Annotated in this window: 75 protein-coding genes, 2 tRNA genes, 1 pseudogene and 1 CRISPR repeat array; of the genes and pseudogenes, 48 read left to right on the forward strand and 30 right to left on the reverse strand. The window is 57.6% G+C overall.

Annotated elements, in window-relative coordinates:
* The 3 genes and pseudogenes from Q0I19_RS07335 to Q0I19_RS07345 all read left to right on the forward strand — a co-directional run.
* Positions 1–672: pseudogene (locus tag Q0I19_RS07335) on the forward strand (hypothetical protein); the annotation flags it as partial.
* Between the two features lie 267 nt (positions 673–939).
* Positions 940–2,115, forward strand: coding sequence for a site-specific integrase (locus Q0I19_RS07340; RefSeq protein WP_294760246.1), 1,176 nt, complete (start codon positions 940–942; stop codon positions 2,113–2,115).
* Positions 2,112–2,384, forward strand: coding sequence for a hypothetical protein (locus tag Q0I19_RS07345; protein WP_294760245.1), 273 nt, complete (start codon positions 2,112–2,114; stop codon positions 2,382–2,384). Before Q0I19_RS07340 ends, Q0I19_RS07345 begins: the two co-directional genes overlap by 4 nt.
* 62 nt (positions 2,385–2,446) lie before the next feature.
* Here the strand turns inward: Q0I19_RS07345 and Q0I19_RS07350 are convergent.
* Positions 2,447–2,523: transfer RNA gene (locus Q0I19_RS07350), tRNA-Arg, on the reverse strand.
* A 288-nt stretch (positions 2,524–2,811) separates the two neighbouring features.
* The gene (locus tag Q0I19_RS07355) at positions 2,812–2,973 is read right to left on the reverse strand and encodes a FeoB-associated Cys-rich membrane protein (RefSeq protein WP_294760243.1); all 162 of its coding nucleotides are present in this window, start codon (positions 2,971–2,973) and stop codon (positions 2,812–2,814) included.
* A 109-nt stretch (positions 2,974–3,082) separates the two neighbouring features.
* Between Q0I19_RS07355 and Q0I19_RS07360 the strand changes: the two genes are divergently transcribed.
* The gene (locus Q0I19_RS07360; RefSeq protein WP_294760242.1) at positions 3,083–3,241 is read left to right on the forward strand and encodes a DUF1540 domain-containing protein; all 159 of its coding nucleotides are present in this window, start codon (positions 3,083–3,085) and stop codon (positions 3,239–3,241) included.
* A 105-nt stretch (positions 3,242–3,346) separates the two neighbouring features.
* Here the strand turns inward: Q0I19_RS07360 and Q0I19_RS07365 are convergent, their stop codons facing one another.
* Positions 3,347–5,305: a bifunctional UDP-sugar hydrolase/5'-nucleotidase gene (locus tag Q0I19_RS07365; protein WP_294760241.1), complete on the reverse strand. Its 1,959-nt coding sequence runs from the start codon at positions 5,303–5,305 to the stop codon at positions 3,347–3,349.
* A 254-nt stretch (positions 5,306–5,559) separates the two neighbouring features.
* On the opposite strand from Q0I19_RS07365, the gene cas3 reads away from it, so the two are divergent.
* The 7 genes from cas3 to cas2 all read left to right on the forward strand — a co-directional run bounded on the left by cas3 (position 5,560) and on the right by cas2 (position 13,660).
* Positions 5,560–7,827: a CRISPR-associated helicase Cas3' gene (gene cas3 / locus Q0I19_RS07370; protein ID WP_294760239.1), complete on the forward strand. Its 2,268-nt coding sequence runs from the start codon at positions 5,560–5,562 to the stop codon at positions 7,825–7,827.
* Between the two features lie 304 nt (positions 7,828–8,131).
* Positions 8,132–8,800: a type I-C CRISPR-associated protein Cas5c gene (gene cas5c, locus Q0I19_RS07375; protein ID WP_294760238.1), complete on the forward strand. Its 669-nt coding sequence runs from the start codon at positions 8,132–8,134 to the stop codon at positions 8,798–8,800.
* Positions 8,794–10,677 carry a type I-C CRISPR-associated protein Cas8c/Csd1 gene (locus Q0I19_RS07380; RefSeq protein ID WP_294760236.1) on the forward strand — a complete coding sequence of 628 codons (1,884 nt, stop codon included), beginning with the start codon at positions 8,794–8,796 and terminating at the stop codon, positions 10,675–10,677. The genes cas5c and Q0I19_RS07380 overlap by 7 nt, the downstream gene beginning before the upstream one ends.
* 1 nt (position 10,678) lies before the next feature.
* Positions 10,679–11,671: a type I-C CRISPR-associated protein Cas7/Csd2 gene (gene cas7c / locus Q0I19_RS07385; protein WP_294760235.1), complete on the forward strand. Its 993-nt coding sequence runs from the start codon at positions 10,679–10,681 to the stop codon at positions 11,669–11,671.
* The gene (cas4, locus tag Q0I19_RS07390; protein WP_294760234.1) at positions 11,664–12,338 is read left to right on the forward strand and encodes a CRISPR-associated protein Cas4; all 675 of its coding nucleotides are present in this window, start codon (positions 11,664–11,666) and stop codon (positions 12,336–12,338) included. The genes cas7c and cas4 overlap by 8 nt, the downstream gene beginning before the upstream one ends.
* Positions 12,335–13,363, forward strand: coding sequence for a type I-C CRISPR-associated endonuclease Cas1c (gene cas1c / locus Q0I19_RS07395; RefSeq protein WP_294760232.1), 1,029 nt, complete (start codon positions 12,335–12,337; stop codon positions 13,361–13,363). The genes cas4 and cas1c overlap by 4 nt, the downstream gene beginning before the upstream one ends.
* A gap of 6 nt (positions 13,364–13,369) precedes the next feature.
* Positions 13,370–13,660: a CRISPR-associated endonuclease Cas2 gene (gene cas2, locus Q0I19_RS07400; RefSeq protein ID WP_294760231.1), complete on the forward strand. Its 291-nt coding sequence runs from the start codon at positions 13,370–13,372 to the stop codon at positions 13,658–13,660.
* A gap of 445 nt (positions 13,661–14,105) precedes the next feature.
* Positions 14,106–18,770: a CRISPR direct-repeat array (repeat unit 32 nt; unit sequence GTCGCCCCTCACGCAGGGGCGTGAATTGAAAT).
* A gap of 175 nt (positions 18,771–18,945) precedes the next feature.
* On the opposite strand, the gene Q0I19_RS07405 is transcribed toward cas2, so the two are convergent.
* A tRNA-Val gene (locus tag Q0I19_RS07405) sits at positions 18,946–19,022 on the reverse strand.
* Between the two features lie 67 nt (positions 19,023–19,089).
* Positions 19,090–20,241, reverse strand: a complete 1,152-nt coding sequence (locus Q0I19_RS07410; RefSeq protein WP_294760230.1) for an FprA family A-type flavoprotein — start codon at positions 20,239–20,241, stop codon at positions 19,090–19,092.
* 1,154 nt (positions 20,242–21,395) lie between these two features.
* Here Q0I19_RS07410 and Q0I19_RS07415 point away from each other — a divergent pair.
* The 7 genes from Q0I19_RS07415 to Q0I19_RS07445 all read left to right on the forward strand — a co-directional run bounded on the left by Q0I19_RS07415 (position 21,396) and on the right by Q0I19_RS07445 (position 28,822).
* Positions 21,396–22,148, forward strand: coding sequence for an AzlC family ABC transporter permease (locus Q0I19_RS07415; RefSeq protein WP_294760229.1), 753 nt, complete (start codon positions 21,396–21,398; stop codon positions 22,146–22,148).
* Positions 22,141–22,440, forward strand: a complete 300-nt coding sequence (locus tag Q0I19_RS07420) for an AzlD domain-containing protein (RefSeq protein WP_294760227.1) — start codon at positions 22,141–22,143, stop codon at positions 22,438–22,440. Before Q0I19_RS07415 ends, Q0I19_RS07420 begins: the two co-directional genes overlap by 8 nt.
* 492 nt (positions 22,441–22,932) lie before the next feature.
* A complete protein-coding gene (locus Q0I19_RS07425; protein WP_294760226.1) occupies positions 22,933–24,399 on the forward strand; it encodes an aminotransferase class V-fold PLP-dependent enzyme in 1,467 nt (488 codons plus the stop codon).
* A gap of 13 nt (positions 24,400–24,412) precedes the next feature.
* Positions 24,413–25,270: a polyamine aminopropyltransferase gene (speE, locus tag Q0I19_RS07430; RefSeq protein WP_294760224.1), complete on the forward strand. Its 858-nt coding sequence runs from the start codon at positions 24,413–24,415 to the stop codon at positions 25,268–25,270.
* Position 25,271: 1 nt separating this feature from the next.
* On the forward strand, positions 25,272–26,126 hold the full coding sequence (gene speB / locus Q0I19_RS07435; protein ID WP_294760222.1) for an agmatinase: 855 nt from the start codon (positions 25,272–25,274) through the stop codon (positions 26,124–26,126).
* A 228-nt stretch (positions 26,127–26,354) separates the two neighbouring features.
* Complete coding sequence (locus tag Q0I19_RS07440) at positions 26,355–27,614, forward strand: saccharopine dehydrogenase family protein (protein WP_294760220.1); 1,260 nt, start codon at positions 26,355–26,357, stop codon at positions 27,612–27,614.
* Positions 27,614–28,822, forward strand: coding sequence for a carboxynorspermidine decarboxylase (locus Q0I19_RS07445; protein ID WP_294760218.1), 1,209 nt, complete (start codon positions 27,614–27,616; stop codon positions 28,820–28,822). Before Q0I19_RS07440 ends, Q0I19_RS07445 begins: the two co-directional genes overlap by 1 nt.
* Before the next feature lie 114 nt (positions 28,823–28,936).
* Here the strand turns inward: Q0I19_RS07445 and Q0I19_RS07450 are convergent, their stop codons facing one another.
* Positions 28,937–29,608, reverse strand: a complete 672-nt coding sequence (locus Q0I19_RS07450; protein WP_294760217.1) for a TrkA family potassium uptake protein — start codon at positions 29,606–29,608, stop codon at positions 28,937–28,939.
* 16 nt (positions 29,609–29,624) lie between these two features.
* The gene (locus Q0I19_RS07455; protein ID WP_294760215.1) at positions 29,625–30,932 is read right to left on the reverse strand and encodes a potassium transporter TrkG; all 1,308 of its coding nucleotides are present in this window, start codon (positions 30,930–30,932) and stop codon (positions 29,625–29,627) included.
* A gap of 679 nt (positions 30,933–31,611) precedes the next feature.
* Between Q0I19_RS07455 and thrS the strand changes: the two genes are divergently transcribed.
* The 4 genes from thrS (at position 31,612) to Q0I19_RS07475 (ending at position 40,407) form a co-directional block, all read left to right on the forward strand.
* Entirely contained in the window at positions 31,612–33,396 is a 1,785-nt protein-coding gene (gene thrS / locus Q0I19_RS07460; protein ID WP_294760213.1) for a threonine--tRNA ligase, read from the forward strand.
* Between the two features lie 561 nt (positions 33,397–33,957).
* Complete coding sequence (locus Q0I19_RS07465; protein ID WP_294760212.1) at positions 33,958–36,378, forward strand: diguanylate cyclase; 2,421 nt, start codon at positions 33,958–33,960, stop codon at positions 36,376–36,378.
* A gap of 625 nt (positions 36,379–37,003) precedes the next feature.
* A complete protein-coding gene (locus Q0I19_RS07470) occupies positions 37,004–37,348 on the forward strand; it encodes an Hpt domain-containing protein (RefSeq protein WP_294760210.1) in 345 nt (114 codons plus the stop codon).
* 236 nt (positions 37,349–37,584) lie between these two features.
* A complete protein-coding gene (locus Q0I19_RS07475; protein ID WP_294760209.1) occupies positions 37,585–40,407 on the forward strand; it encodes a transporter substrate-binding domain-containing protein in 2,823 nt (940 codons plus the stop codon).
* A 252-nt stretch (positions 40,408–40,659) separates the two neighbouring features.
* Here Q0I19_RS07475 and Q0I19_RS07480 read toward each other — a convergent pair whose 3' ends face one another.
* A complete protein-coding gene (locus Q0I19_RS07480; protein ID WP_294760208.1) occupies positions 40,660–41,091 on the reverse strand; it encodes an RrF2 family transcriptional regulator in 432 nt (143 codons plus the stop codon).
* A gap of 246 nt (positions 41,092–41,337) precedes the next feature.
* Here Q0I19_RS07480 and cysK point away from each other — a divergent pair, with 246 nt between their 5' ends.
* The 6 genes from cysK (at position 41,338) to argS (ending at position 48,040) form a co-directional block, all read left to right on the forward strand.
* Positions 41,338–42,270, forward strand: a complete 933-nt coding sequence (gene cysK / locus Q0I19_RS07485; RefSeq protein ID WP_294760207.1) for a cysteine synthase A — start codon at positions 41,338–41,340, stop codon at positions 42,268–42,270.
* Between the two features lie 84 nt (positions 42,271–42,354).
* Positions 42,355–43,434, forward strand: coding sequence for a tRNA 2-thiouridine(34) synthase MnmA (mnmA, locus tag Q0I19_RS07490; RefSeq protein ID WP_294760205.1), 1,080 nt, complete (start codon positions 42,355–42,357; stop codon positions 43,432–43,434).
* A gap of 388 nt (positions 43,435–43,822) precedes the next feature.
* On the forward strand, positions 43,823–44,938 hold the full coding sequence (locus Q0I19_RS07495) for a D-alanine--D-alanine ligase family protein (protein WP_294760204.1): 1,116 nt from the start codon (positions 43,823–43,825) through the stop codon (positions 44,936–44,938).
* The gene (gene murI, locus Q0I19_RS07500; protein ID WP_294760202.1) at positions 44,938–45,762 is read left to right on the forward strand and encodes a glutamate racemase; all 825 of its coding nucleotides are present in this window, start codon (positions 44,938–44,940) and stop codon (positions 45,760–45,762) included. Before Q0I19_RS07495 ends, murI begins: the two co-directional genes overlap by 1 nt.
* Before the next feature lie 15 nt (positions 45,763–45,777).
* Positions 45,778–46,221: a DUF1934 domain-containing protein gene (locus tag Q0I19_RS07505; protein ID WP_294760200.1), complete on the forward strand. Its 444-nt coding sequence runs from the start codon at positions 45,778–45,780 to the stop codon at positions 46,219–46,221.
* 61 nt (positions 46,222–46,282) lie between these two features.
* On the forward strand, positions 46,283–48,040 hold the full coding sequence (argS, locus tag Q0I19_RS07510; RefSeq protein ID WP_294760199.1) for an arginine--tRNA ligase: 1,758 nt from the start codon (positions 46,283–46,285) through the stop codon (positions 48,038–48,040).
* Positions 48,041–49,352: 1,312 nt separating this feature from the next.
* Here argS and buk read toward each other — a convergent pair.
* The 8 genes from buk to Q0I19_RS07550 all read right to left on the reverse strand — a co-directional run bounded on the left by buk (position 49,353) and on the right by Q0I19_RS07550 (position 58,043).
* Positions 49,353–50,420: a butyrate kinase gene (buk, locus tag Q0I19_RS07515; RefSeq protein ID WP_294760198.1), complete on the reverse strand. Its 1,068-nt coding sequence runs from the start codon at positions 50,418–50,420 to the stop codon at positions 49,353–49,355.
* Between the two features lie 30 nt (positions 50,421–50,450).
* Positions 50,451–51,359: a phosphate butyryltransferase gene (gene ptb / locus Q0I19_RS07520; RefSeq protein ID WP_294760196.1), complete on the reverse strand. Its 909-nt coding sequence runs from the start codon at positions 51,357–51,359 to the stop codon at positions 50,451–50,453.
* Positions 51,360–51,730: 371 nt separating this feature from the next.
* A complete protein-coding gene (locus tag Q0I19_RS07525) occupies positions 51,731–52,513 on the reverse strand; it encodes a hypothetical protein (RefSeq protein ID WP_294760194.1) in 783 nt (260 codons plus the stop codon).
* 740 nt (positions 52,514–53,253) lie between these two features.
* The gene (locus Q0I19_RS07530) at positions 53,254–54,291 is read right to left on the reverse strand and encodes an IS30 family transposase (RefSeq protein ID WP_294760192.1); all 1,038 of its coding nucleotides are present in this window, start codon (positions 54,289–54,291) and stop codon (positions 53,254–53,256) included.
* A gap of 385 nt (positions 54,292–54,676) precedes the next feature.
* Complete coding sequence (locus Q0I19_RS07535) at positions 54,677–55,594, reverse strand: hypothetical protein (protein WP_294760190.1); 918 nt, start codon at positions 55,592–55,594, stop codon at positions 54,677–54,679.
* 184 nt (positions 55,595–55,778) lie between these two features.
* Positions 55,779–56,192, reverse strand: a complete 414-nt coding sequence (locus tag Q0I19_RS07540) for a hypothetical protein (protein ID WP_294760188.1) — start codon at positions 56,190–56,192, stop codon at positions 55,779–55,781.
* Between the two features lie 160 nt (positions 56,193–56,352).
* The gene (locus tag Q0I19_RS07545; protein ID WP_294760187.1) at positions 56,353–56,703 is read right to left on the reverse strand and encodes a hypothetical protein; all 351 of its coding nucleotides are present in this window, start codon (positions 56,701–56,703) and stop codon (positions 56,353–56,355) included.
* Positions 56,703–58,043 carry a hypothetical protein gene (locus Q0I19_RS07550; protein WP_294760185.1) on the reverse strand — a complete coding sequence of 447 codons (1,341 nt, stop codon included), beginning with the start codon at positions 58,041–58,043 and terminating at the stop codon, positions 56,703–56,705. Before Q0I19_RS07550 ends, Q0I19_RS07545 begins: the two co-directional genes overlap by 1 nt.
* A 62-nt stretch (positions 58,044–58,105) precedes the next feature.
* On the opposite strand from Q0I19_RS07550, the gene Q0I19_RS07555 reads away from it, so the two are divergent.
* Positions 58,106–58,390 carry a hypothetical protein gene (locus Q0I19_RS07555; RefSeq protein WP_294760184.1) on the forward strand — a complete coding sequence of 95 codons (285 nt, stop codon included), beginning with the start codon at positions 58,106–58,108 and terminating at the stop codon, positions 58,388–58,390.
* A gap of 269 nt (positions 58,391–58,659) precedes the next feature.
* Here the strand turns inward: Q0I19_RS07555 and Q0I19_RS07560 are convergent, their stop codons facing one another.
* From Q0I19_RS07560 to Q0I19_RS07570, 3 genes are all read right to left on the reverse strand, one after another.
* Positions 58,660–58,869 (reverse strand): hypothetical protein, encoded by a 210-nt coding sequence (locus tag Q0I19_RS07560; protein ID WP_294760183.1) that lies wholly within the window; start codon positions 58,867–58,869, stop codon positions 58,660–58,662.
* A gap of 52 nt (positions 58,870–58,921) precedes the next feature.
* The gene (locus Q0I19_RS07565; protein WP_294760182.1) at positions 58,922–59,638 is read right to left on the reverse strand and encodes a Rep family protein; all 717 of its coding nucleotides are present in this window, start codon (positions 59,636–59,638) and stop codon (positions 58,922–58,924) included.
* Positions 59,639–59,896: 258 nt separating this feature from the next.
* Positions 59,897–60,184, reverse strand: coding sequence for a hypothetical protein (locus tag Q0I19_RS07570; RefSeq protein WP_294760181.1), 288 nt, complete (start codon positions 60,182–60,184; stop codon positions 59,897–59,899).
* Between the two features lie 151 nt (positions 60,185–60,335).
* On the opposite strand from Q0I19_RS07570, the gene Q0I19_RS07575 reads away from it, so the two are divergent.
* The 8 genes from Q0I19_RS07575 (at position 60,336) to Q0I19_RS07610 (ending at position 68,595) form a co-directional block, all read left to right on the forward strand.
* Positions 60,336–61,106, forward strand: coding sequence for an amino acid racemase (locus Q0I19_RS07575; RefSeq protein ID WP_294760179.1), 771 nt, complete (start codon positions 60,336–60,338; stop codon positions 61,104–61,106).
* 55 nt (positions 61,107–61,161) lie between these two features.
* Positions 61,162–63,174, forward strand: a complete 2,013-nt coding sequence (gene metG, locus Q0I19_RS07580) for a methionine--tRNA ligase (RefSeq protein ID WP_294760176.1) — start codon at positions 61,162–61,164, stop codon at positions 63,172–63,174.
* Between the two features lie 26 nt (positions 63,175–63,200).
* A complete protein-coding gene (locus Q0I19_RS07585) occupies positions 63,201–64,139 on the forward strand; it encodes a DMT family transporter (protein ID WP_366012604.1) in 939 nt (312 codons plus the stop codon).
* Positions 64,136–64,927 carry a TatD family hydrolase gene (locus Q0I19_RS07590; protein ID WP_294760175.1) on the forward strand — a complete coding sequence of 264 codons (792 nt, stop codon included), beginning with the start codon at positions 64,136–64,138 and terminating at the stop codon, positions 64,925–64,927. Before Q0I19_RS07585 ends, Q0I19_RS07590 begins: the two co-directional genes overlap by 4 nt.
* Before the next feature lie 43 nt (positions 64,928–64,970).
* Positions 64,971–65,204, forward strand: coding sequence for a methylenetetrahydrofolate dehydrogenase (locus Q0I19_RS07595; RefSeq protein ID WP_294760173.1), 234 nt, complete (start codon positions 64,971–64,973; stop codon positions 65,202–65,204).
* A gap of 51 nt (positions 65,205–65,255) precedes the next feature.
* Positions 65,256–65,729, forward strand: a complete 474-nt coding sequence (locus Q0I19_RS07600; RefSeq protein ID WP_294760171.1) for a GNAT family N-acetyltransferase — start codon at positions 65,256–65,258, stop codon at positions 65,727–65,729.
* A 312-nt stretch (positions 65,730–66,041) separates the two neighbouring features.
* Complete coding sequence (locus Q0I19_RS07605) at positions 66,042–67,409, forward strand: sodium-dependent transporter (RefSeq protein WP_294760169.1); 1,368 nt, start codon at positions 66,042–66,044, stop codon at positions 67,407–67,409.
* A gap of 10 nt (positions 67,410–67,419) precedes the next feature.
* On the forward strand, positions 67,420–68,595 hold the full coding sequence (locus tag Q0I19_RS07610; protein ID WP_294760166.1) for an NAD(P)H-hydrate epimerase: 1,176 nt from the start codon (positions 67,420–67,422) through the stop codon (positions 68,593–68,595).
* A gap of 247 nt (positions 68,596–68,842) precedes the next feature.
* Here the strand turns inward: Q0I19_RS07610 and Q0I19_RS07615 are convergent, their stop codons facing one another.
* From Q0I19_RS07615 to rimP, 11 genes are all read right to left on the reverse strand, one after another.
* Positions 68,843–71,002: a polyribonucleotide nucleotidyltransferase gene (locus Q0I19_RS07615; protein ID WP_294760164.1), complete on the reverse strand. Its 2,160-nt coding sequence runs from the start codon at positions 71,000–71,002 to the stop codon at positions 68,843–68,845.
* A 183-nt stretch (positions 71,003–71,185) separates the two neighbouring features.
* Positions 71,186–71,458 carry a 30S ribosomal protein S15 gene (rpsO, locus tag Q0I19_RS07620; RefSeq protein WP_294760162.1) on the reverse strand — a complete coding sequence of 91 codons (273 nt, stop codon included), beginning with the start codon at positions 71,456–71,458 and terminating at the stop codon, positions 71,186–71,188.
* A 157-nt stretch (positions 71,459–71,615) separates the two neighbouring features.
* Positions 71,616–72,539 (reverse strand): bifunctional riboflavin kinase/FMN adenylyltransferase, encoded by a 924-nt coding sequence (locus tag Q0I19_RS07625; protein ID WP_294760161.1) that lies wholly within the window; start codon positions 72,537–72,539, stop codon positions 71,616–71,618.
* Between the two features lies 1 nt (position 72,540).
* Positions 72,541–73,434, reverse strand: coding sequence for a tRNA pseudouridine(55) synthase TruB (truB, locus tag Q0I19_RS07630; protein WP_294760159.1), 894 nt, complete (start codon positions 73,432–73,434; stop codon positions 72,541–72,543).
* A gap of 35 nt (positions 73,435–73,469) precedes the next feature.
* Positions 73,470–74,441, reverse strand: coding sequence for a DHH family phosphoesterase (locus Q0I19_RS07635; RefSeq protein WP_294760157.1), 972 nt, complete (start codon positions 74,439–74,441; stop codon positions 73,470–73,472).
* A 32-nt stretch (positions 74,442–74,473) separates the two neighbouring features.
* The gene (gene rbfA, locus Q0I19_RS07640; protein WP_294760155.1) at positions 74,474–74,845 is read right to left on the reverse strand and encodes a 30S ribosome-binding factor RbfA; all 372 of its coding nucleotides are present in this window, start codon (positions 74,843–74,845) and stop codon (positions 74,474–74,476) included.
* Between the two features lie 74 nt (positions 74,846–74,919).
* Entirely contained in the window at positions 74,920–77,418 is a 2,499-nt protein-coding gene (gene infB / locus Q0I19_RS07645; RefSeq protein WP_294760154.1) for a translation initiation factor IF-2, read from the reverse strand.
* Between the two features lie 22 nt (positions 77,419–77,440).
* Positions 77,441–77,746, reverse strand: a complete 306-nt coding sequence (locus Q0I19_RS07650) for a 50S ribosomal protein L7ae (RefSeq protein WP_294760153.1) — start codon at positions 77,744–77,746, stop codon at positions 77,441–77,443.
* A complete protein-coding gene (locus Q0I19_RS07655) occupies positions 77,736–78,047 on the reverse strand; it encodes a YlxR family protein (RefSeq protein ID WP_294760151.1) in 312 nt (103 codons plus the stop codon). The genes Q0I19_RS07650 and Q0I19_RS07655 overlap by 11 nt, the downstream gene beginning before the upstream one ends.
* Before the next feature lie 161 nt (positions 78,048–78,208).
* Positions 78,209–79,279 carry a transcription termination factor NusA gene (nusA, locus tag Q0I19_RS07660; protein ID WP_294760149.1) on the reverse strand — a complete coding sequence of 357 codons (1,071 nt, stop codon included), beginning with the start codon at positions 79,277–79,279 and terminating at the stop codon, positions 78,209–78,211.
* Between the two features lie 34 nt (positions 79,280–79,313).
* Positions 79,314–79,805, reverse strand: coding sequence for a ribosome maturation factor RimP (gene rimP / locus Q0I19_RS07665; protein WP_294760147.1), 492 nt, complete (start codon positions 79,803–79,805; stop codon positions 79,314–79,316).
* Positions 79,806–80,299: 494 nt separating this feature from the next.
* Between rimP and coaD the strand changes: the two genes are divergently transcribed.
* The 11 genes from coaD to Q0I19_RS07720 form a co-directional block, all read left to right on the forward strand.
* On the forward strand, positions 80,300–80,788 hold the full coding sequence (gene coaD, locus Q0I19_RS07670; RefSeq protein WP_294760146.1) for a pantetheine-phosphate adenylyltransferase: 489 nt from the start codon (positions 80,300–80,302) through the stop codon (positions 80,786–80,788).
* A gap of 87 nt (positions 80,789–80,875) precedes the next feature.
* A complete protein-coding gene (locus tag Q0I19_RS07675) occupies positions 80,876–82,090 on the forward strand; it encodes an acetyl-CoA C-acetyltransferase (protein ID WP_294760144.1) in 1,215 nt (404 codons plus the stop codon).
* 206 nt (positions 82,091–82,296) lie between these two features.
* On the forward strand, positions 82,297–83,082 hold the full coding sequence (locus tag Q0I19_RS07680) for an enoyl-CoA hydratase-related protein (protein ID WP_294760141.1): 786 nt from the start codon (positions 82,297–82,299) through the stop codon (positions 83,080–83,082).
* 81 nt (positions 83,083–83,163) lie between these two features.
* Positions 83,164–84,036 (forward strand): 3-hydroxyacyl-CoA dehydrogenase NAD-binding domain-containing protein, encoded by an 873-nt coding sequence (locus tag Q0I19_RS07685; protein ID WP_294760140.1) that lies wholly within the window; start codon positions 83,164–83,166, stop codon positions 84,034–84,036.
* 77 nt (positions 84,037–84,113) lie between these two features.
* Positions 84,114–85,283: an acyl-CoA dehydrogenase family protein gene (locus Q0I19_RS07690; RefSeq protein ID WP_294760138.1), complete on the forward strand. Its 1,170-nt coding sequence runs from the start codon at positions 84,114–84,116 to the stop codon at positions 85,281–85,283.
* 14 nt (positions 85,284–85,297) lie between these two features.
* On the forward strand, positions 85,298–86,083 hold the full coding sequence (gene acrB / locus Q0I19_RS07695) for an acryloyl-CoA reductase electron transfer subunit gamma (RefSeq protein ID WP_296023525.1): 786 nt from the start codon (positions 85,298–85,300) through the stop codon (positions 86,081–86,083).
* A gap of 17 nt (positions 86,084–86,100) precedes the next feature.
* The gene (gene acrA / locus Q0I19_RS07700) at positions 86,101–87,201 is read left to right on the forward strand and encodes an acryloyl-CoA reductase electron transfer subunit beta (RefSeq protein ID WP_294761775.1); all 1,101 of its coding nucleotides are present in this window, start codon (positions 86,101–86,103) and stop codon (positions 87,199–87,201) included.
* Positions 87,202–87,648: 447 nt separating this feature from the next.
* On the forward strand, positions 87,649–88,080 hold the full coding sequence (gene rplM / locus Q0I19_RS07705) for a 50S ribosomal protein L13 (protein ID WP_294761773.1): 432 nt from the start codon (positions 87,649–87,651) through the stop codon (positions 88,078–88,080).
* Positions 88,081–88,097: 17 nt separating this feature from the next.
* The gene (gene rpsI / locus Q0I19_RS07710; protein WP_294761771.1) at positions 88,098–88,496 is read left to right on the forward strand and encodes a 30S ribosomal protein S9; all 399 of its coding nucleotides are present in this window, start codon (positions 88,098–88,100) and stop codon (positions 88,494–88,496) included.
* Between the two features lie 464 nt (positions 88,497–88,960).
* The gene (locus Q0I19_RS07715) at positions 88,961–89,782 is read left to right on the forward strand and encodes a ParA family protein (RefSeq protein ID WP_014078512.1); all 822 of its coding nucleotides are present in this window, start codon (positions 88,961–88,963) and stop codon (positions 89,780–89,782) included.
* The coding region (locus Q0I19_RS07720; RefSeq protein WP_296023528.1) for a ParB/RepB/Spo0J family partition protein at positions 89,739–90,430 on the forward strand (692 nt) is incomplete at its 3' end. The genes Q0I19_RS07715 and Q0I19_RS07720, both read left to right, overlap by 44 nt.

The raw sequence follows: 90,430 nt of genomic DNA on the forward strand, positions 1-90,430 counted from the left end.
TTGCTGATCCACCATCTGCGCAAACAAGCCGCAGACGATCCGTTCCAGCAGATTGCAGGCTCCAACGGTCTGATGGGTGCGTCCGATACCAGCTGGGTCATGCAGCGCAAACGCATGAGTCAGACCGCCAGCATTTTGGTGACCGGGCGCGACATGAACAACAAAACACTGCGTCTGCACGAAGAAAATTGCGTTTGGATTCTGGACGAGGAAGAAAGCACCGAACAAATTGTCGCCAAGGCTGTGCCGAGGTACCTTTGGAAAGTGGCTGACTACATCGATAGCGTAGGAACATGGCAAGGCACGGCTACCGAATTGCTTTCTGCAGCCGATATCGAGGGCGTTTTGCCCCATCAGCTGACTCGGAAAATCGTGGAACACTTCGATACGGTGTTCACGCCAAGAGGTATCCACTATGAAACCCACCGCACCTCGCAGGCACGGCAGATGAAGTTCTCCCATGACGGAAATGACGCAGATGACGCTAATGACGCTGAAATTGATATAACCCAGCTTTTCAAATGGGATATCTCACAAACAGCGTCATCAGCGTCATTAGCGTCACAAAGGTCGCGTAAGGAGAGCAAGCATGGGCGAAGTGTTGCCACAGGGCAACCCGCCGAAAAGCCTACGGGGACAGCCCCGAACCCCTGTGAGGCTGCTGGCGCATGAGAAAGCGAACTGTCGGAATCAACATCCGGGTGACCGTCACCGAGAAGAAAAAGGTGACGATGTTGGCTCGGAAGTACGGGTTAAAATGCTTGAAAAGCAGGTAAAAGCGATAGCGGCACTGTCAGCGATGACGGTGCCGTTTTTGTCAGTAATAGGTGAATTTTTAGCATAAAGATTGTTGGGTGTGGTGATAGCTTTCTGTCGCAGTTGTCGGTATGCTTTGTAGTGCCGGAGGTCAATAAAACATACAAAGGAGCGTTGAAAACAATGGCGTCTATCAGAAAGCGCGGCAGTAATAGCTATTTGATCGTGGTATCCCGTGGGTATGACTACGAAGGCAATAGACTGAAATCTGTACAGAAAACAGTCAAGCCACCCAAGGAGTACACACCCAAACAAGCCGAGAAGTGGGTAAAGGAGCAGGCAATCCTATTTGAACGCGAGGTTCAGCACACCCCAGAGCCTATTAATCGAAGCATTACGCTGGCAAAGTACATCGAGCATTGGGCGGCTGATGTTGGACCGAAGAAGCTGGCGGACTCTACATATCAACGAGATTTGCAGGATATCCGCAGAATCCTGCCTGCACTTGGCAACTACAAACTGATGGATTTGCGCAAGGAAGTCATCCGAGATTTTTACGAAGAAATGCGGCACAGCCCGCGTTTGGACGGCAGAGGAAATCTATCCGAGAAGTCGGTCGAGGGCCTGCACAACACGCTATGCGGCATCCTGTCGGCGGCTGTGGACGAGGGTTATTTGACCCACAATCCCGCATGGCGGTGTTACAAGCCGAAAGGGCAGAAGAAAGAGCGCCCGGTAGCTGACGAGGAAACCGTCAAAAAGCTGATTACAGCGTTTGAAGGACAGAGCATGAAATACGAAACCTATTTCAAGCTGGTGCTGGCAACCGGGCTACGTAGGGGAGAAGCCTGTGGACTGAAATGGAGTGACATTAACTGGCGTAAACGGACGATTCATGTACAGCGGGGTGTGGTCAAACTTAGTCACCAAGAATCAATCACTAAGGACCCTAAGACCAGCAGCGGTGATCGTATGGTCTACTTGAGCAAAGAAATGTGCCAGCTACTCAAGGCGTGGCGGAAAGAATGCGAGTGGGATAGGCAGCAAACCGCGAACGAAACCATATCTGAAGACGACTACCTGTTCCGTCAGCCTAATGGAAAGCCGATGAATCCCTGCACATTTACCTATCGCTTTAAGCTGATATTGAAAGCAAACAACTTGCCACTGAATTTGAATGTGCATAGCTTGCGGCACACAAACGCCAGCCTGCTGATTGCACAGGGGGTGGACGTGCGCACGGTGGCTAGTCTATTGGGTCACGCGCAGGCAAGCACAACGCTGGATATTTACGCCCATGCATTTGACAAGAACAAGCGAAAGGCACAAGAGAAACTCGGAAAGGCGATTGGATTATGAGAAAAATCAAATTGACCCGTGCGTACAAAAGTATCCTGTTGAAAGCACTTGCACCTTATTACTGCCGAGAAAAAGCGCTTGGGCATAGCACAGAAAAACCGGGGCGACTGATACTAAAAATCAATTCTGTCCCAGCCGATAAAAGAGCAAGTTTCTCTGTAGAAGAAATTCACCTTATGCGAATCACTATAAACAGGCTAAGGAACGAGCGTCTAGCAAAAGGTCAATACACCGATGCCGCAGATGATATGCTGCTAAAATTATTCTGAAAATCAAACACTAACAAAAACAAAAAACCTCATTGCAAAAAACACATTGCAATGAGGTTTTCTGGTGCGACCGGGAGGATTCGAACCTCTGGCCTTCCGGGTCGGAGCCGAACGCTCTATCCAGCTGAGCTACGATCGCTTATGTATGAAAAACGCCGTTACAGCGTATTTCAATCTTGTAAAGTAGTCAATTTCCAATAGTGGTCAATTCGTGGTCTGACTACCGTTGACCACCGCGTTTTTGCAATTGCAAACCACGCTGTATCGAACAAAAATGAGCCCAAAACCTGCCATGTCGCAGTTGTCGGAGCCGAACGCTCTATCCAGCTGAGCTACGATCGCATACGGTTTGCTGGCGATACCATTACAGTATAGCAAACTTGAACAGAAAATGCAAATGTTTTCTGTCAGAAAGCCGAAACAGCCGTTACTTTTTTTTCTGCTTGTCGGCGGGGGACTCGCTGCAATGCTGATGGCAGGATGCACAGTTGCCGCCGCAGCCGCCCTGCCAGCCGCCGTTTTGGCAGATGAACCCAATCGCCAGCGCCAGCAGCACAAAAATCACGATCACCACAATTACACTTGCCATTTTCAAATCGCCTCCATCCATTACTATACCACGAAAATCTGTGGCGGGCAAGTGTATATTTTGTGTGTGGCGGCGCATACTACCCGTAGCCGAAAGGAGGCGACAGTATATGGAAAATATCGGTGTTACCTGCGATGTGTGCAGCTGTGCACATCATGAGGGCGGCAGCAAGTGCAGCCTGGAGCAGATCCACGTTACCGAGCACTGCGAGCATTGCAGCCAGACCCAGCCCAACCCGCATTTCTGCAACAGCTACGAGGAAAAATAACCCCGCGTAGCGGCAATAGGGCAGGGCAGACCTGCACAGAAAAAGACCGGACAGGACCCCAAAAAGGGGGCCTGCCCGGCCTTTTTTGCCGTTGAGCAGGGGACATTATCTCTGCCGATTCTTTTTGCCCTTGGCCCAAATGACCTTGACGAGCCTGCGGATCAGAAGCACGAGCAGCACGACAAGCACAAGCGCCGCCAGAAGCACACCGACAAATATGACCGTGAAGCGGCTGGGGCTTTTCAACAGAGCCACGATGTTTTTGCTGTCGTCAACTTCCTTGCGGCCGTGGGTGGTGCTGTAATAAGCCGGCACGTTGGGGATGCCGTTGCCGTCGGTGTCCTCAAACGAGGCCATATACCGCGCGATGGCGTCCCAGGCTTTCAGCTCTTTGCCGTTTTCGGTGAGGATGACATCCTCAAAATCCGTAATGGGCGTACCGTCGGCATATTTTGGCACGATAGACAAGATGCCGTAGGACATCTCGGTCACGGCGCTGAGCATCTGCCCGCTGTACAAATCGGCCACAACGCGGTACAGTTGGTCGTCCTGCAGCTCGACGCGCCCCGATGCATCCTCCAGATAGACGTCGGTGACCTTGTTCAGCAGCATACGATGGGGGTTGTAGGTGAAGTTCAGCCCGCTGCAGTACAGCCGCGCGGTGGTCATGAAATCCGACACGGAGGCGTCGATTTCTGCCGCTGTCTTGATTTCCCTGCCCGTCAGGTAGACGCTGATCAGCGGGTAGCCGGGCACGCCGTCCGCGCCGATACCCAGCGAGAAAGAGTTGAACACCTGCTCGACCGTGATATCGCCGCGCGCGTAGGTGTCGCGCACGGTGCCGCTGGGCACAACGGCCAAATTGACCGATGTGCCGTCAAAATCGTCGGCGTTTTCGACGGCGTATACATAGGCGTCCGCGATGATGTCACCGAGGTTGTGCTCGGTGTGAAGATTTTCCAAATCCTTTTGGGTCGAAAATACAATGTCGTTTTCCGCCAAAACCTGATCTTTGGTATAGCCGAATCGGGCCAGATAGTCGGTGTCCACGGTGTCCATAAAACCGTCGATGACACGCTGTGTTTCGGCGTCGGCCTCCACATCGGAGGTCAGGGGCAGCAGGCGGTAATCGGTCATCTGCCAGCGTCCGTCAGCCTTTTGCGTCAGCGAAAGTTGTCCCAGGTTTTTGCCGTACTCGCCGCAGGATACCACATAGGTGTTGCCGTGCAAGATCGGCTCCTCGATTTCGGTGTGGGTGTGGCCGCTTAAAATCAGGTCCAGGTCGGGCACGGCCTTGGCAAGGATCTCGTCCTCGGATCGGCTTTCGTCGTCCCAGGTGCCGCTGTGGGATACGCAGACGATCATGTCTACGTCCTCGTTGGCCTTGATGTCGGCTACCGTCGCCCTGACTGCCTCGACGGGGTCGGTAAATTTCAGTTCGCAGGTCGGCGCACAGGCCAGGGCGTCCTTGCCGAAAACGCCCACCACGGCAATGTCCGTGCCGCCTTTTTCAATGACTGTGTAGTCTCGGACATCGTACAGCGCAAAGGCATCCCGAATCAGCTGCTGGCCGTCGGTCAGCCCGTCGGCTTCCATCGTCTCCCAGTCCACGTTGCAGATGACCATGGCGGGGACATCGTCGCCGGATTCCTTGGCACTGGTCAGCATGTTGGCCAGCCCCTTGGAACGGTAGTCAAACTCGTGGTTGCCGAAGGTCGTTGCGTCGCAGCCGATCAAACCCAGCAGCCGCAGCTCGGCGGCCTGTGTCTCAAAGACAGTCTGGATCAGTGTGCCCATCGAGAAATCGCCGCCGTCGAGGATCAGTGTGTCGGGATTTTGCGCCTTTTGGGCTTCAATCAGCGTGTTCATGCGGGCAAAGCCGCCGACATCGACCTCCCAATCGTCAATGATCGTGGTAAACGAGTTGACGTGCGAGTGTGTGTCGTGGGTAAAAAGTATGTCCACCGTCTTGTCGGTTTCGGGTGCTGCGCATACAGTCAGCGGGCAGAGAGCGGCTGACAGCAGCAGGGCGGCCGCCAACGTGAGGGCCGAGAGGTTTTTCATGGCGCGTTCTCCTTGTTGCGAAATGATTTTGCACTTTATTCATGATATTTTAGCACAAATGTACAAAATAAACAAGAGGTTTTGCACAGGTGTTCAAAAATGTTTGCGACAGGAAAACACGCTTTTGCTGTATTCCACAAAAAAAGCATAAAGTGTTTGTGCAGTGCAACAAAGCTGCATACAGTCGAATGAAAGTCCGCTTTATTACCCCGCAGGCAGTGCTATAATGGAAACAGCAAGAAAGGGGGCTGCCTATGCAAACGTTTTACGCAAAGTCCGAGAGCCTGCACGGCAGGGTGACCAACAAGGAGCATCTGGAACAGGTGGCTGCGCTGGCCGAGCGATTCGGGCAGGAGATCGGCTGCCCGCAGCAGGCACGGCTGGCGGGGCAGTGGCACGATTTCGGCAAGTACAGCGCGCGGTTTCAGCAGGTGCTGGCGGGCACGATGCAGCACATAGACCACGCGATGCCCGGCGCGGTGATGCTGTACATAGCGCGCCACCTGCCCAACAAGCCGAATAAGCTGCCCGATTACGCTCCTGTTCTGGAGGCGATACAGGGGCATCACGACGGCCTGGTGGGGCTGGACGCACAGGTGGGTCAGGGCGGGAAGGAGGACATGCTGCTTGCCCTGTATCGGGACGAAAAAGCAAATTGCTGCCCCGACGGCAAGACGCCCGCCTTGCGGGGTGAGGCCGAATATGTCGGCGCATGGCAGGCGTTTAAGGCGGATTTCCCGAATCTGCGCATCCCCGCCCTGCCCGTGCGGCGCTGCCAGAACCGTGTGGAGGATATGCTGGACACGCGGATGCTGTTTTCCTGCCTGGTGGATGCCGATTACAGCACCTCTGCCGCCGATAATGACCCGCTGTACCTGCAAAAGGCAAGCGGTGCACCGCTGAACGCCGACGCCGCGCTGCAAAAGCTGTATGACCACTGCGCATCGCTGCGGGCCGGTTCCACTGCCGACCCGGCGCTGAACGCCATCCGCGACCGCGTGTTTGCGCAGTGCGGTGATGCGGGGCAAGCCCCCTGCGGGCTGTTTACGCTGACAGCCCCCACCGGCGTGGGCAAAACGCTGGCGATGCTGCACTTTGCGCTGCGCCACTGCGGGGCCAACGGGCTGCGGCGCATCATCGTTGTGCTGCCGTTTTTGACGCTTGCCGAGCAGAGCGAACGGGAATATAAGCAGATTTTGCCCGACCTGCTGGTCGACCACAGCCAGAAAAACCTGCCTGACGAGGCGCGGGAGCTGGCCGCCCGCTGGGACGCGCCGCTGGTGCTGACGACCTCGGTGAAATTTTTCGAGAGCCTGTTTGCCGACAAGCCCACCGACTGCCGCAAGCTGCACAGCATTGCCGACAGTGTGGTACTGTTTGATGAGGCGCAAAGCCTGCCCGCCGACCTTGCCCCCGCCACGGTGCAGGCGGTCAATGCGCTGTGCCGCAAATATCGTTGCAGCATGGTATTTTCCACCGCCACCCAGCCGGACTTCCGTGCACTGCCGGGCGCGGACTGGACCCCGACCGAAATTTTGCCGAACGGTGCGGCACTGTACGACCAAATGCGCCGTGTGCGGGTGGAGTGGCGGCTGTTCGTCAACAAAGAACGCAGCCAAAACCCGACGTGGGAGCAGCTTGCCGCAGAAATTGCCGTGCAGGACCGCGTCTGCGTGCTGGTCAACCTGCGCCGCCATGCGCGGGAACTTTTCCACTGTCTGGAGGAACTTTGTGGAAAAGACGACCTGTTTTTGCTGACCACCGACCTTTGCCCCGCCCATCGGCTGCAGGTGGTGGAGGAAATCAAGGCACGGCTCAAGGATGGGCGCAGCTGCCGCGTGGTGGCGACCCAGTGCATTGAGGCGGGCGTCGATTTGGATTTTGACGCGATGTACCGCGCACTGGCACCGTTGGAAAGTATCATTCAGGCGGCGGGGCGCTGCAACCGCAACGGGCGTCTGCCCGACGGCGGGCGGGTCGTGGTGTTTGAACCCGCCGATGCGCGCTACCCCGGCGGCAGCTATGAAAAAGCCGCCAATATCGTAAAGGGGCTGTGGGCCGATGACCCTGCTTTGGACATCAACGACCCCGCGCTGATACAGGAATACTACCGCCGATTTTTCGGCGATGTTCGGGGAAAGGCCGCCCTGGACAAGGCGCTGCGGACAAAGGATTACCCCGCAGTGGCCAAAGAGTATGCGCTGATTACCCAAAGCGGTGCAAAGCTGATCGTGCCGTGGCAGGGGGAAATCGAGCTGTACCGAGCTGTGCAGGCGCAGGCGCGCAGCGGCCTGACCGCCGCCCTGCTGCGGCAGGCGGCGCCCCTCACGGTCAACTGCTTTGAACGGGACTGGGTCGAGCAGCACGCCGAGCGCCTGTACTACCCGCCCCGCCGCGGCCGCCCCGCCATGCCGAGCGATACCTATATATTGAACGAACCGCAGCAGGGGCAAACAAGTTTTTATAACGATGTTACGGGACTTACGCTTGACAGCACATTGCCCGAAGATTTTATGGTTTGATTGTATAGATTGCCGAATATGTCGAAAATGGATTGACATTACGAAAAAACGGAATTACTATATATATGACACATGAATTATCATGTGTACGGCTTGCAAGACAGCCGCCTCCTCCATAGCAGTTTGCAGGGGACTGCGGAATCCCCGACAGGGTGTTCCGCGAGTCCCCTGCAAACAGGGCGAGGAGACGAATGCCTTGCGCGCTGTTTCGCCTGGCTTCAGGCGTTTGAATTGAAAAATATAGACAGTAATTTAGGGCAAAAGCCCCCGCAGGGGGCTTGCGACAAAAAATGGAGGTGAAATTTTGAACAAGGAAATCGTTTTGGAGGTATGGGGGGACTTCGCGTCCTTCGTGCCGCCCTACGCCAAGGTGGAAAGGCTGACTTATGCCGTGCCGACCCCCTCGGCGGCGCGGGGCATCCTGTCGGCCATCTATTCCAAACCCGTGGAGTTTTACTGGCAGGTCACCCGCATCGAGGTGCTGAACCCCATCCGTTACATCTCGTTCAAGTGCAACGAGGTAAAATCCACCGTCAGCGTAAAGGGCAGCGTGGAAAGCTCTATTCTTTACGCGGACGAGGACCGCACCCAGCGGCAGACCCAGGCGCTTAAAGATGTGCGCTACCGCATTGCGGCCACCATCTGCCCCCGCCCGGACTACAAGGGTACGGTCGAGCAGCTGTACAGCCAGGCGCTGCGGCGCATCCGCGCGGGCAAGGCCTTTTACCAACCGTGTCTGGGGCTGCGCCAGTTTGTCTGCTATTTTGAGGAAAGCGACGGCACCCGCCCGCCCATTGCGGACAGCATGGATTTGGGTCTTATGGTGTATGACGTGTTTGATCTGCACGACAGCACCGTGCGCAAAAAGGCACAGCCGCAGCTTTCGCTGTACCATGCCGTTATGGAAAACGGCGTGATCACGGTGCCGCCTTATGACAGCCCCGAAGTGCTGAAGGGAGGCTCGGTATGCTGAAGGCTCTCTATGACTACGGCGTGCGCAACGGCTTGGCTCTGCCGCCGGGCTTTGTCAAAAAACAGATACGCGCCTACATTTCGCTGACCGCAAGCGGCGACTTCCTCGGCATAGAGCAATGCACGGACGAGCTTTTGCCCTGCCCGGATATCGGCAGCTTGGCCAACAGCCCCGACAAATGCAACCTTCTGGCAGAAAAATGCGGCATCATCTTGTTTGTGCCGCAGCAGGAGGGCGAGTCCAACGCCAAGCAGGCGTTCTTCTGCCGGACTTTGTGCAGCGGTGCCGACGCCGTGCCCGAAATGGGCGTCTGCCTTACGTTTTTTCAGGACGCCGCCAAGGTGAAAGCCGCCGCCGACGAGGCTGCAAGGCTGAAAGTCAAACCCGGCGACAGAATTTCCTTTAAGGTCAGCGGCACACCCGTCGTCCGCGCCGAGGGGCTTATCCCCTGGTGGTGCGAGTACCGCAAGCAGTTCGCCAAGGATTCCGGCCAGACCCGCTGCCTGATCACCGGTGAGATCACCGCCCCGCCCGCCACCGTGCCGCCTGTCAGCGGCTTGCAGGTCGTGGGCGGCCATGCCCGCGGGGATACCCTGATCTGCTTTGATAAAAGCGCCTTTTGCTCCTACGGCTTAAAGCAGGTCGCCAACGCCCCCGTGTCCGAGGAAGCCTTTGCCGCCGTAAAGGCTGCCATGGATGACCTGCTGGCAGGTTCGCCTGCCATGTACAGGCGCGACAAAAACAGTGCTTTCACCCCCACGGCACCCATCTTTGCGGGGATGCGCTTTGTGCACTGGTACGACCAACCGCTGACCCCGCGGGAGGATATCCTGCTGCCGGATTTCTGCGGCTATGACTCCGATGACGACGAGGAAACGGGGGAGAACGCCCCCGCCCCGCTTGCCGAGCAGCAGACCGCCGTTGCCGATGCCGCCGCAGACAGTCTGATACAGGCGGTGCAAACAGGAAATCAGCCCAAACCCCTGTCGGGTCGTTATCACATCATGCTGGTGTCGGGTGCAAACGGCCGCGTCATGATGCGCCGCTATGAGCAGGGCAATTACGCCGACCTGCAGGAGCATCTGAATCAATGGAACGACGATTTGGCGCTGTGCGATAACCTGGGCACGGGGAAACTGACGCCCCGCAAGCTGACCGTGCGTCTGATCGCCCTGCTGACCCGCCACAAAAACGACAGCAAGGTGCTGGAACGGTTAAAGAAGGAACTTGCCGGCCTGACACCCGCCGTTGTTATGGCCATCATCAACGATACGCCCCTGCCGGACGCTGTGGCGGGACGTGCTTTGGCCAATATCCGTTCCCAGATGCTGGACCCCGACGAGAACGATAAGTTTGGCTTTATGCCCGACGGAACCTGCTGCCAGTGGCTCAAGGTCTGGCTGCTGCGCAAGGCCCGCGCACGAAACGAGGAGGTATCCCTTATGCCGTATTATGACCCGAATTTCCCCAATGCCGCCTACCACTGCGGCGCCTTGATGGCTGTGTATGCCGACCTGCAGCGCGCTGCCATGCCCGACGTAAACGCCGGCATCGTGCAGCGGTATTATGCCTCGGCCAGCCGCACCCCCAAGCTGGTGCTGGGGCAGCTGGAACGCCTGGCCAAATACCATCTTGCCAAGCTGGACAAGCGCTATCTGGCACAGCTGTATGAGGACCGCCTCAACGAGCCGTATTGTTTCTTTGCCGCCGAGGGTCTTAACAGCCTGCCCACTACCCTGACTTTGGAGGAACAATCCTATTTTGCCATCGGCTACCGCCAGATGAGTGCCCGCCTTGTGGCAGACCGCAAAAAGGCCGCCGCCGATAAGAATTCTGCCGCCGAAAACCCCGAAACCACCGAACAGGAGGAAAAGTAATATGGCTATCCGCAATCGTTATGAGTTTGTGTACTATCTCGCCTGCACCAACGCCAACCCCAACGGTGACCCCGACATGGGCAACACCCCCCGCATGGACCCCGAAACCATGAAGGGCTACATCACCGACGTGGCCACCAAGCGCCGCATCCGCAACTATGTGCAGCTGGCCCACGGCGAGGAGCCGGGCATGAACCTGATCATCCAGCAGTCCACCAACATCAACCGCCATATTGCCGAGGCCCGCGCCGCCGCCGGGGTCGAGGGCGCCAAGGACAAAAACGCCGTGTACGCCGGGCGCAAAAAAGCCTGCGAGCTGTTCTACGATGTGCGCGCCTTCGGTGCGGTCATGTCCACCGGCCCCAATGCGGGTCAGGTGCGCGGCCCCGTGCAGATCACCTTCGGCACCAGTCTGGACCCGATTCTGCCGGTCGATGTGTCCATCACCCGTATGGCTGTGGCGGACGGCCCCAAGGACGGCACGGTCGAGGATTACCTGAAATGGGAACAGGAAACCCCTGAGGATAAGCTGCGCACCATGGGCCGCAAGCAGATCATTCCCTTTGGCCTGTACGAGATCCGCGGCTTTATCAGCGCCAATCTCGCCGCCGAAACCGGGTTTGATGACACAGACCTGGACATTCTGTTTGAGGCGATCCTCAATATGTACGAGCATGACCGCAGCGCCAGCAAGGGCGAGATGGAGGTCGTCTCCCCGCTGATCCTTTTTAAGCACGTCGGCACCGACACCGACGCCGCCCAGCGCGCGCGTCAGGCCAAACTGGGCTGTGCCCCCGCGCACAAGCTGTTTGATCTGGTGCAGGTCGCCCGCAAGCCGGAAGTCCGCTACCCCCGCAGCTACCGCGATTACACCGCCACCGTCGCACTGGACAAGGTCCCCGCCGGCGTCGAAATGGGCTTTAAGGCCGATGCGTTCAGCCCCGTCGTCTGGAACGAGCTGCCCGCCGACGAAGGCTGGTTTACCCGTGGATGACGCCGAGTATCTGCCGCTGTCCTACCTTTCGCAGCTCTGCTACTGCCCACGGCGAGCCGCGCTGCTTTTGAACGAGCGCCTTTGGGCCGAAAGCCGCGACACCGCCAAGGGCCGTGCCGAGCATGAGCGCGTACACACCAAGCGGGTAGAAAAACGCGGCGATACGATAAAATTGTACGAGTACACGGTGTTTTCCGACACGCTGCGGCTAGGCGGCAAATGCGACTGCATCGAGGCTGTGCGCGACGCATCGGGCTGCTGCATCCCGGCGGCGGATTTCCCTGTACAGCTTTACCCCATTGAATACAAGCACGGCACCCTGCGCGACGAGGAGGAATATAAAATTCAGCTTTGCGCGCAGGCGCTGTGCCTGGAGGAAATGTTCGGCGCAAAAATTCCGGAGGGGGCGCTGTATTTTATCTCGTCCCACCGCCGTTTGCCGATCACGCTGGACGACGCCCTGCGCAGCCGCACACGCCTGCTGGCCGGGCAGCTGCATACCCTGCGGCAAACGCTGTCCACCCCACCTGCCGAATACAGCGCCAAATGCCGCCGCTGCTCGCTGCTGGAACTGTGTGCCCCCAAGGTGAAAGCCTCGGCGGCTGCTTATTGTACACGACTTCGGCGGGAGGCCGTCGGTGAGATAGAAGGGGAGCCTGCGCCATGAAAAAGCTGCTGAACACCCTGTACGTTCTGACCCCCGAAAGCTATTTGTTCTGCCGCAACGAGAACATCTGTGTGCAGGTCGGCGGCGCGGAAAAGCTGTCCGTGCCCGCCCTGACCATCGACGCCATTGTCTGCTTCGGCAAGATGACGGTGTCCACACCTCTGCTGGAATTTTGCGGCACACACGGCATAAGTGTCACTTTTTTGACGCAGAGCGGTCATTTTATGGGGCGCTTTTACGGCCCTGTCAGCGGCAATGTGCTGCTGCGCAAGCGCCAGTATGAGTCGCTCTCCGACCCCGCTTTTTGCCGTGGCCTTGTGCAAAGCATCCTGTTTGCCAAGCTGCGCAACAGCAAGCTGGTTCTGCTGCGCGCCGCGCGTTCCGCCAAAACCGAGCCGATGCGCGGGGAGCTGCAAGCCGGTGCGGCGCTGCTTTCACAGGCCGCCGAGCGCTTGTCCCTGTGCGAAAATACCGATGCCATGCGCGGGGTCGAGGGGGCTGCCGCTACCGCCTATTTTGCGCGGTTTGACCTGATGATGCAGCAGAATCCCGCAGGGTTCCGCTTTACCACCCGCAGCCGCCGCCCGCCGCGGGACGAGGTGAACGCGCTGCTGTCGTTTACCTACATGCTGCTCACGCGCGAGATGCAGTCCGCCATGGAAACCGTAGGGCTGGACCCTGCCGCCGGGTATCTGCACACGCTGCGTCCGGGCCGTGCGTCCTTTGCGCTGGACCTGATGGAGGAGCTGCGCGCCCCGCTGTGTGACCGCTTTGTGCTGGCGCTGCTGAACCGAGGCCAGCTTTCCGCCCGCGATTTTGACCGCGAGGAGGAAGCGGTGCTGCTCAACGAGCGCGGCCGAAAAACCGTGCTGACAGCATGGCAAAAACGAAAGTTTGAGGAGGTCACCCATCCGTTTTTGAACGAAAAGCTGCCCATCGGGATGATCCCTTATGTGCAGGCCATGCTGTTTGCCCGTGTGCTGCGCGGCGATTTGGACGAATATCCGCCCTTTGTCTGGAGGTGACACGCCATGCTGCTTGTGGTGACCTACGATGTGGATACCACCGAACCTGCCGGCGCCAAGCGCCTGCGCAAGGTGGCCAAGCTGTGCGAGCGCAACGGTATGCGTGTGCAAAACTCGGTGTTTGAGGTGCTGCTGGACGCTGCCCAGCTTGCCGCGCTGAAGTGCGAGCTGGAAAAAGTCATTCAGCCCGAAACGGATTCCATACGCATTTACCGCCTGGGAAATTCTTACCGGAATAAAATTGAGGTTATGGGCAAGGCCGCCCCCATACAGGCGGGTGAGCCGCTGCTGCTGTAAGCGCAGACCTCTGCCGTGCAGATTTTTGCCGCAGGTGCGCGCAGAAAACGCCGAAAAAACTGCACAAATCGGTGTGGCGATTTATGGTGATTTTTACAGGGCATTTTGAAGAATTGCGGACGGTGCCTTTTGGGGGAAATATGGCGGAACGGTGATACAGCTGTAAAACATGGTTTGGAAAGATTTGCGTCGGTGCGTTGTGTTTTTTGCAAGTTCGACTTGTGGAAATAGCCTGTTGCCGGAAGGTTTGTAGGGATGGGTCTTGACCCATCCTTGCAAACGGGCACGGGCAACCATTTCCTACAAACCAGCTGATAGGCCGCAAATTTTGCATAAACCCAAAGAAGTTTTTTCAACAGTCTGAATAGGTTTCTGTAAGGAAAAATAACGTTACTTTTTCGGCAGACAGCATAAATTGTAAGGTGCAATTTTGTGCTGTTTTGCTGTCGCCCCTCACGCAGGGGCGTGAATTGAAATCCGTTTGTTTGCCTCCAACGCCGCAACAGGCAGCATGTCGCCCCTCACGCAGGGGCGTGAATTGAAATTATCTTCAGCAGCGCATAGAAAAGAAGTTCTATCGTCGCCCCTCACGCAGGGGCGTGAATTGAAATAAACAGCCATGCGTCCAAGTAGCCGCCTATAATGTCGCCCCTCACGCAGGGGCGTGAATTGAAATATAGTTGATATCAGCGTGCATACCGACCAACTGAGTCGCCCCTCACGCAGGGGCGTGAATTGAAATATAGATACGCAGCCGGAAGTCGGATTTACTGCTGTCGCCCCTCACGCAGGGGCGTGAATTGAAATACCAGCTGGGAAAATATTCTTGCAGCTTCCCGGGTCGCCCCTCACGCAGGGGCGTGAATTGAAATGTACCCGGGCTCAAAAGTCGATAAGCACGTCTTGTCGCCCCTCACGCAGGGGCGTGAATTGAAATACCTATATCGGGCGCCTCGTCGGCAGCGAAAAACCGGTCGCCCCTCACGCAGGGGCGTGAATTGAAATCAAGTGGCAACGCCACGATCAGAGACGGAACAAGTCGCCCCTCACGCAGGGGCGTGAATTGAAATTGTTCCAGGGCTTCGGCAGCCTCGCCCGTCGCGCGTCGCCCCTCACGCAGGGGCGTGAATTGAAATAATTTTCATTATCTGATCCTTTCCGCCTCGTCGGCGTCGCCCCTCACGCAGGGGCGTGAATTGAAATAAGTGATCCCGAAAGGCAGCCAGGCAGAGGAACGTCGCCCCTCACGCAGGGGCGTGAATTGAAATATTTCGATAAATTAAGCATTGCCGGCGGTGCCGCACGTCGCCCCTCACGCAGGGGCGTGAATTGAAATAAGCCCTGTTTTTTTACAGCGGCCTGCATTTTCCTGTCGCCCCTCACGCAGGGGCGTGAATTGAAATTTCTATCAGCGCCGCAATGCGCTGCCCGGTTTCTGTCGCCCCTCACGCAGGGGCGTGAATTGAAATAGTGCTTGTTTAGTTTTTAGCGGGCCAGTTGATCAGGTCGCCCCTCACGCAGGGGCGTGAATTGAAATGGTGCTGAATCCCGCCGAAGCGAAGGCTTTTGACGTCGCCCCTCACGCAGGGGCGTGAATTGAAATCCGCTGGACTGTTCGCAAGAGTGGCAGGAAACACCGGTCGCCCCTCACGCAGGGGCGTGAATTGAAATAGGAATTGGCCGTCCATGTACAAGCCGCCTTTGCCGTCGCCCCTCACGCAGGGGCGTGAATTGAAATCGCCAAAGCTGCGCAATACCTTATCGGCTACAACGTCGCCCCTCACGCAGGGGCGTGAATTGAAATTTTTTAATATCCTGCACGGCTCACGCGCATCATTGGTCGCCCCTCACGCAGGGGCGTGAATTGAAATTGCTCCCGCGCATCACCGACGGTGACCTTGCAGTCGCCCCTCACGCAGGGGCGTGAATTGAAATCAATTACAGCCGGTACGGCTACACGCGCGGCAACGGTCGCCCCTCACGCAGGGGCGTGAATTGAAATTGGACAGAGCGCGGCTTTACGTCCGGCAGCATACGTCGCCCCTCACGCAGGGGCGTGAATTGAAATACACAGCAGCATATTCTTCAGGATGCTCGTTGCCTGTCGCCCCTCACGCAGGGGCGTGAATTGAAATATAATCGGCAGCAAATTTCCGATGCGCTTTGGCATGTCGCCCCTCACGCAGGGGCGTGAATTGAAATGAAATACAGGTTGATCTGTTGGCCCTGGGTGAGCGGTCGCCCCTCACGCAGGGGCGTGAATTGAAATCAGCGCGGCAAAGCCGTTGGCAACGGCAACCTGCGTCGCCCCTCACGCAGGGGCGTGAATTGAAATATGGCCCAAAAAGGCGGCACGGGCAAAACCACCAGTCGCCCCTCACGCAGGGGCGTGAATTGAAATAGGCTATGCTCCAAAACACTCAGGTTGCGCACCGCGTCGCCCCTCACGCAGGGGCGTGAATTGAAATGAAATATATGACGAAAAGCGACGATGTATTAGAGTCGCCCCTCACGCAGGGGCGTGAATTGAAATACATTGGCGGTGCATTTTACGCGCCACTGCACGCCGTCGCCCCTCACGCAGGGGCGTGAATTGAAATTTGTATTCGTCGATGCTTTCAACCTGGTTTTCCGGGTCGCCCCTCACGCAGGGGCGTGAATTGAAATAAAAAAAAGACAATCGACAAATAAAGAGCAAATTTGTCGCCCCTCACGCAGGGGCGTGAATTGAAATAAATTTCCATGTGGAAACAGCGCGGCGCACAGTGTCGCCCCTCACGCAGGGGCGTGAATTGAAATAGCACAGCTTGTAAAATAAATAAAGCCCCCTTTCGTCGCCCCTCACGCAGGGGCGTGAATTGAAATAGCGCGGGGTAATGCGCCCGCAGAGCAGCAACAACGTCGCCCCTCACGCAGGGGCGTGAATTGAAATAATTTGGCCCTGCAAGTCCTGCACGGTCTTTTCGTCGCCCCTCACGCAGGGGCGTGAATTGAAATAGATCGCGTCCGTAAAAGTCCACCCCGGCGGCCCGTCGCCCCTCACGCAGGGGCGTGAATTGAAATATCCAGGCCGAAGCGTTGGCCGCAGCGGCTTCCGTCGCCCCTCACGCAGGGGCGTGAATTGAAATTACCATGCCGTCATAGTTATCCGGCATAAGGTAGGTCGCCCCTCACGCAGGGGCGTGAATTGAAATATCTAACAATCTGCGCACCCTCAAGCGGTCTACTGTCGCCCCTCACGCAGGGGCGTGAATTGAAATATAATTGATGTCGGCGTGCATACCGACCAACTGGTCGCCCCTCACGCAGGGGCGTGAATTGAAATCAGTCGGTGCGGTGCTCCCAAATGTACAGCTTGGTCGCCCCTCACGCAGGGGCGTGAATTGAAATATGTAAAGGATTTTGCTATATGTATAGTAACACGTCGCCCCTCACGCAGGGGCGTGAATTGAAATCGCTGAATTTGAGCCGGACACCCTGCGCCTGCTGGGGTCGCCCCTCACGCAGGGGCGTGAATTGAAATGAAATATATGACGAAAAGCGACGATGTATTAGAGTCGCCCCTCACGCAGGGGCGTGAATTGAAATTGGCTGCTCAGCGTCAGCAGGTCGTCGGCGGTCGTCGCCCCTCACGCAGGGGCGTGAATTGAAATACATTGGCGGTGCATTTTACGCGCCACTGCACGCCGTCGCCCCTCACGCAGGGGCGTGAATTGAAATTGCCTGCCATACGATCACCCCGCCGTCGCTTGCGTCGCCCCTCACGCAGGGGCGTGAATTGAAATTGCCCTTAGACGTTTGCGCAAAATCTGCTTTTTGTCGCCCCTCACGCAGGGGCGTGAATTGAAATGCCCATATGAATTCTTTGAAGTCCATGCCCATCCGGTCGCCCCTCACACAGGGGCGTGAATTGAAATTTACTGGTGGCCCATCCGTGGTAAGCTGATAGCGGTCGCCCCTCACACAGGGGCGTGAATTGAAATTGGTACTTTTCGCACTTGCTGTGGCAGTGCAGGGGTCGCCCCTCACGCAGGGGCGTGAATTGAAATCAGCGTACCGCTGGTGGTGATAAAGGCGATGATGCGTCGCCCCTCACGCAGGGGCGTGAATTGAAATTGCTTACTCTACCACCGAGGACGATGAGCACGAAGTCGCCCCTCACGCAGGGGCGTGAATTGAAATTTCTTCGCCGTTCGCATCGTCAAGCGCCTTTCCGTCGCCCCTCATGCAGGGGCGTGAATTGAAATTTGCCGGCACCGACAACGTGCGCCAGCAGCGTGTGTCGCCCCCCACGCAGGGGCGTGAATTGAAATATCCTTACGTCCGTTTATTACTTTGAGCAGCAGGTCGCCCCTCACGCAGGGGCGTGAATTGAAATTCGGCGGGCGGAGTTTCCGGCAGCTCCTCAGCCCGGTCGCCCCTCACGCAGGGGCGTGAATTGAAATGCAAAAGCGCCGTGCCCCGCCGGGTCTTCCTTGTATGTCGCCCCTCACGCAGGGGCGTGAATTGAAATCGAGTTGCAGTAGCCGCTTATTTTGGCATCGCGCGTCGCCCCTCACGCAGGGGCGTGAATTGAAATAAAGCTGCGCATCAGCCCGAACATAAACTTAAATAGTCGCCCCTCACGCAGGGGCGTGAATTGAAATATTGCGGTGACTTTTCGCCGGGCGCAGTTCCGGCGTCGCCCCTCACGCAGGGGCGTGAATTGAAATACGTTCTCAAGTTCCCAAGCGTCATACCAATAGGTCGCCCCTCACGCAGGGGCGTGAATTGAAATTAATCTATACAATAGAAACTACTAAAGCCGCTAAGTCGCCCCTCACGCAGGGGCGTGAATTGAAATCTGGCGGAAGTGCTGGCCGAGGTCGGTGGCCTTCCGTCGCCCCTCACGCAGGGGCGTGAATTGAAATTGCCTTGACCCGAATCATCCTGACGGCGGCATGCTGTCGCCCCTCACGCAGGGGCGTGAATTGAAATTCTTTTAATAAAATCACCGCGAAACTCGGCAGTGGTCGCCCCTCACACAGGGGCGTGAATTGAAATTTCCAAGGATTCAGCCGCAAGTTCAACCTTGCTTGGTCGCCCCTCACGCAGGGGTGTGAATTGAAATTCTATCGTACATTACCGATTCTACTCCGTTCGCAAGGAACCTCTTTTGTGCCCACAGAAGGAAGCCGCAGGGGCTCTCCCGCGCCCCGCTGCGGCGGGGACGGGCTGTTCGAGCCCTCTCATCCTTCGCCGCCAAAACAAAAAAGCCCCGCCGATATACGGCGGGACTTTTGTTTTGGTGGAGGATGAGGGACTCGAACCCACGACCTCTGCGATGTGAACGCAGCGCTCTAACCAGCTGAGCTAATCATCCATAACGGGTCAACAACAGTTATTATAAAGGTTTTTCCGGCTTTTGTCAACCCGTTTTCTTAAAAATTTCAGCAGAGTGCGTCCGCGAGGGCGGCGATCTGGGCTTCGCTGTCAGAATTCAACGCACCTTTGACGGTTACGGTGGGGGCGGCGACCGTCAGGTTCTTGGCGCCTTCCAGCATTTTGGCCATCACGCGGGCGGCGGTGGGCGCCCAGGAGCCGTTCTCGACAAAGGCGACCGTGCGGTTCTGGTAGTTGCGCTCGGTCAGATGCTCGATAAAGCTCTTGGTAAAGGGGAACACATCGCCGTTGTAGGTGGGGCTTGCCAGCACCAGCTTGCTGTAACGGAACGCCTGTGCCACGGCCTCGGCCATATCGCAGCGGGCAAGATCCATCACGCAGACCTCCTTGCCCTTTTCCTGCAGGGCGGCTGCCAGCTTTTCGGCGGCGGCTGCCGTGTGACCGTAAATGGAGGTGTAGGCGACCAGTACGCCCTCGGCTTCGGGGCGGTAGGCGCTCCATGCGTCGTAGGCGGCCAAGACTTCCGGCAGCTCGGCGGCGGTCAGCACGGGGCCGTGCAGCGAGCAGACCTTTTCGATCTCCAGCGCGGCGGCCTTTTTCAGCACGGCCTGCACCTGCACGCCGTATTTGCCCACAATGCCGATGTAATAGCGGCGGGCTTCGGGCAGCCAAGGCTCCTCGACGTCCAGCGCGCCGAACTTGCCGAACGCGTCGGCGCTGAACAGGACTTTGTCCGCATCGTCATAGCTCATGATGACCTCGGGCCAATGTACCATGGGGGCGGTGACAAAGTGCAGGGTGTGGCGGCCCAGGGGCAGGGTGTCGCCCTCCTTGACAATAACGCGGCGGTCGGCATACTCGCTGCCGAAGAACTGCTGCATCATCTGGAACGCCTTGGCGGAGGCCACAATCTGCGTGGCGGGGTATGCCTGCGCAAACGCCGCCAAAGAGCCGGAGTGGTCAGGCTCCATGTGCTGCACAACGAGATAATCCGGCGATGCTTCGCCCAGAATTTCGGCAATGTGGGTCAGCCATGCGTCGGTGAAGTGGGCGTCCACCGTGTCCATAACGGCGGTTTTTTCGTCTTGGATCAGGTACGAGTTGTAGGCCATACCGTTGCGCACGCGGTACTGCCCCTCAAACAGATCGACCTTGTGGTCGTTGACGCCAATATATACAATGTCCTTTGTGATTTCCATGTCGGCATACCTCCTATGTTATGTTGATTTCAGTATAGCATGTTTTTAGGAATTTGTCTCGCTCTTTTCAAAATTTTTTCGGAATTCACAAATTGTTCAAAGGAAATTTTTGGTTCGTTCAAAACCCCGCCAAATTTTGCACATAATTGGCGCGTATACTATGTCTTGCAAGCAGGGAAGTAAGCGGGACGCTTACATAAGGAACCCGCGAAAATAACTACTGTGCTTTGGGCTATGCCAGGGCGAACGCCCAGCCCAAGGCCAGACAACCAACAAGACCGAAAGGTCATTTCATATATACGTTTTCCTTCTTTTCTTCATTCTCTCTTACAAAGAAGCACGAGCCGCACGGTTCGTGCTTTTTTGTTGTTTGGGGGTACGATGTATCGGGGAAGTGCGACGAAGGGCGGCGGCAGTTGTAGGGACGGGGCAAGCCCCGCCCGCGGTTTTACGGCTGCAACGGGCGGCATATATGCCGCCCGTTGCAGCCGTCCCGGCAAATCGACCTAACGGGTAAACTGCGCGGGACGCATATATGCGTCCCCTACAAACCAAGGGAACAAGGGCAATAAAAAAACATTGCGCGGTAGGGGCGGGGTATGCCCCGCCCGCGACCAAATGACAGCGTGAACATTACGGGTACTCCGTAGGGGCGGCATATATGCCGCCCGCAGCTTGTAGAAAAAGTCCGTTTCCGGGAAATTTGTAGGGATGGGTCTTGACCCATCCGCACATCTGGCCGCGCGCAGCGCATAAAATCGCGCCGAATGGCGCGCGGTTTTCTCGTTACGTCGTGCCTTTGGCAAAGCGGCACGGAACGGTCAAGACCGTTCCCTACAAACCATTCGATAGGTCGCAAATGATGCATAAAGTCAAAGAAGGTTTTTCGACAGTCTGGGGGCGGCATATATGCCGCCCGTTGCAGCCATCCCGGTAAATCGACCAAACGGGTAAACCCCGCGGGCGAGCAATGCTCGCCCCTACAAGAGCCTGTCGACAGTCTGCTGCCGATGAAAAAAATCGGCAAAGTTGTCAAATCTTTCTTTCCTTTCTTGTGCAGATGTACTATAATAGCACCACGGAAAGTATTTTTGTGGGTTTATAATAGGAATAGGAAAAGGAAAAGGAAAAGGAAAAGGAAAAGGAAGTCAACCATGAAAGAAACGCAAACCAAGCCGTGGTCGTACAGCCGCAAGCTGCTCTGCCAGGGTGTGCGGGACGGTGTACCCATTGCGCTGGGGTATTTTGCCGTGTCCTTCTCGCTGGGCATCGCGGCGCGTCATGCCGGGTTCACCCCGATGCAGGGCTTTTTGGCAAGCCTGCTGAACAATGCCTCGGCGGGGGAGTACGCCGCCTTTACTCTGATTGCCGCCAAGGCTGCCTACTGGGAGGTCGCGCTCATCACGCTGATCGCCAACGCCCGCTATCTGCTGATGAGCTGTGCGCTGGCGCAGCGGTTTGCCCCCAGCACGCCGTTCTGGCATCGGCTGGTCATCGGGTACGATGTGACCGATGAGCTGTTCGGCATCACCATCGCCCGCCCCGGTCTGCTGAACCCCTACTACACCTACGGCGCCATTTTGCTGGCTGCGCCCGCGTGGGCAGGGGGAACGGCACTGGGCATTCTGGCGGGCAACGCGCTGCCGCTGCGCATCGTCAGTGCGCTGAGTGTGGCGTTGTACGGTATGTTTTTGGCCATCATCATGCCCCCCGCAAGGCAAAACCGCGTGGTAGCGGCGTTTGTGGGCATCAGCTTTGCGGCGAGCTTTCTGTGCAGCGTGCTGCCCGGCATCAGCGCCATGAGCGACGGCACCCGCACCATTGTGCTGACGGTGGTCATTTCGGCGGCAGCGGCGGCACTGTTCCCAATCAAGGAGCAAAACGGGGAGGACGAAGCCGATGAATAATTACCTGTATATAGCCGTGATGGCGGCGGTTTCCTACGCCATCCGTGTGCTGCCGCTGACGCTCATCCGCAAGCCCATCCGCAACCGCTTTTTGCAGTCGTTTTTGTATTATGTACCCTATGTCACGCTGGCGGTCATGACCTTTCCCGCCATTATCCACGCCACCCAGACACCGATTTCCGGCGCTGTGGCGTTGGTTGTCGGCGCGGCGGCGGCATGGCTGGGGGCGGGGCTGTTCCCCGTGTCGGTGCTGTGCTGCGTGCTGGTGTTTGTCATTGAGCTGTTTGTATAGCACAAAAACAACCGATGGGCAAAACCCGCAAAAAAATGATTGACAACTCCCGAATCCTGTGCTATACTCCACTTGATTTTGAAAGACGAATCGTATCTTCGTAAGAGTTTTTCAAAGCAATTTACCTACGGACCGCCCGACAGGGGCTAAGGCCATACGGACAGCCGGGTCCACTGCCGACCGGCAGCTTTGCTGCCATATTGATTGAGTTAAAAGCTCAAATTTTATAAGTTGGTTCCTTTACAACCATGAAATTGCGCAGAACGGCTGCGCAGACTTGTGAAACGGTCAATACGAGTAGTAAAAGTGTAATTGCTATATAGACTCTGACACGATCAGCCTTTTTGAATCATGCGGATAGTTTCTTCCGGCCAAAACCGGGGGTGCCGTGTCCTGCCGCAAAAAATAGGCTTAACAACGCAAGTCTGCACAATTTGTGCAAGGCTTGCGTTTTTTGTTTGTGTAAAGGCACCGGCAGGGAGGTCAAAAACTATGAACGCAAAATCCGGCCATGGCCGTCTGGATCAGCGCCGCGCCCCCATACATGAGGCGCTGGAAACGTTCCGCAGTATGCGCGTGGTGCCCTTTGATGTGCCCGGGCACAAGCGCGGGCGGGGCAACCCCGAACTGACGGCTTTTTTGGGGCAGCAGTGCGTGGGCGTGGACGTCAACAGCATGAAACCGCTGGATAACCTCTGCCACCCTGTGTCGGTCATCCGCGAGGCGGAGGAGCTGGCAGCCGATGCCTTTGGCGCGGCGCACGCCTTTTTGATGGTCGGCGGCACGACCAGCTCGGTGCAGAGCATGGTGCTGACCGCCTGCAAGCGCGGGGACGAGATCATTCTGCCGCGCAACGTCCACCGCAGCGTGCTGAACGCCCTGGTGCTGTGCGGCGCCGTGCCGGTGTACGTCAACCCCGAAGTGGACACGCGGCTGGGCATCAGCTTAGGCATGAAGCGCGAGCAGGTCGCCAAGGCGATTGCCGAGCACCCCAACGCCGTGGCGGTGCTGGTCAACAACCCCACCTACTACGGCATCTGCAGCGACCTGCGCGCCATTGTGCGTATGGCGCACGATGCGGGTATGCTCTGCCTTGCCGACGAAGCCCACGGCACCCACTTTTATTTCGGCGGCGGGCTGCCGGTGTCCGCCATGGCGGCGGGCGCGGATATGGCGTCGGTGTCCATGCACAAAAGCGGCGGCAGCCTGACGCAGTCCAGTCTGCTGCTCATCGGACCCAACGTCCATCCCGGCTATGTGCGGCAGATCATCAACCTGACGCAGACGACCTCCGGCAGCTATCTGCTGATGTCCAGTTTGGATATCTCCCGCCGCAACTTAGCGCTGCGCGGGCGGCAGGTGTTCCACCAGGTGGCCGACATGGCCGAGTACGCGCGCGAGGAGATCAACGCCGTGGGCGGCTACTACGCCTTTGGCAAGGAACTTTGCAACGGCGATTCGGTCTTTGACTTTGACACGACAAAATTAAGCGTACATACGCTGGATATCGGCCTTGCGGGCATTGAGGTGTACGACATTTTGCGCGACGAGTACGATATCCAGATCGAGTTTGGCGACATCGGCAACATTTTGGCGTATCTTTCCATCGGTGACCGCCCGCAGGAAGTCGAGCGGCTGGTCAGCGCCCTGGCGGAGATCAAGCGCCGCTACCACACCGACGGCGCCGGGCTGCTGAGTCAGGAATACATCGACCCCGAGGTCGCCGCCAGCCCGCAGGAGGCATTCTACGCCCCCAAGAAAAGCCTGCCCCTGCGCGAAACGGTGGGCATGGTCTGCAGCGAGTTTGTCATGTGCTACCCGCCGGGCATCCCGATTCTGGCCCCCGGCGAGCGCATCACCCCGCAGATTCTGGATTATATCGAGTACGCCAAGGCCAAGGGCTGCAGTATGACCGGACCGGAGGACCCCGACATTCTGCACCTGAACGTGCTGGCATAAGGAGGTTTGCAAGATGGAAATGTGGTTTTCGGAATTTCACACCCCGGACGTCAAGCACAGCATCCGGGTCAACCGCCAGCTCTACTCCAAGCAGAGCGACTACCAGCGCATCGATATTTTTGAAACGCCGGAGTTCGGCCGTGTGCTGACGCTGGACGGCAACGTCATGCTGACCGAGCGCGACGAGTTCATCTACGACGAGATGATCACCCATGTGCCGATGGCGGTGCATCGCGGTGCCAAGGATATTCTGGTCATCGGCGCGGGCGACGGCGGCGTTGTGCGCGAGCTGACCCGCTACGACCGCGTCGAGCGCATCGACCTGGTGGAGATGGACCCGCAGGTCATCGAGGCCTGCCGCGCCTACCTGCCCGGCAACGCCTGCCGTATGGACGACCGCCGCGTACATATTTATTACGAAAACGCGCTGAAATTTATCCGACGGTGCGAGGCGGAATACGATTTGATCATCGTGGATTCCTCTGACCCGTTCGGCCCCAGCGAGGGGCTGTTCACCCGCGAATTTTACGGCAACTGCTTCAACGCCCTGCGCGAGGACGGCATCATGGTCAACCAGCAGGGCAGCCCCTTTTATGCCGAGGACGCCACCGCCATGCAGCGCAGCCACAAGCGCATTGCCAGCACCTTTCCCATCAGCAAGGTGTATCAGGCGCACATCCCGACCTTTGCGGCGGGGTATTGGCTGTTCGGCTTTGCCAGCAAAAAATATCACCCCATCAACGATATGGACGCCGAAGCGTGGAACAAGATGAACATGCGTACCCGCTACTACACCACCCGACTGCACGTCGGTGCATTTTACCTGCCGGCATTTCTGGAGGAAATGCTGCGCGAGGTGGAGGACGACTGAATTGCTGCATCACAACGTTGAAAATTTTATCGGCTGCGACAGCAGCTACCGTGCCGCCGGCATTGTTTTGTTCGGCGCGCCGTTTGATTCCACCACCAGCTACCGCCCCGGTGCGCGGTTCGGCCCTGCCGCCATGCGCCACGAAAGCTACGGGCTGGAAACCTACAGCCCCTATCAGGACAAGGATCTGACCGACGGCAGCGTCTTTGACAGCGGCAATCTGGAGCTGTGCTTCGGCTCCAGCGAGAGCGCGCTGACCGACATTGAATCCCGCGCGGCGGAAATTCTGCGCGACGGCAAGATGCCGCTGCTGCTGGGCGGCGAGCATCTGGTCACGCTGGGCGCGGTGCGGGCGGTGCTGCGCAAGTACCCCGATCTGCACATCATCCACTTTGACGCCCACGCCGATCTGCGGGACGATTACCTGGGTGCCAAGCTCAGCCATGCCTGTGTGCTGCGCCGCTGCCACGACCTTGTGGGCGACGGGCGCATCCACCAGTTTTGCATACGCAGCGGCGACCGCGAGGAATTCCGTTTTGCCGCCGAGCATACCGACCTGCACAAGTACGATTTTACGGGTCTGCCGGAATTGGCGGACTGGCTGCAGCAGGCGCAGGTGCCTGTGTATCTGACCATTGATCTGGATTGTCTGGATCCGTCGGTATTTCCGGGAACCGGAACCCCCGAAGCGGGCGGCGTCAGCTTTTTGCAGCTGCTGCAGGCGATACGCACGGCGGCCAAAACGAACATTGTGGCGGCGGACGTCAACGAGCTTGCCCCCACGCTGGACACCACCGGCACCTCCACCGCCACCGCCTGCAAGGTTTTGCGGGAACTGCTGCTGGCGCTGGAATAATAAGGAAAGGCTTCCCCCTTTGGGGGAAGCTGTCACCGCAGGTGACTGATGAGGGGGGACTTTCCGGGAACCTCTCCCCTCATCCGGCGCGCAGGCGCGCCACCTTCTCCCCCAAGGGAGAAGGCTTTCCCGCCCGTATCCCACTCTATAAAAATGTGTCCGCATCGCGGGCACACCAAATTTATTATCTTTTATCTTTTATCTATTATCTTAAAAAAGGAGCCTCCTATGAGCAAAGTTCTTGTTATCGGCTGCGGCGGCGTTGCGTCCGTCGCCATCTCCAAGTGCTGCCAGGTCAGCGACGTTTTCACCGAGCTGTGCATCGCCAGCCGCACCAAATCCAAGTGCGACGCGCTGGCCGCCAAGCTCGCCCCGCACACCGCCACCAAAATCACCACCGCACAGGTCGATGCCGACGACGTGCAGCAGCTGTGCGACCTCATCAACGCCTACAAGCCTGACCTCGTGATGAACATCGCCCTGCCGTATCAGGACCTGACCATCATGGACGCCTGCCTTGCCTGCGGCGTCAACTACATGGACACCGCCAACTACGAACCCGAAAACACCGACGACCCCGCTTGGCGCGCCGTCTACGAAAAGCGCTGCAAGGAAGAAGGCTTTTCTGCCTACTTCGATTACAGCTGGCAGTGGGCGTACAAGAAAAAGTTCGAGGACGCCGGTCTGACCGCCCTGCTGGGCTGCGGCTTTGACCCGGGTGTAACGCAGGCTTACTGCGCCTACGCCGCCAAGCACGAGTTCGATTCCATCGACACCATCGACATTCTGGACTGCAACGGCGGCGACCACGGCTACGCCTTTGCCACCAACTTCAACCCCGAGATCAACCTGCGCGAGGTGTCCGCCCCCGGCAGCTATATGGAAAACGGCAAGTGGGTCGAGATCCCTGCCATGAGCATCAAGCGCGAGTACAACTTTGATCAGGTCGGGCAGAAGGATATGTACCTGCTCCACCACGAGGAGATCGAATCCCTGGGCAAAAACCTGCCCGATGTCAAGCGCATCCGTTTCTTTATGACCTTTGGGCAGAGCTATCTGGATCATATGCGCTGCCTGGAGGACGTGGGGATGCTGTCCACCACGCCCATCAACTACAACGGGCAGGAGATCGTACCCATCCAGTTCCTCAAGGCGCTGCTGCCCGACCCCGCCAGCCTCGGCCCGCGCACCAAGGGCAAGACCAACATCGGCTGCATCTTTACCGGCAAAAAGGACGGCAAGGACAAAACCTACTACATCTACAACGTCTGCGACCACGAGGCCTGCTATCGCGAAGTCGGCAGCCAGGCCATCAGCTACACCACCGGTGTGCCCGCTATGTGCGGCGCGCTGATGATGCTGACCGGCGAATGGGTCAAGCCCGGCGTCTATACGGTCGAGGAATTCAACCCCGACCCGTTCCTCGACGCGCTGGACAAGTACGGTCTGCCCCGCAGCGAGAACTTCGCTCCGGCGCTGGTGGACTGATGCCCGCGCCGGATACCCGCCCGCCGTTTGCGGCGCTGGGCGGCGTTCTGCCCGCCGCGCTGCACACCCTGCCCACGCCCTGCTACCTGCTGGACGAGGGCGCGCTGCGCCGCAATGCCGAACTGCTGGGCGCACTGGCACAGCGCACGGGCTGCAAAATTCTGCTGGCGCAAAAGGCGTTCAGCAACTATGACCTGTACCCGCTGCTGGCGCCGCACCTTGCCGGCACCGAAGCCAGCGGTCTGTACGAAGCCCGCCTTGGCGCCGAGGAAATGCCCGGCGGCGAGGTACACGTTTTCTGCGCCGCCTACCGCGACGACGAGATGGACGAGCTGCTGCGCTACGCCGACCACATTGTGTTCAACTCGCCCGCGCAGCTGGCAAAATTCGGCGCCAAGGTCAAGGCGGCGGGCAAAAGCGTGGGGCTGCGCATCAACCCCGAATGCTCCACGCAGGACGGTCACGCCATCTACGACCCCTGCGCCCCCGGCAGCCGCTTAGGCACGACCCGCGCCGCGTGGGATGCCGCTGTGGCGCAAAACCCCGCCTTACCGGGGCTTTTGGACGGACTGCATTTCCACACCCTGTGCGAGCAGGACGCCGACGCGCTGGCGATGACGCTGGACGCCGTGGCAGAAAAATTCGGCGATATACTGCCCAAAATGCAGTGGGTGAACTTCGGCGGCGGGCATCACATCACCCGCCCCGGCTATGACATCGAAATGCTGGAACACTGCATTGCCCGCGCGCAAAATGCGTGGGGCGTCACGGTGTATCTGGAGCCGGGCGAGGCCTGCGCGCTGAACGCCGGATATCTTTTGACCCGCGTGCTGGACGTGGTGCAAAACGGCGGCACAACGGTGGCCATTCTGGATGCCAGTGCCGCCTGCCATATGCCGGACGTCATCGAAATGCCCTACCGCCCGCCGCTGCTGTTTGCCGGGGACGCCGGGCAAAAGCCCTGCACCGTGCGTCTGGCGGGGCCGACCTGCCTGGCGGGGGACGTCATCGGGGATTACAGCTTTGACGCCGTGCCCCGAGCGGGGGATTTGCTGGTGTTCGGCGACATGGCGATTTACACCACCTGCAAGAACAACACCTTTAACGGGATGCCCCTGCCCGCCATCTGTGTCCGCGACGAAGCGGGCAACGTGCGGGAGCTGGTGAAATTCGGATACCGCGATTTCAAGGCAAGACTGGGGAGATAAAAACCAGCGCTCTGCACGGCAGAGCGCTGGTTTTTTAGATAATAGATAAGAGATAATAGATAATAAATAGGGTGGAGTTTTCGCCGAAGGCGAAAACAAAAACGCGAGAAAAGCTTATTTCTGCATCGCGTGCTCGAAATGCTCCAGCTTTTCGGTCTTGCCGATAACCGACACCGTGTCGCCCTTGGCAAACACATAATCGGGCGAAAATTCCACGTCGGTATGCTGTTCATGCTCCACGGCAATGATGTTGATGCCGTACACGCGGCGCAGGTTCAGATCCTTGACGCTGTGTCCGACCAGCTGCCCCGACGCCACGATGCGCCGCACTTCCACGTTGTCGCCCAGCGTGACGTAGTCCAGCATATTGCCGTTGATTAGTCGCTTGCCGATGCGCACCGCCATATCGGCCTCGGGGTAAACGACATCCGCGCCCAGCTGCTTCAGCACCTCGCCATGTACGTCGCTGGCGGCCTTGGCGATGACGTGCGGCACGCCCAGCTTCAGCACCTGCATCGTGGTCATAATGCTCACGTCCACGCGCTCACCGATGCAGATGGTCACGGTGCCGCAGTTGTGCATACCGGTTTCGCGCAGCGCCTGCTCGGTCAGCGCGCCCACCACAAAGGCGTAGTCGGTGTCGCCGCGCACCGCCTTGACCTTTTCCTCGTCCTTATCAACGGCGATGACCTCCTTGCCGGCGGCTGCCAGCGTCTTGACCAGCGCCGTGCCGAAACGCCCCAAACCGATGACGCCGTAGGTCTGGGCAGGAATTTGCTTTTTCATTTTCGATACCTCGTTCTCAGCCAATGGTAATGGCTTCTTCGGTGTAATGGGCGACCGGCGCGGGGCGGTTGACCCAGAGCGACAGCAGGGTAAAGGCACCCACGCGCCCGATGTACATGGTAAAGATCAGCACCCAGCGGCTGGCGGCGCAAAGCCCGCCCGTAATGCCCATGCTGAGTCCTGCCGTGCTGTAGGCGGAAATTTCCTCAAACAGCAGGGCGATAAAATCCGTCTGCGGTTCCAGCAGGCACAGCAAAAATGTGCCTACCAACGCCACAATAATGCCCAGCAGCGTGATGGTGGCAGCGCGGGACAGGGCATCCTTGGGCAGACGGCGGTGGAACGCCCCCGGTCTGCGCTTGGAAAACACCGACGAAACCTCCTGCATCAGCACAAAAAAGGTCGTCGTTTTAATGCCGCCGCCCGTCGACCCCGGCGATGCGCCGATAAACATCAGCAGCATCACGACCATCAGCCCCGCCTTGCTGAACTCGCCCAGCGGGTAGGTGGCAAACCCGGCGGTGCGGGTGGTCATACTGGTAAACAGGCAGCCCAGCCAGGGCAGCCCCTCGGTCAGGCGCAGCAGCACGGTGCCGCCCAGCAGCAGCGCGGCGGTGGTGGAAAGCACCACCTTGGTGTGCAGCGAAAATTTGCGGAAGCAGAACCGGCAGTGCTGCATGTCCACCAGCACCAGAAAGCCGATGCCGCCCACAATGACCATTGCATCGGTGACAAGGTTCAGAACGACGTCGCTCTGGTAAGGCACCAGCCCGCGCCCGCCGCCCAAAATATCAAACCCGGCGTTGTTAAAGGACGCTATAGCGTGGAAAACGCTGATCCACGCCGCCTTGGCGGGGGCAAAATCCCGCACAAAGCTCGTGTAGCTGACGGCGGCGCCGACCCCCTCGCACACAAGGGTCACGGTAAAAACGGCGTGGATCAGCTTGACCATGCCGGAAAAGCTGTCCACGTTCAGCGCCTCGCGCACAAGGCTGCGCCCGCGTATGCTGATGGACCGCCCGGCAGCCAGCGCCAGCGCAATGCCCACCGAGGTAATGCCCAATCCGCCGATCTGGATCAGCAGCGCCAGCACGACCTGCCCGAACAGGGTAAGGGTGTCGGCGGCGTCCACAACGACCAGCCCTGTCACGCAGACGGCGCTGGTGGCGGTAAACAGCGAATCCAGCGGGGTAAAGGTCTGCCCCGGCTTGACCGAGCAGGGCAGCAGCAGCAGCCCCGCGCCCAGCAGAATGACCAGCGCAAACCCGGCGGCGATAATGCGCCCCGGCGGCTGCCGCCGAAGGAAGTTTTGGATAGATTTCAAATTTGACACCTGTTTCGCTCTCTATGTTATAAGGAAAGGAAAATACCCCGGCAGGCTGTCGATAAACCTAATGGGGTAATTGCGAACTTTCGGTTGCTTTGTAGGGAACGGTCTTGACCGTTCCGTGCTGCCTTGCCAAAAGCACGACACAGTGTGAAAACTGCGCGCCATTCGGCGCGATTTTATGCGCTGCGCGCGGCCAGATGTGCGGATGGGTCAAGACCCATCCCTACAAATGTCCCGAAAACGGACTTTTTCTACAAGCTGAGGGCGCTTTGCGCGCCTTGCCTTGATAATAGCATGTTGCCGCCCCAGCGTCAAGCGCGACCGACAAACTTTACAAAAAATACCGCTTGACTTCCCGGCGGGAGTGTGCTATATTCAAATTAACTTCATCCTGTTAAAGCTTTGAGGCAGACAAACGGGACATTGCAAGCAGCTAACAGAGAGAGCCGCCGCGGGTTTTCGCGTGGTGTAAGCGGCTTTAGACGCTGCAGCGTTCTTACCACTGCCGAGCGCGGGGGCGAACCCCTGCCGGGTACAGCCCGTTACAGCTGCATCGAGTGGTGCCGTTGCGGCACAATCTGGGTGGAACCGTGGAGTATTTGCAATGCTTCATCCCTTGTACAGTGGGGATGAAGCATTTTTTTGTTGCGTCAAACGCAAAGGAGAGTGTATTATGAAGATCATCTACAAGGACGGCGTCGTCGCCGAATGCCCGCAGGAGGAAGAACTGCACGTTCTGCGCCACACGGCAGCCCACATCATGGCACAGGCCATCAAGCGCCTGTACCCGCAGGCGGACTTTGCCTTCGGCCCCGCCACCGAGAACGGCTTCTACTATGACGTGGATCTGGGCGACACCAAGCTCAGCGATGAGGATCTTGCCAACATCGAAAAAGAGATGAAGAAGATCTGCAAGGAAAACCTGCCCATCAAGCCCTTTATCCTGCCCCGTGACGAGGCAGTCAAGCTGATGAACGAGCGTCAGGAGCATTACAAGATCGAGCATATGGCAGACCTGGCCGACGAAACCGAGTTCAGCTTCTACCAGCAGGGCGAGTATGTCGATATGTGCATCGGACCCCACCTGTGCTACACCAAGGCGCTGAAGGCGTTCAAGATCACCCAGCAGTCCGGCGCGTACTGGAAAAACGACAAGGAAAACAAGATGCTGACCCGCATCAACGGCGTGGCTTTCCGCAATCAGGAGGAGCTGGACGCCTGGGAAAAGCAGCAGCAGGAAGCGCGTGAGCGCGACCACCGCAAGATCGGCAAGGAGATGCGCCTGTTTATGACCGACGATCTGGTCGGGCGCGGTCTGCCGATGTTCCTGCCCAACGGCTACATCGTCTGGCAGCAGCTGGAGGATTATATCAAGGAGAAGGAGCGCAAGCGCGGCTACCTGCACGTTATGACCCCCTGCATCGGCACCGTGAACCTGTACAAGACCTCCGGTCACTGGGATCACTACCGCGAGAATATGTTCCCCGCCATGGAGATGGAGGGCGAAAGCTATGTTCTGCGCCCGATGAACTGCCCCCATCATATGATGATCTACGCCAACCGCCCGCACAGCTACCGTCAGCTGCCCATCCGCATCGGCGAAATTGCCCACGACTTCCGTTACGAGTCCTCCGGCACGCTGAAGGGCATCGAGCGCGGCCGTCACTTCTGCCAGAACGACGCCCACCTGTTCTGCACGCCCGAGCAGATCAAGAGCGAGGTTGCCGATGTTTGCAGCCTGATTTTTGAGGTGTACAAGGACTTCGGCATCACCGATTACCGCTGCGTGCTGTCCCTGCGCGACCCCGCCGACAAGAAGAAGTACCACGACGACGATGCCATGTGGAACCATGCCGAGCAGGCGCTGCGCGAGGTGCTGACCGAGCTGGGCATCCAGTTTACCGAGGAGATCGGCGAGGCTGCCTTCTACGGTCCCAAGCTGGACGTCAACGTCAAGCCCGCCGTCGGTGCCGAGTACACGCTGTCCACCTGCCAGCTGGACTTCTGCCTGCCCGCCAAGTTCCACCTGACCTATGTGGATTCCGACGGCAGCGAAAAGACCCCCGTGGTGCTGCACCGCGCCATCCTCGGCTCTCTGGACCGCTTTATGGCGTACCTGATCGAGGAGACCAAGGGTCGTTTCCCGACCTGGCTGGCCCCCACGCAGGTCAAGGTGCTGCCCGTCAGCGAAAAGACGCTGGACTACGCCCGCAGCGTGGCCGACAAGCTGTCCGCCGCCGGTGTCCGCGTTGTGCTGGATGAGTCCAACGAGAAGATCGGCTACAAGATCCGCGAGGCACAGCAGGTTGACCGCGTGCCGTATATGCTGGTTCTGGGCGCCAAGGAGGCCGAGGCCGGCAACATCAGCGTGCGCGACCGCAAGGGCGAGACCACCACGATGGAGCAGGACGCTTTTGTCGAAATGGTCGTCAACGAGATCAAGACCCGCAAAAACTGATAATGTTTTCAAGGCTTCCGCTGCGGCGGAGGCCTTTTTTTGTAAATAAAAGATAAAAGATAATAGATAATAAATAAGGTGTGCCCGCCGTGCGGGCACAATGAAACAAAACGCGCGGTAGGGGCGGGGCACGCCCCGCCCGCGGTTTTAAGGCGGTAACGACATAACGGGTACTCCGTAGGGGCGGCATATATGCCGCCCGCGGTTTGTCGATAAACCTAATGGGATGATTGCGAACATTCGATTCGTTTGTAGGGAACGGTCTTGACCGTTCCCTGCTGCCTTGCCAAAAGCACGACATGGCGAGAAAACTGCGCGCCGTTCGGCGCGATTTTATGCGCTGCGCGCGGCCAGATGTGCGGATGGGTCGAGACCCATCCCTACAAATATCCCGGAAACAGACTTTTTCTACAAGCGCCACCTTCCCCCCAAGGGGAAGGCTTTTTTCGGCAAAACCGAGATTGTCTATTGCAATTTGCCCCGTGCGTATACTATAATCAGTATATAATGCAAAAAATGTTCTGTGACCGTGCGATTTACGAAGGAAGATGGTGTTGAACTGTGCCCCTGAAACCAAAGATCCTGATTGCCGACGACTCCGCTATGAACCGTGCCATTCTGGTGGAAATGCTGGGCGACGGCTATGATATCCTGGAGGCCGAAAACGGCCGTGAGGCTGTGCAGATTTTGCAAAGCGGGTCGGAGATCGACCTGCTGCTGCTGGATATCATGATGCCCGAAATGGACGGCTTTGAAGTGCTGGAGCAGATGAAACGCTGCGGCTGGATCGAGGAAGTGCCGGTCATTATGATTTCGGCCGAAAACGGCTCGGCGTATGTGGAACGCGCCTACGACATGGGTGCAACCGACTTTATCGGCCGCCCGTTTGATATGGCCATTGTGCGCCGCCGCGTCACCAATACGCTGATGCTGTACACCAAGCAAAAGCAGCTGGTCGGCTTGGTCGCCAGGCAGGTGTACGAAAACCAAAAAAGCAACAACCTGATGATCAGCATCCTGAGCCATATCGTTGAGTTCCGCAACGGCGAAAGCGGACAGCATGTTCTGCACATACGCACCGCCACCGAGCTGATTCTGAACCATCTGAGCCAGAAAACCGACCGGTACAAGCTGTCGGCGGCGGATATCGCCATGATCGGCACGGCGTCCTCGCTGCATGATATCGGCAAGATCAACATCCCGGAGGAGATTCTCAACAAGCCGGGCCGCCTGACCAAAGAAGAATTTGACATCATGAAAACGCACACCACCATCGGTGCGCATATTCTGGAAAACCTGCCCTTCCAGCAAAAGGAACCGCTGGTCGAGGTCAGCTACCAGATCTGCCGCTGGCACCACGAGCGGTGGGACGGCCGCGGTTACCCCGATGGGCTGAAGGGTGAGGAGATCCCCATCGCGGCGCAGGTGGTGGCGCTGGCCGACGTCTACGACGCGCTGACCAGTGAGCGCTGCTACAAAAAAGCCTTTGATCACGACACCGCCGTAAAGATGATCCTGAACAGCGAGTGCGGTGCCTTTAACCCGCTGCTGATGGAATGCCTGACCGAGCTGTCGGATGCGCTGCACAAGGCCCTGACCGACAACGAGTCCGCCACACAGCACGATCTGGGCATGAATACGCGCAAAATTGCCGATGCGCTGCTGCACGAAAACGCCCTGCCCGAAACAACGCGGCTGGAGGATATCCTGCAGATCGACCGGGCAAAAAAAGAGTTCTTTACCCAAAACACCCCCGGCCTGCAGGTGGACTATGACGAAACCGCCGACGTGGCTTCCGTGTCGCAGTGGGGCGTAAAAAACCTGCACTGTGCGCGCACTATGTCAGGCCAACAGGCGCTGCAAAGTCTCTTTGTGTCCGAAAACGACCGCCGCGCCCTGTTGGAGGCCGTGGCAGCCGCCGACCCCGAACACCCCGACACGGCCGTTACGGCAATGATGTCGGTCAACGGACTGCTGCGCTGGTATAAGATACATGTCCGCACACTGTGGCTGCACGAGGACACCCCCACCCGCGTGGGTCTTGTTATGCTGGCCGAGGACGTACACGAAAAAACCCTGAAGGAGATCCCCATGGTGCCCAAGGACGGCATCATTACCACCGCCGCAGGAATGACCGGCATGATGCGCCTTTTGCGGAACATCTTTGACATTGTGCGCCTGGTGGATGTCGGCAACACCTGCGTGGTGCATCTGGACGAGGACGTTGACACCGTAGACCGCGACCACCCCTGCTACGCCGTGTGGAACCGCGAAAAACGCTGCGAAAACTGCGTGTCCTTCAAGGCGTTTACCCAAAAGACCCAGCTTGCTAAAATCGAGTTCATCGGCGAGGATGCCTATCAGGTCATCTCCAAATATGCGGAGGTCGAGGGCCGCGCCTGTGTGCTGGAGCTGGTGGTCAAGCTGCGCAAGGACATGCCGCTGTCCTTCCACGGGCGGGATCATCTGGTGCGCTCGCTGCAGCAGTATTCGCAGGAGCTGTACATGGACGCCCTGACCGGCGCATATAACCGCCGCTACTACGAGGAACATTTCTGTGAGCATGATCGTGCCGACGGCGTGGCGGTTATCGACGTAGACCATTTCAAGGAGATCAATGACACCTACGGCCACCCGGCGGGCGATGCCGCGCTGCGCACCATTGTAAAGGCCGTTGTGGGCTGCATACGCGGCAGCGATATTCTGATACGCTACGGCGGCGACGAATTTTTGCTGGTGTTCCCCGAGATCCCCGAAAACATCTTCTATCAGCGCTTGCAGGAAATCAGCCGCGCCGTGGCCGATGCCGCCGTGCCCGAACACCCCGACATGAAACTGAGCGTCAGCGTGGGCGGCGTGTACCGCATGACTCCGCTGAGCGACGCCGTATACCACGCTGATCTGCTGATGTACCGCGCCAAACAGGAAAAGCACCACATGATGCTGCACAACCACGAGCATGACCGATCCATGCCGGATTGACCCTGGTACTTTCTTTGGACGCCCCGCCCACCCGCTCCCGTCTTACGGCTCCGCCGAAAAATTCACCACCCCGTAGGGGCGGGGCATGCCCCGCCCGCGACCTAACGGCAACAACAACCTTACGGGTTGGGTTGTAGGGGCGGCATATATGCCGCCCGTTGCAGCTATCCCGGTAATGCGACATAACGGGTAAACCGCACGGGACGCATATATGCGTCCCCTACAAACCTGCCGGAAATGGACACTTTGCATTGTAACTGCTTACCTCCCGGTTGCTTGTAGGGAGGGGTCTTGACCCCTCCTTGCCGCCTTACGGTTATTGCAATAACCAAAACCCACCACCCCGTAGGGGCGGGGCATGCCCCGCCCGCGACCTAACGGCAACAACAACCTTACGGGTTAGTCCGTAGGGGCGGTCATTGACCGCCCGTGCAATCATCCCGGCAGCGCAACCTAACGGGTAAACCCCGCGGGCGAGCAATGCTCGCCCCTACAACTAAAGGAATCATTGCAATAAAATAAAAACGTGTCCGCATGGCGGACACACCGAATCTAAACTCTAAACTCTACACTCTACACTCTGAGCAAAGGGCGTTTTACGCCCGCAAAAAAGGAGAAAATCATCATGACTTTGCAGGAATTTTATCCTCTCGTCGGCGGCGACTACGCGGCCACACTGGGCCGCCTGCCCAGCGAGGCTCTGGTCAAAAAGTTTTTGCTGAAATATCCCGCCGACCCCAGCTATGCCCAGCTGGAAACCGCCCTGGCCGCCCAAGACTGGGACGCCGCCTTCCGCGCCGCCCACACCCTTAAGGGCGTAGCCCAAAACCTGGGTCTGGAAACCCTGTACAAGGCCGCCGCCGCGCTGACCGACGCCGTGCGCGGCCCCAAGCCCCTGGCCGATGCCTCGCTTTGGCCGCCTGTGCAGCAGGCGCACCAGCAGGTTCTGCAGGCCGTCGCCCAACTATAAAGGCAACACCGCACAATTCCCGCCTTACGGCTTAAGCACCGCTACGGCGGCTGTGGCACGGCATCTGCGTCGCCAAAATGCTCGATAATACACAAAGTATTATCTGCGCTTTTGGCTTGGCATCTGCCGCACCTCGCTTGCTGTATCGGCACTTAGAATTATGCGGTATTGCCTAAACGCAACGTTTTAACGCAGCACTCCCACCACTGCGGGTGCTGCGGGCAAGGAGCGCCATAATGAAAACCAGGGTATCATCCCTCCCCAAGCGGGTCGCTGCCTTTTTGTCGGCCTTGTGTATGCTGCTGTGCTTTGCGGCAGCTTTTGCAAGCCCGGCGGCAGCCTCTGCCGACCCGGCCGCCGCAGTTACCAAGCACCTGCGCGTGGGATTTTACGGCTATAACGGCTACAATATGTACGACGACAAGGGCCGCCCCTGCGGCTACGATTATGACGTTCTGCAAAAGCTGGCAGAGTACGATAACTTCACCTACGAGTATTGCGGCTTTGACAGGGACACCGACGGTGTGCTGCAAATGCTGGAAAACGGCGAGGTGGATATCGTCATCAACGTGCGCAAAAACGCCGAAAGGGAACAGCGCTTTGCCTACGCCGCCCAGCCCACCGGCAGCATCTGCACCATGCTTACCGTCAAGGCGGGCAATAGCCGCATCACCGCCGGTGATTACGACAGCTACAACGGTATGCTGGTCGGGCTTTCGCGCACAGGCAACAACCGCAACAGCAGCTTTGCCGAATTTGCCGAAAGCAAGGACTTTACCTACACACCCATTTACTTTGAGGATGACGACCAGATGGCCGTGGCCCTGATGGTGGGGCAGATCGATGCCGCTGTCAGCAACGGTATGCGCGCTACGCAAAACGAGTGGGTGCTGGAAACCTTTGATGAGCAGGATAGCTACATTGTGACGCGCAAGGACGACCGCGAGACGCTGGCCCGCATCAACGGGGCGCTGGCTAAGCTGAACCGCACCGAGCCTGCCTGGCGCAGCACTCTGGACGAAAAATACAGCAGCCGCCACACCAGCAACAAAATTTCGCTGACCGAAACAGAAACCGAGTTCCTGCAAAAGCTCAACGTGCAGGGACGTAAGTTCACCGTGCTGGCCAACCCCGACAATTACCCCTACGCCTACCTGGACGAAAACGGCAACCCAACAGGGATTCTGGTCGATCTGATGAGCAAAATTGCGGGACGCGCGGGGATGCACCTGCAATATCTGCACGTTGCGGACCGCGCCGAATACGAGGCGGCGCTCGCCTCCGGCGAGGCGGATCTCTGCCTGGATATGCCCAAGGATGCCGCCGCAGCCGAGGCTGCCGGATATAAGCTGACGGATTCCTACCTGACGGCGGATTATGCCTGGGTCACCCTGCGCAGCAGCGACAACCACTTTTCCAAGGTGGGCGTGGCGGACAGCACCCTCAACGACTGCTCGGACGAGTGGCTGCACAACTACCTCAAAAGATCCTACCCGTCCTACGACGCCTGCCTGGCAGCCCTGCGCGCGGGCGAGGTGGACGCCTACTTTACCTTCCGCACCCAGGCCGAGCATCTGATCTACGAAAATACCCGCAACGACTTAAAAACCGTCGACAGCGTGTGCAGCATTGATTTTTGCATCGGCGCGGCGCAGCGGCTGGACGTTGCCATTTTGGGGATTTTGAACAAGAGCATTACCAGCCTGACCCGCAACGAGGCCTATGCCATCGCCATTCAGTATACGACCCTGGACAAGCTGGATTTCTCGCTGGTGCGTCTGTTCCACCAGTACCCGGCACTGATAGTGACGGTCATCCTCTGCGTGGTGCTGCTGCTGTTCTGTGTGGTGCTGATCATCCGTGACCGTCACGCGCGGGCGCAGACCGTGCAGGCGCTGCACCGTGCCGAGGAGGCCAGCCGCGCCAAAACGGAATTTTTGTCCAACATGTCCCACGATATCCGCACACCCATCAACGGCATCATGGGCATGATCGACATAGCCCAAAGCGACTTTGACAACAAGGCACGCGTGGCGGACTGCCTGCAAAAAATGCGCGGTGCGGCGACACATCTTTTGTCCCTTGTCAATGACGTTCTGGATATGAGCAAGGTGGAATCCGGCACTGTGCAAATGCTGGACAACCCCTTTGACCTGCGTGTGCTGCTGGAATCCTGCTGCACCATGGTTGAGGGGCAGGTCAACGAGCACAAGCTGACCTTTACCAAGCAGATCGGGCCGTTCTGGCACCCGTACCTGCGCGGCAGCGAGCTGCATATCCGCCAGGTGCTCATCAATATTTTGAGCAACGCCGTAAAATACACCCCCGACGGCGGCACCATTACCTTCCGCGCACGGGAAACGCTGTGCGAGGAGGGGCTGGTGCATCTGCGCATGGAAATTGCGGACAGCGGCATCGGCATGAGCGAGGAATTCCTGCAGCATATTTTCGAGCCGTTCACCCAGGAGGCGCACGGCAGCCGCACCACCTACAAGGGCACGGGGCTGGGCATGGCCATCACCAAAAAGCTGGTCGACCAGATGCACGGCTCACTGGATGTGGAAAGCGAACCGGGCCACGGCACCACCTTTACGGTGCGCCTGTCGCTGCCGTTGGGCAACTATGTGCCCAAGGAGACGGTACCCAAAAAGGGCGAAGGCCCCGAAGATCTGCATGGTCTGCATCTGCTGCTGGCCGAGGATAACGAGCTGAACCGCGAGATCGCCGTCGCGCTGCTGGAGGAGCAGGGGGCGGAAATCACGGCGGTGGTCAACGGCCGCGAGGCGGTGGAGGCCGTGAAAAACGCCCCGCCGGGCGCCTTTGATGCCGTGCTGATGGACGTGATGATGCCCGAAATGAACGGCCTGGACGCCACGCGGGCCATCCGCGAATGGCAGGGCAAGCCGAAGGAGGACGGCATCCCCATCATTGCGATGACCGCCAACGTCTTTGCCGATGACGTCAAGGCTTGTCTGGACGCGGGCATGAACAGCCACGTCGGCAAGCCGCTGAACATGAAACTGCTGGTGGCCGAGATTTTGCGCCTGACACGCAAGTGAATTCTTTGCAAGGCGGTAGGGGCGGGGCATGCCCCGCCCGCGGTTTTACGGTTGCAACAACATAACGGGTGCACCGTAGGGGCGGCATATATGCCGCCTGTTGCAGCCATCCCGGCAAATTAACCTAACGGGTAAACCGCACGGGACGCAACTATGCGTCCCCTACAAACCTGCCGGAAATTTCCTGTTATCGCAAAATTTTCCGCCAAACAACCCACCAACCAAAAAGCCTGTGCATCGCACAGGCTTTTTTCATATCACATAATCGTTGCCCGGCTGTACGCCCTTGGCCAGGTCGGCCAGCGTGATGCCGTCAAAATAATTCTGTATCATGGTGTTTAACTCCCGCCACATCGGCAGGGTACGGCAATCCGCCATGCGCGGGCAATCCGGCGGGTTGTCGCCCAAACACGCCACGGGGGCCAGGCTGCCCTCGGTCAGGCGCAGGATGCTGCCCACCGTGTACTCCTGCGGCGGGCGGGTCAGGCGGTAGCCGCCCGCTTTTCCGCGCAGACCCGTCAAATACTGCGCTTTGACCAGGCTTTTGACAATGGCCTCCAGATATTTTTCAGATATTTCCTGCCGCGCGGCAATTTCGCGCAGGGGCAGGTAACCGTCGTGCTGGTTTTCGGCAATGTCGATCATGACGCGCAGCGCATAGCGGCCTTTGGTTGAGATCATCATAGCAGTGGCTCTCCCTCCTGAACGGTAAGAATTCTTTTTTCCTATTATAACGGTTGGTTGAAGAAAAATCAAGGATAAAAATAATATTTTCCTATTGACAAAGCAGGGAAATGGGTATATAATCCTATTAACCTACAAGAAAGGTATGAAATGCAAAATGAAAGCTCGCTTAACTCCCTATGGGCGATGTCGCCGCTGCGCCGCCCGCCCGTAATACAACATAAACATTTTTTGGAGGAACGCATCATGAGCAACATTTATACATCCGCAGACCAGCTGATCGGCAACACCCCGCTGCTGGAGCTTACCCATATTGAACAGGCCGAAAACCTGCAGGCAAAGATCCTTGCCAAGCTGGAATACTTCAACCCCGCCGGTTCCGTCAAGGACCGCATCGCCAAGGCCATGATCGACGACGCCGAGGCGGCGGGCAAGCTCAAGCCCGGCTCTGTCATCATTGAGCCGACCTCCGGCAACACCGGCATCGGCCTGGCCAGCGTCGCCGCCGCGCGCGGCTACCGCATCATCATCGTCATGCCCGAAACGATGAGCGTCGAGCGCCGCCAGCTCATGAAAGCCTACGGTGCCGAATTGGTGCTGACCGACGGCGCCAAGGGCATGAAGGGTGCCATCGCCAAGGCAGACGAGCTGGCCAAGGAGATCCCTAACAGCTTTGTGCCGGGTCAGTTCGTCAACCCCGCCAACCCTGAGGCACACCGCCGCACCACCGGTCCCGAAATCTGGCAGGACACCGACGGCAAGGTCGATATTTTTGTGGCGGGCGTCGGCACCGGCGGCACCGTTACCGGCACGGGCAGCTACCTCAAGGCGCAGAACCCCGCTGTCAAGGTCGTGGCGGTCGAGCCTGCCTCCAGCCCTGTTTTGAGCAAGGGCACTGCGGGCGCACACAAAATTCAGGGCATCGGCGCGGGCTTCGTACCCGACGTTCTGGACACAAAAGTCTATGACGAGATCATCCCCGTCACCAACGAGGACGCCTTTGCCACGGGCAAGCTGGTCGGCCACAAGGAGGGTGTGCTGGTGGGCATTTCCTCCGGCGCGGCGGTCTGGGCAGCCATTGAACTGGCCAAGCGCCCCGAAAACAAGGGCAAGAACATCGTGGTGCTGCTGCCCGATACCGGCGACCGCTATCTTTCCACCCCGCTGTTTGCGGATTAAGTTGAAAAAATCCTACCGTTTTGTTATAATACAAATGGGCAGACGCCGTGTCTGCCCATTTTTTGATGAAAAGGAGAAACCGATATGTCACAACAGCCCGGCGCACTGATTGCCATGAGCGGCGGCGTGGACAGCTCGGTGGCAGCCTACCTGATGCAGCAGGCGGGCTACCGCTGTGAGGGTGCCACAATGCGCCTGTACCAAAACGAGGAAATGAGTGCGGACGGTCTGCAAACCTGCGGTTCTGCCAAGGATGTCGAGGACGCTGCCGCCGTTGCACAGCGGTTGGGTATGCCCTTTACGGTGCTGAATTATACAGCCGAATTCCGCGAAAACGTCATAAGCAATTTTGTTGCCACCTACGAGGCGGGCGGCACGCCCAACCCCTGCATTGTCTGCAACCGCACGATGAAATTCGGCAGACTGCTGGAGTACGCGCGGCAGCAGGGGCTGGATTATCTGGCCACGGGGCATTACGCCCGCATCGACCGGGACCCCGAAACGGGGCGCTGGCTGCTGAAAAAGGCACAGCATATCGAAAAAGACCAGAGCTATGTCTTGGCGGTAATGAGCCAGGAGCAGCTGGCACACGTTAAATTTCCGTTGGGGGATATGGACAAACCGTCCATCCGCGCCTTGGCGGAAACGCTGCAGTTCTGCAACGCGCACAAGGGCGACAGCCAGGATATCTGCTTTGTGCCCGACGGCGACTACGTCGGTTTTATGGAGCGCTTTACCGGAAAAAGCTACCCTGCCGGCGATTTTGTGGACGTGACCGGCAAGGTCGTGGGGCGGCATCGCGGCGCGGTGCGCTACACCAACGGCCAGCGCAAGGGGCTGGGCCTGGCGCTGGGCGCGCCCGTCTACGTCTGCGGCAAGGATATGGCCGCCAACACGGTGACTGTCGGCCCCGAAAACGTGCTGTTCACCACCACCCTGACCGCCGACAACTGGAACTGGATCTCCATCCCCGACCTGACCGCGCCGCTGCGCGTAAAGGCCAAGGCCCGCTACCGCCAGCCGGAGCAGCCCGCCACCGTTCGCCCGCTGGGCGACGGCAGGGCAGAGGTGGTCTTTGATGCCCCGCAGCGCGCCATCACCCCCGGACAGACGGTGGTTTTGTACGACGGCGACGTGGTCGTCGGCAGCGGAAGGATTTTGTAAGGCAGACGATGATTTCCCCCGGCGGGGAAAATAAAAGTCATGGCGCGGTAGGGGCGGGGCATGCCCCGCCCGCGGCTTTGCGGCGATAACAACAGTATGGGGTATCCGTAGGGGCGGCATATATGCCGCCCGCCGCAGCCATCCCGACAATGCAGCCCAACGGGCAAGCGGCACGGGACGCAACTATGCGTCCCCTACAAACCAAAGGAACAACGGCAAAAAATATCCACTCTGACCAAGCGCTGTCCTGCCAAGCAGGGCGGCGCTTTTTTGGCATAAATCCCAAAACTTTTTTCGTTTTGATATAGCCAAACCGCGCATAATATGGTATTATACTAAGATGAATACTTATAAGTGTGTCCAATTCCGAAAAAGGGAGTCCTTATAGATGAACAAACGATCCAAGCAGCGCGTGGCACTGTTTTTCGGCGGCGTTTCCAGCGAGCATGAGGTAAGCTGCGTTTCCGCCTCCACCTGGCTGCGCGCCCTGCAAAAAAGCCCTTGTGCCGATAAATACGATGTCATTTGCGTGGGTATCACCAAAAACGGCCGCTGGCTGGCGTGTCCGACCGTCACCCCCGAGACGATGGCCGACCGCAGCTGGGAGCAAAGCCCCGACTGTGTGCCCTGTGTGCTCAGCCCCGACCGCAAAGACCACGGTCTGTGGCTGCTGAAGGACGGCAAGGCGGAACTGCTGCCCATTGACATCTGCGCCCCTGTGCTGCACGGCAAAAACGGCGAGGACGGCACCATTCAGGGCCTGTTCGAGCTGGCGCGCATCCCCTATGTGGGCTGCGGCGTGCTGGCCAGCGCCGTCTGCATGGACAAAGCCGTTGCCAACGCCCTGATGGACGCTGCGGGCGTACCTCACTGCAAGTGGGTGGCCGCCAACCGCGCCGACCTGGAGCTGAACGGCCCCGTGGTGCTGGACGCCGTCGAGGCAAAGCTGGGCTACCCCATCTTTGTCAAGCCCGCCAACGCCGGCTCCAGCGTGGGCATCACCAAGGCAACCGACCGCGCCCTGCTGCAAAAGGCCGTGCTGGTCGCCCTGAACGAGGACGACAAGGTCGTGTTTGAGGAGTTCATCGACGGGCAGGAGGTCGAGTGCGCCGCCATCGGCAACCCCGACGACCCCGCCCGCGTCGAAACCACCCGCCCCGGCGAGATTCTGGCGGGCGCAGAGTTCTATACCTACGATGATAAGTACAAAAACGGCGTGTCGCAGACCGTCATCCCCGCGCATCTCAGCGAGGAAAAGCTGGACGAAGTCCGCGCCGAAGCCCGCCGCGCCTATCTGGCTTTGGGCTGCGCGGGGCTTTCGCGCTGTGACTTCTTTGTCGAGCGTGGCACGGGGCGCGTGCTCTGCAATGAGCTGAACACCCTGCCGGGCTTTACCGCCATCAGTATGTATCCCAAACTGATGGAAAGCGTCGGCGTCGGCTTTGACGAATTGATCGACAAGCTGCTGCAGCTGGCGGTACACCGCCGCAAGGGGGCCTATTGATGGATACACGACCCATCGGCGTATTTGACAGCGGCCTTGGCGGGCTGACCGCCGTGCGCCAGCTGCGTCGGGTTTTGCCGGGCGAGGATATCGTCTATTTCGGGGACACCGGGCGCGTACCCTACGGCTCGCGCGGACGGGACGTCATTGTGCAGTACGCGCGGCAGGACATCCGCTTTTTGCTCAGCCGCGACGTCAAGTTTGTGCTGGCGGCCTGCGGCACCGTGTCCTCCACCTACCCGCCGGAGGAAGCCGCCCGCCTGCCCGTACCCTACACCGGCGTGGTGGGCGCTACCGCCCGCGCCGCCGTGCAGGCGACCCGCAACGGCAAGATCGGCATCATCGGCACGGCAGCCACCGTGCGCAGCGGCTCCTACGCGGCGGTCATTCGGGACATCTGCCCCGACGCCGAAATTTTTGCCCGCGCCTGCCCGCTGTTTGTGCCGCTGGTCGAAAACGGCTATGTCGATGCCGGCAACCCCGTGACCAAGCTGGTCATTGCCGAATACCTGCAGGAACTGCGCGATAACAACGTAGATACACTGATTCTAGGCTGCACCCACTACCCGCTGATCAAGCGGATGATCGGCGACTTTATGGGCGATGCGGTCACGCTGATCGACTCCGGCAAGGTCACGGCGCAGGCCACGGCCGCGGCGCTGGACGATCTGGGGCTGCTGAACGGGCGCACAGCGGGCGGCAGCGCGCAGTTTTTTGTCAGCGATGTGCCCTATGAATTTGCCCGCCAGGCGCGGATGTTTTTGGGCGAGTACGCCGGCAGCGGTGACGTGCCGGTGGAGCGCATCGCCATTGAGTCCTATTAAAAGCGAGGCGATACCATGGACGAAAAATTTCTTATCACCATCAAAGGCACCATGGAACAGCGGGGCGACAGCGACACCGTCGAGCTGATGACCCGCGGCAATCTGGTACACAAGGAAAACGCCTACTACATCGTTTATAAAGAAACCGAAACCACCGGTTACGCGGGCTGCACCACCACCGTTAAAGTGGCGGAGGACGCCCGCCGGGTGTCGATGACGCGGTTCGGCAAAAACCACAGCCAGCTCATCATCGAAAAAGGCACCCGCCACCTTTGCCACTACGAAACCGGCTACGGCGCGGTCAGCCTGGGCGTGGCGGCGGATACCATCGAGCACGCCCTGACCGAGCAGGGGGGACGGCTGCAGTTCAGCTATACGCTGGATTCGGGGGCCGAAAACTTTATCAGCCGCAACCTTGTGGACATCGCGGTGGAACCCCTGCCCGAAAACGCCGAGTAAATGATACAAACTGTATAAAACGCCGCAACGCGGCACGAACCCTGAAAAGGAGCTTGCAATTATGGAATACAAAAACTACAACCCCCGCCAGGCCGCTTTGGATGCCGCCCGCAACCTGCTGGTGCAGGCTGCGAACGCTGCTGTGGCCGACGGTTCCCTGCCCGAAGCCGCCCTGCCTGAGTTCATTGTTGAGATCCCGGCAGACGTGAAAAACGGCGATGCTGCGTCCAACATTGCGATGGCGGGCGCCCGCACCTTCCGCAAGGCACCCCGCCAGATCGCCGAGGCCATCACCGCCAAGCTGAATCTGGAGGGCAGCCTGTTTGCCCGCGCCGAGATCGCAGGGCCCGGCTTTATCAACCTGTTCCTGGGGCAGGAGTGGTTCACCGATGTCGTGCGCGCCGCCGTGGCCGATGCCGAGTACGGCCGCACCGATGCCGGCAAGGGCAAAAAATACAATGTGGAATTTGTTTCCGCCAACCCCACCGGCCCCATGCACATGGGCAACGCCCGCGGCGGTGCCCTGGGCGACGGCGTGGCAGCCTGCCTGGACTGGGCGGGCTACGATGTGACCCGCGAGTTCTACATCAACGATGCCGGCAACCAGATCGAAAAGTTCGGCAAGAGCCTTGCCATCCGCTACTTGCAGCTTTACAAGGGTGAGGAAGCCTGCCCGCTGCCCGCCGAGTGCTATCAGGGTGCCGACATTGTGCAGCGCGCCAAGGAATTTGCCGAGGTCCACGGCGATGCCTACGTCGAAAAGGATTTCGAGGAGCTGAAAAAGGCCATCGTGGCCGACGCTCTGCCCAAGAACATCGCCGGTCTGCAGCGTGATCTGGGCAAGTACCGCATTCAGTATGACGTCTGGTTCCACGAGAGCGACCTGCACAATTCCGGTGCGGTCAAGGCTGTGGTGGACAAGCTGCTGGAGATCGGTGCCTGCTACAAGGCCGAGGACGGCGCCATTATGTACCGCAGCGCCCAGTATGCCGCCAAGTACGGCGTCGCCAACAAGAAAAAGACCGACGACGGCAGCGAGGAGGAAGCCAAGGATGAGGTGCTTGTCCGCGCCAACGGCATCCCCACTTACTTTGCCGCCGACATCGCCTACCACTACAACAAGCTGGCTGTGCGCGGCTTTGACAAGTCCATTGACGTCTGGGGCGCCGACCACCACGGTCACGTTGCCCGTATGAAGGGCGCCATGGACGCCATCGGTCTGGACGGCGATCGTCTGGACATTGTGCTGATGCAGATGGTCAACCTGATGCGCGACGGCAAGCCCGTGCGTATGAGCAAGCGCACCGGCAAGGCCATCACCCTGACCGACCTGCTGGACGAGGTGCCCATCGATTCCGCGCGGTTCTTCTTCAACCAGCGCGAAAGCAGCTCCACGCTGGATTTTGACCTTGACCTTGCCGTGCGCAACGACAGCGAAAACCCCGTCTACTACGTCCAGTACGCCCACGCCCGCATCTGCTCCATCCTGAAAAAGCTGGAGGCCGAGGGCGTCAAGTTCGGCGGCGTGGAGGGCGTGGACGCCTCTGTGCTGACCGACGCCAGCGAACAGGCGCTGATCCGCCTGCTGGCCGCGTTCCCGGCGGAAATCGTTGCCGCCGCCGAAAAGTACGACCCCGCCCGCATCACCCGCTTCTGCATTGATGTGGCCACAGCGTTCCACCGCTTCTACAATTCCTGCCGTATTCTGGATGCCGAGGGCACCGTGCAGCAGGGCCGCATTGCCCTGTGCCTGGCAGTGCGCAGCGTGATCTACAACATCCTGACGATGTTCAAGGTCAGCGTACCCGAAACGATGTAAGCAAAAAGCCCCTGCCGCGAACGGCAGGGGTTTTTGCTGTATATGGAGGAATATTGAGCATACTGGGGGGCGCGTACACGCACCCAACATATCTATTATACCACAGGCTTATGCACTTATCAATCTGTAATATGTACAAATCTTTCTTTTCAACGTTGGCGGTTTTGCGAATAGACGAATCGCTAAGGGTATGGTATAGTATAGTCACAGAAAGAAAACAGCCGGAGATAAGGAAGACAAACTTCCAAGTGAAGCCACTTTCCCAAAGCTCACACAAAGACCGGTCATGGAACGATCGACAGCTTAAAGAAGATTTTCTGAGATTGAAAAATCAAACAGAAACACTTTAGGGACTCCGATCCAAAAGCATGAGGGCAAGAGGAGCAGGAAAGACAAAGTAAAGGCTCGCCGGCAGGATTCGTAAGAAAGGAGGCTCAGACCCGATGGCAAACTTTAAAGATCCCATTCATCACCGGCGGGTCTGCGCTGGCTGACAAAGTAAGAACCACATCCAAAGCCGCAGGGCATACCCTGTAAAAGAAAATTTAGCGATGCATGGTTCACCAACTTTTGATTAGCAAAGCGCAGAGGCCGCCCACCCGAAAGACCTCAGCGTGTTACATAGATCAAGAGAAAGAAGGCTGGTAGAGATGACCGCTATCACTCCACCGAACCAAAGGAGCCTGAAATTCACCTGATCAACAAGGAGATACTCCAATGTACAAGAGTTAAGAGGGGTTGCCCTCAGCATCAGACCCAAACCCGAAACTTCTAACCATTCAGAAAAAGGGATACTCCCATGAACGCGTAAGATTAGCCAAGGGTTTCAAAAACTTCGCAACAGATAGGATGCGGTTCCTATGATTATGAGTGACCAGTCCGAAAAATAACGAATAAGGGTTATGAGGCTTATGACTCCGAAGAAGTAAGACCGCCGATGCAGATGGAAACATCTGCATCGGCTTTTTGCGTTGCCGAGAAGGCCTTCCCCCTTTGGGGGAAGGTGGCGCGTCCCGCGCGCCGGATGAGGGGGAAGTGCCCGGAAAGCTCCCCCTCATCAGTCACCTGCGGTGACAGCTTCCCCCCGGAGGGGGAAGCCATTCATGAGGTTTGTCCGTTAGGTTGCATTATCGGTGCGGCTGCGGCGGGCGACCAATGGTCACCCCTACGGAGTACCCGTAATGTTGTTATAACCGCAAAACCGCGGGCGGGGCATGCCCCGCCCCTGCATACAACCTGCAATTTACCCCCAAAAACCAAATCAGGCGCTGCCCATGCGGGCAGCGCCTGTTTCCTTATAAACAATGCAAAATCAATATTCCTTGGCTTTTTCCTCGCCGTGCATGACGCGCAGGGCGCCCTGGCACAGCGCCAGCAGCTCGTCCTCACCGGGGTAAACGGTGATGGGGGCGATCCAGCCGAGGTAATCCTTCAGCACCTCGGCGGTGTACGGGTTGTAGGCGATGCCGCCGGTCAGGATGATCTGATCCACCTTGCCGTGCAGCACGGCAGCCATGGCACCGGCGTCCTTGGCGATCTGGTAGAAGAAGGCGTCCCAAACCTGCTTGGCCAGCTCGTCGCCGGCGGCAGCGCGCTCGCCCACGGTGCGGGCGTCGTTGGTGTGCAGGTAGCCGTTAAAGCCGCCGTTGCCGCAGACCTTCTTGTAAATTTCCTGCTGGGTGTACTTGCCGCTGAAGCACATGCGGATCAGATCGCCCACAGGCACGGTGCCGCTGCGCTCGGGGCTGAAGCAGCCTTCGCCGTCCAAGATGTTGTTGACGTCCACAACGTGGCCGTGGTCATGTGCGCCGACGGATACGCCGCCGCCCATGTGGATGACGATCAGGTTCAGCTCGTCGTACTTTTTGCCGGACTCCTTGGCAAAGCGGCGGGCAACGGCCTTCTGGTTCAGGGCGTGGAAGATGGAGCGGCGGGGCAGCTCGGGCATACCGGACAGGCGGGCCTTGTCGGTCAGCTCGTCAACAACGACGGGGTCCACGATAAAGCTGGGAACGCCCAGCTTGTCGCCGATCTCGCGGGCCAGAATACCGCCCAGGTTGGAGGCGTGCTGACCCTGCACACCGGCCTTCAGGTCAGCCAGCAGGGCATCGGACACAGCGTAGGTGCCGCCGGGAATGGGCTTCAGCAAGCCGCCGCGCCCCACGATGACGTCCAGAGATTTGGGGTCGCAGTGCTTCTCCGCCAAAAAGTCGAGGATGATCTCCTTGCGGAAATCCTTCTGGTCAATGATGGTGGCGTATTTGGCAATTTCCTCGGTGGGGTGGCGCAGGGTCTCCTCAAACAGCAGGGTCTCGTCCTCAAAAACGCCGACCTTGGTGGAGGTGGAACCGGGGTTGATGACTAAAACTTTCATGGACATTATCAATATCTCCCTCTATTTATAAGGTAATCAGCCGTTCAGCCCGGCGGCGACCACGGCGGCCAGCGCGATGGAGTTGACCTTGGTCTGGAAAGAGTCGGAGCGGCTGGTCAGGATGGCGGGCACCTTGGTGCCGGTCAGGATGCAGCCGTTCTTGCAGTCGGCGGTGTGCACCAGCGTCTTGTAGACGAGGTTGCCGGCCTGAATGTCGGGGAACAGCAGAATGTCGGCGTGACCGGCGGCGGGGCGATCCTGTGCGCCCTTGTGGTGGGCGGCTTCGGGGTCGATGGCGATGTCCATGGACAGGGGACCGTCGACGACACAGCCGGTGATCTTGCCTTCCTCGTTCATCTTGTGCAGCTCCTCGGCGTCCACGGTGCAGGGCATCTTGGGGTTGACGACCTCAACGGCGGCCAGCGGGGCGACCTTGGGGCATTCCACGCCGCAGGCATGGGCCACGGCAACGGTGTTTTCAATGATATGGACCTTATCCTCCAGGGTGGGGTAGGTCATAAAGGCGACGTCGGTCAGGAACAGCAGCTGCTCAATGCCCTTGACCTCAAACACGGCGACGTGGGACAGGGTGTTGCCGGTGCGCAGACCGACTTCCTTGTCCAGAACGCTCTTGAGGAAGGTCTTGGTGTCCAGCAGACCCTTCATGTACATGTTGGCCACGCCGTCGTGCGCCAGCTTGACGGCTTTCAGGGAAGCCTGCACCTTGTCCGGCTCGTTGATGATCTCGTAATCGGAGAGGTCGATGTTCAATTCGGCAGCGATCTTGCGGATGGCAGCCTCGTCACCAACCAGAATAGCGTCGGCAATGCCCTGCTTATGGGCGGCGTCAACAGCCTCCAGAACGGCGTCGTCCTCGGCGGCGGCGACGGCCAGCTTCTGCTTGCCGCAGGTTTTTACTTTAGCGATCAGGTCCTCAAAATTCATTTCACAGCACCTCATTTTCTACAATACAAGCGGGAAAAATACCCGTATGTTAAAATAATAACACGTTACGGCCTTTTGGTCAAGTATATAAATAAGAAATGTAGGTCGTACCGCGGATTTTCTGTACGGTGCGGCAAATACGGCAGAAAATCCATGCCGCATTGACGCGGCGGTGCAATTTTCTTGCTTGGCCCTGTGTTGTTACAGTTCTGTTTGCTAAACCCCTTCGTCGTTTTGCAGAGAAAACTGTATTTGACAACCACTACAATGCCCTATCTTCTAATGCCCCCTCAACAATAAATTCGTTGATAATATAAAAACAGGCTCCCACTTAGTTAAACGTGAAGCCTGTTTTTTATATTATTCGTTATTTACTTGTAGCATATAACATTTTGTTCGATTTCCTCAATCACCGATTTGGGCATTTTTGCCATCTCGTATGTATACACCAAATTCAATCGAGGATTAAATAATCCAACCTTAGTTATATTCTTAAACTCTGGTTTTCCTGAATGTTGCCCCATAATCCAATACATCAGTAACTGCAATGTCTGTTTAGCCTTCGGTTTATCTTTCGAGACCTTAAAATCCCATAGTGTATCTGCTGTCAAATAGTCGCCATCACCAGAATTTACAACAGCAGTATAGCCCGATGGCTCAAATGTAAAACCGTCTTTTGTTATCGGCCCATACGTCTGCCAAAAGCGCAGACTCCTCTTTACCATGATTTTAATATTTCTCACTGTGTCAGCATCTGGGTTCGTATCAGAAGCCGTTTTAGCTAAAGGCGCCTTCATCGTTGCTCTAAACCAAACATCGAATGTGACCAGCTTACAGGCATTAACAATTGATTCATCGTCAATGCCACAAATGCCTGTCAAATACCTTACGGCTTCTTTTAAGGCTTTCCTACGTCCGAAATCTTCTGCTAGACTTGCTCCCATTAGTGAAATTTGGAACGCTTCTTCGACAGATGTTCCCATCATAAACCTTGTGAGGTAATCAACTGCCATGCCTACTATCGAGGCGTGTACATTTTCAACTTCAGAAAGCACATTGTCATCTTTCATGTCTATGCGATTCATTGCGGAAGGTCTTAAATAACCACCGTATGGTTGCTTTACATCGTTTATTCTTGCTGTTACAGAACTCATGCTCACTTCGTTCCTTTCAAATGTACTTTTGTTTATTATACTATAATTCTTCTCGAAATGGAAGATATATTGTTTAATTTGATGGGAGTTGGCATGACTTTCGTCAAAATATCAAAGTACAGTCTGTCGATAATCTCAACGGGATGATTGCAAAATTTCGGCGGGTTTGTAGGGAACGGTCTTGACTGTTCAGTGAGGTCTAGTCAATGATATGATTTGCCGTGAGAACGCGCGTCATTCGTCGCGATTATATTCGCTGCGCGCAGCCAGCGGGAGGGCGCGGTCAAGACATGCGCCCTACATTTCTACCCGAAAAGGGCTTTTTTCGACAAACTGAGGCATTTAGCTACAAACAAATATCAGAATAAAGGCGGCCGGCTACTGTCAAGGGTTCAATGCAAAATTTGACAGAATAAATAAAGCTGTCAATAGATAATTGTTGCTTTTGTAGTATGATAGCCCCGTGCAGAATTGTGTCAATGCTGATCTGCACAGGGGCTTTTATATATTTGCAACACGTTTAGCCCGTCACCTTGTGGCGGGCTAATTCTGCGTATTGCGCCGGGAAAACGAGAGGTAAGATAAACATTCGCGCCGAGCGCTGGGCAAACAAAGCACAAGCAGCGGAAGCCGGACAGCCCGCATCTTGCCTTTGCGCGGGGTACGCAGCAGCAGCCAAAAAGCCGCAGACCGCGCAGGCGCTGCCAATCTGGGGGCACGCCCCCAGCCCCCCAAGCAGGTCAGGCAGCTAGACCAAAGAAGCGGTAGACCTTGGCGCGATTGCGCAAGGGCATTTTACACAGCGTTTCAAGCAGCAGATCGGCGGCAGTTCTGCCGCCGAACATCGGGCGGCAATAACCATTGACCCAATGTTGAACCTGCTGCACCTGCTTTTTCGTCACCTTCGCCAAGCTCTGACCGCGGGGGAACTTACGGCGAACCAGTTTATTCGTAACTTCATTCGTGCCGCGCTCGTGCGGACTTTGAGGGTGGCAGTAGAACATTGTAACGCCGAGGGCATCCAAGCCGGCTTGATCGGCAAACTCCGGACCGTTATCACTGGTCAGTGTCTTAAAGATCACCGACCAATCACGCCCCAGATACCGACGCAAACGGCGAAGTTCCGTCACTGTATCGCCGGAGGACTTGCCGGCAGGTTTCAGAATGATTTCTGTGCGCGTCTTGCGTTCCGTAAGCACTAAGATGCTTTCCCCGGTACCCTCTGCCTTGCCGATCACGCTATCAATTTCCCAATGTCCGAATTCCTCGCGCTCAAGGATAGCCGGAGATCGGCGTTCAATACTCCGGCGACCGGGATTCGCTATATTACTATGGGACTTGCTGCCTTTCCCCGTCTTGGGATGCCCCTGCGGCAGATGCTTGTAACGCAGACGCTCAAACAGCCGCATATCGATATAGCGGTAACAGGTGGTCTTGCTGATGATCACCCCGAACGCATCACCGACCCGGTGTATTGCGTCCTGCGGGCTGGACCCGGCGAATATATACTTTTCCAGCGCGGCGAGATAGGCCCGGTTACTGCCAACCTTCAGATCAGGCCCGTGAGAGGAACGCATATAATCGGCTCTGGCCTGCGCCTTTTGTGGGCTGTATATTGTGTAATATTCCCAAGTATCACCGTTTATCTGTTCCACCTGGCCGCGCTTCAATTCCCGGCAGATCGTCGAGGGGGAAACGCCGACTTCCTTCGCAATAGCGGTTTGGTTGAAACCCAGCTTACACAGATGGGCAATTAGATTCCGTTCGTTTTCTGTCAATGGTCGCCCTTTTGGTCGTGGAGATTCGTAAATAGTCATAATGTTACACCCAAAAATAAAAATGCGCGACTTAAAAAAGCCGCGCAAAATATTATACAAAATGTCTGTAATCCCGACAATACGCACACTCTGGGTGCTGTCCGCACTGTGGTGGTGTGCCGGTATCCGGTTCATCCGGACAGTTGTAATAGCTATAATAATTCTGCACAGCTACAACCGCTCCGGCACAAGAGCCATCCAAACGAAAACTACACGGTTTATGTAAGCAATACGGACGGCTATTCGTTTTATCCATTCTGCAAATCTGTTTCATATCAGATAACCTTTCTTAATCAACAAGCCATCGGCAGCGTGCGCAGGGGGCGGGGGAATACCCCCGCACCCCTTAGCGCACGCCTTGCCGCTTTATGCGTGCCTTGCCTTTACGGCTCAGGCTGGTTGCCGCATCCAGCCCCGGCAGACTCTCCGGAGCCTGATTCTGCAAAATCTCGGATTCGGTCAGAATATCCCCATCTTCAAATTTTTTCTGCAAGTTATCGACTACCGCCAACGTATCATAGGCGTTATAATCACGATCCAGCACGAACCACAAGCCGGACTTAACAGGACGTATCATTTCCGGATTCTGTGCGTTCTCCATTTCCCAGGCATCATAGAGCGACCAGCATTGAAAACGCCATACTTTCTTACACTGCACAACATTATGCGTTACATCACGCATCAGCTTGTCAACGTGCTGGAAGCGCTGCGCAGACCCAAAAAAGCTTATGTGGTAATGCCGGCAGCACAACAGGGTATTCAGAAAATACGCATTGAAATTATCCTTAAAGCTACGCGAATTCATCTGCACCGAAAGCTCATCCATTGCCACGATCGTAATTGTCAGTGTGTCTTTTTCATCGTCAATCGCCGGAGATAGTTTTGACATATTCACAACCTGAGAAAGGCTGGTTAATTTGACGTAAGGAATCGACAAATCAACATTTGACAAAATGACAATTTTCTGCGTTACGAACTTCTTACGCCGGGAACACCAAACCGGCTTGTTATTGTAGCGCTGGTAAAGATGCACGACCTTATGAACCAAAGACAAGGTCTTGCCGGAGCCGAAATAACCGCAATAGATATCCAGCGCACCGACAGGGCAGGTATTCCAGCCTTTGTGACGTATGTAATAATAGCTGTCCTTTACAGCGTGAACCATCGTCTGAAGCGGATGAAACACGATCTGGCGCGCTATCCGAGAAACTGCCAACGTGATACCTGCAGCGATCAGAGCGAGAACTAAATAACCGTTCATCAAAATTTACCCCGTGCGAATGTATGCGTGAAATCCTTGATGATGCTGAAAACGAAAAGGAACAGGCTCATCGCAACAAGAACGGAAAGCAGCCAAGGAAACAATTCGCTAAGATTTTGAGGAGCAGCGGCATTTATACCGAAAAAGGTAAGTAAATCGAAAAATATGGCTTGCATAGATCAACACCTCACAATACAAAGTTATTCAGAAACCAGAACACCGCCATAACAAGAAACATAAAGCAGAGAATCAGTAACAGCGTTTCAGCCAATGTATACTCGGTAAAGGGCTTCGTAAACGGTTCCGGCTGTTCCTCCGCTTGTGTTGCCAATTGCGCAGATTCTTGCAGATCAGCAAGCTGATCGGAAATCTTTTGCAATGCTTCCGTGTAATCGGGCGCCGGTGTCGGCTCGGCTGCATCCTCTGACGGAGCGAGTTCTTGCGCGATTACGTCCAAGGTGGACTGAATATTATCCAGCTTTGCATTCGTTACCGCTTCGGCGGGTATTTCCTCGGCGCGGGCATCCATAGCAAACGCCGCAGAGATCAGGAGCAGCAGCGCCACCAGAGCGCCGCAGAATTGCGAAAACCTATCATTCATCAAGACAACATCCTTCCAATAAAAGCCGCGACAATACAGCCCAGAATCGACCAAAGCCAAATATCAAACCAACTGAATGTGAAGCCGTATACAGTGAACGGCATCTGAAAGCCGTTCACAATAACGTTCATTGCAGATAAAAAGGAATCCATAATACACCTCAAGCCATACGGCGATATAGAGCCAGAATAAAGCCCAGCAGAATCGACAGCGAAAAAGCGAACCAATAGTTTTCGGGGACAAAGGTTAGCGCTTCTTTGATGAACAGGGGAAAATCATTTTGCATAGATTCCCAAGAGCCGTGAACCTTCAAGAGATCATCTTTAACATTATCTACACCATCGGACAAATTGCCGGTCACATCACTGCCCAGCTGCCCGGCATCATCTGAAATAGTAGGTACAGATTCGGTAGAGGATGATTCGGGTATATCGTCGGCAAAGACGGCGGGTACGGCGCACAACACGGCGAACAGCACGGCGCAGACCGTAATACTTATTTTTTGCCACATCAAATAAAACTCCTTATAAATTTAATGACTGCGAAAAGGAACAACACCAAAACGCAGATATGAATTGTAGTACATAATCCGGGCGGCAGGAACGGGAACAAGTAACTGTATGCTGTACCCATTCCGACAACAAAGGTGACGCAGGAAACCAGCAGCGAGATCAGCGACCAGATAATACCCTTTTTGCCGTTCTCGTCCTTGCCGGTGTCGCTGCCAAAGCCAAAGATGAAGTTAAAGAAACTGTTGCCGCCTGTTTCTTTGTCAGAACTTCCACCGGGAGCGGTAGAGGGCGAAGGACTGGGCGAAGGATTATCCGGACCAGGTGTAGAACCGCCAGGGTCAGGTGTGGGAGTGGGTGTAGGGGTAGGGGCGGGGTCACCGTAAGTTATGTAATAGTAGTTATTGGTCACACTATCGTAAGTGTAGTATTGTTTGGTTTCCTCGTTGTAAATGATGGGGTTATTGCTGATTTTGGTTTCGTTGTTGACCGTGTATTGCGGGTAGATGTAGGTTAGCTTGTTGATGTTGTCAACGTAGATATTTCCGTTCCAAGTGTTGTTATTGATGGTGATGTTGGTGTTTTTTGTTACTGAAGGTTTATCTGGAATACATTTAACTGGGATGGAATCCAACTTAATTGTCAGACTACTATTAGAATTAAGCGGAACATCAAAGCCATTTTCACTATAATTATGGTAAAGATAAATTTTGTCGCCAGATTTACATTTATAAGAAAATTCTGGAATATATCGATCGATTTTGGGATAAGATGATATACGGATTCTGTCGTTTGTATAATAAACACCATCAACAGGACAAGTAAAATACCAAGCAACCTGATACGGATCACTTTTGCAAGAAAAAATAAAATATTGAGTATTACTATCAACATTCCGATAAGATAAAAAAGGGCATGAAAAATCAATACTACCTATTCTAGATGTAACACGCCCTGAATCTACAGGTGTTTTATCTTCATCGCCAGTGACATAGAAAATTGGTTGAGCCAAAACAAATAAATCACCATCGACATTATATGATGGTGTACCTTCACCGGCGTAACCGGCAGGGGGTGCGGTAACACCTTCAATCGGTGTGGCGGTTGCACCACTAACCGATTCCATACCAAGGATTTTTTTCTCTTTCCGTTTATAGTCACATTCCTTATTTGAACATACATATTCAATATTGTGATATATGCCCTCGATAGTATCGGAATGAACAAGAACAGCAGAACCACAGGTCGGACAAATTAGTCCGCCAGCATCAGCCGCAAAAGCAGATACCGAGAACGACAGGACAAGAACAATACAAAGGAAAAAAGATACTATCTTTTTCACGTCATCACCCCTTGAAAGTGGTAAAATTTATGATAGAATAAAGAAAAAAGGAGTTTTGCAAAATGTCCCTGTTTACGAAAAAAGCAGAAAACCCTAACGAAAAACCGGTTGAATCTGATGGTAAAATCGAATTGCGCTTATCACCCGATGAAATCAACCTTTTGCGCGAGTGTATGAAACGCACCGAGGACTATTATAGGGGCTTGCTGCTATTAAAGCAGGACTGGAACGCCGAGCAGAACGAACACGCTATCGCAGTGTTGAAAGTAAAATTGAATATGATAGACAATCTACAAGAGAAAACCATATTCAAAGGACAATCTGATTATTATAAAAACCTACAATGATTCACGCCGCCAGCAATGGCGGCATTTTTAGTTGCGCGGGATAGTAGGCTCTACCTTTGTTCCGTCTGCATTGAGCCAGACACCAAGACACATCGGATCTCAATCGGGAGATATTTCGACATACCTATGCGATATTATGCCGCACGCAATGTAAAAGCAGAAACGGCGAATAGCAATCAGACGATAGTTTTTAGACATATGTAAAACCTCTTTATAAACAAAAAATGCGGAGCGGGTTTAACCCGCCCCGCTGGGGCTTGCCTATTCGATCAGCGAGCAGCGTTCTTCAGGCGAACGAAGATACTGATACCGGTAGGCACCAGACCGGCAGCCAAGCAGAACAGCAGAACAGGCTGTTTCTGAATCTCGGAAACAACGGTACCGGACAGGGTGAAAACATCAGCCATAGCAGCGATAATAGTTTCCATAGCACTCTTTGCAACCTCGACACCGTCACCAGCAAGAAAAACAGTGTTCATTAGTTGCACTCTCCTTTCTTTCAGATTTATATGTAATCGCCAAGGCGATACATCAGAATTTAGCGGCTAGATCATCCGGGATGATGTGGATAAAATCCTTATCCATCACTTTATCCATATTCCGCAGCCGTTCGCCCAACAATTTGTTGGCAGCTACATCTGCTTCATAATCACGCTGTCTAGCGCGTTCCACGAAGTGATCACGCCACATAGAGTAGTTTTTGCGATAGGATGCCCAGCAGCCGTTTTCATACGCCCAACGGCTCATTTCTTGGATGGTTCCAAAGTCAGGCATATCCAGCAGAATCTGAACTTGATCATCTTCAAGCTGGGTCATTCCTGCGTGTTCGCTGGGAATGACAAAATCGTTCATACCAACTATATCTTGGCTGTACTGGTATTTATCTAAATCCAGCATATGCCAAAGGTATACATACGCTTTATATAGATTGTTTACCTTGCGTATGACATTTGTTTCTACGCCAATTTCCTTTGCTATGCCGGAAAAATACCGGGCATTCGGAAAACTGCAAACAAAATGAACGTGCGGTTTCTTGACATCGCCGGGCAGCCATTCGGGCTTTTCCCCATCGTGGTTTTTTATGTAGGAATCATACGAAGCTTGCGAATATACGTCCTTATCGTGCAGCGCCCAAGCACACGGCAGGTTCTGTTTGCAGTAGTCAATAGATGATTGCTGACTTTCCGGGTACAATACAAACATACATTGCCGGCTGCGCAAGCGTGGTGGAGCAGATGAATCTCCCATAATCGACCATCCTTTTACTGTCAAATTGTTTTTCTATCTTGGCACTGACACTGACACTCCAAAGGACGTAGCGCCTTTGGAGTGTCAGACAGTGTCTGACATTGAGTGTGGGGCGGTCTGAGATACACGTTAGTTTGTAATGAATCACTGGTTGAAGCTGGAGGAATCAACAGTTCGGGACTAACGCATATCACAGACCGCCCCACGGCAATCATTCAGATGGTGGCGGCTGCGCGTTCTCTGCAGGATCGGGAAGCATCACTTCACCAATTCCCAGCTTTTGATCTTTCCGAATACGGCTTCAAGGTCAAACTGATGACCAATGACCTTACTGATATCGTCCAGAGCGCCGACGGACTCCATCAGATCGGCAGAATCAACAACCTTGATAGACAACTGTTCAGCTTTCTGACCGGCACAGCCTACAAGCCGTTTGAGGGTCACGCAGTGAAACACAAGGTTATCATAATGAATCTGGCGGTTAGAACCGTCCTTCGGGGTGAAATCGCCGGTTTTACGCTCAACGCCAATAACCTGATACAACATTTTCTTTCTCTCTTTCTGCTGGTCTTATCTCTTTGCCAGCTCTCTTTTTTGTACTTTTCGGTCAGGTTCAAGGTCTTTCAACCTTTGCATTGATTATAAAACTTTAAGGAATAAAGGCGGCCGCAATTTCTCCCTTGCATATTTCCCCGCTTTGGCTTATAATAGAAAATATATTGCATGTATAAAGGAGGAGTGTGCCACGCCGCAAACCACACAAGAAGCGCGCCCCGTTCTGGGCATTTTGGGCGGCCTTGGCCCTGCTGCCAGCTGCTATCTGTATCAGATGTTGATCGACCACACCCCCGCCGAACGGGATCAGGATCATCTGGATGTGGTCATATCCTCCCGCGCGTCGACGCCGGACCGCACGGCGTACATCCTCGGCCAAAGCGACGAGGACCCCTTCGCCGTGATGGAGCAGGACGGCAAAAATCTGGTGCGCTACGGTGCCACCGTGCTGGCGATCGCCTGCAACACCGCGCATTATTTTTATGACCGCCTGTCCGAGGCGCTGCCCGTGCCCGTGCTGAACATGCCCCGCCTGACCGTGCAGGACGCCAAAGCCGCCGGCTGCACCAAGCTGGGCATTCTGGCAACCGACGGCACCCTGGCTGCCGAGACCTATCAGCTTGCCTGCGCACAGCAGGGCATCGCCTGTGCCTTTCCCAGCGCGGAGCATCAGACCGATGTGATGAGCGTCATCTATGACGACATCAAGCAGGGCCGCCGTGCCGATATGGTAAAATTCGGCGCTGCTGTGCATGATCTGAAAAAGCAGGGCTGCAATATGGCCGTGCTGGGCTGCACCGAGCTAAGCCTTGCCAAGCGCGATGAGCACTTAGGCAGCTTTTTCATCGACAGCACCGAGGTACTTTGCCGCCACGCCCTGCTTGCCTGCGGCATCACCCCCATCGGTTTCTAGGCTGTATAAATCTCGTTAAACTTTACAGTTTGTAATATCAGGAAAGAGGTTCCCTATGGATCAGAAAAAGTTCTACATCACGACCCCCATCTACTACCCCAGCGATAAGCTGCACATCGGCCACACCTACTGCACCGTGGCCACCGATGCCATGGCGCGCTACAAGCGCCTGCAGGGCTACAACGTCAAGTTCCTGACCGGCACCGACGAGCACGGCCAGAAGATCGAGCTGAAGGCCAAGGAGGCCGGCGTCACCCCGCAGCAGTTTGTGGATAACATTGTGGAAGGCCCCAAGGGCGTCAAGGATCTGTGGAAGCTGATGAACATCAGCTACGACCGTTTTATTCGTACCACCGATGATTATCACGTTGCCGCCATCCAGAAGATCTTCAAAAAGATGTACGAAAAGGGCGACATCTACAAGGGCAAGTACGTCGGCAAATACTGCACCCCGTGCGAGAGCTTCTGGACCGAGAGCCAGCTGGTCAACGGCTGCTGCCCCGACTGCGGCCGCCCCGTCATCGACGCCGAGGAGGAGGCTTACTTCTTCCGCCTGTCCAAGTACGCCGACCGCGTGCGCGACCTGCTGGTCAACACCGACTTTCTGCTGCCCCGTTCCCGCGTGAACGAGATGGTGCACAACTTCATCGATCCGGGTCTGGAGGATCTGTGCGTTTCCCGCACCAGCTTCAAGTGGGGCGTGCCGGTGGACTTTGACCCCAAGCACGTTGTCTATGTGTGGATCGACGCGCTGTTCAACTACACCACCGCGCTGGGCTTTATGAACGACAAATACCCCGACAGCGACTACGAAACCTTCTGGCCCGCCGATGTGCATTTTATCGGCAAGGAGATCGTGCGCTTCCACTCCATCATCTGGCCCGCCATGCTGATGAGCATGGATATGCCCCTGCCCAAGCATGTGTACGGCCACGGCTGGCTGCTGCTGGACGGCGGCAAGATGTCCAAGTCCAAGGGCAACGTCGTTGACCCCTACCTGCTGGCGGAGCGTTACAGCGCCGATGCGCTGCGCTACTTCCTGCTGCGCGACTTCCCCTTCGGCTCGGACGGCAACTTCTCCAACGAACTGCTGATCAACCGCATCAATATGGACTTGGCAAACGACCTCGGCAACCTGCTGAGCCGCACCACCGCCATGGCGGACAAGTATTTCGGCGGCACGCTGCCCGCCGAGCAGGCCGAGGGTGCCGAGGATGCCGCTTTGATCGAAAAGGTCAGCGGTCTGCGCGCCCGCTATGAGGCGGAGATGGAAAGCTATGCCTTCCAGAACGCGCTGGCGGACGTGTTTGAGGTCATCGACGCCGCCAACAAGTACATCGACGCCACCGCCCCGTGGGTGCTTGCCAAGAGCGAGGAAACCAAGCCCCGCCTGGCGCGCGTGCTGTACAACCTTGCCGAAACGCTGCGCGTCTGCACCGTGCTGCTGCAGCCGTTTATGCCCACCGCCTGCGGGAACATCTTCTCCCAGCTGGGCGTTGCCGACGAGGGCAAAACGTGGGACAGCGCCGCCGCCTTCGGCAGCCTGCCCGCCACCGCCACCCTGCACAAGGGCGAAAACCTGTTCCCCCGCATCGACACCGCCAAGGAACTGGCCGAGCTGGACGCCCTTGAGGCCGCCAATAAGGCAGCGGCACAGGCTGCCAACGCTGCCGCCGAGGAGCCGAAAGCCGAAACCGCCGCTGCCAGCGCAGAGTTGATCGGCGAGCACGAGGACGAAATTTCCTTTGACGATTTCTGCAAAGTGGAGCTGCGCGTGGTCGAGATCCGCGCCTGCGAGCGCATGAAGGAGAGCAAAAAGCTGCTGCACCTGACCGTGTTTGACGGCGAGCGCGAGCGTTGCATCCTGTCCGGCATTGCCAAGTGGTTTGCGCCGGAGGATCTGATCGGCAAAAAGGTCGGCATCGTTGCCAACCTGGCCCCCCGCCCGATGATGAAGGGCAAGTATGTCAGCGAGGGCATGATCTTTGCCGCCGACACCGATACCGAGGGCGGCTGTGCGCTGGCCTTCTTCCCCGACAGCACCCCTGCCGGTGCGCGCATCCACTGATGCGTGACCCGCAAGAGGTGTAAAACGTGGAAAAATCCAGACTGGATGCCTTTTTCTCTGTCCCTGCCGTTGCCATCGTTATGGCTATTCTCTGCAATATGCTGTGGGGGTCGGCGTTCCCGTTTATCAAGCTGGGCTACCGCCTGTTTGTGATCGAATCCGGCGATACGGCGTCTATTTTGTGCTTTGCCGGTATTCGCTTTATGCTGAGCGCCGCCCTTGTGTGGGTGTGCGGCCTGGCGCTGAACCGCAAACCGCTGCCCATGCCCAAGGGCAAGGCGCTGCTTTCCAGCTGCGGGCTGGGCCTGTGGCAGACCGCCGCCCAGTATTTCTTCTACTATTCCGCCGTGGCGCTGCTGACCGGCGCGATGGGCGGCATTTTGAACAGTACCCATAGCTTTATGGGCGTGATTCTTGCGCATTTCCTGTACAAGGCTGACCGCATGACCCCGCGCAAGGCGCTGGGCTGTGCGCTGGGCTTTGGCGGTGTGCTGGTCGCGACCTTGGGCAACCACGGCGGCGGCAGCGCCATGGGCGTTTTCTGCATGCTGATGGCCTCGCTGATTTTCGCGCTGGCAGGCCCCTGGAACAAGGCCGTCACCCAGCAGGCAGACAGCTTCTCGGTCTGCTGCATCAATCTGGGTCTGGGCGGTCTGGTACTGGCGGTCGCGGGCTTTGTCATGGGCGGCAGCCTGCACCCGCAGAGCGCCGCCGGTATCCCCGTGCTGCTGTTCCTGGCGTTCATTTCCGGCGCAGGCTATGTGCTGTGGGCGCTGCTGATGAAAAATAACCCCGTGTCCCGCATTGCGGTGTTCGGGCTGATCATCCCCATTATGAACGTGCTGCTGTCCGCCGTGCTGAACGGCGAGGCACTGTTTGCGTGGAACTACCTTGCCGCACTGGCGCTGGTTTGCGCGGGCATCTACCTGGTAAACCGTGCCCCACAGAAAAAAACAAACGTATGAACAACATTTTTGACACCCACGCACACTATACCTCCCACCAATTCGACGCCGACCGCGCCGCGGTGATGGCCGCGCTGCCGCAGGGCGGTGTGGCAGGTGTTCTGGAGTGCGCGACCCATTCCGGCGACGCCGCCGGGGTGCTGGCCTTGGCGCACGAATACCCCTTTGTCTACGCCGCGCTGGGCATCCACCCCGAAAGCCTGATCGAGGAGGACGCCGCCACTGTGACCGTATACCACGGGGACTGGCGCGCCGAGCTGGCGGCCATGCGCCCGCTGTTTGCCGACCCCGCCGTGAAGGCGGTGGGGGAGATCGGGCTGGATCACCACTGGCCCGTGCCCAAACAGGAACAATATGACCTGTTCGAGGCGCAGCTGCAGTTGGCAAAGGAATTGGATCTGCCGGTCTCGGTACACGACCGCGAGGCTCACGCCGAAATGTACGAGCTGCTGCGCCGCTACAAGCCGCGCGGTGTGCTGCACTGTTACAGCGGCAGCCCCGACGATGCGGCGTGGCTGGTGGAGCAGGGTATGCTGCTGGGCTTCGGCGGGGCTGTGACCTACAAGGGCGCCAAGCGCGCCGCCAGGGTGCTGGCCGCCATACCGCACACGTCCGCCGTGCTGGAAACCGACTGCCCGTATATGGCGCCGGAACCCGTGCGCGGGCACCGCAACGACAGCCGCAACATTGCCCATGTGGCGGCCTATATCGGTACGATTTGGGGCATGGACGCGCAGGCGGTGCTGGATATCACCGCCGCCAACGCCCGGAAATGCTTCAATTTGTAATAGCAAGTACTCTAACACACAAAAATACAGGAGTGGAATTTTTATGAAAGCACGCATCCCGAAGCATCGCGAATTTATCATCGACTTCCCCCAGGATATGGACAACGCCAAGGCCAACGAGGGCTGGGACAAGCTGAACCAGATCGTGGAGGACTACAAGAAGTCCCACAACGGCCAGAGCGTTTACTCGGCCACTTTTATTGAGGACTGCGAGCCTGCCGTCAAGAAACTGCAGGAAGAATACGGCTTCAACTACACTGTGCAGGAAGTGCAGTGACCCAACGGCGGACGAGTGCGTCCGCCGTTTTTCTTATTTGAGGGAACCGGTATGGGAAAGATAGAGATACGTCCTGCTGTCATGCAGGACTTGCCCGACATTCTGGCGCTGTACGGCGTGCTGGATCGCGAGCTGGTGGCGATGCAGCCGGATTTTTTCTGCGCTGCGCCCCGCAGCGAGCAGGAGACCGCCGCCGCCTTGGCAGATACGAACGCTGAATTTTTGCTGGCTGTGCAGGGCGGCATCACGGTGGGGTTTGCGCTGGTGGAATATGCCGGGTGGACACCCGCCTTCAGTTGCGTTTTGCCGCACCGTTATGCGCGGCTCAGCGACATTGTCGTGCTGCCCGACCTGCGCGGGCAGGGCATCGGCAGTGCGCTTTTGGGTGCCGCTAAGCGCTGGGCGCGGGATCGTCGGCTGGAATATCTGGAACTGAATGTGCTGGCGCAAAACACGGCGGCGATGGCACTGTACGAATCCCACGATTTTGTCGATGCCACGCACACGATGCGGTGTATGCTGTAAGTTGACGGGGGCGGCACAGGGCAATAAAATTATACCGCGCGGTAGGGGCGGGGCATGCCCCGCCCGCGGCTTTACGGTTGCAACAACATAACGGTTAGTCCGTAGGGGCGGCATATATGCCGCCCGTTGCAACCGCCCGGATATTACGAACTATCGGGAAAACCGTACGGGCGAGCAATGCTCGCCCCTACAACCAAGCGGGGCGGGGCATGCCCCGCTTTTTTCTTCTTTTGGGTATTGATTCTCTCGTTCAAATGTGTTACACTGGTTCCGTTGCTTGTAATGAAATAATTTCACGGGAGAGTTGACAAAGTGGAAACTAAAAATCGCAGTTCTTTTTCCGGTAAAATCGGCTTTGTGCTGTCGGCGGCGGGTGCCTCGGTAGGGTTGGGCAACATCTGGCGCTTCCCCTATCTGGCGGCCAAATACGGCGGCGGCATTTTTCTGCTGGTGTATATCCTGCTGGCCGTCACCTTCGGGTACAGCATGATCGTTGCCGAAACCGCCTTGGGACGCATGACCCACAAAAGCCCGGTCGGCGCGTTTTCTGCCTTTGGCAAGGGGCGCGGCCGTCTGTTGGGCGGCTGGATCAACGCCATCATCCCCATCCTGATCGTGCCGTACTACTCGGTCATCGGCGGGTGGGTCATCAAATATCTGCTGGAATACCTGCGGGGCAACGGCAGTGCGCTGGCGGCAGACGGCTACTTTGGGGCGTTTATCTCCTCCGGCTTGTCAGTCGAGGTATGCTTTCTGATTTTCACCGCCTTTACGCTGTCCATCATCTTTGCCGGTGTGCGCGGCGGCGTGGAGCGCGTTTCCAGATGGATGATGCCCGTGCTGGTCGTGCTGTCGCTGGTCATTGCAGGGTACTCGGTCACACGTCCCGGCGCGCTGGCGGGCGTCAAGTATTTCCTTGTGCCCAACATGGCCAACTTCTCCTGGATGACCGTTGTTGCCGCCATGGGGCAGATGTTCTACTCGCTGTCCATCGCCATGGGTATTCTGGTCACCTTCGGCTCCTACATGAAAAAGGACGTTTCCATTGAGGATTCTACCCAGAATGTCGAAATTTTTGACACCGCCATCGCCATCATGGCAGGTCTTATGATCATCCCCGCCGTGTTCTCCTTCTCCGGCGGCGACCCCGACACCCTGCAGGCAGGCCCTTCGCTGATGTTCATCACGCTGCCCAAGGTCTTTGCCGAGATGGGCCTGGGCACCGTGGTGGGTGTGCTGTTCTTTGTGCTGGTGCTGTTTGCCGCCGTGACCAGCTCCATCGCCCTGACCGAGAGCGCCGTCTCCACCTTTGAGGACGAGCTGGGCTGGGACCGCAAGCGCTCCACCGTGCTGATCGGCGTGATCATGATCGCGCTGGGCAGCCTGTCCGCGCTGGGCTACGGCCCCTTGGCGGGCGTGACGGTGTTCGGTATGCAGATGCTGGACTTCTTTGATTTCCTGACCAACTCTGTCATGATGCCGATCGCCGCCATTGCCACCTGCCTGTTGATTTCCCGCGTGGTCGGCGTCGAGGCCATCGCGCAGGAGGTCACCGCCGAAGGTAAGCCCTTCCGCCGCAAGAAGATTTTCTGCTTTATGATCCGCTGGCTCTGCCCGATTTTTGCGGCCATCATTCTGGCAAGCTCGGTTGCCAACGCGCTGGGCTGGATCACGATGTGAGGATTTCGCCATGAAACTGGTTGTGTGCTTTCCCGGTATCGGCTACCACTGCGACAAGCCACTGCTGTATTACAGCCGCCGTCTGGTGCGGGCCGACCGCGAAATTTTGGTGCAGTACACCTACCAAAAGCCGGGGCTGCGGGGCAACCCTGCCGCCCTGCGCGCGGCGCTGGACGTGCTGTATGCGCAAACGGAGCCGCAGTTGGCGGACGTGCAGTGGGCGGACTATGACGAGGTCGTATTTTTGGCCAAGAGCATCGGCACCGCCGTGGCAACCGCCTACGCGCAGCGGCACGGCATTGTCTGCAAGTCGGTGCTGTACACACCGCTGGAAATGACCTACGACTTTGCGCCGCAAAACGCCTTGGCGTTCCTTGGTGCCGCCGACCCGTGGAGCTGTGTGCCCGCCGTAACCGCCAAGGCGGGCGGGGCACTGTATCTGTATCCCGATGCCAACCATTCACTGGAAACGGACGATGTTGCGAAAAATCTTGCCGTTTTGCAGGACGTTATGGCAAAGACGCGGCAGTTCCTCTGCCCGACGGCAGCGGTGACAGCCGCCGAGATGAAGGCGCTGGAAAAAGCCGCTGACGCCCGCGGTCTTTTGTACCCCCAAATGATGGAAAACGCCGGCCGCGCCGCCTACCGTGAGCTGACACGCCGCCGCCCTGCCCCAGGCAGGCTGCTGGTGGTCGCGGGCAAGGGCAACAACGGCGGGGACGGGTTCGTGATGGCTCGGCTGGCCGCCAAGGACGGCTGGCAGGTGCAGGTTTTTCCGGCAGAAGGCGAGCCGCAGACCCGCGATGCCGCCGCTAACTATGCACTGCTGGCCGCGCTGCCTGTGGATATCGTGAACGATGCCGCCGCTGTGCGGCAGGCAGACGTTGTGGTCGATGCTGTGTACGGAACGGGCTTTCACGGCGGCTTGCGCCCCGCAGGGGCTGCCGCCTGTGCCGTGATGCAGGCGCAGCGTCAAGCCGGCGCCCTTGTGCTGGCGGTGGATCTGCCCAGCGGCGTCAACGCCGACACGGGGGAGGCCGCGCCCGATGCCGTGCAGGCCGATGTGACGGTGACCTTCCACGCACCCAAGCCGGTGCACACGCTGGCCGCCGCCCTGTGCGGGCAGGTGGTCGTGGCCGATATCGGAATCAACGCCACTCTTTCCGGGGTGGCGTCAGACTGTTGATAATCTCAATGGACAATTGCGAACTTTCGGTAGGTTTGTAGGGAACGGTCTTGACCGTTCCGTGCAGCCTAGCCGATAGTACGATGTATTGGGAAATAGCGCGCCGTTCGGCGCGATTTTATGCGCTGCGCGCGGCCAGATGTGCGGATGGGTCAAGACCCATCCCTACAAATCTTCCGGCAACAGACATTTTCTACAAACAAAAACCGCCACCCCGCAAGGGGTGGCGGTTGCTGTTATTTACGGGTTACTGCTGCCCGGCCTCGGTGCGCTTTTTGGCGATGGCTGCCAGGGCGTCCTTGCGGGACAGGTTGATGCGGCCCTGCTGGTCGATGTCGGTGACCATGACAAAGATGGGGTCGCCCACGGCGACAACGTCCTCAACATGCTCGACGCGGTGGTCATCCAGCTTGGAGATGTGAACCAGACCCTCCTTGCCGGGTGCAATCTCGACAAAGGCGCCGAAGTTCATCAGGCGGGTCACGCGGCCCTTGTAGATGGCGCCGATCTCGGGGTCCTCCACAATGGTCTTGATGGTGGCGATGGCGCGCTTGGCGTCGTCCTGATCCACGGCAGAGATAAAGACGTGGCCGTCCTCCTCAATGTCGATCTTGCAGTTGAAGTTGGCGCACATTTCCTGAATGACCTTGCCGCCCTTGCCGATGACGTCCTTGATCTTATCCACGGGGATCATCATGCTGAACATCTTGGGGGCGTACTTGCTCAGTTCTGCGCGCGGCTCGGCGATGACGGGCTTGATGATCTCGTCCAGGATATACAGGCGGCCCTTGCGGCACTTCTCCAGCGCCTCCTCGACGATCTCGTAGGTCAGGCCGTCCACCTTGATGTCCATCTGGATGGCGGTGATGCCGCGGCGGGTGCCGCCGACCTTAAAGTCCATATCGCCGTGGAAGTCCTCGACGCCCTGAATGTCCAGCATGGTCATCCAGCGGCCGCCGTGCAGGGGGTCGCCGTCGGTGATCAGACCGCAGGAGATACCGGCAACGGGTGCCTTGATGGGCACACCGGCGTCCATCAAAGCCAGCGTGGAGCCGCAGATGGAAGCCTGCGAGGTGGAGCCGTTGGAGGACAGAACCTCAGACACGCAGCGGATGGTGTAGGGGAACTCGGCCTGGTCGGGCAGAACGGGGATCAGGGCGCGCTCTGCCAGGTTGCCGTGACCGATCTCGCGGCGGCCGGGGCTGCGGGGTGCGCGTGCCTCACCGACGGAGTACGGCGGGAAGTTGTAGTGGTGGATATAGCGCTTGTAGGGGGTGTCGGACAGATCGTCCATCAGCTGGGCATCCTTGGTGGAGCCGAGGGTGCAGACGGTCAGCACCTGGGTCTGGCCGCGGGTGAACATGCCGGAGCCGTGCACGCGGGGCAGCAGACCGACCTCGGCAGCCAGCGGGCGAATCTCGTTGATGCCGCGGCCGTCCACGCGCTTGCCGTCCTCCAGCAGCCAGGTGCGGACGACCTTTTTCTGCAGCTTGTAGCTGATCAGGTCGATGTCGGCAGCGGTCAGCTCGGGATGCTCGGCAGCGATGGCGTCCATGATGGGCAGCAGGGCGGCGTCACGGACGTTCTTGTCGTCGGTGTCCATGGCGGACTTGACTTCCTCAAGGTGCTTGGCGTAGACATCCGCCAGCAGGGTGTGATCCAGCTCCACGGGGGTAAAGCTCTTTTTGGGCTTGCCGATCTCGGCAACGATGCCGTTGATGAAGGCCAGCATCTTCTTGATTTCCTCGTGACCGGCGCGGATGGCGCGCATCATGGTGTCCTCGTCCACCTCGTTGGCGCCGGCCTCAATCATGACGATCTTCTCCTGGCTGGCGGCCAGGGTCAGGGCCAGGTCGCTGCGCTCGCGCTGCTCCTTGGTGGGGTTCAGCACGATCTCGCCGTCCACCAGGCCGACAAACACACCGGCGATGGGGCCGCCCCAGGGAATGTCAGACATGGCAATGGCCAAAGAGGCGCCGTTCATGCCGGAAATTTCGGCGGAGTTGTCGGGGTCCTGGCTCATGACGGTCATGGTGACGCAGACATCGTTGCGCATATCCTTGGGGAACAGCGGGCGGATGGGGCGGTCGACCACGCGGGAGGACAGGATGGCGTGTTCGCCGGGGCGGCCCTCGCGGCGCATAAAGCTGCCGGGGATGCGTCCGGCGGCGTAGAGCTTTTCTTCAAACTCGACGCTCAAGGGGAAGAAATCGACGCCCTCGCGGGGCTTGTCGCTCATCACGACGTTGCACAGCACGCAGGTCTCGCCGTAGCGGATCATGGCGCTGCCGTTGGACAGACCGCACATCTTGCCGGTCTCGACCACAAAAGGACGGCCTGCAAAGGTCGTTTCAAATTTGCGGTACTTGGGGAAGGTTTCCAGCCGGGATGCAAATTCGTAAGCCATAGGGATTCTCCTTCTTGTTGGGTTGATTTATACCGTGGCCGCGCCGCCCCGACTTGCACAATAAATCCAACCGCCGAAAGCCGTCGGCGGCTCGATTTACTGCACAAAGCAAGGCATTGCGTCCTAAGAACCATAATAAAAAAGGGGCAAGGTGCGTTTGCACCCTGCCCGTTTTTGCGAAAATTACTTGCGCAGACCCAGCTCAGCGATCAGGGCACGATAACGGTTGATGTCCTTCTTCTGCAGATAAGCCAGCAGATTGCGGCGGCGGCCGACCATCTTCAACAGGCCGCGACGGCTGTGGTTGTCGTGGGTGTTGCTCTTCAGGTGCTCGGTCAGGTGGTTGATGCGGGCGGTCAGCAGAGCGATCTGGACCTCCGGAGAACCGGTGTCACCCTCGTGGATGGCTGCTTTGGCGATAATGGGCTGCTTTTCGATAGCGGATTTCTGGCTCATGATAATACCTCTTTCTGAAAAATAGTAAATTTGCCGTCAGCGCAGTATGGGGTAGCGGGACCGTAGAGGTATACGCCCCAAACCGAGCCACGGTAGCATAAATAAGTATAGCACAACCCCGCGCCGAATACAAGGGGCGGGGCAGGCTTTTTTGCAATTATTTTGCCGCAAAATAGGCCTTGCTCTTGTCGGCGGCGCGGTGGATGAGGGCGGCCAGCTCATCCATGGAGTTGAACTTGCGCACGGGGCAAAGGTACTTGTGAAATTCCAGCACGGGGGCTTCGCCGTAGACGTCGCCGCAAAAATCGGGGACGTAGCTTTCGCAGGTGACCACCGCGTCGGCGGCGCTGTCCACCGTGGGGCGGCGGCCGATGCCGGTGGCGGCGGGGTACCAACGCCCGCCCAGCCGTATGCGGGTAATGTACACGCCGCAGCAGGGTTGCAGGGTGCCCGCAGGGTAGTTTTGGTTCATGGTCGGGGTGCCGAGCTTGGCGCTGCCCACACCCTTGCCGTGGGTGACGGGCCAGTCGATGGCGTAGGGGGCACCCAGCATGGCGTTGGCGTCATCGATGCGGCCCTCCTCCAATGCGGCGCGGATGCGGGTGGAGGAAACCGTCTGCCCGCCGTACTGCGCCATGGGGACGATCTCCACCGTAATGCCGTACTTGGCACAAAGTTTGCGAAGCAGCGCGGTATTTCCGACGGCGCGGGCGCCAAAGGTGAAGTTGTCGCCGCAAAAGACCGCCTTGGTATGCAGGCACTGCACCAGCACATCCTGCACAAACTGCTCCGGCGAAAGGGCACGGAACATCTCAAACGGCGGCTCCAGGCAGATTTCCACCCCTGTGTCCGCCATACGGGCGTGCTTTTGCGCGGCGGACAAAATGCGCCCGCCCTTTAAGGTCTGGCCTTCGGGCAGTTCAAAGGTGAAGGCGGCCGGGGCGCAGCCGTGGGCGGCGGCATACTGCACAGCCGCGTCCATCACGGCGCGGTGGCCGCAGTGTACCCCGTCAAAGTAGCCCAGCGCCACGGCACAGCCCTTGGGGGCGTCGATCGGCGTCAAGGTCGCATAGGTTTGCATGTTAATCCCTCTCGCAAAAAAGTTTTTCTACCTGCAGTACACGGCCTTCGATGACCGCCAGCCCCAGAAAGAGGCCGTCCTTGTCAAAGACACGGTATTTCCCGTCGGGGGCAGGGTAGTGGCTGGTCGGGCAGCCATTCATCAGGTGGGCCTTAACGCCGTCATTGACCTGCAGGGCGGGCAGCGGCGCAAAGACCGTCTCAATGGGTAAGATCCAGCCGTTTTCGGCCAGCGCACCGCTTTCGGCGGCGGCCAGAATCTCCGGCAGGGTGTGGCAGTCGGCAAGGTCGAACACACCCGCCTTGGTGCGGCGCAGTGCCGCCAGCGTGGCGGGCACACCCAGCGCCGTGCCGATATCCTCGGCCAGGACGCGGATGTAGGTGCCCTTGGAGCAGGCCGCCCGAAGAACAAAATCGTTGGGGGCGGGGCTGCTTAAAAGCTCCAGCCCGTGCACCGTGATGGGGCGGGGCGTGCGCTCAACGGTCTGGCCCTTGCGCGCGGCCTTGTACAGCGGCTGGCCGTTGATCTTCACCGCGCTGTACATCGGCGGCAGCTGCATCTGCTCGCCCAGGAACTGCGGCAGCACGGCTTGCAGCTGCGCGGCAGTCACGGCCGTGTCGGCAGTTTGCAGCGGCGTGCCGGTGATATCGCCGGTATCGGTGCGCAGACCAAAACGCACCGTAGCTTCGTAGGTTTTGTCGTGGTCAAGCTGGCGGTCGGCGGCCGCGGTGGCCTTGCCGATAAACACGGCGAGCACACCGGTGGCCATAGGGTCCAGTGTGCCCGAGTGTCCCAGCTTGCGTGTGCCCAAAGCGCCGCGCAGCTTGGCCAGCACATCAAAGCTGGTCCAGCCGCTGGGCTTATCCACGAGTAAGATCCCGTTTGGCATTGGCATAGACAGGGTTCCTTTTCTGTTGTGGGGCCGTGGCGTTATTCCGCCGCGCGGTCCAGTTCTTTTTTGACTTCTTCCAAAATGGCGTGCTTGGCATTGTCCAGATTGCCGCTGATCTCACACCCGGCAGCGCGGGGATGCCCGCCGCCGCCCAGACGCCGCGCAATGTTGCAGGCGTTGGTGTTGTGGCCGGTGCGCACACTGATTTTGTAGCTGCCGTCCTTTTGCTGGCGCAGTGTCAGGCCGACCTCCACGCCGTCAATGGAACGCGGCAGGCTGGTCAGATCCTCCAGCTCGGCACCGTCGACACCGGCGGCCCGGATCTGATCCCAGGTCAGGCAAATCAGGGCGCAGCGGTCGTCGTAGTAAAATTCCATGCTTTCCAGCGCCAGCCTTTCGGCGGTGATGCGCGCGTGGGAACGGCACTCAAACAGCCGTTCGTTCAGGCTTTCGACATCGGCGCCTGCGTCGATCAGCGCGGCGGCGGCGCGGTGGGTGGCCGCCGTGGTGTTGGTAAAGCGGAAGCAGCCCGTGTCGGTGGCAAGGCCGGTGTACAGGCAGGCCGCAATATCGGGGGTGATCTCGACACCCATGGCGGGGATCAGCGAGGTCAGCAGCTCCGCAGCGGCGGCAGCCTCCGGCTCGACGAGCGTTTCCACCGCAAAGCCGCTGTTGGAGCCGTGGTGGTCGATGCAAAGGTCGACGTGCTCGGCATAGTCCTGGATATTGTTGCGGTCACCGAACAGCTGGATGCCGGCCACGTCCACCGCCACCACAAAGGCGGGGGTGTAGCTGCCGTCAAACAGCGTGATGGGCATGTAGCTGTACATCGCGGGGATAGGGTCGCTGCACAAAACGGACGCCGTTTTGCCAAGGCGCTGCAATGCCAGACAGAGTGCCGTGCCCGAACCGATGGTATCACCGTCGGGGTTTTTGTGGCACAGGATCAGAATGTCATTGGCGGCCAGCAGGCGGGAAATGACAGTATCACGATCCACGGTTAAGTTCATAGGACTCCTCTTTTCTAGGCAGGCGGGCGCGGTTACTCGGCGTCGTCGCTGTCTTGGCCGGAAACATCCAGTTTTTCCAGCAATTCATTGATGTGGGCGGCGTAGGCAGCACCCTCGTCGGTCACAAACACAAAGCGGGGTGCCTTGCGGATGTGCATACGGCGGCTGACCTCGGTGCGAACATGGCCGCTGGCCTTGTTCAGCGCCTTGACCACAGGGGCAGGGCCGCCCTCACGGCCCATCACGCTGATGTACACCTTGGCCTGATCGAGGTCGGGGGTGACGTCCAGACGGGTCACGGTAAGCAGACCGCCGTTTACGCGGGGGTCTTTCATCTCGCCGATGATGGCGATGATCTCGCGTTTCATATCCTGAGCCATACGGCCGTGGTTTTTGGTAGGCATAGTTTCCTCGGTTTCTCCCCGCAGGGGGGGGGGTAAAAGAGAGTTAGGAGTTAGGAATTCAGAATACCGCAGGGTTAGTCGCGGTATTCTTCCATCTTGAAGCACTCGAATACGTCGCCCTCTTTGATGTCCTGGAACTTGTTCAGGGTGATGCCGCACTCGAAGCCTTCGGCCACTTCCTTGGCGTCGTCCTTAAAGCGCTTCAGGCTGGCGATGGAATCCTCGCAGATGACGATACCGTCACGCACCAGACGCAGCTGGGCATCGCGGGTGATCTTGCCGTCGGTAACACGGCAGCCGGCAACGGTGCCGACGCTGGAGATCTTGTACACCTGGCGGACCTGTGCTTCGCCCAGGGCAACCTCGCGCACCTTCGGAGCCAGCATACCCTTCATAGCGTCGGAAACATCGTTGATGGCGTCGTAGATGACGCGGTACATACGCATTTCCACGCCGGTCTGCTCGGCTTCGGCCTTGGCGACGGCGTCGGGGCGGACGTTAAAGCCGATGATGATGGCGTTGGAGGCATCGGCCAGAGAGACGTCGGACTTGGAGATGGCGCCGACACCCGCATGGATGACGCGGACGCGGACTTCCTCGTTGGAGATCTTCTCCAGGCTCTGCTTGACGGCCTCGGCAGAGCCCTGCACGTCGGCCTTGACGACGATGGGCAGTTCCTTCATGTCGTTGGCAGCCATCTGGTCAAACAGGTTATCCAGCGTGACCTTGGTGTAAGCGGCAAACTGCTTTTCCTTGGCCTCGGCGGTGCGGCGGTCGGCCAGTTCGCGGGCCAGGCGCTCGTCCTCAACGGCCTCGAACAGCTCGCCCGCTTCGGGAACTTCGGTCAGACCGGTGATCTCCACAGGGGTGGAGGGGCCGGCCTCGGTGATCTCCTGGCCCTTGTCGTTGCGCATGGTACGCACACGGCCCACGGCGGTGCCGGCGATCAGGCAGTCGCCCTTATGCAGGGTGCCGTTCTGCACCAGCAGGGTGGCGATGGGGCCTTGGCCCTTGTCCAGACGGGCCTCGACGACAGCGCCCTTGCCGCGGCGGTTGGGGTTGGCCTTCAGCTCCATGACTTCGGCTTCCAGGACGATGCGCTCCAGCAGGTCGCTGATGCCCATGCCGGTCAGGGCGGAAACAGGGATGCAGGCAACGTCGCCGCCCCAGTCCTCGGGCACGATCTCGTACTTGGTCAGCTGTTCCTTGACGCGCTCCGGGTTGGCGGTGGGCTTATCCATCTTGTTGATGGCAACGATCAGCTTGACGTTGGCGGCCTTGGCGTGGTTGATGGACTCGACGGTCTGGGGCATGATGCCGTCATCGGAGGCGACGACCAGCACGGCGATGTCGGTCATGTTGGCACCGCGGGCGCGCATGGCGGTAAAGGCCTCGTGGCCGGGGGTGTCCAGGAAGGTGATCAGGCTGTCACCGCTCTTGACCTGGTAAGCGCCGATGGCCTGGGTAATGCCGCCGGCTTCGCCCTTGGTGACGTTGGTCTTGCGGATGGCATCCAGAATGGAGGTCTTGCCGTGGTCAACGTGACCCATAACGACAACGACCGGCGGACGCTCGACGAGATCCTCGGCGTTGTCCTCCTCCTGCACAAACAGGCGCTCCTCGATGGAGACATGGACCTCATGCTCGACCTTGGCGTGGAATTCCTCAGCGATCAGGGCGGCGGTGTCGAAGTCGACCACGTCGGAAACGGCGTGCATTTCGCCCATGGCCATGAACTTGGCAACGACCTTGGCGGCGCTCTGCTTCAGGCGGGTGGCCAGCTCGCCGACGGTGATCTCATCAGGGATGGAAATCTTCAGCTGGGCATTGCGGGCCTTTTCCAGCTGGATGCGCTGCAGGCGCTCGGCCTCGGTCTCGCGGCGGCGGCCGAACTGCTGGCCGCGCTGGCGGTTGCGGTTGTTGAACTTTTCCTTTTTGCCGGTGGGCTGGTTCTTGCGCTTGCTGGGCATGTTGCGGCTGTCGGCCAGGTCGTCGTAGCGGGCGTTGAACTTATCGACGTTGACGTCCACGGTGCGGGTGTCAACGGAAACGCGGGCACGGTTGACCTCCACCTGCTCGGTGGCGGCCACAGGCTTTTTGATGCCGGTGTCGGCGGCCAATTCCTGGAAGGTCACGCGCTTTTCGCTGCGCTTCTCCGCCTGCTTTTCGGGCTTGCGGGCATCCTTCTTAGGCTCCTCGGCCTTGGGGGCGGGCTTCGGCTCGGCCTTCGGCTCTGCCTTTTTCTCGGCGGGCTTGGCCTCGGGCTTCGGCTCTGCCTTTTTCTCGGCAGGCTTGGCGGCGGGCTTTTTCTCTGCCTTGGGGGCGGGCTTCGGCTCCGGCTTAGGCTCCGGCTTCGGCTCGGGCTGTGCCTTGGCGCTGTTCAGGTAGGAGTCCATGCTGGGCTCGGCGTTGGCGCGGGTCAGGGTCTCCAGCAGAACGTCCAGCTCCTTCTCGCCAAAGGTGCCGCCGGTCTTATAGGCTTCGCCCGTCAGGGGGGCGACTGTCTCGATAACTTTCTTGGCCGGCAGGCCGAACTCCTTGGCAACGTCGGCAATCTTATACTTAAAATCCATAGAGTGTGATCCTCCTTGTACTTCAAATGAGGTGCTTTGCGCAAAGCTGCGCAAGGTGTTCGTCTGTAATGCCGAACACAGCGGCGGGTTTCGGTGTCAGCATGGCAAGCTCGGCGCTGGTCAGGGGCATCTGCTCGCAAGCAACGATGCCCTCGCAGGCTTCTTTCATGTGGCTGACGGTGCGCTCGCTCGCGTCGGCAGTCAGCAGCACAAGGGCCACCTTGCCGCGCAGGGCGTTTTCCTGCACGCGGTCGTACCCGTGCAGCAGCTTACCGGCTTTGCGGCAAAGCCCCAGCGCACCCAGCAGGGGGTGTTGGTCATTCGCCATGGGGCATCGCCTCCTTTGCGGTTTGTTCGGCGCATTGGATCTCCTCGGTCAGGCGCTCATAGATGGCATCGGGGATCGGCACCTCAAAGGTGCGTTCCAGCCGTTTTGCCTTGCGCGCCTTGGCCAGACACGCCGCGCTGGGGCACAGGTAGGCACCGCGGCCGGGCGCCTTGCCGCGCAGATCGATGCTGATCTCACCCTCAGGGCTGCGCACGACCCGCACAAGCTCGCGCTTGGGGCGCTGGGCATTACAGCCCACGCAACGGCGCACCGGTATTTTCTTTTGCTTTTGCTGCTGCAACTGGCAGACCTCATTTCACAAAATAATAAAGAATCAATAAGAAATAATAAATTCGGTGGATCGTGTCGCTGCGCTCCACTCAAAAATCTTGTTTTCGACCGGAGGGAGAAAACCCCACATTCTTTATTATTTATTATTTTTTATTGCTTATTTGAACAGATTTATTCTTCCTCGCCATAGTAGCCGGACTCGGGGCGGATGTCGATGTTATAGCCGGTCAGGTGGGCGCACAGGCGGACATTCTGACCCTTGTTGCCGATGGCCAGGCTCAGCTGCTGGTCGGGCACGGTGACGCGGCAGCTCTTGTTCTCGCCGGGCAGCAGCTCGACCTTGACGACCTTGGCGGGGCTGAGTGCGGCGGAGATGAACTCGGTGACGTCCTCGCTCCAGCGGATGACGTCGATCTTCTCGCCGCCCAGCTCCTGCACGATCTTTTCCACGCGGACGCCGCGGGCGCCGATGCAGGCGCCGACGGGGTCAACGTCGGGGTTCTTGCTCCAGACAGCCAGCTTGGTGCGGGCGCCGGCCTCACGGGCAATGGCCTTGATCTCCACGGTGCCGTCGTAGATTTCGGGCACCTCCAACTCAAACATGCGCTTGACAAGACCGGGGTGGGTGCGGCTGATGGTCACGCGGGGGCCGCGCTCGGTAGCCAGCACATCGACCACATACACCTGCACGGACTGACCCTCGCGGAAGCTCTCGCCGGGGACCTGCTCGTTGCGGGGCAGAACGGCGCTGCCGCCCTTGCCCAGATCCAGCACGATGCTGCCGTTTTCGGGGTTGACGGCGGTGACGGTGGCGGCGATCAGCTCATGAGCGCGGGACTGCATCTCGCTGCACTGCAGGCTGCGCTCACCCTCGCGCAGACCCTGACGGATGACGTGCTTGGCGGTCTGGGCGGCGATGCGGCCGAACTCCTTGGTTTTCAGCTGGGTGACCATGCGCTGGCCGACCTTGTAGCTCTTGCGGACCTTCTGGGCGTCCTCGAGGCTGATCTGGGTGTGGGGGTTCTCGACCTCCTCCACGATGTCGCGCAGCAGGCTGGCGCGGAACGCGCCGATTTCGGGGTCGATGTCCACAACGACGTTGTCGTCCTCGACCTCATAGTCCTTCTTTACGGCAATGACGATGGCAGCCTTGATTTTCTCTACCAGATAATCCTCCGGCAGGCCGCGCTCTTTTTCCAGTGCGGCAAGGGCCTCAAAGAATTCGTTGTTTGCAGTAGCCATTTTTCGGTTTCCTCCCAATTCTATATCTTACGGATCAATCAAACAGATTTTCGTCGTCGCAAAGCTTTACATATCCCGCCATCTTGACAGGGAAGGTGTAGCTTTCGCTGCCGTCGGTCAGGGTGACATTGCCCTCGGCGTCCAGCCCCTGCAGGATGCCCGCCAGGTCGCGGCGTCCGGCTTCATCGGGGCGGATCAGATGCGCCGCGCATTTCTGCCCGCGCAGTGCCTCGTAATGTTCGGGGCGGGTCAGGCGGCGGCCCAGGCCGGGGCTGCCGACCTCCAGATAATAGCTTTGCTCAATGGGGTCGGCCTCGTCCAGCAGGGGGTCGATAGCGCGGGACACGGCCTCGCAGGTGTCGGTATCCAGAGGTTCGTCGCGGTCGATCAGTACGCGCAGAAACCAGTCCGGGCCTTCCTTTTCAAAGCGGACGTCCCACAGGCGCAGACCCATGCCTTCCACCGTGGGGCGAACCAGGGCTTCTACCGTTTTGGCGGCACCGCCGGCGTTTTGCTGTTTTGCCATACAAAATGCTCCTATCATAAAAAGAAAGCGGACCTTGCGGCCCACTTTCCAAATAAACATCATCGAACAATCAAACTATACCATATCTGCCGCAAAAAAGCAAGTCCTGCGGGCAAAAATCTTTGTACAGTGTACTATTTGGAAAATTCGGCGCGGCAGGGCAGGGGATACCCCGTCGCCCCAAGGCAACACCGCTCAGGAACACAGGGGCTTTGGGCGCAAAACCGTAAACGGGAATTCTGCGTCTATTATAATAGGTAGCGGCTGCGAAATTTCCAAAAATTTGACAAAATTTTAACCCGCTATCCATTGACAAAACTTTGACAATATGGTAAAACTATATCAGCGTCAGTAGTACGCCCGTGGCACCCTTGCACACCTGACCTTGCGTGGTTGGTCCCCAACCCCCGAAAGCCGGTCTTGCGGCGGTGCCTGAACTTTGGCCAAAACTTGTTACATTTTTAACAGCTAGGCCCCGAAAGGACCCACAGCCTATGACCGTTGCCATGTATCCCGGCAGCTTTGACCCCGTCACCCGCGGGCATCTGGATATCATCAAGCGTTCCAGCCGCATGTTCGACAAAGTGATTGTGGCGGTGCTGATCAACAGCGCCAAAAGCCCGCTTTTCACTGTGGAAGAACGGGTCGCCATGCTCAGGAAGGCCTGCGGGGATATCCCCAATGTTGAGATCGACTCCTTCAACGGTCTGACCGTCAGCTTCGCCAAGCAGAAGGGCGCCACCGTTATGGTGCGCGGTCTGCGCGCCGTGACCGACTTTGAAAACGAGATCCAGCTTGCGCACACCAACTACGCCATGATGCCCGAAATCGAGACCGTTTTCCTGGCCACGGCCATCAAATGGAGCTACCTTTCCAGCACCATCGTGCGGGAGGCCGCCCACTACGGGCAGGATGTTTCCCGTTTTGTGCCCGCCAACGTCGAAAAAGCCCTTGTCGCCAAGCGCGAAGCCGGGCAACTTTAATTCACATTCCGGCCTTTGAATTTCAAGGTCTGAAGATATTTATGTTACGCAAAGCTATCCAAACACATTTATCAGGAGGCTATTATTATGAAAAAGATCGTCATCGCCAGCGCCTGCCGTACTGCCATTGGCAAGTTCGGCGGCACCCTCGCCAACGTCCCTGCTGCTGAGCTGGGCTCCATCGTCATCAAAGAGGCTTTGGATCGCGCCCACGTCAAGCCCGAGCAGGTCGACCAGGTCTACATGGGCTGTGTCATCCAGGCCGGTCTGGGCCAGAACGTTGCCCGTCAGGCATCCCTGAAGGCCGGTCTGCCCATCGAGGTTCCCGCCGTCACCGTCAACGTCGTTTGCGGTTCCGGCCTGAACTGCGTCAACATGGCTGCCCAGATGATCGAGGCCGGCGATGCCGACATCGTAGTTGCCGGCGGTATGGAGAACATGGACATGGCTCCCTTTGCCATGATGAAGGGCCGCTACGGCTACCGCATGGGCTACCCCATGGGCAAGAGCGAGCTGGTTGACACCATGGTCAACGATGCTCTGTGGGATGCCACCGGCTGCAACATGCACATGGGCATGACCGCCGAGAACATCTGCACCAACGAAACCTACCAGAAGAAGTACGGCTACAGCCCCATCGACCGCGAGAAGCTGGACGAGTTCGCTTTCCACAGCCAGGAGAAGGCTGCCAAGGCCATCGAGGAAGGCGCTTTCAAGGACGAGATCGTTCCCGTTGTCATCAAGGGCAAGAAGGGCGACACCGTGTTTGATACCGACGAAGGCCCCCGCATGAGCTCCATGGAAGTTCTGGGCAAGCTGAAGCCCTGCTTCAAGAAGGACGGCATCGTCACCGCCGCCAACTCCTCCGCCATCAACGACGGCGCTGCCGCTCTGGTCATCATGAGCGAGGAGAAGGCCAAGGAGCTGGGCGTTGAGCCTCTGGCCACCTGGGTTGCCGGTGCTCTGGCCGGTGTTGAGCCTGAGGTCATGGGCCTCGGCCCCATCGCCGCTACCCGCAAGGTCATGGCCAAGACCGGTCTGACCGTTGCCGACATGGATCTGGTCGAGGCCAACGAGGCCTTCGCTGCTCAGTCCGTGGCAGTCGGCGAGGCTCTGGGCTTTGACCAGGAGAAGCTGAACGTCAACGGCGGCGCTATCGCTCTGGGTCACCCCGTCGGCGCTTCCGGTGCCCGTATTTTGGTCACCCTGCTGTACGCCATGAAGCATCGCGGCGCTCACAAGGGTCTGGCTACCCTGTGCATCGGCGGCGGCATGGGCTGCGCCACCATCGTTGAAATGTAAAGGCAACACCGCACAATTCCCGCCTGACGGCTTAAGCACCGCTCCGGCGGCTGCGGCACGGCATCTGCGTTGCCAAAATGCTCGATAATACACAAAGTATTATCTGCGCTTTTGGCTTAGCAGCTGCCGCACCTCGCTCGCCGTATCGGTACTTAGAATTATGCGGCTATTGCCTAAACTCTGTTAAAAACCGGAGGTTTTATCCTATGTCCTTTGTTACTACTGAACTGCAGGGCGCTGTGGCAGTCGTCACCATCGACCGTCCCAAGGCACTCAACGCCCTGAACCCCGAGGTTCTGGCTGACCTGAAGGCTGCCTTTGAAGCCATCGACCAGAACACCGTCCGCTGCGTGGTCCTGACCGGCGCAGGCGACAAGAGCTTTGTGGCAGGCGCCGACATCGGCTCCATGTCCACCATGACCAAGGCCGAGGGCGAGGCTTTCGGCAAGCTGGGCAACGACATTTTCCTCATGATCGAGCATTTCCCCCTGCCCGTCATCGCAGCCGTCAACGGCTTTGCACTGGGCGGCGGCAATGAGCTGGCCATGAGCTGCGACATCCGCCTCTGCTCCGACAACGCCGTCTTTGGTCAGCCCGAAGTGGGCCTGGGCATCACCCCCGGCTTCGGCGGCACCCAGCGTCTGGCACGTCTGGTCGGCATGGGCATGGCCAAGCAGCTGGTCTACTCTGCCCTGAACATCAAGGCGGACGAGGCCCTGCGCATCGGTCTGGTCAACGCCGTTTACACGCAGGAGGAGCTGCTGCCTGCAGCCCTCAAGCTGGCAGAGAAGATCGCCCGCAACGCCCCCATTGCCGTGCGCAACTGCAAGAAGGCGATGGACGACGGCATCAGCCTGCCCATTGAGAAGGCAGTCGAGGTCGAGGAAAAGCTGTTCGGCGATTGCTTCGAGACCCACGACCAGGTCGAGGGTATGGGCTGCTTCCTCAGCCGTGAGAAGCCGAAGCCCAAGCCGGTTTTCACCAACAACTAATCCTAAAATCGTGCGCATGGCGCACACCGATTTTGTTATCTTTTATCTCTTATCTTTTATCTTAATTTGGAGGTACTTACTATGAAGGTAGGCGTTATCGGTGCCGGCACTATGGGCCAGGGCATCGCAAAGGCATTTGCTCAGGTCGAAGGCTACACCGTCGCACTGTGCGACATCAAGCAGGAATGGGCCGAGGGCGGCAAGAACAAGATCGCTGCCGGCTACGCCAAGCTGGTTGCCAAGGGCAAGCTGGATCAGGCTGAGGTGGACCGCCGTATGGCTGCCATCACCGCCGGTCTGAAAGAGGACCTGTGCGCAGACTGCGACCTGATCGTTGAGGCCGCTTTTGAGGATATGAAGGTCAAGCAGACCACCTTCGGCGAGCTGGACAAGATCTGCAAGCCCGAGTGCATCTTTGCTTCCAACACTTCCTCCCTGTCCATCACCGAGATCGGCAAGGGACTGACCCGTCCTCTGGTCGGTATGCACTTCTTCAACCCCGCTGACCGTATGAAGCTCATTGAGGTCATCGCCGGTGTCAACACCCCCGCTGCGACCGTCGAAGCCATCAAGAACATCAGCGTTGAGATCGGCAAGACCCCTGTTCAGGTCAACGAGGCTGCCGGTTTCGTCGTCAACCGCATTCTGATCCCCATGATCAACGAAGCTGCCTTCATCAAGATGGAGGGCGTTTCTGACATCGCCGGCATCGACACCGCTATGAAGCTGGGTGCCAACCATCCCATGGGTCCCCTGGAGCTGGGCGACTTCATCGGCCTGGACATCTGCCTGGCCATCATGGACGTTCTGTACAAGGAAACCGGCGACAGCAAGTATCGCGCTTGCCCGCTGATCCGCAAGATGGTTCGCGGCGGCAACCTGGGCTGCAAGACCGGCAAGGGCTTCTATGTCTACAATGCCGACCGCACCAAGACCGCCGTTGACGCCCTGTAATTGAACCAACCTACGCGCCTGGCGCAGTGCAGAACCGCGCCGGGCTGCGTTTGTTTGAGTATATGGAGGTTTATCAAATGGATTTTACTCTGTCTAAGCAGCAGCAAATGGTCCAGAAGATGTACAAGGAGTTTGCTGAAAACGAAGTCAAGCCCCTGGCCAAAAAGGTCGATGCCGAGGAATATTTCCCCAAAGAGACCGTCGAAAAGATGGCTAAGCTGGGCATGATGGGCATCTACTTCCCCAAAGAGGTCGGCGGTGCAGGCGGCGACGTGCTGTCCTACGTCATGGCCGTTGAGGAAATGAGCAAGGTTTGCGGCACCACCGGTGTTATCCTGTCTGCCCACACCTCTCTGTGCGCGGCACCCATCTATGAGAACGGCACCGCAGAGCAGAAGGCAAAGTACCTGCCCAAGCTGTGCAGCGGCGAGTGGATCGGCGCTTTCGGTCTGACCGAGCCCGGCGCCGGTACCGACGCCCAGGGTCAGCAGACCTTTGCCGTGGATGAGGGCGACCACTGGAAGCTGAACGGCTCCAAGATCTTCATCACCAACGCCGGCTTTGCCGATGTGTTCATCATCATCGCCGTCACCGGCTTCATCACCGACAAGCGCGGCCGCAAGCAGAAGGAGATCAGCGCCTTTATCGTAGAGCGCACCGATCCCGGCTTCAAGGTCGGCAAGCCCGAGGACAAGATGGGCATCCGCGGCTCCTCCACCTGCGAGCTGATTATGGAAGACTGCATCATCCCCAAGGACCGTCTGCTCGGCGTCAAGGGCAAGGGCTTCCAGCTGGCCATGGGCACGCTGGACGGCGGCCGTATCGGCATCGCCTCCCAGGCTCTGGGCATTGCCGAGGGCGCTATCGACGAGACCGTTGCCTACGTCAAAGAGCGTAAGCAGTTCGGCCGCAGCATCGCCCAGTTCCAGAACACCCAGTTTGAGCTGGCCGAGATGAAGGCCCGCGTGGACGCCGCCAAGTACCTGGTGTACGCCGCAGCCCTGAAGAAGCAGGCTGCCATGGACGGCGCCAAGGTTCGTTACAGCGTCGAGGCTGCCGAGGCTAAGTTGATCGCCTCCCGCACCGCCAGCGACGTGACCCGCCGCTGCCTGCAGCTGTTCGGCGGCTACGGCTACACCCGCGATTACCCCATCGAGCGTATGATGCGTGATGCCAAGATCACCGAGATCTACGAAGGCACCAGCGAAGTTCAGATGATGGTTATCAGCGGCGCGCTGCTGAAGTAAGGAGGCAAGACGTAATGAAAGCAATCGTTTGTGTCAAACAGGTTCCCGATACGCAGGGCAAGGTAGCTGTCAAGGCCGACGGCACTATGGACCGTTCCGCCATGGCTACCATCACCAACCCTGATGACCTCAACGCTGTGGAGGCTGCTCTGCAGCTGAAAGACGAGACCGGCTGCGAAGTCGTCGTCGTCACCATGGGCCCCCCGCCGGCAGAAGGTATGCTGCGCGAGCTGATCGCCCGCGGCGCTGACCGCGGCGTGCTGGTTTCCGGCCGCGAGTTCGGCGGTTCCGATACCTTTGCAACCTCTCAGATCCTGGCTGCTGCCGTCAACAAGATCGGCGTCGGCCCCGAGGATATCGTTTTCTGCGGCCGTCAGGCCATCGACGGCGACACCGCACAGGTCGGCCCCCAGATCGCCGAAAAGCTGCATCTGCCCCAGGTCACCTATGTCACCGACATCAAGAAGGACGGCAACTCCCTGACCGTTAAGCGTCAGCTGGAGGACGGCTACATGGAGCTGCGCGTGCAGACTCCCTGCCTGCTGACCTGCATCAAGGAACTGAACACCCCCCGTTACATGAGCGTTTCCGGCATCTTTGAGTGCTACGACAAGCCCATCGAGGTGTACGACTACAATGCCCTGAAGGACGATCCGCTGATCGAGACCGACACCATCGGTTTGAAGGGCTCCCCGACGAACGTTTACAAGTCCTTTGCTCCTCCGGTCAAGGGCGCCGGCATGATGGTCGAGGGTGCTGCCCAGCTGGTCGGCATCCTGAACGACAAGCACTTGATTTGAGGAAGGAGAAACGAACAATGGCTGAATTCAATGCAATGGACACCGCCGCCTTCAAGGGCGTGTGGGTATTCTGCGAGCAGCGCGAAGGTCAGATCCAGACCATCAGCTACCAGCTGCTGAGCGAAGGCCGCAAGCTGGCCAACGACCTCGGCGTGGAGCTGTGCGGCGTTGTGATGGGCAGCAATCTGAACGAGGACTATGTCAAGGCTCTGGGCGGCTACGGTGCCGACCGCGTGTACTACATCGACAGCCCCCTGCTGAAGGACTACACCACCGACGGCTATGCCAAGGCTCTGTGCGATCTCATCATGGACAAAAAGCCTGAGATCATGCTGATCGGCGCCACCAACCTGGGCCGTGACCTCGGCCCCCGCTGCGCAGCCCGCCTGCACACCGGCCTGACCGCCGACTGCACCCACCTGGACGTGGATGTAGAGAAGTACAAGAACTTCCTGCGCACCACCTCCAACATCGATGTGGACAACACCAAGTTTGAGGAAAACACCAACCTGAAGATGACCCGCCCCGCTTTCGGCGGTCACCTGATGGCTACCATCATCTGCCCCCGCTTCCGCCCGCAGATGTCCACCGTGCGCCCCGGCGTTATGCAGACCCAGCCGTTTGACGAGGCCGGCGCTGCCAAGGTCGTGATCGAGAAGGTTACCCCCGCCCTGACCGCCGAGGACATCCATGTCGAGGTTCTGGACATCAAGAAGAGCGCCGAGAAGCTGGTTGACCTGATCGGTGCCGACGTTGTCGTTTCCGTGGGCCGCGGCATCTCTGCCGACCCCGAAAAGGGCATCAAGCTGGCCGAGGAGCTGGCCGGTGTTCTGGGCGGCGTCGTGGGTGCTTCCCGCGCTGTCACCGATGAAGGCTGGCTGTCTGCCGACCATCAGGTCGGTCAGACCGGCAAGACCGTGCATCCCCGCATCTACGTTGCGCTGGGCATCTCCGGTGCCATCCAGCACGTTGCCGGTATGCAGGACTCCGAGACCATCATCGCCATCAACAAGAACGAGAACGCCCCCATCTTCGACGTTGCCAGCTACGGCATTGTCGGTGACCTGTACAAGGTCGTTCCCGAACTGATCAAGGAGATCAAAGCAGCTAAGGCTTGATTGTTTGGATAGCAACATAGCCTGCCTATAAAAAGCGCCGCCCGGCAAGGGCGGCGCTTTTTGCGGTTTGCGGCGGGGCAATAAACATACACCGCGCGGTAGGGGCAGGGCATGCCCCGCCCGCAACCTAACGGCTGCAACAACCTTACGGGTAAACCGCCTGTATGGCTTCCCCCTTCTGGGGGAGGGCTTTTCCGCACACTATAAAACTTACACAAAAATCACCCCAAAAATTTTTAAAAATGCGGTTTTAGAAAACAAGAGAATACGCGAGAAAACAAGAGAATACGCGAGCTACATCGGAATAAATTAAAATTATCCGAAAAACCTATTGACGTGGGAGCGTCTTTCTGCTATAATCACACTTGCGCGATAAAGCGCCGAAATCGGCGCTGTCAGATACCGTATTTTTACGGACGTGTTAATTCTTACATGGAGGTTCCTACTATGAGCACGACTCTCGCTAAGCCCGCTGAAATGGCTGACCGCAAGTGGTATGTGATCGACGCTGCCGGTAAGCCCCTGGGCCGCGTTGCTGCCAAGGCTGCTGTCATCCTGCGCGGCAAGAACAAACCCACCTTCACCCCCAACGTTGATTGCGGTGACCACGTCATCATCATCAACTGCGACCAGGCTGTCCTGACCGGCAAGAAGCTGGAAAAGAAGTTCCATCGCACCCACTCTGGCTGGATCGGCGGCCTGAAAGAGACCCAGTACAAGACCCTGATGGCTGAGAACAGCGACAAGGCTATGACCTACGCTGTCAAGGGCATGATCCCCAGCAACACTCTGGGCGCCAAGGCTATGACCCGCCTGCACTGCTGCAAGGCTGCTGAACATGCTCACGCTGCTCAGAAGCCCGAAGTTGTGGAACTTTAATAAGGAGGCAATAGAAGATGTACGAATCCAAACCTTATTTCTACGGCACCGGCCGTCGTAAGCATTCCGTTGCCCGCGTTCGCGTCTACAATGGTACCGGCAAGGTTACCATCAACGGCCGCGATATGAACGATTACTTCGGTCTGGAGACCCTGAAGCTGCTGGTTAACAGCCCCCTGGTCCTGACCGAGAACGAAGGCAAGTTTGACATTGTTGTCAACGTTGTCGGCGGCGGCTGCGCCGGCCAGGCTGGCGCTATCCGCCACGGTCTGTCCCGCGCCCTGCTGCAGTTCAACCCCGAGCTGCGCCCCGTCCTGAAGAAGGCCGGCTTCCTGACCCGCGATCCTCGTATGAAGGAACGTAAGAAATACGGTCTCAAAGCAGCTCGTCGCGCTCCGCAGTTCAGCAAGCGATAATCGACTGCTCAGACTATATCAAAATGGTTCAAAAAGCCCGGAAAATCAAGGTTTTCCGGGCTTTTGCTATATCTAAACGGGCTGATATGGTTTGACCAAATTTGGCAAAACGAGAGCCGATTTCATCCAATTTTTAGTGGTCCGCAAGTGGTTAACTGGCTAAAAAGAGGGCAAAAAGAGGGGGAAGTGGTTCCCAAAGTGGCTAACCGAGAGCCGATTTTTGGGGTGCTTTTCAGCCCTCCTTCCCCTCGTTTTTTGGCTGTGGCAGTTTGGCATAGTTTGAGCTAATTTGAATAATTGAATATGAATTTGATGTAGCACACAGTATAAATGCTGGGTGCTTTTTTCATTTCAGGAACTCGTATTCCGGCGATAGAAAGAGCCGTCACTTCACTGTTAATTTTGAAGTGGCGGCTTTTTCTATTTCCAGAAACAACAGCAACAATCAGAAATGAGGTGAAGTCATGAACACACAAATCATCGCCATCGCCAACCAGAAAGGCGGCGTTGGCAAAACAACAACCTGTGCGAACTTGGGAATAGGTCTGGCACAGGCCGGAAAGAAAGTGCTTCTGATCGACGGGGACCCGCAAGGAAGCCTGACAATCAGCTTGGGAAATCCGCAACCGGACAAGCTGCCATTTACACTGTCGGATGCAATGGGCAAAATTCTGATGGATCAGCCTATACGCCCCGGAGAAGGTATTCTGCATCATGCAGAAGGCGTTGACCTGATGCCTGCGGATATTCAGCTTTCCGGTATGGAGGTTTCTTTGGTAAACGCCATGAGCCGTGAAACGATTTTACGGCAATATCTGGACACACTGAAGGGACAATATTCCCATATCCTGATTGACTGCCAGCCCTCGTTGGGGATGCTTACGGTCAATGCGCTGGCGGCTGCGAACAGGATCATAATTCCCGTTCAGGCAGAGTATCTGCCCGCCAAAGGACTGGAACAGCTTCTATCTACGGTCAGTAAGGTGAAACGGCAGATCAATCCAAAGCTCCAGATTGACGGTATCCTGCTGACGATGGTGGATAACCGCACCAACTTTGCCAAAGAGATTGCTGCTTTGCTGCGGGACACCTATGGAAGTAAAATCAAAGTCTTTGGAACGGAAATCCCCCATTCTGTCCGGGCAAAGGAAATTAGCGCAGAGGGAAAAAGTATTTTCGCCCATGACCCTGGCGGCAAGGTGGCAGAGGGGTATCGAAATCTGACGAAGGAGGTGTTGAAACTTGAAAAGCAGCGCGAAAAAAATAGAGCTGGCCTCGGTAGATGATCTGTTCTCCACCGAAGAAGGCCGTCAGGATGCAAAGCTGGAAAAGATTCAGGAGATTCCGCTGTCTGAACTGCATCCCTTTAAGAACCACCCATTCAAAGTCAAGGATGACGAAGCCATGATGGAGACCGCTGACAGTATCAAGCAGTATGGCGTTCTGGTTCCGGCGATTGCTCGACCGGACCCGGAGGGCGGTTATGAGCTGGTAGCCGGACACAGGCGGCACAGAGCCAGTGAGCTGGCAGACAAGGAGACCATGCCGGTCATTGTTCGGGATTTGGATGATGATGCCGCCACAATCATTATGGTTGACAGCAATCTGCAACGGGAAAGTCTGCTTCCCAGTGAAAGGGCCTTTGCCTATAAGATGAAACTGGATGCCATTAAGCACCAAGGAGCCAGGACGGATTTAACCTCGGCCCAAGTTGGGCCGAAGTTGACTGCGGCAGAAAAAATCGCGGAGAACAGTCCAGATAGCAAATCACAGATTAAAAGATTTATCCGTCTGACCGAGCTGATTCCCGAACTGCTGGACATGGTGGATGAAAAGAAAATTGCCTTAAATCCTGCTTATGAGCTGTCCTTTCTCAAAAAGGAGGAACAGGTAGACCTGTTGGACGCGATGGACAGCGAACAGGCTACCCCTTC

The sequence above is a fragment of the uncultured Gemmiger sp. genome, assembly GCF_934561205.1.
Lineage (GTDB): Bacteria > Bacillota > Clostridia > Oscillospirales > Ruminococcaceae > Gemmiger.

Excerpts from the sequence above, each read along its gene's own strand:
- Q0I19_RS07595 (WP_294760173.1), top strand. The coding sequence starts at position 64,971 with ATGAAAGCACGCATCCCGAAGCATCGCGAATTTATCATCGACTTCCCC.
- rplM (WP_294761773.1), top strand. The coding sequence starts at position 87,649 with ATGAGCACGACTCTCGCTAAGCCCGCTGAAATGGCTGACCGCAAGTGG.
- acrA (WP_294761775.1), top strand. The coding sequence starts at position 86,101 with ATGGCTGAATTCAATGCAATGGACACCGCCGCCTTCAAGGGCGTGTGG.
- Q0I19_RS07675 (WP_294760144.1), top strand. The coding sequence starts at position 80,876 with ATGAAAAAGATCGTCATCGCCAGCGCCTGCCGTACTGCCATTGGCAAG.
- Q0I19_RS07475 (WP_294760209.1), top strand. The coding sequence starts at position 37,585 with ATGAAAACCAGGGTATCATCCCTCCCCAAGCGGGTCGCTGCCTTTTTG.
- cas2 (WP_294760231.1), top strand. The coding sequence starts at position 13,370 with ATGCTGCTTGTGGTGACCTACGATGTGGATACCACCGAACCTGCCGGC.
- Q0I19_RS07360 (WP_294760242.1), top strand. The coding sequence starts at position 3,083 with ATGGAAAATATCGGTGTTACCTGCGATGTGTGCAGCTGTGCACATCAT.
- Q0I19_RS07540 (WP_294760188.1), bottom strand. The coding sequence starts at position 56,192 with ATGAATGATAGGTTTTCGCAATTCTGCGGCGCTCTGGTGGCGCTGCTG.
- cas1c (WP_294760232.1), top strand. The coding sequence starts at position 12,335 with ATGAAAAAGCTGCTGAACACCCTGTACGTTCTGACCCCCGAAAGCTAT.
- cas7c (WP_294760235.1), top strand. The coding sequence starts at position 10,679 with ATGGCTATCCGCAATCGTTATGAGTTTGTGTACTATCTCGCCTGCACC.
- Q0I19_RS07570 (WP_294760181.1), bottom strand. The coding sequence starts at position 60,184 with ATGTTGTATCAGGTTATTGGCGTTGAGCGTAAAACCGGCGATTTCACC.
- truB (WP_294760159.1), bottom strand. The coding sequence starts at position 73,434 with ATGCCAATGCCAAACGGGATCTTACTCGTGGATAAGCCCAGCGGCTGG.
- cas3 (WP_294760239.1), top strand. The coding sequence starts at position 5,560 with ATGCAAACGTTTTACGCAAAGTCCGAGAGCCTGCACGGCAGGGTGACC.
- mnmA (WP_294760205.1), top strand. The coding sequence starts at position 42,355 with ATGTCACAACAGCCCGGCGCACTGATTGCCATGAGCGGCGGCGTGGAC.
- Q0I19_RS07450 (WP_294760217.1), bottom strand. The coding sequence starts at position 29,608 with ATGAAAAAGCAAATTCCTGCCCAGACCTACGGCGTCATCGGTTTGGGG.
- Q0I19_RS07365 (WP_294760241.1), bottom strand. The coding sequence starts at position 5,305 with ATGAAAAACCTCTCGGCCCTCACGTTGGCGGCCGCCCTGCTGCTGTCA.
- infB (WP_294760154.1), bottom strand. The coding sequence starts at position 77,418 with ATGGATTTTAAGTATAAGATTGCCGACGTTGCCAAGGAGTTCGGCCTG.
- Q0I19_RS07565 (WP_294760182.1), bottom strand. The coding sequence starts at position 59,638 with ATGGGAGATTCATCTGCTCCACCACGCTTGCGCAGCCGGCAATGTATG.
- Q0I19_RS07495 (WP_294760204.1), top strand. The coding sequence starts at position 43,823 with ATGAACAAACGATCCAAGCAGCGCGTGGCACTGTTTTTCGGCGGCGTT.
- speE (WP_294760224.1), top strand. The coding sequence starts at position 24,413 with ATGGAAATGTGGTTTTCGGAATTTCACACCCCGGACGTCAAGCACAGC.
- Q0I19_RS07445 (WP_294760218.1), top strand. The coding sequence starts at position 27,614 with ATGCCCGCGCCGGATACCCGCCCGCCGTTTGCGGCGCTGGGCGGCGTT.
- rpsO (WP_294760162.1), bottom strand. The coding sequence starts at position 71,458 with ATGAGCCAGAAATCCGCTATCGAAAAGCAGCCCATTATCGCCAAAGCA.
- Q0I19_RS07440 (WP_294760220.1), top strand. The coding sequence starts at position 26,355 with ATGAGCAAAGTTCTTGTTATCGGCTGCGGCGGCGTTGCGTCCGTCGCC.
- cysK (WP_294760207.1), top strand. The coding sequence starts at position 41,338 with ATGAGCAACATTTATACATCCGCAGACCAGCTGATCGGCAACACCCCG.
- coaD (WP_294760146.1), top strand. The coding sequence starts at position 80,300 with ATGACCGTTGCCATGTATCCCGGCAGCTTTGACCCCGTCACCCGCGGG.
- buk (WP_294760198.1), bottom strand. The coding sequence starts at position 50,420 with ATGTCCATGAAAGTTTTAGTCATCAACCCCGGTTCCACCTCCACCAAG.
- Q0I19_RS07355 (WP_294760243.1), bottom strand. The coding sequence starts at position 2,973 with ATGGCAAGTGTAATTGTGGTGATCGTGATTTTTGTGCTGCTGGCGCTG.
- Q0I19_RS07625 (WP_294760161.1), bottom strand. The coding sequence starts at position 72,539 with ATGCAAACCTATGCGACCTTGACGCCGATCGACGCCCCCAAGGGCTGT.
- Q0I19_RS07505 (WP_294760200.1), top strand. The coding sequence starts at position 45,778 with ATGGACGAAAAATTTCTTATCACCATCAAAGGCACCATGGAACAGCGG.
- Q0I19_RS07590 (WP_294760175.1), top strand. The coding sequence starts at position 64,136 with ATGAACAACATTTTTGACACCCACGCACACTATACCTCCCACCAATTC.
- Q0I19_RS07560 (WP_294760183.1), bottom strand. The coding sequence starts at position 58,869 with ATGAACACTGTTTTTCTTGCTGGTGACGGTGTCGAGGTTGCAAAGAGT.
- murI (WP_294760202.1), top strand. The coding sequence starts at position 44,938 with ATGGATACACGACCCATCGGCGTATTTGACAGCGGCCTTGGCGGGCTG.
- Q0I19_RS07420 (WP_294760227.1), top strand. The coding sequence starts at position 22,141 with ATGAATAATTACCTGTATATAGCCGTGATGGCGGCGGTTTCCTACGCC.
- Q0I19_RS07410 (WP_294760230.1), bottom strand. The coding sequence starts at position 20,241 with ATGGAAATCACAAAGGACATTGTATATATTGGCGTCAACGACCACAAG.
- Q0I19_RS07345 (WP_294760245.1), top strand. The coding sequence starts at position 2,112 with ATGAGAAAAATCAAATTGACCCGTGCGTACAAAAGTATCCTGTTGAAA.
- Q0I19_RS07340 (WP_294760246.1), top strand. The coding sequence starts at position 940 with ATGGCGTCTATCAGAAAGCGCGGCAGTAATAGCTATTTGATCGTGGTA.
- Q0I19_RS07685 (WP_294760140.1), top strand. The coding sequence starts at position 83,164 with ATGAAGGTAGGCGTTATCGGTGCCGGCACTATGGGCCAGGGCATCGCA.
- argS (WP_294760199.1), top strand. The coding sequence starts at position 46,283 with ATGGAATACAAAAACTACAACCCCCGCCAGGCCGCTTTGGATGCCGCC.
- Q0I19_RS07715 (WP_014078512.1), top strand. The coding sequence starts at position 88,961 with ATGAACACACAAATCATCGCCATCGCCAACCAGAAAGGCGGCGTTGGC.
- rimP (WP_294760147.1), bottom strand. The coding sequence starts at position 79,805 with ATGGCAAAACAGCAAAACGCCGGCGGTGCCGCCAAAACGGTAGAAGCC.
- rbfA (WP_294760155.1), bottom strand. The coding sequence starts at position 74,845 with ATGCCTACCAAAAACCACGGCCGTATGGCTCAGGATATGAAACGCGAG.
- Q0I19_RS07680 (WP_294760141.1), top strand. The coding sequence starts at position 82,297 with ATGTCCTTTGTTACTACTGAACTGCAGGGCGCTGTGGCAGTCGTCACC.
- acrB (WP_296023525.1), top strand. The coding sequence starts at position 85,298 with ATGAAAGCAATCGTTTGTGTCAAACAGGTTCCCGATACGCAGGGCAAG.
- Q0I19_RS07425 (WP_294760226.1), top strand. The coding sequence starts at position 22,933 with ATGAACGCAAAATCCGGCCATGGCCGTCTGGATCAGCGCCGCGCCCCC.
- Q0I19_RS07480 (WP_294760208.1), bottom strand. The coding sequence starts at position 41,091 with ATGATGATCTCAACCAAAGGCCGCTATGCGCTGCGCGTCATGATCGAC.
- thrS (WP_294760213.1), top strand. The coding sequence starts at position 31,612 with ATGAAGATCATCTACAAGGACGGCGTCGTCGCCGAATGCCCGCAGGAG.
- ptb (WP_294760196.1), bottom strand. The coding sequence starts at position 51,359 with ATGAATTTTGAGGACCTGATCGCTAAAGTAAAAACCTGCGGCAAGCAG.
- Q0I19_RS07525 (WP_294760194.1), bottom strand. The coding sequence starts at position 52,513 with ATGAGTTCTGTAACAGCAAGAATAAACGATGTAAAGCAACCATACGGT.
- rpsI (WP_294761771.1), top strand. The coding sequence starts at position 88,098 with ATGTACGAATCCAAACCTTATTTCTACGGCACCGGCCGTCGTAAGCAT.
- Q0I19_RS07610 (WP_294760166.1), top strand. The coding sequence starts at position 67,420 with ATGAAACTGGTTGTGTGCTTTCCCGGTATCGGCTACCACTGCGACAAG.
- Q0I19_RS07650 (WP_294760153.1), bottom strand. The coding sequence starts at position 77,746 with ATGGCGAATGACCAACACCCCCTGCTGGGTGCGCTGGGGCTTTGCCGC.
- Q0I19_RS07470 (WP_294760210.1), top strand. The coding sequence starts at position 37,004 with ATGACTTTGCAGGAATTTTATCCTCTCGTCGGCGGCGACTACGCGGCC.
- metG (WP_294760176.1), top strand. The coding sequence starts at position 61,162 with ATGGATCAGAAAAAGTTCTACATCACGACCCCCATCTACTACCCCAGC.
- Q0I19_RS07415 (WP_294760229.1), top strand. The coding sequence starts at position 21,396 with ATGAAAGAAACGCAAACCAAGCCGTGGTCGTACAGCCGCAAGCTGCTC.
- Q0I19_RS07600 (WP_294760171.1), top strand. The coding sequence starts at position 65,256 with ATGGGAAAGATAGAGATACGTCCTGCTGTCATGCAGGACTTGCCCGAC.
- Q0I19_RS07615 (WP_294760164.1), bottom strand. The coding sequence starts at position 71,002 with ATGGCTTACGAATTTGCATCCCGGCTGGAAACCTTCCCCAAGTACCGC.
- nusA (WP_294760149.1), bottom strand. The coding sequence starts at position 79,279 with ATGGCTACTGCAAACAACGAATTCTTTGAGGCCCTTGCCGCACTGGAA.
- Q0I19_RS07635 (WP_294760157.1), bottom strand. The coding sequence starts at position 74,441 with ATGAACTTAACCGTGGATCGTGATACTGTCATTTCCCGCCTGCTGGCC.
- Q0I19_RS07380 (WP_294760236.1), top strand. The coding sequence starts at position 8,794 with ATGCTGAAGGCTCTCTATGACTACGGCGTGCGCAACGGCTTGGCTCTG.
- Q0I19_RS07555 (WP_294760184.1), top strand. The coding sequence starts at position 58,106 with ATGTCCCTGTTTACGAAAAAAGCAGAAAACCCTAACGAAAAACCGGTT.
- Q0I19_RS07690 (WP_294760138.1), top strand. The coding sequence starts at position 84,114 with ATGGATTTTACTCTGTCTAAGCAGCAGCAAATGGTCCAGAAGATGTAC.
- Q0I19_RS07545 (WP_294760187.1), bottom strand. The coding sequence starts at position 56,703 with ATGTGGCAAAAAATAAGTATTACGGTCTGCGCCGTGCTGTTCGCCGTG.